The sequence below is a fragment of the Anaerolentibacter hominis genome, assembly GCF_032380675.1.
GTDB lineage: Bacteria > Bacillota > Clostridia > Lachnospirales > Lachnospiraceae > Anaerolentibacter > Anaerolentibacter hominis.
Map to the genome: position 1 here is coordinate 1,672,474 of NZ_JAWDIX010000001.1, position 115,343 is coordinate 1,787,816.

A 115,343-nucleotide genomic window follows, 5' to 3' on the forward strand; every position below is an offset into this window, starting at 1 on the left:
GGCAAACACTAAAATATGCAGCTACAGCACCAGTCTTTCCATCAACGCGGCGATCTCTTCCTTTCTGCATCGGGCAGCCGACAACGGAGTACATCTGAATGTTTCCATCATACCGCCGGAAGGTTTTCCGGTAGATGAACAAGAACTGGCCGTTGTCTTCTCCAACGCGGTGGAAAATGCGGTAAATGCCTGTCTGGCCGTGCCGCCGGACAAGGAGAGAAAGATTATTGTTACCGCCAAACAGGTGGCGGATCAGTACATTATTGAAGTAATGAATACCTACGAGGGTCTGCTTACATTCAGTGAAGAAACGGGTCTGCCCATCTCCAGAAAAAAAGGACATGGCACCGGGACTCGGAGTATTGCAGCTTTTGCCGCAAAATACGGTGCAATCCTGGATTGTTCTGCCCAGGAAGGCTGGTTTGAACTGCGTATCCTGCTTCAAAAGTAAATAATTTCTATACAAAACGGGAGTGCTCCGATGAAGCACTCCCGTTTTTTCAATTCTATTGATTCTATTCTTCTGTTGTATTCAAGCCTGCCAGCTCTGCATTCTTTAAATGCTCTTCATAGGTTACAGCATAATAATATCGGCCATCCGCATCGGTAAGGAAGAACAGATACTCCGTCTCCGCCGGATAAAGCACCGCGTCAATCGCCGATTTCCCCGGATTGCAGATCGGTCCTGCCGGCAGTGCCGGGCATTTATACGTATTATAATAGGAATTATACTGGTCCTTATCTCCGCTGATATATGGCTTCACATATTTCTCCACATAATGGATTGTAGCATCACTCTGCAGCTTCATTCCGGTTTTCAGTCGGTTTAAGAAGACAGAAGCAACCTTTTCTCTTTCTTCTTTCACGCCGCACTCTTTTTCTACTATGGAAGCCAGAGTCAGCACTTCATCCTCCGTCATACCCATCTGAGCCGCCCGGTCTCGCTGTGATGTGGTCAGCTTCTTCTCCGTATTCGACAGCATAGTCTTGAGCACATCGGCCGGCACACTGTTACGGTAGAATTCATAGGTGTCCGGGTACAGATAACCCTCCAGATCAAAGCATCTGTTTTCGTCATCCTCCCTCTGGGCCGTCAGCTCATATGCGGTCAGATCCAGCTTATCCGCCGCTTTATACAAGGCTTTTGAAGACACACAGACGCCGGCATCGGTCAGCTTCTTAAAAATCTGGGCCACCGAATACCCTTCCGGTATCGTTACCTTCACCACATTGGCGGCCAGTTTCCTCGGCGCATAGGTTACTTTGTCGGCTGCCGGAAGGCTGGTTACCTTCTTATATGGGTTATAAACAATAATTCCGGAGAAATCCTTCGCGTCGTAACCGGCGCTGCGGATATCCGCTTTCTTAAAATACTTATAGCCATTGGCATCAGCCATCACCCATTTCAGAGCCGAGATATGGGCAACCGCCGCATTGCTGGCGGAATCGATATACATTTTATAGGTCATGGTCCGTTTTGTCTTCCTGGAAGAATTCTTCGTATAGGAATAGGCAGTTTTGGTGTTCTTGGTCAAAACCAGCTTTCTGCCGTTCTTTTTATTCTTCAACGTAGCTTTATTGGTGGCAAAATCAAAGCTGTAATCAATGTCCGGCATATAGGAAGTGAGCAGCTTTAACGGCACCATGATATTCTTTTTCGGAGACAGCAGTATCCGCTGATCCCCTTTCTCACCGTTCAGGTCATAAAACTTATATTTGCCGTTTTTATCGCCGATCAGCACGCCATATTTGGCAGTCTGTGCCGCCTGAATCTTATCGCCGGGCAAAAATCCCGCCAGCATCATCACAGACAGAGCGATTACCAGCAGCCGTTTCCAACTTATTTTTTGTCTCATTCTAATCTGCTCCTTTTTTACACAATCAGACCGGTGCCGCACAGAAATACTTTCTCTGCTGTACCGGAGTACATATCGTCATCTTTGTTTATTTTACTATTCAAACGCTAAACCGACAAGACCTTTAAGAAAATCTCAAGATGTTTTCTCATTAAAACTTTCTCAGAATGAGTACCCGGTCAAATCCCTCCGCTTTGATATAATCCGCCATATTCTGCTTAAAATACCGCTCGTCCACCATCTGTATCTCTTTGTAGTCCTTGATTAAGAAAGGCACGAAAACGTTGGCGTAGGAGTCTTTTATCACCAGAAGCTTCCCTTCTCCGCCTGTCTTATTCCGAATGGTTGCCAGTCCGTAATTTCCGCCGAAAAATACCGCGTATTTATCCTTTAACTTTAACCGGTCCATGCGCAGGAAACTATCCACTGTCCTTCGCTCCTCCGGGATCTCCACCTCATAGGAAACAGCGGGGTCCTGGAAAACCTCAACCTTGTCTTTGGGTGTTTTATGAACAGGAGCCTTGGAAAACAGGGTTCCGTAAAAATCTTCACTCAGCACGGTACGTTCGAAACGGTCCGGTTCTTTGACACCGCCTCCGGACTGCTCTGCAAATACCTGCCAGGCATACCCGGCCCCCCGCATTGTCCAGTGATGATCTGTGAGAAAATAAATATCTTCATTTTTGTGCCCGTTAAGCGCCGGGACAACGTCCACATAGGCAACTGATTCGTCCAGATTCTCTCGTATCCACGCAAAAACCTTATTCTGATCCTGACATTCATTGCTCTTCGGCAGCTGATCCTGATAGATATTCGAGTTTACCGGCACCGGCAGGAGAAAAAAGGGAACGTCCTCACAGGCCCGTGCCCACTGGCCGTACAGCGCAACAGAAGCTTCTATCTCATCCCAGTCCGCCTTGTAGTTTTCCAGGTAGCGTCCATCCCGATAGTAAACCTCATTTAAAAGCCGCTTGCCGCTTAGCCGGTCCAGTGCGGTCTTTGTATAAATGAGCGCATCCTTTCCGAATAAGCGGTCCGGCACAAAGGCATCCACCTGCGCCGTTACTTTGCCCTTAAAATAATTGCGCACAGAAAAATCCGGCGCACTTTCCAGATACCGGTTCTCCAGCTCCGAGTAGGTCCGTCCGAATCCGGCTATCGTCCCAACGGAGAAAATCCCCAGGATACAGGCAAAACATAGAATATATAACTTATTTTTCATTTCGTCCTCCCTAAAACCGGAAATAAAGAAACGGGTTATAGGAGCCCGCCGCCAGATAGGCAATGGACAGCAGGAGCAGGAATATAGCTCCTCTCCATCTGCGAAATACCGGCGTGCTGGCCAGTGCGCACAATACAAACAGCAAACCGAAGTTCACCAGATAAAATGCTGTCTGTCCGTTCCAGAACGGCAGTCCGCCAAACCCAAACAGTTCCTTGATTCTCTGTAAAAGTTCCCCGATATTTTCAAAGGCAAAGATAACCCAGCCAAATACAATTAAAATCAGTGCATAGACATGCTGAAAAAAGGCTGGTATCTTATTCAGCCATTTCAGCAGAAACGTCTTCTCCAGCAGGAGTATAAGCCCGAAATAGAGTCCCCAGAGGATGAAATTCCAGCTGGCTCCATGCCAGAATCCGGTTAAAAACCAGACAATCAGGATATTCCGAAGCTGTATAGCGAGTCCTCTCCTATTTCCTCCCAGCGGGATATAGACATACTCCCGAAACCACTCTCCCAGCGTCATATGCCATCTGCGCCAGAAATCGGTAATGCTTTTGGCACAGTAGGGATAATTGAAATTTTCCGGAAACCGGAAGCCGAACATAAGTCCCAGTCCGATGGCCATATCCGAATATCCGGAGAAGTCAAAATAAATCTGAAAAGAAAAAGCCAGAATCCCCACCCAGAGAGAAGAAACGCTAAGCATACCTTCCGGCAGTGCGCGCACCGCCTGGAACACCTCTCCCATCTGGTTCGCCAGCAATACCTTCTTGCCCATGCCGATGGAAAATCTGCGGATGCCCTCCGCAAATTTATCCGCCGTCTCTTTTCTGTGATTCAGCTGATCCGCCACTGCCTGATATCGGACAATCGGTCCTGCAATAAGCTGGGGAAACATGGTCACATAGGTTCCAAAATCCAGGATGTTCTTCTGCACTTTGGCATCTCCCCGATAGACATCAATCGTGTAAGACATGGTCTGAAATGTATAAAACGAGATCCCGATCGGAAGCGGTATCTCTTTGAAAACAAAACTTGTCCCCGCCGCCTGATTGATCATGTCCACAAAAAAATTACTATATTTAAAGAATCCAAGCATGCCCAGGTTAAAAATAACAGAAGCCAGGACAGCGCCCCTGGCTTTTTTCAGGTTTCCTTCCTCCCGGTATTTTACCGCAAGCTTTCCAAATACAAAATCCCCGGCTGTGGACAGAAGCATCAGGACCACATAGACCGGCTCTCCCCAGGAATAAAAGAGGAGACTGAACACCAGGAGCACAAAATTGTGGAATCTGCCCGGCAGGCAGTAGTAAACAGCCAGAACCAGCGGCAGGAAAAAGAACAGGAATGTTACACTGCTGAATACCATAATCTACAGTCCCGCTTCCTCAAGTATTTTTTCTGCGCCTTCCCAGTTACCGCATATTACCAGAGCGGCGTACCTTCCATTTATTTTTATCACGGCATGATTGATGGCTTCCATCTGATCCGGCCGGTATGACTCAAAGTTATCCTTCTGATCACTTACTCTTTGTTCCAGCAGCGCCTTAACCTCTTCCATATCGGTTTCCTCCCCGGCTTCCAGCAAAATAACCTCATCGCTGGTTGCCCCGGAACTGGCATAAATGATTTGTTTCGTGAACTTATCCGCTTCCAGTCCATACAGCTGTTCGGCCATGCTTGCATCCAGTTCTATCAGTTCTTCCTGAAAGGTAAGACCGGTAAGCAGAGCATCCGCAAGCTGGGTCAGATCAACGGTTACCGTCTCTTCCTTTTTTCCGCAGCCCACAGCCAGCAGGCAGAGGCATAACATAAGTGCTGTCATTTTCATTTTCATCGTGTTGTCCAAACCTTTCTTCCCATTTCTCTATTTCACTCTTTGGAAATAAAATCGTTATATAAAAACTTAAGCCATTTTTCACTGTATTCCTTATTCAGATGGATACCGTCACTGGCCGCTCCCTCCGGCAGTGCCCCGGAACGGTTCGACACAGATTTTCCCACATTTAAATAAATGCTGTCCGTATTTTCCGCTACCTCTTTTACATATCCATTGAACTTTTTCACATTCTTGTTGTTGTAGGTTTTATCCTCGTCCGATCTGGATTTTGTAACCGGAAGGATAGACTGAATATAAATAGCGGCATCCGGCTGAACCTTCTTGATTTTATTGATCAGCTTTTCATAGCGCTCTTCAAAAATATCCCCGTAAGGCCAGCCCAGCTCGTTGACACCCAGCATAATGTAGATCCGGTCATACTTCGTGCCCTGATCCAGCGCCTTTATGACAGTGCCTTTCTTACCGTTTTTTAGTTTGATAACATCCTTATTTACGGCAGAATCCACATTTAATCCATTTGCCGTAAAAAAATCGGCAGTAGAAAAGCCGGTGTTCACATACAGCGAATTCGTTCTGGAATCCCCCACAAAGGCAACCTTTTCCCTGGAAAATGCCTTCACCATCTCCGATACGGTGGGCGTCTTTTTAGAATCGGAGGCTTTCTTTTTCTTATCGGATTTCTTTTTGTCCTTCGACGCAGATGCGGTTACAACTGCTCTTTCGTCCGTCTCCGGTCTGCCGGCAGATCCGGAGAATGTTGCTTCCAGCTGCCTGATCTTATCCTGCAGCGACAGGGTTTTCATCTCACTCTCAGCCACTTCCCCGGCATGCGCCATTTTCTCAGTACTGCCGCTGTGACCGTTAACCGCAGACAGCACGCCCAGCGCCACAACCAGGCCGAATGTCATACAGCCAAGTGTAACCTTAATCAGTTTTCTTCTTCTGCGTCTTCTTTTGTAACCTCGGATTCTTTTTTCTCTTTCCGCTTCTACGTACATACTATTATCCCCCGTATTTCTATATCCATTACAGAATATCCGGCATGTTATCCTCAAGCCTGTTCTGTCTATCATTTCTTTCTGTATATTAGACTCTTATGATAACAGAAAAGTTTTAAATATAGGTTACAAATCTTGTGCTTTTTCGATAATTTTTTTGTGCATTATGAATTATATCTGTAATAGTAAAAAAGAGGAGAAAACAGCTTCGCCTTTGAAATCCGCTGTTTCTCCCCTGTCTATTTCATCATCTCAGCCTGCAGTTATCACCGCAGTACTGATCTAAAAGGTGATGAAAAATATGAAGATGAACTTCTTCATCTTTTATAATCCGATTTAAATTTTCTACAATATTACTGTCCTTTATTATCTGCGTCTGCCTGCGGTACTTCTCCACCGCCGCCTCTTCCTCCCGAATGGCATAGTAAAGCAGCTCAGGCAGTGTATTCATATATTGTATATATCCCGGCGACCAGTAATAGACTTTCCCTTCTCTGGCAGACCAGAGCCTGGGTTCCTCCCCCAGCTGCTTTGCCAGTGTGCCGAAGATATCCAGATGATGCATCTCCACAACACTGATACTGTAAAATACAGCCGGCATATTGTTCTTAAGCCCCTGCTTGTCATCCGAATAAAAATGATCCCCCGTTTTACTGTAATCTTTTGTAATAAGATGATTGTAAAAGTATAGGCTGACCGCGGACATTTCCGAGTTCCTTCCGCCCATATTATCCAGCATCAGCCTGCCGTACTCTTTGTTTTTCTCTTCGGCCCGGACAGGCGGATATTCGCCTGCCGCCGTAAATATCATTTTGTCATTTCCCATTGCTTCCTCCACGTCGGAGCTGGTTTTCCAATCTTATCCATCCGAAATCCTTATTCAGAAAATTATATGTCCTCTTCTCCCCTATTATTCGGCCCGGCGGATATTGAGTTTCTTTTTAAAGCGCAGGAATAGCAATGTACCGGCCAGCGCAGCGGCTGTCTCCGCCACCGGGAAGGATACCCATACTCCCGTCAGACCGGTAATCTTAACGGCAGCGGCGGAAAGCGGAATAATGATCAGAAGCTGTCTGAGCAGGGAGATTACCAGAGATTCTCCGCCTCTGCCCAATGCTTCAAAGGCTCCGGACAGGACAATGCCCACCGCGGAAACAGGAAATCCCAGCGAGATAATCCGCAGCGCCGGTATTCCGATCGCCCGCATCGACTCACCAGCGTCAAAGAGCCGGAGGATCGGTACGGTCAGGAATAAAAACAGCGCCGTACCGGCAGTCATAATAACCAGAATGGAGAGGAACGCTGCCCGCAGCGTGTGGTAAAGCCGTTTTTCCTCCCCGGCGCCATAGTTGTAGCTCACAATGGGCCTCATTCCCTGTACCACCCCATTGGCCGGCATGTAGACAAAGGTCTGAAGCTTAAAATATACGCCTAATACCGCCACCGCACTCTGAGACACAACCGTAACGATTCCATTGAGCGCGCCGATCAGAATAGACGGCATGGCAGTCATCAGCCCGGAAGGAATCGCTACGGAATAAATACTTTTTACGATCCTCTTTTCAAATCTGAAGCCTTTCAGCTGGATATGAATTCCATGGTTGTGCCGTACAAGCAGCAGGACAGACAGTCCGCAGGCAACCAGCTGACCGATGATAGTTGCTACAGCTGCCCCGGTAACTCCCAGTGCGGGAAATCCAAACAGGCCGAAAATCATAATAGGGTCCAGAATAATATTCACCACAGCGCCCACCGCCTGCAGGATCATGGGGACAACCATATTGCCGACGGCCTGAAATATCTTTTCAATGGTAATATGAAACAGGCTTCCGAAGGATAGACAGATGACAATATAGGAATACCTGCATCCCATTTCAAATATCCCCGCATCCTCCGTAAACATATGAAAGAAGGGACGGATAAAGAGCAGCCCGAACAGAACAAAACCGATGGAATGAATCGCGGTCAGGACCATGCCGTGAGAGGCCGCCCGGTCCACTTCCTTCTGATCCCTTGCCCCCAGATTCCTGGCCATGAGCGCATTTAAGCCCACACCCAGACCTACCGCCACAGAAAGAACCAGATTCTGCAGGGGAAATGCCAGTGAGACCGCGGTCAGGGCGTCCTCCCCAAGCCTTGCCACAAAGATACTGTCCACGATATTATACATCGACTGTATCAGCATGGATACCATGGGCGGTACCGCCATAGACATCAGAAGCGGAAAGACCGGCCTGCTCCTCATTGGATTTTCTGTATTGTTCATTTTAACTCCTCCTTGCCCAATTCAAGTACGCCCCGGCGTACTTGCTGCGTGCCGCACGTCATGCTTTGCATGACATAATACATCTGTGCGGCTCTGCAATCCGCCGGAGGCTTTATCCTGGAAGGAGACTGGGCTCCCACCATGACGAATTTGTTATTTACCCACCACCTATTGAGGTGGGAGTCTTATCTACTTCCATGATAAAAAAAGGCTAAAGACTTATTGTTTTAATCTCAGAAACAATAAAATCTATAGCCTTTCCGGTACTTTTCATACTCGTTCAAAACAGTGTTCAGAATACCATGTTTTCCCGCCGCTGTCAACCTCCCAGTCCGAGAAGCCTGGTAAAGATCAGGTGCAGTCCCATGGAATAGGCGGCAATGGCGAAGGGTTTGCCGAGAAGAATGATCGTCATGAATTTCTTGAATTTCATCGTTGTCACTCCGGCCAGGAAGCAGAGGACATCATCCGGGGCAACCGGCGCAAAGATGGCGATAGCAAACCATTTGTCAAACTTTCCATTGTGCACCCAGCCCATATACTTGCCGATGGCCTTGGAATCTGCGATTCGTTCCACCGCCTTCATGCCAAATCTTCTTGAGATCAGGAAGGCGAACATAGAACCGATACATATTCCTATATAATTATAGATAAAGCCTCCGATGGGCCCAAAGAGCAGGACACCTGCCAGACAGGAAAGCCCTGCCGGTATGATTGGCAGTACAACCTGCACGATCTGTATAATCACAAAAAGCAGCGGCGCCGCCACTCCAAGGGGCATCAGGAAATTTTCCAGCGCCTCCTGGGAGGTAAAGATCTGACGCTGCATACCGTATATCATGAATAATATGCAGCCGGCCAGGCCTGCCAGCGTAAGTACATTCGCAGGATTTATAATCTTCTGCCAAATATTTGGCCGTACAGCCTCTGTTGTCCCTTTATTCCACCTGTTATCCATACTCTTCTCCTTCACCCGGCTTGTTCTTTTCTTTTGTCCTGTTTATCATAGCCGTGAAATGTTAAAAAGAAGCGGGACAAATTCTGAAGGTTTTCTAAATATCAGGGAAATAATTCCGAAAACGGGGAGGGCAGCCTCACGCCATCCTCCCCGTCAGCCAGCCTAATTCTTCTTCACAATCGGAAGCCATACCTCAAACGATGCATTTGCCGGATTTGAGTCCAGATAGACTTCGATATCCGGCGCATCTGCATATTCGTAACCGGAAGCAGGCAGCCACTCGGTCACCGCCCGTTTCTCGATCTCCTGAATCGCTCCCGGCATGGTTCCCGATCCGGGAAATACTGCCCAGGTACAGGCGGGTATGGTATACTCGTCCATCCCCTCCGGAACTTCCCGGTCCGTAGCGGCCGCTATAAAATAATACCACGTCTCCCCATCGAGGCAGGCGGACACGCCTAATACCCCCATGGGTTCCTGATTCATCAGAGAGACTGCTTTTGCCACGGTTCCGTCTGTAGCAGCCTTGCCCCAAAAGGAGGGCGTTGCCCGGAAGCACTCGTCCATATCCTTCGGCAGCTGATATTTTCCTCCTACAATACGAATGCTGTCTTTCTGCACAATACGATATTCCATTTTCTCTTCTCCTTTTACTGATAACTGGAAACGGATGGGGCCGTATGCCTTCAGGGAAATACCTTCCTTATGGGCGGAGGACGGCGGAAAACCGTGAATACTCTGAAATGCCCGGTTAAAGGCGGTGGGCGACTCATATCCATAGCGCAGAGCCACATCCAGCACCCGTTCCCCCCGGCTTAAATCCAGCGCAGCCAGTGTCATCCGCCGCCGGCGGATGTATTCCGACAGAGGAATGCCCGCCAGATAAGGAAACATTCTCTGGAAATGATAGGTAGAACAGCAGGCTATCTTAGCCGCCCTCTCTATCTCTACCTCTCCTGTCAGATTATTTTCAATGTAATCCAGTGCTTCATTCAGCTGACTCAGCCAGTTCATTTTTCCTCCACTCCTCTATCCCAAAATTTATGTTTTCCATGCATCCATCGTTTCTGTTAACAGAATACCGCAGTTCTCTTTTATAATCCTCTCATTTTCTGCCCGAAAAAGCAAGAGGACAAAGAATCCTGCGTGCGGATTCTCTCCCGGCGGCGGGTTGCTCCGGCAACGATTCCTTTTTGCCGCAGTGCGGTCCCCCGGAGTTTTTTTGTTACATAGGAAAGACTGCCGTCAAAAAGCCGCGGCAGTCTCCCTCATTTAGTCAGTCAGTTTTTAATCAACATAAAGATGCAGCGGCCAGTTGATGTATTCCGCATCATCCAGTTTCTCCGAAGTAATATATCCTGCCGGCGCGCGCAGTACGGATGGTATCCGGTTTACAATCGTCGCACAGGTATGCTCCACCGTCGCCGGTTTTTGTACATAGAAGGTGACATCCGGCTCGCCCGTGATCTTCCAGTCACACATGTCTCCGTCGTCCGGTCCATACACTTTACCGATACACTGTGTCTCGATGACAGGACCCTGGTAGGTTTCCGTGGTTACGACCGCACTCATTCCGATGCAGTTGCCCTTTGGTATCACAGCTCCCAGAGTCTCCGAATACAGCTCTTTCTCATAGAAATAAGGCACACATTTCTGGGTCTGGGACTTGATCGTCCATCCCATCCTGTTGCAGAGTGCTTCATTGGAATTCCATACATAGCTGGGTTCCAGCGTCTCCGGATGAGCAATCTTCTCTTCGAATTCCTCGGGTGTCATACCAGCGCCGTGAGCTTGTGCCAGAGCCAGACCGTAATCTTCCACATTATAGCTGACAGCACCTTCTATTTTATCAATCCTCTGCACGCCTCCCGCCACACAGGCAATCATATTGATCCAATAGATATCCTGCATACCGGAACCGGTAATGGTACAGCTGTACTCTTTCGCCAGACGGTCCAGACGGTTGGTCAGTGCCGGTGAGGTCGTCCAGGGATAAATTGCTTCCTCGCAGGTGGTGAGAATATTAATTCCTCTCTTTGCACAGCGTTCCATATGGGGATACATATCATCCATAAAGCTGAACAGAGTCAGAATCGCCACATCGGCGTCACATTCATTTAATACACTGTCCGCGTCACTGCGGATTGTCACCCCAAGTTTTCTTCCCAGTCCGGCGAAATCGCCTACATCCATACCAACCAGATCCGGATTCACATCAATTGCGCCGACAATTTCAGCACCCTTTTCCACCAGATACCGAAGTATATATTTGCTCATTTTGCCGCAGCCGTACTGTACAACACGAATTTTTTCACAGTTCATACATCTGCCTCCTTGTTTTTTTCTTAGGTTTGCCTTTTTTTGACTTTTCATACCCTGTTTTTAAACCAGTCCGAATTTTTTATGTTAAAACCCGGAGATTTGGCAAATGCTATGTGTGAAAGATTGAACATGCAGAGTGAATTCTATTTTCGTAGTCTGACTCTGCAGCCTATAATATGGAGGTAAACTCATGCATTGTACGAGAGAAATCGCACCGTCGGTTCACTGGGTCGGCGCATCCGACCGCAGGCTGGCTTTGTTTGAAAATATGTTTCCCATCCCGGACGGCGTTTCCTATCATTCCTATCTGATTCTGGATGATAAAACGGCTTTGATTGATACCGTGGACTCTTCTGTCACCAGGCAGTTTCTGGAAAATGTGGAATGGGTCCTTGACGGACGTCCCCTGGACTATCTGGTCATAAACCATATGGAGCCGGATCACTGCGCCAACATCGAAGAACTGTGTTTCCGTTATCCTGATATGAAAATTGTGGGCAACACAAAAACCTTTCAGATGATCCGCCAGTTTTATCATTTCGATACCGACAACCGCACATTAGAAGTAAAGGAAAAAGAAGAGCTGATACTTGGCCGTCATCTGCTTCGCTTTTATATGACGCCTATGGTTCACTGGCCGGAAGTCATGATGACCTATGAAATTTCCGAAAAAATCCTGTTTTCTGCAGATGCCTTCGGCTCCTTTAGCGCCTCCCCCAATCTGTTCGCGGACGAGGTGGATTTTGAAACTGACTATCTGAGCGAAGCCAGACGCTACTACACAAATATTGTGGGAAAATACGGAGCTCAGGTTCAGGCTGCGCTGAAAAAGCTCTCCGCTGAAACCATCAGCATGATCTGTCCGCTCCACGGTTTTATCTGGCGGCAAAATCTGGGCTGTATCCTGGAAAAATATCAGCACTGGAGCAACTATGAGCCAGAGGCTCCCGGCGTGGTTCTCGTCTATGCTTCCATGTACGGCAATACGGAAAATGCAGTGAATGTTCTGGCCTCCAGACTGGCCGGGCTTGGAGTGCGCAATCTGAACGTATATGATGTCTCCAAAACCCATCCTTCCTATATCATTGCATCCGCATTCCGTTTCAGCCACCTGGTCTTTGCCTGCCCCACCTACAATAACGGCCTTTATTTTGCCATGGAGTCCTTCTTAACAGAACTGCTCAGCCTCAATCTCCAAAACAGAAAAGTGGCTCTGATCGGCAATGGTTCCTGGGCTCCCACAGCCGGAAAAGTCATGAAGGCTCTTCTGGAGGAGCCCGGACGGTTTGAACTGTTAAATAATGCTTTTGAGATACGCTCTTCTCTGCGTCAGGATCAGCTTGCAGAGCTGGACAGCCTGGCAGATATCATTCATAAGACGATGTAAACAGAAAAAAACAGGCAGAGACCGGATATCAATCCAGAGCACTGCCTGTTTTTGCTTGTGATATAGGAAAGTTTCCTGTATCACAAGAACAGCTTCTTCTGCCCTATGGCGTTACAAGAGAAAACGGAATCACAAACTCAACCGCTCCCATAGAGCCTGGAGCAACCTCATATTTATCAAATGCAATTACAAGATTGCCATCTTTATTGACATAGAAATTCTGGTCTTCCTTGATCCGGGTAAATACATCAGTTGCTTCCTCCTCGCCTTCCAGGAAATAATAAACATCATTATTTTCTGCCATCTGCTTCTTCATCTGTCCTTTAATTTCTTCCGACAAAAGAGTAATATAGTCTTCGCCCTGTTTGAACAGATCTTTCAATTCCACTTTGTTTCCGTTGGATTTATCAATGGTATAGAACCGGTTAAACTGATCGGAACTGCCGGCGCTGAGTTCTGTTTGTACTACCATGGAAAAGAACCGGCTGTTGTCGGTCAGTACCTGATAGTCGGTGTCGACTGCCTGATGAACGGCGCCGTTTTTCTCGAGTTCCGCTTCATACTCCGCTTTGATCTGTTCCGTATAATCGGATATATCCTGGTTGATCTTAGTTTCAGCCTCCGGGCTGCCCGTTCCCGAAATCTGTGGTGTTGCAATATTTGCTTCCGTGTTTTCGTCCTGGAATTTATATTCCCGAAAGGTCACTACCCTGGTGATCGCATTTAAAACCGGCACCTTATCAAAAGCTCTTGCAATCTGTGGGCTGGAATTGGCCAGCACCGTCAACACCAGCAGAAAGGAAGCCGCACAGACTCCGGCTGTCTTAAAACCGGTAAACCATCTCTTTCTTTTCTCCCTGACCATATCTTCCCTGGCCCGGCTGATCGTACTTTTAACCTGATGAAGCAGATCTTCCGGCATAGTAATATTGTTATATTCCTCTTTTGCATCGTCTAATGAATCTTTTTTCATATTTAAACTCCTTCCGCCGCCCTCCGGGGCTGTCCGTGAAAGGCCGGTTACACCGGCTCCTCCAGCTGGATTCTCAGCTTTTTTAAACTCCGGTAAAGTATTGTTTTAACCGAATTTAAATTTTCCTGCATAATCTCCGCTATCTCACTCAGCTTCCTGTCCTCAAAATACCTCAGTATGACTACTGTTTTTTCTTTGGGTTCCAGGGTATCCAGCGCCCGCCTTGTATCAAAATCCATGTAGGCATCTTCCGTTATATTCTGATCATCCTCGATACCTAAATCTTCCTTGTTCTGCTTTCTGAGAAAATCAAAAGCCGTATTAATAACAAGACGCCAAAGCCAGGTTTTAATATAAGCTGGATTCCGTATACTGTCACTGGACCGAATCGCCTTATACACACTCTCCTGCAAAATGTCCATGGCGTCCGGTTCATTTTTTACATAGGAAAAGGCAAGACGGTACAATGCCTGATAGTTTTTCAGTATTTCCTGTTCTACAAGGGCCCTTGTATGACTGATACTCAAACTGCAACCCCCCTTTCTGAAGTAGCTACATTTATTAGACGATACAACAATGAAAAAAGTTTTAATGGCTCCAAAAGAATGAGCTGCTGTAGAAACAGCAGCTCATTCCGACATATCCCTTTTACAGTTCTTTAACCTATCCTATTTCTCATCCCTCACCTGATAGGGTATCTTATTTCTCCTGCAATATTCCTCCGCTTTTGATCCCTTCACCGCCTCCAGCAGGCAATTTTCACAGCGGGTGAAAATAGGCCAGTCCGTGGTATGTTCCTCCCACATAAAGCGGGTGACATTCTTATGAATGACTACTTTTAAGTCTGTACACTCGTAGAAATAACTGAATACGCCTGTCATGGAGTCAGGAAAATATAATGTTTTTAAATTCCTTAAGCGGCTGAACGCATAGGAACCGATATCCGTAATCCCCTCCGGAATCGAATATGCCGCATCTTCTTTCGCGGATGGATAGCTGATCAGTTTATCTCCCATTTTATCGGAACGTTTCTCATACAATACGCCTTCTTTATCATAATAATATTGATTCAGAGCGCTGACAGTAAAGCGCTTCAAACGGTCACAGCCCACAAATGGAGCGATAATCTCGTCATCCCAGTCTTCACTTAAATAATCCACATCTGTCACAGATGACGGGATGTAAATCTCTTCCAAATTTTTGCAGAATGCAAATGCCTGGTAGCCAATTTTCTCCGTTGCCGGCGGTATCGCCGCAGTTTTAAGTCCAGAACCGTTAAACATTCTGGGGGGTATCTCTTTCAGCCCCGCCGGAAGACTTACCTGTTCTACCGATACGGCCTGATAAAATATCCCGTCTCCCAGCTCTCTGATCTGACCGGGAATCGTTATCTGCTTTAAGACACGCTGGGACCCAAACGCATTATCCTCTATAGATACAACAGCAGATGGAATCCAGTAATTTGCTGCCTTTTTTGCCGCGGGATAGCGCACCAATGATTTATAGTCCTTACTGTAAAGGACACCGTCTGCAGATAAATATCTGCTGTTGTCCGGCTTTACCTGAAAGGCGGAAATTTCAGTACAGCCATCAAAGTCAGGTATCGTTTCCAGTGAATTGGGCAAAGTGACTTCCGTAATCCCGCTGCAGCCATTAAAAGCCGTTGCAGCTATCTGTTTCAGTCCTTCGTTTAACCGAAGCTCCTCTATTCCGGCACAGCCGTAAAATGCCCGCCAGGCTATACTCTCCACTCCATATGGCAGGGAAAGAGCCGTTAGAGACGTACAGTTATAAAATGCATCCCCGCCAATCTCAGTCAGCTGTTCCGGCAGTTTGATCTCCTTAAGGGCACTGCAGCTTGCAAACGCCCCGGCCTCTATAAGAGTAACAGCCTCAGGCAGCCCCACCCCTGTAAGAGATGTGCAATTTCCAAACAGACTGTCAGAAATCACCGTAATCCTCTTCGGTATTTGCACTTCTTTCAGGGAAGCACAGTCGTAAAATGCCCGGACTCCCAGGTAGGTTACCCCGGCCGGAAGTTTGATCCCTCCGAGAGACCGGCACCCCGCAAAGGCATAATCTCCGATATACGTTGTTTTTGAGGAAAGCTTTATTTCCTTCAATGCAGCGCAATCATAAAAGACCCCCGGTTCTATTCTGGTAACAGCAGCAGGTATCTTAAAATTTTTCAGCTTTTTACAGCCTGTAAAGGCATAGGGCCCTATCTTCGTCAGCTTCGCCGGCGTATTCACCTGCTGCAATTTCTTACAATTGAAAAATGCGGTATCGCCGATGGTCTTCACCGAATCCGGCAGTGTAACTTTTTCTATGTATGCATTGTCCGCAAAAGCGCCGCTCCCGACAGATGTCACTTGCTTGCCGCCCAGCTTCTTCGGCACGATTACCTTCTTGCTTTTCCCTTTGTATTTGACCACCTTAGCCGTTTTGCCCGAAACCGTATAGGTGAAGCCTCCCTGCTTTTTTGCAGACGCGGCCCGAACCGTCTGTCCCTGTCCCAGCAGGAAACAAAGCATCAGACACACACATCCAATCAAAACCTTCCACCTGTTATTTTTATTCATACTTCCTCCTTGATTGCATCTCTATACCACAGGATAAAGATCTCTTCCTGTAGTCAAGTATAGACCATATCCGTTCAGAAACAAGAAAAAAGCCCAAGATTCATAAAATCTTAAGCTTTTTCAAGAGCGCGAGACGGGATTCGAACCCGCGACCCTCGCCTTGGCAAGGCGATACTCCACCACTGAGCCACTCGCGCATATTCTGTTATCTCTCTCAGACACAAGTATTACTATACAGGATCTCTAACTGTTTGTCAAGGACTTTTTTTAATTTCATGCACAATACACACACTTCTCAATGAAGCAAGTGGATACGCCCAATCAACTGATCCAGATGCGGCGGCCTCCCGCCGCATCTGGCAACTTCTTTAATCCTGTTTTCTGGCTCTCTCCTCGAAAGAGAATCCCGGATTCAAAGTCACGCTCCGTCCTCCGGACACCTCAATTGTCTCCGCCGTCATGTAGGACGCCGCTTCACTGGCCAAAAATACTACGGGTCTTGCAATCTCTTCTGGTCTTGCCACCCGGTTCAGCAGCGTTCCGGACGCATTGCGGGAAAGCTCAGCAGGAGGAATATTCCTGGCCACTGCCTCTGTCATTGTAAAGCCCGGCATAACACAATTCACCCTTACCCCGTACGCCGCATACTCACCGGCAAATGTGATGGTCAGATTCACGATAGCGGCTTTCAGCGGGCCATACAGCGTACTGCGGCCGGCGGTAGGACAACGTGCCGCAAGAGAACTGATGTTAACAATAGCGCCGCCATGTTTCTTCATATAGCGGAATGCAGCCTGACAGCCAAAAACCGCCGACTTAAAGGTAACGCCTGTGATCCGGTCTATATCCGCGCCGGTATATTCTTCCCCGTCTCTGGGAAAAGACGCGCCTACATTGTTTACCCAGCAGTCAATCGTTCCGAAGCGCTCAGCCACATGTGCTGCAAACGCATATACCTGCTCTTCGCTGGACGCATCCACAACCTCTTTGTAAACCTCCCCGTAAGCAGACAGTTGTACGGCTGCCTCATTAAGCTCCGCCTCCCGTCTGGCACAGATCGCCACCTTCGCTCCCTCTAGGAGAAACTCCTTCGCCGCTGCCAGCCCGATCCCTTTGCTTCCTCCGGTTATAACCGCCACCTTGCCTTTTAATCCAAGTTCCATATTTTTACTCCTTTCTACCAGTTCCGTCTGCCCTCAGGCTATAATATAGCATCCCGTCCACGATAATCTGCTTCACAATTGTAAGAGAAGCAAACAAATCTGTATACAATTATTCTAAATAAACACAATAGAAAAGTCAAATCATATTCCGGTCCTGAGCAGCAAAGAATCCCTCTTGCGGGATTCTTTGCCTACGGCGGGCTGCTCTGGCAATACGCTTCCTTTCCGCCGCAGTGCGATCTCCCGGAGGGTTTATTACATAGGAAAGTTTGGAGAACTTTCCTATGTAATAAGAAAACAGGGTATCGAAAATTTCGATACCCTGTTTCTTTCTTCCTTCATTCGGATTAATAATTTTTAGCTACCAGTTCAAAATAGGACTGGGGATGCGCACATACCGGACATACTTCCGGAGCTTTCGGGCCAACATGGATGTGACCGCAGTTACCGCATTTCCAAACCATATCTCCGTCTCTGGAGAAAACGATGCCATCTTCAATGTTAGACAGCAGTTTTAAATATCTCTCTTCGTGCTCTTTCTCGATCTTGCCTACTTCTTCAAATAAATAAGCAATTTGATCAAAGCCTTCTTCTTTTGCAGTCTTAGCAAAACCGGCATACATATCGGTCCACTCATAATTTTCACCGGCAGCCGCATCTTTCAGATTCTCGATCGTTCCCGGAACTGCACCGCCATGTAACAGTTTAAACCAGATCTTTGCATGCTCTTTTTCATTGTTAGCTGTCTCAAGGAACAGATTCGCGATCTGCTCATAGCCGTCTTTTTTCGCTTTGCTTGCGTAATATGTATATTTGTTCCTGGCCTGTGATTCACCTGCAAATGCAGCCATCAGATTCGCTTCTGTCTTGCTTCCCTTTAATTCCATGTTCGTTTCCTCCTTTTATTTTTCCTGTTTAATTTCAGGAATAATTCCTGTTATTAATATACCATCCCTGTCAGATAATGTCAACCGTTTTCGGTAAATTTTATTCCTGTTTTACCACTCGATCTCCGTACTCACATAGACATCCTGCACCGGCATCCTGCTGCTCAGCGCCGCGCGCACAGGAAATGTAGTGCAGTGGCAGGGATAAAGCTGCGGGATAGACTCCCGCTCCAGAAAATCAATCGTCCGCTCCGTCTGTTCGTCCATATCCAGCAGATGAAAACCGCCGATCAGGCCCAGAACAGGCCCTTTGCACAGCTCTCTGGCATACTGTATGATATTGCAGATTCCGCTGTGGGAGCAGGCTGTTATAATGTAGATTCCCCGTGCGTCCTGGTAAACCAGTGCGGTATCATCCATCATATAATCCGGTTCCGGACCAGTTTCCCCAAGCTTTTCATCAAATTGTTTCCGCGTCTCAAAGTCATTTGAGGATGGAATCTCGCCCAGAAAGAGCAGATGCTCTGAAATCTGCTTGGGTTCCCTGGATAAACGCAGGCTCAAACGCCCGTTTTCATATTCCTTCCAGACCGGAGAAATTCTTTTTTCTCCCTGCACCAATTTAACGCCGAACACGTCCGGATGGGCATAAACCGGCAGCCCCCTGGTATAGTCCAGTGCTGTAAATGCGCTAAACCCTCCTGTATGATCGCTGTGGCTGTGGGAGAACGCCGCCGCGTCTATCCTGGAAAGATCAATTCCGAAGGCATTGGCATTTTTCAGAAACAAATCGGAATATCCCATATCCCACAGCATGGAGAAGCCTCCATCCTGAATATAATACGAAAGCCCCGGCTCTCCCTGGTAATACTTTCCCACATATGTGGAATTATCCACTAATACTTTTAACTTCATATCCCACTCTGCCTTTCTCTTAAGCCTGCCCGATAAACTCTTTGATTTCTTCCAGTCTGCGTACCGCTGACTGATAGCCGTGGCCGTAATAACTGGTCAGTTTCTCCGCATTTGTTTCCATTCGTTTTACGGTAGAGCGAAGAGGCTGGATCACCAGAGCCTTTCCCTCTTCCTGGAGTTTCTTCAGCCCTTCCGTCTGTTTTTGATACATCTGCGGACGGTTTCGGATCGTTCGCAGAAGATTGGGATAGTCATGGTATTTCCTGGCAAACAAAAGATCCATTTGATCCGATGACCGCGGAACATAGCCTCTCTTGTGAGTCAGCACAACCACCACCTTATCGCATCCCTGGGAGAAAGCCCGCTCATAGGGAACCGAGTCGGCCAGTCCGCCGTCCAGGTAGGGAATATGGTCAATACAAACCATATTGGTCAGCAAAGGCATGCTGGAAGAAGCCTGTCCCAGCTCCATCAGACGCTTTTCTGAACTTTTTTCCGTATGATACTCGGCCTTTCCGTTCAGACAGTTTGTGACCACAATCTCATTGACAATCTCAGACTTGAAATAGGTCTGGAAATCAAATGGGAACAGCTTATATGGATATTCGCTGAATACCCGTTTCAAATCCAGAAGATGTCCGGTCCGAGCCAGACGCCTCAGTCCGTAGTAGCTGTTCTTTCTATTCTCATGTATCATGCAGTCCCTTGTCCGGCCGATCTGTTCCGACACATAGTCCACCGCGTTACATGCTCCCGCAGATACTCCCACAACATAGGGAAAATAAATATTCTGTTCCATCAGATAGTCCAGCACACCTGCAGTGAACACACCTCTGGTCGCTCCGCCTTCCAAAACAAGTCCGATCTTACTCATTCCGATGCCTCCATCTCCTGAAAATAATCTCTCAATAATATAAGGATACCACAGTTTTTCAATTTATTCCACCGTTTGGCAGGTTTATTGCAGCAAACAGCCGCGGTGCTTTGCCTGCACCGCGGCTGTTTTAAGTATCTTATCACTGTACATCCGCACAGCATTTTTATTTATCTAACGATTTACAATATGACTGCACTCTTTGCCGGTCAGTACTTCAACCAGGTTGTCGATTGCCATATCTGCCATCTTAAAGGTGGCAGCGCCGGTATGGGCGCCTGCATGGGGTGTGGCAATTACATTGTCCAGTTCAAACAGCGGAGAACCGGTCGGGGGCTCCACCTCGTACACATCCAGACCCAGTCCTGCTACCTTGCCGGATACAAGCGCTTCATAGACAGCAGCTTCATCCACAATACCGCCTCTGGCTGTGTTGATGATAATAACACCGTCTCTCATTTTGGAGATAGCCTCTTTATCAATCATATGTCTCGTACTGTCATTCAGGGGAAGGTGCGTACTGATTACATCAGCCTCCCGGATTACTTCATCCAAAGTTTTGACTGCAATCTGATTCTCTTTGCAGTACGCTTCATTCATGTAGGGATCATAGGCAATGACATTCATCCCAAAGCCCTGTGCACACCGGCCGACTACTCTTCCGATCGCACCAAATCCGATGATACCCATCGTCTTTCCATGGAGCTCCATCCCGCTGTGGCGGACCCAGTTTCCGGTTTTTGTCTGTCCGGATAAATATGGAATCGCCCGTGCCAGGGCAATAATCATGCCAAAGGCCAACTCTCCCACTGATTCGGAGTTGACTGCCGGTGTATTGGTAACATCGATTCCCTTTGCTCTTGCCGCCTTGATATCTACCGCATCATAGCCGGCGCCATATCTGGAAATGACTTTTAAGTTCGGGCAGTTCTCCAGTACTTTTTCTGTCACAGGGTCCACTCCGGCGATAAAACCGTCGCAGTCTTTTAAAGCTTCGATCAGTTCTTCTTCTTTCATCGGTCTCCCGAACGGATTAAAGACCAGATCTTCGGTAAAGCGTTTCAGTTTTTCAATAGCCTCCGGATTTTTCTCCGGTGTCATGGAGGTTGGGGTTACTAATACTTTCATCTGTGATTTCCCCCTACTTTACCAGAGCTACAGCTTCTGCGGTCAGACGGGTAATTTCTTCGAAGTTGCCGGAATTAATCAGTGTGTCCTTTACCATCCAGCTGCCGCCGCAGGCTACAATCTTATCCCATGCCAGATATTCGTTAATATTAGCCGCATTTACGCCGCCGGTAGGCATGAATTTCATGGTCGGGAATGCCGCTGCGATTGCTTTCATAGTAGGCAGTCCTCCCATCTGTCCTGCCGGGAAGAACTTCGCTACCGGAAGGCCGTACTCTACCAGCCACATAATCTCTGACGGCGTGCAGACACCCGGGAAATACGGAATATTATTCTTTACTGCATAGTCTGCCACTCCGCGGTGGAAACCTGCGGATACCAGGAACTTCGCTCCTGCCGCAACTGCGGTTTCTGCCTGCTCCACGCTGGTCAGGGAACCTGCTCCTACCAGCATCTCAGGGAAATTAGAAGAAATATCCTTAATAGACTGCTCTGCAGCTGCGGTACGGAAAGTAACTTCTGCTACCGGAAGGCCACCGTCGCAGAGGGCTTTCGCAAGCGGCACTGCGTCCTTTGCGTCGTCAATTTTAATAACAGGTACAATTTTTAATTCGGAAACTTTTGCTAATATATCCATTTTTTTCTCCTCGCTTTTCTTTATTATTTATTTCTCAGGGTCCACGGGATAATCCCTCACGTATAGGACATTCCCTCCCCTGATAATACCACATAATTGCTTTGTAATCATCTGGTTTTTTCATACCAGTACAGATATCTTGCGAATTTTCTATCGTAGCGCTCCCGTTTGGAAGGATCGGGCCGGATCGTTTCCACGGTCTCCACGTCAAAATCCTCCGCCTTCTCTATCACTCCCAGAAGCTCCAGAGCCAGAGCAGCGCCTCCAATCAGGGAACTGTGCTCCATATCCGCGACTTCCATGGGCTCTCCGAAAATGTCCGCACACATCTGGGTCCAGTATTTGGAATGAATAATACCGCCGGACAGCTTGATCCGCCTGGGCGTCCCGTTCAGTCCGGACAGCATCCGGTAGCAGTGATATACATTGTAAAGCGTTCCCTCCAGCACGGCATGATACATATCATTCGCTCTGTGAAAGGGCTTCACATCGAAGAAGGCTCCCTCTCTGTCATCCCGCCATCCGGGACATCTCTCCCCGAACAGAAACGGCAGAAATACAGGCGTCGTCTCCGGATCTCCAAACCCTGCCTCGATCTCGCCGTAGGAGGTTCCTGCCGGAAACAGCTCCTTTTTTACCCAGTCCACACAGTTACAGCAGCCCGAAGTCGCAGCGCCGGACAGCCATGCTTTCGGTGACATATAGCACCATGTACTGGGATTGTCAGGCAGAATCGGTTTTGCGGTCGTCAGCCGGATCGCAGCGCTGGTTCCCACAGAAAAGGTCATAACACCTTCCTTTAACGCTCCTGCGCCGATCTGATTCAGCCCTCCGTCTGATCCTGCCGTAATAACCGGAATACCCGGGCTCAGCCCCAGAAGTCCTGCTCCCTCTTCGTTCAGAGGCCTGGTTTCACGGTATGTCACCAGCTCAGAAAGCTGATCCTTAAGTATTCCAAGCTCCGACAGAAGCTCCGGATCGAACTGTTTTGTGTGGGTGTTGAGAAGACCGCTGCCGGCTGCCATACAGTCCATGACCGTACACGCTCCGGTCAGCCGGTAATTGTTATAGGTCCCCTGGCCCATGATCCGGTATTTACTCAGGTCATAACCCTGCTCCGACAGATATTTCAGCTTAAAAAACGGATAGATTGCATTGACCATACATCCGGTTTTCTGATAATAACGGCTCACATACGACTCATCCTTGCGCAGCGCGGCACAGACACCCGCCGCACCGGTAAAGGACCAGAGATATACCGGACTTGCCGGCTTCATATCCATCCCGCAGAGCATCAAACTGTGCCAGGTACCGGAGAGCGCGATCATATCAATCTCCCGTCCTTCGCACAGATCCCTGCCCAGCGCCGCCGTCTGCTGGAACACCTTCTCGCCGTCGTGGATCGTAATATCCTCATACATAGCCTCAAAGGCTTTTGTCTTCACACTCACCGCACCAGTCAGGGTAGAGTAAAGCATCGCCTTGGCAGAGGTGGTGCTGGATTCCAGTACCAGTATCAGCGCTTCCTTCTGTTTATCCTGTCTTTCCATCCTATCACTCCTTTATTTCTTCCCATACAGTGTGAAAGATGCCTTCCCTGTCAGTTCTCTCATAAGTGTGAGCGCCGAAGCAATCTCTGAGTCCCTGTACCAGATTCAGCGGCATATCGCCCATCCTGCAGGCATCCATATAGGTCATAGATGCGGTAAAGGCCGGCATACAGATTTTCTTTTCCATTGATAACAACGCTATTTTCCTGAGATTCTCCGACTGCTTCCACACCGGTTCCATGGATGGAGCGAACAGCAGATTGTCAAGCTCCGGTTCCGTTTCAAATACTTCCACAATCTCTTTTAACAGCTTTGCCCGGATAATGCAGCCGCCCTTCCAGAGGGAGGCTGAGGCTGCCAGATTAATATCCCATCCGAATTCATCCGAAGCCGCCTTTATCAGATTCAGTCCCTGGGCATAACAGCAGATAATCGAGGTGTAGAGTGCCTCCCGCAGCGCATCAATCACGTCCTGATCTGAAGCTGCAGTTCCCGCAGGCCCGCAGACCCGCTCTGCCTTTACCACACGGTGTTCGGAGAACTGACGCATCGCCACAGCCTGATAGATAGTGGGAATGTAAGCGCCTCTCTCCAGGCTCTCCAGCATGGTCCAGAGACCGGTTCCCTTCTGTCTGGCCACGCCTCTGATCCGTTCCACCAGCGGTGTGCCGTCCTCATCCGGTTTCTCCAGAACAGTAACCGTAATATCAATCAGATAAGAATTCAGCTCCGTATGCTTCCAGGATTTGAATACCCCGGCAATTTTGTCTGTGGAAAGGCCCATGCCTTCTTTCATAAAGTAATAGCTCTCTGCAATCAGCTCCATCACCGCATATTCAATGCCGTTGTGAACCATCTTCACATAGTGGCCGGCACCGTCTCTGCCCACGTAGTTGCAGCAGGATTCTCCGTCTGCAAGGGCCGCGGCGGTTTTCAGCATGCCGCCGCATGCCTTCCATGCCGTCTCATCTCCGCCTACCATCATACTGGGTCCCGTCAAGGCTCCCAGTTCTCCCCCGGAAACCCCCATTCCTACAAAATGCAGGCCCAGGCTCCGGTAATACTCCGTCCTTCTGTTGGTATCCTTATAATAGGAATTTCCCCCGTCAATGACAATGTCGCCGGGCTCCAGATAACCTTTCAGCTGTTCCAGCACCATATCCACCGGCCGGCCGGCTGTGATCATCATAATCACTTTTCTTGGTTTCTCCAGACTGTTCACAAACTCTTCTATATTCTGAAAAACATGATAAGACCCTGTTTCGCACTGAAAGCGGTCCCGCTCCCCCTCATCCTTACTGTAGAGAGCGGCGGCAAATCCTCTGCCAATAAAATTTTTAGCAAGAGAAGTGCCCATAACTCCCAGTCCGAGTACGCCCAATTGGTATGTAGCCATCGTTGTATTTCCTGCCTTTCTTTCTGCAGCAGGACATACCGAAAGTCCGGTTTGTCCGTCATTGTTCAAGTACGCCTCGGCGTACTTGCTGCGAGCCGCACATTCAGCGCACTGCGTGACAACGGGGATGCCTGGGGAATCACTCCCCGCAGCAGCCCCATTTACTCTTCTATCTATTTATCTGCACAGATATCCGCCGTCACAGGGGATCACTGCGCCCTGGAGATAATCGGATGCTGAGGATGCCAGGAAGCATGCAACACCGGATACATCCTGAGGAGTACCCCATCTCTTTGCGGGGATTCTGGCCAGAATCTCCGTATTTCTTGTCTCGTCATTGATCAGGGCCACATTCATCTCAGTCGCCATATATCCCGGAGCAATTGCATTTACATTGATGCCCTTGCTCGCCCACTCATTCGCGAAAGCCTTGGTGATCTGAGCCACCCCGCCTTTACTTGCCGCATAAGCCGGAACCGTAAAGCCGCCGAAGAAGCTTAACATAGAAGCAATATTTATGATCTTGCCGCTGCCCTGGGGAATCATAACTCTGGCTGCCAGCTGATTTAATGCAAATACGGCGGTCAGGTTGATGTTAATCACTGCATCCCAGTCTTCCAGCGGGAACTCTTCGCTTGGATGTCTTCTCTGAATACCAGCAGCGGTTACGAGAATGTCCAGTCCTCCGCCCATCATTTCAACTGCTTTGGCAAATGCATCCTCTCTATCGGCACGGTCACCAAGATCTACTGTTATTCCATGGCACTTAAAGCCTTTGTCTGCATAGCCCTGCGCAATTTCTGCTGTTTTAGGATTGATATCGAATAAAACAACTTCCACGCCCTCATTCATAAGGCCTTCTGCCATACCATTTCCAAGGCCCTGTGCGCCACCTGTGACAATGGCTTTCTTGCCGGAAATATCAAAAATACTACTCATGCGAAACTTCCTCCTTTGATTTCTACATACTCGTTTTGCTTGCTATATGGACTTACAGGTCATACCTGGGCCCTTCAAAGACAAAGCGCGAAGCTTCATCCCTGTTTACTTATTTCTGGTTGTAAGACAAGTCAAACACAGAAAATGTCTCACTCGTCTGTACTTGTCCGGACCTCTGAAACCTCTTCCCGCTTGTCGATATAGTTCTTCAGATTCAGAAGATGATCGGACATATGCTTCGCCGCCGCTTCTCCGTCTCCGGCTTCCAGGGCAGCTAGAATATCACGGTGGTACATGATAGCCTGATCCATCTTGTCCCTGGTATTAAAGAGCTGATGCTGAACCGTCACTTCACGGTTAATTAACTCCATGCTTCTGGCGATCATCCGGTTCCCGGTTGCTCTCAGAATCGCATGGTGAAACTCCATATCCTCATGGATAAATGTTTCCTTATCATGCATGCTGGTCATCATGTTAACCAGGCGGATCTTCAATTCATTCAGGCCTTCCTTGGTTATTCGCCTGGCCGCCAGCCGGCAGCTCTCCACCTCGATCATGACACGGAACTCCAGGAGCTGTTCCATATCCGAATTGACATACATTTTATCAATCTTCGTCAGGATGTCCTCCACCGGAATCGACTTGACAAACGTCCCTTTGCCCTGAAAACTTTCCAGGACTCCCACCGCCACCAGATGCTGAATCGCATAGCGCACACTGGCCCGGCTCACCTGAAGCTCTTCTGTCAGGACATTCTCGGAACTGATCCGTTCTCCCTGCTTCCACATACCGTTAACAATATTCTCTTTTAAATAATCCACAACCTGTTCGGTTATATTTTTATGCGCTGCATTCTCCAACTTGTCTGACAACTCCTTTATTTGCATTGTAGCACAGGGAGCGAATTTGTCAACCTTAATCCTCAAAAAAACAGAACATTTTTTACTTTCCATGCAATATAGTCAGAATTACCGCAAAAGCAGGCTCCCGATTGTGAACTTTCACAGGGAATCCGTATTTTCCAGCTATTGCTATCCATCCGGTGCAGAAAATAAGAGGTATCTTCTGTCCGGACATGGTAAAATAGAGAGTACGAACTTTTCATCATCTGACTGTTATAAGGAACAAACCAGGAAGGGTGGAGGTATCTGAATGAAGAGCGGCTTGTGAAATATCCCTTTGCTCATGCTCCCTGTCCGGAGCTTGAGTGGTACAGTGACGGCAATGCCTACAGCGAAGAGTATTCCAGTCAGATATGGATACCCATACTACTTGAGGAGGAAAGAAAATAAATGGTACATTTAGTTTACTGCGATAATATTGGAAAAAAAGGCGAAAAAGTGCTGGATAAAATTCTGGCAGGTACAAAAACCATGGTCGTACGCGGAGCAGCAGGAAGGAAGATTCCCCACAGCCGTGTATTTGAAGGAGAATCTCTTTATTTTATGGAGAAGGGAACCGGCAAAATCACAGCCGCTGCTGTTGTGAAAGAGGTAAAAAATTATGTAAAGCTGACCGATGAGGAAATAGACAGGATTCTGGATGAAAACCAGCCCTATCTGAATCTGTCGGAAAAGCAGAAGGTTCGCTGGCATAAAAAATGTCTCTGTCTGGTAGAATTTAAAGATGTGCACGAGATCGCCCCGCTGGATTTTGACCATCAGGGAAATATGGACGACTGGCTGATTATTGAAAAGATCGAGGATGTGGTCGTTGGTACGAGTATTCCATATAATTATGAAAAGTCCAAATTTTAAAATACAGGCCGCTGTGTGATTACAGCGGCCTGTACTAATATATTCTATGCTTCCAGCAGGAACCACCGATACCCTTTCTTCGTCTCATAGATATCCGCCTTGCTGGTTACCTCCCAGGGCGCGTGCATGGACAGGACAGCCACACCGCAGTCAATGACTTCCATTCCATAAAGGGCAGCTATGTAAGCTATTGTGCCGCCCCCTCCCACGTCCACCTTGCCCAGCTCCGCGGTCTGAAAGGAAATCTCATGATCATCCAGTATCCTGCGGATTCTGGCAATAAACTCTCCATTCGCATCATTAGAGCCGGATTTGCCCCGGGCTCCCGTATATTTGGAAAATACCATGCCTCTGCCAAAGTATGCGGTATTTTTCTTTTCAAAATAGCTGGAATAAGCCGGATCATAGGCTGCATTCACATCGGAGGACAACATTCTGGAATTGGACAATGCCCTGCGCAGCCTTAATTCCGTGTACACTCCCGCCGCTTCCATAACCTCCGCCGTGGCATTTTCAAAGAATCTGGACTGCATGCCGGTCGCCCCCACGCTCCCGATCTCTTCCTTATCCACCAGGATACAGCAGGCGGTCCTTTTTAGCGTCTCCCCGGACAGCTCTAACAGCGCCGCTAATGAGGTAAAGGCACAGACCCGGTCATCCTGTCCGTAGGCCATAATCATGCTTCGGTCCAGTCCGAACTCCCTGGCTTTTCCTGCAGGAACAGCTTCCAGTTCCGCGGAGAGGAAATCTTCTTCTTCCATACGGTAACGATCCTTCAATATTTTCAGGATACCATCCCTTACGGTGGCCTTTTCTTCCTCCACCTGGACAGGCCGGCTTCCGATTAAGATGTCCAGATCCTCCCCCTCAATCACTTTGGCTCCTTTCTTATCCATCTGGGCTCCCGCCAGGTGAATCAAAAGGTCAGTAATGCCAAAGACCGGATCTTCCGGTGCTTCTCCTATATTAACCTGAATCACTCTTCCGTCCTTCTGGGCTACAATACCATGAATGGCCAGCGGAATCGTCACCCACTGGTATTTCTTCACTCCGCCGTAGTAATGAGTATCCAGGTAAGCCATATCCGAATCCTCATACAGGGGATTTTGCTTTAAATCCAAACGCGGGGAATCAATGTGGGCTCCCAGAATATTCATCCCCTGTTCCATCGGTTCTTCACCGATCTGATACAGGATAATCGCCTTGCCCATGCATACGGCGTATACTTTATCCCCCGCGGCAAGTGTCCTGCCGCTCTCCCGCACCTTTTCAATATCCACATAACCGGCCTGCTCTGCCAGCCGTATCGTTTCCTTCACACATTCCCGTTCCGTCTTTCCCACATCCAGAAAATGACGGTAATCATCACAGAGTCTCTGCATCCGGGTTAAATCTGCGTCATCGTATTTGCTCCAGGCGTTTTTTCGTTCCATATCTGCTGTTCCTCCCTATTTTTACTCTGGTATCTATTCTATAGCTAGTCTCGTTATCTATTCCATAATCCCAGGCCTTACGCACTTTCCTTCCAAGCCATGCAGCCTCTAAATCCTTCGGATTTCTCGGTTTCGGGCTGCGCTTTCGATTAGTATACCATAACTGCAAAACGTTATGGTACCCTTCGGGGGATGTGCACTCCGCGCACTGGAAAAGGCCTACGGCCTTTTGCGCTTCGGCACTGGTATAATGTCTGTCGACATTATACCATAAACATCCCTTTTTCGACAAATCCGGTATAAAATATTGTTTCATAGAAAAGGCTCCGGAGAGCCGCATTCCTGTTCTCCGGAGCCTGTTTCTTCTATATATAAATACTGCTTAAGTTTCTCAGTCAATCTTGGGAAGGGTTGCAAATCCTTTTTCCAGTTCTTCGTCAGTCGGCACATAATCTGTCATTGTATGATTCTGGTATGCCATATAGGCTGACATATCGAAATAACCGGTACCCGTCAGGCCAAACAGAATCTTCTTTTTCTCTCCGGTCTCTTTGCATTTTAAAGCCTCATCCATAGCCGCACGTATAGCATGGGAGGATTCCGGAGCCGGGAGCGTTCCTTCGCATTTTGCGAACGTTGCCGCCGCCTCAAAGACCTTGGTCTGTTCCACGGAACGCGCGGTCATGTAGCCGTCATGATACAGCTTTGACAAAATAGAAGACATTCCATGATATCTCAGGCCGCCCGCGTGGTTCGGAGATGGAATAAAGCCGCTGCCCAGTGTGTACATTTTCATCAGCGGAGTCATTCTGCCGGTATCTCCAAAGTCATAAGCATATTTTCCTCTGGTAAGGGATGGGCAGGAAGCCGGTTCAATGGCAACAAATTCTATGTTGTTCTTACCTTCCAGTCTGTCCGCCATATAGGGAGCAATCAGACCGCCCAGGTTTGAACCGCCGCCGGCGCATCCGATGACAACATCAGGTACAATATCATATTTATCCAGCGCCGCTTTTGCCTCCAGACCGATCACGCTCTGATGAAGCAGTACGTGATTTAAAACACTTCCCAGCACATAACGGCAGTTATCCGTCTTTAACGCTACCTCCATCGCCTCGGAAATCGCGCATCCCAGTGATCCGCCGGTTCCGGGGTTTTCTGCCAGAATCCTGCGTCCCACCTCTGTGGTATCAGACGGGGATGGAATTACTTTTCCTCCATAGGTTTCGATGAGAGCTTTCCGATATGGCTTCTGTTCTGCCGATACCTTAACCATAAATACAGTCAAATCCAAACCAAAGAATGCACAGGCCATCGCCAGAGCAGTTCCCCACTGGCCGGCTCCCGTTTCTGTGGTGACACTGGTCAGCCCCTGTTTCTTCGCATAATAAACCTGAGCAGCGGAAGAATTCAATTTGTGAGAACCGGACGTATTATTTCCCTCAAATTTGTAGTAAATCTCGGCGGGCGTATCCAGCAGTTTTTCCAGATTATATGCCCGCACTAACGGGGAGGGACGATACATCTTATAAAAGTTTCTAATCTCCTCCGGGATCTCAATGTACTTATCCGTAACATTCATTTCCTGCTCCGCCAGATCATCACAGAATACCGGACGCAGTTCATCCACCGTGCAGGGTTTCAGGGTTGCCGGATTCAGGATGGGATCGGGCAGTTCTTTCATAAACGGCCGGATATTTAACCAGCTTTTCGGCATCTCGTGTTCTTCCAGATAAATTTTATAAGGGACTTTGCTCATTTTTCATTCCTCTCTTTCTATATGATTCATGATTTGTTGTTCTTGCTTTTTTCGTCTCAGTGCGCTTCCAGCGGAGCCTTTTCATACCTTTTCTGCCCGCCATACAAGCTCCGCAACCACTTCGCGGTTGCTCGCTTTACGGCTGTCCACGGCTCGTAGCTATAAAATTAGAGTTCGCAAAGCGAACTCTGCGCCTGAGGCTGGCCGCGTCAGCGGCATTTTCCTTTCCGCCTCAGTGCGCTTCCTTGCGGAGCTTTTTCATACCCAAGAAAAGACAAATTTTCTTGGGTATGAAAAAAGAGCCCTCTCCTATCACTAGGACAAAGACTCTGATTAATCGCTCTGCGGTACCACCTAAATTGTCTGAAATACAGACCACTCAAACTCATATACACATTCATTCATATATGCTTCCCGGATAACGGGTGAAGTCCCCGTCGGCCATTACTCGCTCATCGCTTTCCTGCCGCCCTCTTGAGCCCATTTACCATCTCTGCAATACGATGCTTCCACCTCTGCACCGCTCTCTGAAAATGCTTCAAAACAGCTACTCTTCTCAATCAATGGTTTACTGATACGTATGAAGTTACAAATTATGATAATCGAAATCAACCTTCTTGTCAATCAGTTTTTCAGTTCTATTTAAACGCCTTCCAGATTAAACGGAGGAATAAAACTCTCTTTTGCCGTTTCTCCTTCCTGAATAAATCCATTCTCCACCCCAAGTTCTATCGCATAGTCCACCACATCATCGTATTCCAGCTCTGTAAGGGTTCTGTCAAGCTCCGGAAATTGTGTTAAATTTCCGCAGGGGGTAAACTGATTCAGAATACTGATATAGATCTGATCCCGATAAGTTTCATAGAGATAGCGTATGACCTCCCTTGAATCTTCCGTATGACCCGGCAGGACAAGGTGTCTCACGATCACGCCCCTTTTCATCAGCCCGTCAGAGCTAAACTTCGGTTCTCCCGTCTGTCTCACCATTTCTTCCAGAGCCGGTACGGCGGCATCAAAGTAATCCGGAGCAGAAGAATATCTGGCTGCAAGTTCCGGAGCGGCATATTTAAAATCCGGCAGATATATATCAATCAGGCCCTCCAGCTGTTTCAGGGCGGAGACTTTTTCATATCCGCTGCTGTTATAGACAAAGGGCAGGGGAAACCCCTGTCGCTTCGCCGTCCCGATTGCCTCCACGATCTGAGGCAGATAATGAGTCCCGGTAACCAGGTTAATATTATGCGCCCCCTTATCCCGGAGCTCATAAAAGATTTCAACTAATCTGGATAGAGGGATTATCTTCCCGGCGTCTCCCCCAGCGATTTCTCTGTTCTGGCAGAACACACATCCCACACTGCATCCGGCAAAGAAGATTGTTCCGGACCCTCTGCTTCCGGTAATACACGGCTCTTCCCACATATGAAGGGCAGCCCTGGCAACCTTCAGTTCTCCATCCGAACGGCATCGGCCCCGTTCTCCCCGGTTTCGGTTTACTCTGCATTCTCTCGGACAGAGCGTACAGCATTCATATTCCGGGATCATCTTATTTTCCATCCATTTCATAGTCCACACAGGCACGGTTTGTCACCCAGTCTTTTGCCATCTCCTTATGGGCCTGATGAAGAGGATGATCCTGGAATTCCCTCAACTTCTCCATACTCTCATATTCTCCGTAAAACACAAAGTCGTGAGGACCCCCGGCCAGATTTTCACCAATCTCCAGCTTATAAACTCCGGGAATTAACCGGCCCATCCTCTCCGCCGATTCTTTCATAGCCGTCATTGCCGCTTCTCTCTTCTCTCCCCTGGCTTCTTCTGTCAAGGTCCAAAACACCATATGTCTGATCATGCTCTCTCCCGCCTTTGCGAATTTTTTTCTTATATGGTAACACATTCTGTATTCTAATAAAAGACCATCCTGCCGGTTAACTTTTGCCAGCGTTCCCCTCTGCGGTCCGCCTCTGCACTTGTTGACAACCTTTCTTCTTTATGCTTTAATTACAGATGTTAAAATTGGGGTTTGATAGTAGGAGGTACACTATGAAGAAATTAAAACGATTTTCCGCTCTCTTCCTTCTTTTCGCCTTTACCGTTTCTGCTCTGACAGGCTGCGGTAAAAAAGAAGAACAGGAAGTAAAAAAGGTAACCTTTGTCCAGCTGGCCGATAACGGTGCTTTTACCGATATGAAGGACGGCTTTGTAGCAAGAATGGCGGAACTGGGCTATGATGACAGCAATATCCTCTATGATACCAAGAATGCGCAGGGTGATGCCACTACGTTAAATTCTATCTGCCAGGAACTGATGGGTTCCGACGTTGACCTGATTGTTCCCATAGTAACGCCGGCCACACAGGCCGTCGTCAATGCGAATATCGAGTCCGGCGCAGAAAAACCTGTCATCTTCATTTCTGTGACGAATCCGGTGGGGGCCGGTGTCATGACAGAAATGGAAACACCGGATAAAAATGCAACCGGCACTTCTAATGCTGTTCCGGTGGATGAAATTTTTAAATTGGCTGACGAACTGACACCGGATATCAAGACGTATGGAATCGTTTATTGCAGCAGCGAAGTTAACGCGGTTCTAACGGTAGAAAATGCAAAAAAATATCTGGATGGTCAGAATGTAGCATATATTGAGAAAACAGTTGTCAATTCTTCCGATGTAGCACAGGCTGCCCAGGCCCTGGTGGGGGATGTGGATGCCATCTACGTACCCATTGACAGTACCGTGCAGACGGCAATGGATCAGTTGGCTTCTATCGCAAAGGATGCCGGGATACCTGTTTACGGCAGCTCTCCTGTCATGGTTGCTTCCGGCGCCCTGGCAACCGTCAGCGTAAGCGACAAACAGATCGGAGCCATGTCCGCGGATATGGCGGATAAATTCTTTAAGGGAACAGCCCTTAAGGATATCCCCGCTGTCACACTGGATACATTTACAACCGTGGTGAACAAAACTACGGCAGAGGCTGTGGGCGTTGACAGCAGCAAATATTCCGGCGACTCTGTTATCACTCTGGAATAAGGTTTTTCATCATGGAAGTAGATAAGACTCCCACCCCTATAGGTGGTGAGTAAATAACAAATTCGTCTTGGTGGGAGCCCAGTCTCCTTCCAAGATAAAGCCTCCGGCGGCTCGCAGCAAGTACGCCGAGGCGTACTTGAACAAGGTTGCGGCAAATGACAGTTTGCAGCAACCTTTTGTCCTATACATATTACAAGTCAGGGCATGCTGCCTTGCAGCATTGCTTATAGAGAAAGGACCTTGTTATGACTCTGATTATCGGTTCCCTCCAGCTGGGATTTATTTATGCCTGGCTGGCCCTGGGGGTTACAATTACATTCCGGATACTGGATATTCCGGATCTGACGGCAGAGGGAAGCTTCACCTGCGGGGTGGCTATCTCTTCTATTCTGTCGTTCCATGGTCATCCGTTCCTTGGCATTTTACTAGGTATCGCCGGAGGAATGCTTGCCGGCACCGTGACCGGACTGCTTCAGACCAAGGCTGGCATCCACCCTATTCTGGCTGGTATTCTGACCATGAGCGGTCTCTATAGCGTTAATCTGTTTATCTTGGGAGGACAGCCGAATATTTCTCTGCTTGGAAAGACAACCCTGTTCTCCTTTTTTGCCGACAAACTGGCCGGTATCGACCGCAATCTAATCAAACTGCTGATTATTGCTGTTATCTCCATATTGGCCATTGCCCTGCTCGTCTGGTTTTTCCGTACAAACCTGGGGCTCTGCATCCGCGCCACCGGGGATAATGAACATATGGTACGGGCTTCCTCCATTAATGTGGATTCCATGAAGATTATTGCCCTGGCAATCGCCAATGGCTTCATTGCCCTTTCCGGCGCGGTTCTGGCCCAGTATCAGGGCTTCGGCGACATTAATACCGGTGTGGGTATCATCGTTGTGGGGCTGGCATCGGTCATAATCGGCGAGGTATTCTTCGGACGGCGTTCTCTTGCCGTCAGCTTTATCTCCGCTCTTACCGGTTCCATCATTTACCGTTTTATCATTGCTCTGGCTCTTAAGACCGATTTCTTCCCGGCGTATGGTTTTAAACTCCTCTCCGCCGTGATTGTCGCGATCGCACTCTCTATCCCTGCCATTCAGCAGAAATGGGCGGAGCATAAGATTAAAAAGGAGGGAAAAGACCGTGCTTCAAATTAAATATGCAAAAAAGATATTTGACCGTGGAACACCCAATGAACAGATCGCTCTGGATGACTTAAATCTGACTCTGTCCCCCGGTGAATTTGTTACCATTATCGGTTCCAACGGCGCCGGCAAATCTACCCTTTTTAATGCAATCTGCGGAAACTTCTGGCTGGACGCAGGTCATATCATCCTGGACGGCAGGGATATCACTTACGAAAAAGAATACCTCCGGGCATCGGAAATCGGGCGTCTGTTTCAGGACCCCATGCGGGGAAGCGCTCCCCATATGACAATTGAAGAAAATCTGGCTCTGGTATATTCCAAGGCCAACCGCCGCCCCCTCTCTCCTGCCCTCAGGAAAAAAGACCGTGATGTCTTCTGCGAGCTTCTCTCCCGGCTGGACATGGGTCTGGAGGACCGGATGAAAACCCGGATGGGGCTGCTCTCAGGCGGTCAGCGGCAGGCTGTCACCCTGATCATGAGTACCATGATAACGCCGAAGCTGCTGCTGCTGGATGAGCATACCGCCGCGCTGGACCCTATTACAGCAGAAAAAGTATTAGCCATAACCAAAAGCATCATAACAGAAAAAAATCTGACGGCAATGATGATCACTCATAACATAAACTCTGCCCTGGAGCTTGGAACCAGGACGCTCATGCTGGAAGACGGCAGGATCGTTCTGGATCTGACCGGAGAAGAACGCAAGGCCATGACCGTCACCGGACTGATCGAGCTGTATCGTCAGAAATGCAGCAGAGAATTCGATACCGACCGGGTACTGCTGACAAAATAACAAAAGGGAATACTGCAAACGCAATATCCCCTTAAAATCATAATCTCTTTGTCTCTACTGCCCCGCGAGGGCTCTTTCACTTCCGAAGGAATCTTTCACCCGCAGCCCGGGCTGCGGTTTTCACCGGGCCGAAAAGCATACCCGCTTTTCGGCCCGCTATCACTTTTTTCATTCTTCCTTCTTCATTGCCTTTTAAATATATTCTTTCCCCAGCTGATCTGCTGCCAGAATCGCTGCATAGACATCCTCCGGCGTTACGGCAAACGGCATATTATAAATGGACTCACCCTCCGCACAAGTTGCCTTGGCTACTGCCATGATCTCCTCCGCCTTTACTTCCTCAATTCCCAGTTCTTCCAGCGTGACAGGCAGTCCAACCTCAATACTGAAACTGAGCACTTCTTCGATCTCTTCCATCGGAGCATTTTCCAGCACCAACTGAACCAGGGTGCCAAATGCCACCTTCTCTCCATGGTACATGCCATGGCACTGGGGCAGTACGGTAAAGCCGTTGTGGATCGCATGCGCCCCTGCCAGGCCGCCGCTCTCAAATCCAATTCCGCTTAACAGTGTATTGGCCTCAATAATCTTCTCAACCGCCTTCGTGCAGACCTTTTTCTCAACCGCCAGTTTGGCTTTGAATCCTTCGTCCAGCAGTGTCTCATAGCAGAGTCTGGCAAGTGCCTGCGCTGCCATCGTCGTTGTTCCGAATGCACAGGTAGACGCGTTGCTTGCTTCACATGCCCTGGCTTCAAAGTAGGTTGCCAGCGCATCTCCCATACCTGCCACAAGCAGACGGGCAGGAGCCTTGGCAATCACGTCAGTATCCACCAGTACAACATTCGGATTCTGTTTCAGGAACAAATACCGTTCAAACACACCTTCATCTGTATAGATAACAGACAGTCCGCTGCAGGGAGCGTCGGTAGATGCAATCGTAGGAACAATGACAACCGGAATGTCCTGGAAGTATCCCACTGCCTTCGTGGTATCATGAATCTTGCCGCCGCCGATACCAATGACTACCTCAATATTCCTGTCAGAGCAAATTCCCATGATACGGTTAATTTCCGTCATGCAGCACTCTCCGTTAAATAATTCATACTCGACCGTTGCTTCCGATGCGCCGAAGCTGGAATCAACGGTTTCCTTTACTCTCTTTAATCCGCTCTCACTGGCAAGGCACAGTGCCTTTTTGCCAAGGGGAATCACATAGGATGCGATGTTTCCCAATTCCCCTTTTCCCTGTACATACTTTCCAGGAGCGATTAATATATTTGCCATGATATAATCCTCACTTTCCTAATGATTTAACTTCGTTAATATAATAACATACTTGCCGGTAAGCTGCTATATTTTTTTAATGTTCAGGCCATTCCCGGATCACATACCTTTCCTTCTTACTTATAGTTCCTGCTATTCCCTTTTTCCCGGGCCAATGTTAAAATAATATTAGCTTTTTTCTTCAGGAGGGGGAGATTCATCATGAAACTGTTATGGCGGATGGGAAAGGACGCGATCAAATATAAGGGGTTATATCTGATCGCCATACTTTCCACCTTTGCGCTGACTATTGTCAACCTGATTGTACCGTCCCTGCTTTCATCCATGACCGGGCTGCTGGAACAGGGGGCGACAGAAACCATGCTCCGTGAAATCGGGAAAATCACGGTTATTCTGGTCCTGCTCTATTTATCCAGAATCCTGTTCCGCTATCTGAGTAACTATCTGGCCCACAAGGCCGCCTGGAATCTGGTGGAGGATCTGCGTGTCCGGCTCTATGATCACATTCAGAAGTTCTCTATGTCCTATTTTCATGATAAGCAGACCGGTGATCTGATGAGCCGTGTGGTCAATGATACGGCCACTTTTGAGCTGCTCTACGCACATATCATACCGGAGATGGTCACAAACGCGGTAACGGTAATCGGGGTGATGGCCGTGCTTCTGGTGATTAATCCAAAGCTGGCTCTGCTGACCTGTATTCCGATCCCGTTTATCCTTTTTTCCGGATGGATTTTTACTACAAAGGTTCGTCCCAATTTCCGGAAATCCCAGAAAGCGCTTGCCGGCCTCAATGCCAAGCTCCAGGACAATTTCTCCGGTATTCATGAGATACAGGCCTTCGGTCAGGAGGAATATGAGCAGGAACAGATCACCGGTCAGGCAAGGGTCTTTACAAAGGCTATGCTCCATGCCTTAAATGTAAGCGCGGTGTTCCATCCAACTGTCGAATTTCTCTCGTCCATCGGAACCGTCATTGTTGTAGGGGTAGGCGGTGTCCTGGCCTTTCATGGTTCTCTCTCGGTCTCGGATATTGTTGCTTTCCTGCTCTACCTTTCTCTGTTTTATACTCCTATTTCAGGCCTCGGCAAGCTTCTGGAGGATACCCAGCAGGCATATGCCGGCGCCGAGCGGGTGATGGCTGTCCTGGACACGGACCGTGAAATAAAGGATAAGCCGGATGCAGTTGTGCTGGAACAGGTTGCCGGTGAAATTACGTTTGATGAAGTTTCCTTTGCCTATGAGAAAGAATCTCCGGTTCTGCAAAATATCAGCTTTACTTGTAAGCCAGGCCAAATGATCGCTCTCGTCGGTCCCACCGGTGTGGGCAAGACTACCATGACACAGCTGATCTCCCGGTTCTATGACCCGGTTAAAGGCCGGGTGCTCGTTGACGGCACTGATGTCAGGGAGGTAACCCTGGACAGCCTGCGCAAGAACATCGCTCCGGTGCTCCAGGACACCTTTCTCTTTAACGGTACCATTGCTGAAAATATCGGATATGCCCAGCCGGATGCTTCTATGGAGGAAATTATCGAAGCGGCGAAAGCCGCACGGATTCACGACAATATTTTGGATATGCCCGACCAGTACAATACTCATGTGGGCGAACGGGGTATGCGCCTCTCCGGAGGTCAGAAACAGCGTATTGCCATTGCCAGGGCGATTCTCAGAAAGTCCCCCATTATCATTCTGGACGAGGCCACCGCTTCCGTGGACGTGAAGACGGAAAAGGAAATTCAGGAGGCAATCCTGGCTCTGGCCGGTACCCGTACGATTGTGGCCATTGCCCACCGGCTCTCCACAATTCGAAATGCCGATCAGATTCTGGTGCTGGACAAGGGCAGAATCGTTCAGAGGGGTAACCATCAGGAGTTGGTAAACCAGGATGGGCTCTACCGCAGCCTGAATCAGATGAGCCGGGACATCGACTATATGGAATAGATACTTAGAGCCCCCGGCATTTACGCCGAGGGCTCTCTTATTTTTAACTCAGTTACATATTTCCTTATGCCAGTTCCTTTTTCTTATAAATCCGCATGGAAACCAGCATGGAAAGCAGGAATAATACCACCAGGATAACCGGTGACAGCCATACATAATCCATCAGCCAGACCAAATCAGGCAGATTAATATTCATTTTCGAGACAATCATGATAAGAGCAAAGGGAATCAGAAAAATCAGCATCATCGCAATCCTTCCCCGCTCCGCGCCCAGCTTAAAAAGCACAGGAAGCATCAATATGTTGTACACAATGGCAAGCGCTGAGATAAGTAAAATCGCATATAGGTTCTCTTTACTATACATCCCCAGGATGCCCTGCATAATCATGTTCAGGCAAAAACCGACGGCCTGCAAGATAAGGGACAGGATATATTTGCTGACAACGATATCATTTCTGGAAATCGGCATCGTCAGGACGTACTTATCCCAATTTGCTTTTTCATCATAAGCAAGAGTATTAATCGGCAGTATTACCATGAATATCATAACAAATCCTGCGAAAAGGGATATATTTTTATTCATCATACTGATGATGGCATAGACAAAAATTACAATGCCCAGTGTTTTGCCCTGGCTCTTTAATATGTTCAGATCTTTTTTCAGCAAGCCGCCCATTTATCTCTCCTCCTTCACATGATACAGCATAATATCTTCGATATTGGCTCTGTCTACTACGTGACTGCCCCGCAACTCTTTTCTCAGTACCAAAGCTTCCACGCCGAACTGATTCTTTCGCACGCCTTTGATAATAGAAGGGTCAATGGACGCCAGATCCTTCTCCGAGCACTTGAGCACCCCATACTCTTCCAGCAGCTCATCCTTCGGTTTGCAGAAGAGAACTTTGCCCTTATGAATGAAAGTAATATAATCACAGATTTTCTCCAGGTCGCTGAGTATATGGGAAGAAATCAGTATTGTGTGATCTTCTTCCTGGATAAAATCCAGGAAAATATCCAGTATCTCATCTCTGACAACCGGGTCCAGTCCGCTGGTCGCCTCATCCAGGATCAGCAGCTTGGGATTGTGGGCCAGCGCCACGGCGATAGAAAGCTTCGTCTTCATCCCTCTGGAATAATCTTTGATCAGCTTTTTCTCCGGCAGATCGAATTTCCGGATCAGTTCATTGTATTTATTTTGATTCCAGCTGCTGTAGATGGAACGCATAATGGAACCAACCATTTTAACGGAACAGGTGTCGGGCAGACAGCTCTCATCCAACACTACTCCGATCTCTTCTTTTTTCTTCTTGGGAAAGTTCACATTGCTTCTCCCCAACAGGGTAATGCTGCCGCTGTCCCTGTTGATCAAATCCAGAATCAGCTTAATTGTCGTACTTTTACCAGCTCCGTTCTCACCGATAAAACCCATAATACAGCCGCCTGGCAGATCAAAGGAAACATGATCCAGCGTAAAGCCGGAAGGGTACTTCTTGGTTACATTCTGTAAGGACAACGCAAGCTCTGACATTTCTACTCTCTCTCCTTTTTATAGGTCTGATGAATCGTTATAAAACAGTTTAAGTAATTCAATCAGTTCTTCAATCGACAGCCCGCACAGGGCGGAGGCTTTCACAATTTCCTTCATGTGATTCTCTATGCTCCTGAGATGCTCTTCCCGGATAAATTCGGTATTTTTCTCCGCGACAAAGCTGCCTTTACCGGTCAGCGATACGATAAATCCTTCCCGCTCCAGTTCCTCGTAAGCGCGCTTTGTGGTAATCACGCTGATGCGAAGTTCCTTGGCAAGAAGCCGCATAGACGGAAGGGCGTCCCCTTCCTTCAGCTCGCCGGAAAGAATCATTGCCTTGATCTGTGAACTGATCTGTTCATAAATTGGAATCCCATTGGTATTACTGATTACAATATTCACTGAAATAGCCCTTTCTCTATATTGTATATATTCATTATATACAATATTGCTCTTCTGTCAAGATATTTAATGAAAAATGTGAAAGACCACCCCCTCCTGTACCCAGAGGAGATGGTCTCTATTCTATTCCGGTATATACACAGCGGCCCCGCTGACTCCGACGGTAAATGCCCCGCAGCCGTCCACGCCGATCAGCACACGTTCTCCGCCGTTAAATATATTTTTAAACCAAAGTCCGGCAAGCCGTTCCCCCACATACATATTCTTCGTACCGGGTCCTCTGTTGGATACCAGAGCGGCCAGCCCGGAAGCAGCCAGAGTGCTCTCCCCCCCCTGGTCCACCCGATCAGATGGGCGTCATCCAGATAATCGTGCTGCGCGCCATAGGCACAGTCCCGCCTCACGGCAATCAGGCTTGAAAGTCCCTCCACGGGAAGAATGTCATCATGAGGAATTCCGTAGTAATCCCCGTAGAATACACATGGGTAACCCTCCTGTCTGGTCAGAAGCAAGGCATATGCCGCCTGCTTAAACCATGGCTGGACAAATGAAGTCAGCGCCTGGCCCGGCTGGGTATCGTGATTGTCTACGAACGTAACCGCTTTTACCGGATTCTCCTTAACAAGCGTCCCGTCAAGAATCCGCCTCAGGTCATACCCTTCTCCCTGACAGGAGGCCTGAAACAGATTAAAATGAAGAGGTACGTCAAACAGGGACATATCCCCGTTCACAAGTCCCAGGTACCTCTCCAGGACATTCCTGTCCTGATGCCAGTATTCCCCAACCGCGAAGAGCTCTTTTCCGGAATGCCGCCTCATTTCCGGAAGCCAGTCCCGGTAAAAATACGAGGTAATATGCTTGACCGCATCCAGGCGGAATCCGTCAATACCCGTTGTATCCAGATACCACTTGCCCCAGGCGGTCAGCTCCTGCACAACCTCCGGATTGGAGAAATCCACGTCCGCTCCCATAAGATAATCATAATTTCCATGCTCCGTGTCCACGGAATCTTCCCATTTCTTACCGGTGAATCGGTAAATACGGCTTTTCATCGACTCTTGATCCCAGTCCACCCCATCAAAATGCGTCCAGTTCCACCTGAAACCGGAATATTTACCTTCTCTTCCCGGAAAATCAAATTTCGTCCAGGCCTCTATCTCTTCAGACGGGGAAGTGGTCATAAGATGGTTCTGACTGTCCACTTCCTCCGCTTTAATTGTCTCCATTCCGTCCGCACCGATATGGTGATTCAGCACAATATCCGCATACACGTTGATGCCATTCTTCTGAAATGTCTGAATGGCCGCCAGGTATTCGTCCCGGTTTCCATATTTGGTAGGCACCGATCCTTTCTGATCAAATTCCCCCAGATCATAAAGATCATACACCGCATATCCCACGTCCCGTATGCCGCCTGCGCCTTTATAGGCCGGAGGCAGCCATACCGCAGTTATGCCGGTTTCAGCCAGTTCCCCTGCCCTCCCGCCGGCCAGCCTCCAAAAGGAAGCGTCTTCCGGCAGATACCATTCAAAAAACTGCATGATCGTTCCGTTTTTATCCATTCCCCGGTCCTTTCTTGCATTATATAAAGACAAACTGTACCAGCAGCATGTAGATAACCGTTCCGCCTGCAATTGACAGCAGTGTATTCTTCTTCCAGCTGTGGAGCAGCACGATACTCCCGATAGCAATCAATTCCGGAAGCCAGCCTCCCAATGCAGTGAAGGTTATATTTTTCAGGCAGTACACGACCAGCAGGCCGATTACCGCGCAGGGAAGTACCTTGCCCAGATAGGATATGTATCTGGGCGGTGTCTTTCTATCCGGAAATAAAAGGAAGGGCAGAAACCGGGTTAATATGGTTCCCAGTGCAACCGCTCCGATAATCCCCAGCGTTTCAAGAGGTGTCAAAAACATATTCATACTATTTATTCTCACGGCAAACCGCCTGCCCTGGGCCTGCAGTCTGCCTCTCTCCTTCTTTTAACTGTCTATGCACTAAGTTCCGTTTCTTCTGAAACTTCCGCTTTCTCCAGAGGTTTCCTCAACAGGGTTAAACACACCAGGAGCCCGATCATAGCGGGAATAATAAATTGATCCGCTCCAAATAAGATGACACAAAGAGCAGAGATCCCCACCCCGATTGCTGCAGGCAGCCGGTTCTTCCGGTTCTCCCACTGATTTAAAAATATGACGACAAACAGCGCCGTCAGTACGAAGTCCAGCCCCTTTGTATCAAAGCTGACCAGACCGCCCAGCAGCCCTCCTATTACGGAGCCCCCGATCCAGTACAGGTAGTCCAGCAGAGAGATAAAGAAATAAAACGATTTCCGGTCCACTCCCTCCGGCACCTCGGCACTGCATGCAATAGAAAATGTCTCATCACACATCGTGTAAATTAAAAAACCTTTTATTTTACCCAATCCCCTGTACTTTTTCAGCATGGAAATCCCGTAAAACAAGTGCCTAGCGTTCACCATCAGGGACATCAGAAACGCCTGAAGCGGATTAAACGGAATGGTTAAGAGCGTAATCGCCACAAACTGCATACTTCCGCAGAACGCTACCGCACTCATCAGAAAGCTCCACAGCACTCCGTACCCCTTCGTATTCATCAGCACTCCGTAGGCGATACCAAGGAAAGCAAACCCGGTCAGAACCGGTATCGTCTGAGGAAATGCGGCCCGAAAGGCCTTCTTCCACATCTCTTTTTTATCCTTGTCCATACAACATTCACCTCCCATAATACAAAAACCGGCGCGGTCGCGGCCGGGATACCGTAATCAAAACTGTTGTCTATTTTACCACAATACTGCAATGCGCCGCAAGCTCTGTTCGGCTTACATACCCGAACAATGACGCCGATCACAGTAAAAAAATGGTGCTTTTTGACCCAAAAGCACCATTTTTCCTTCATATAATAACAATATTTACTTTTTCGGAATAATCTCAATCCAGTATCCGTCCGGATCACTGATAAAGTAAATTCCCATGCCTTCATTTTCAAAACAGACACAGCCCATTTCTCTGTGTTTTTTCAAGGCTTCCTCAAACTCTTCCACCTCAAAAGCCAGATGAAACTCATTATCCCCCAGATTGTACGGTCTGTCCCAGTCCCTGAGCCATGTCAGTTCCAGCAGATGCTTCGATTCGCCGTCACCCATAAATACAATCTGGAACTCTCCCGATTCCGGCGCAACTCTCCTCTGTTCTTTCAAACCCAGAGCCTTTTCATAAAATTCTATGGAAGTCTCCAGATTTCTTACATTATAGTTATTATGTGCAAATGTAAATTTCAAATCAGTCATCTCCTTTCTATTCTGCCTGTACTCATTTTATCAGAGAAATCATTCCCTGTCATCTGAAAACCCTGTGTCTAATTTCCAGACATAATTTCATTCAAATAACCAGACACTAAAAGTGAAAACCTGAACAACGCAGTAAATGAAAATTTATTATGGAGGCCATGTTCCTTTTGTCCGGTTCTCTTTACTGCCAGGTATTCTTCAATTCCGGACAGGGCCGTGTAAAAACGGCAGCATGGAAATCGTATGGATAAAAAGATCAGTAAAATTAATGAGGATTCTATGTATGATATCGACATCAATGCCTGTTCCGCAACCGACTGCACCGGTGTAGTACCCGCTGCTCCGGCTTCTGAAGCAGAGATGGAATCCTACCTGGAAGTATATGATTTTCTTCCCACCACGGTCCGGAAGAAAAGCAAAGACTCCCAGCCTAAAATCTAACCTGTCCTCCGGACAGGCTCTTCTCCGTCCGGGCGTTTTGCGCCCGGATTTTCCTGTCAGCCCACTCTTATATTATCCGCAGAACCAAAGTTTCATACGCATCATACTATAAAAGAAAAGGCTATTTCTATGGATTATTCTTCTTATCTGCCAATTTATGGCCTGGTACAAAGCATTTCTCCCTATAATGACTGCTGCAGTATACAGGTATTGCTGCAGACCGATAACGGCCCGATTACTATAATCGTATCGCCGGAAACCTATGTGGTTGACAGTGTGAGACTCGTACCCGGGCTTTACATTTTTGCCTTTTTCGATGCCCACATGCCCGTGCCGCTGATCTATCCGCCTCAATATCAGGCAATCATAACCGGCACATTAAATCGCGAAGAACAGGTGATGATCGGCTATTTCGATCAGACCCTTACCGCCTCCGATGCTTCTCTGAAACTTAATCTGCCAAGTTCTGTGGATATCGTAACGACCAACGGACAGAGCTTCGCCTGTGATCCGGGCGACCATGACCTGATTGTTTACTATGGAGCAGCAACAAAGAGTATACCTCCTCAGACGACACCCAGTAAGATTATCGTTCTTTGCTGACTCCTTTTTATCATGGAAGTAGATAAGACTCCCACCTCTATAGGTGGTGAGTAAATAACAAATTCGTCTTGATGGGAGCCCAGTCTCTTTCCAAGATAAAGCCTCCGGCGGCTCGCAGCAAGTACGCCGAGGCGTACTTGAACTCTCATCCGGGCAGCCGAAGTTCAAAAACGGCCGCCCGGATATCTATCATTTTTCAGTCAAGCCCTTCAGCAATAACAGCTCTGCTGTCCACACTTCCAGTTCGTTTTGACATAATTACCTGATACTCCGGTGATGAAAAACAAGCGTCTAACTGCTCTCTGTTATCAAACCGTATCACAATCACCCTCTGGGGATTTCTTTTGCCGCTCAGGCTGCTGATCTTCTCCGTCCTCACAAGGTATTCTCCGCCGTAACGCTCCACAACCGGCTTAACCAACTGAATATAATCATCGTATTCTCCACGTCCTTGCTGCTCGTCGATATAAGTATCCACGATAAAATAACACGACATCGTATCCTCCTTCTCACCTGTACAGGCACATAATATCCGTTCTGAAAACTCGTTTTTTTATTAGTGTAAAATACGGCCGGGGGCTTGTCAATCCGGCCTCATTACGGCAGCACATGTTTCTGATATACTTTGGTCTGGATATGGAACACATTTCCAAAGTACAGCCAAAGCTTTTCTTAAAAATACCTTAATATTGGCCTATTCTTGAAAAAGAGCCCTTTACACCATTGACATTTGTAGGCCTTAAGGTTATATTTGCAATAGCAAATGAGAATAAGGGAGAATTTAATAGAATGAGAGAGTTTGTAATTACGGCGGATTCCAATTCCGATTTACCCGCGTCTTTTATACAAGAGCATAATATGACAATCGTGCCCCAGTACTACGCTTTCGGTGATACGGTCTACGGCGATGAGCTGAATATGACCCCCGACGAATTTTATCAGAAAATGAGGGAAGGCGAGCTTCCCACTTCCATGGCAAATAACCCGGAGGTGATCCGGGCCCGTTTTGAGCCATTGCTGAAAGAAGGTCTGGACATCCTTCATATCGCTTTCTCCTCCGCACTGAGCGGCAGTTACAATAACGTCATGATGGTGGTGAGAGAACTGCTTGAAGAGTACCCGGAAGCGTCCATAACGGTGATTGATTCCCTGAGTGTGTCTCTGGGCGAATCCCTACTGGTGTTCCGTGCTTTTGAATTGAAGGAAGCCGGCAAGTCCAAAGATGAAATCGCCGATATCCTGAATGAAGAAAAACTCTACTATAATATACAGTTTACTGTTGATGATCTTCATCATCTGCAAAGAGGCGGCCGTGTCTCCAAGGCAACGGCTATTATCGGAAGCATGATCAGTGTAAAGCCGCTGCTCTATGTGACGCCGGAGGGTAATTTAGTTCCAGGCGGAACCGTACGCGGCAGGAAAAAGTCATTAAATACATTGCTCCAGAAGATGTCCGAGACAGTGCCGGAGAACGTGGATAAAAACCGTCCGGTGGCTATCGCTCATGCAAATTGTCTCGAGGATGCAAAATATATTGAAAAGGTTCTCAAAGAAAAGATGGGCTATACAAATATCGTAATAAACGATGTCAGCCCCAGCATCGGCGTACATGCAGGTCCTGGTGCGATCGGGCTTCTGTACTTCGGAAATAAGAGAAAATAATAAATTACGCCGGAATGTTTTTCATTCCGGCGTTTTCTCCGTATTGTCTCTCTCACGCTCCCGCAAAAAAGCGGAAGAAAATAAGTACCACGACTCCCAGAGCGATCCGGTACCATCCAAATACTCTGAAATCATGCTTCTTGACATAGTTCATCAGAAAACGGATGATCAGCATGGAAACCACAAAGGCAGTTACCATGCCGGCGGCCAGCACGGCCAGTTCCAGGCCGGTAAAGGAAAAACCGAACCCTGCCAGTTTCAGCACACTGGCGCCCAGCATAACCGGTACTGCCAGATAAAATGTAAATTCTGCCGCCACGCTGCGGGATGTTCCCATTAAAATACCTGCAAATATCGTAGCCCCTGATCTGGACGTCCCTGGTATCACGGCGGCCAGAAGCTGAAACAGTCCAATCACCAGAACCGTCGGTATGGTCAATTCTGCTATGCTGTTAATCACCGGCTGCTTTCCCTTATTCTTCCATTCGATAAGAAGAAACAGCACGCCATAGACGATCAGGGCGTTTGCCACTGTCTGATAATTATAAAATAACTGATTAATCTCATCATCCCATAGGATTCCCGCAATTCCGGCAGGAATACAGGCCAGAATAATCAGCAGCCACATTTTTACCGTGTCTTTATGTATCCTGCATTTCCCGCGTTCTACCGTAAATGGTATCAGCCGTTTCCAGAATATCACCACCACCGCCAGGATCGCTCCCAGCTGGATCACAACAAAAAACATTTCTTTAAAGGCATCTGATAAGCCAAGCTTTAAGAATTCATCCACAAGAATCATATGCCCGGTACTGCTGATCGGAAGCCACTCCGTAATTCCTTCCACGATTCCCAAAATAACTGCCTTGATTATCTCAAACCACTGCATTCACTTCTCCCATCCCCGCACCTGTCCAGCCGGCACAGTCAGGTTCCTTATTCTATTTTATTCATCGTGGTATCCTTCCATGATCCCTCTCAGATAATTCTTATATTCCAGAGCCACCGGCTCCGGTTTTATAATCTTCGCTCCCGTGCCAAGGCCTGTCAGCCAGCCAAAGAACTGATGGCTCACCACAACCTCCACTCTGGCCAGAAAATGTGCCTCATCCGCCTTCCTTATGTTTACCTCTTTGCCAAAACGGTCGATGACAACACCTACAAAGCGGTTCTCAAACTCCAGAGTCAGCATTTCCTCCCGGCCGCCGAACATACCGAATGTTTTTCTGGAATAACGGGCCATATCGAAATTTGTGAACCGCTCTTTTCCCTGACGCATCCGTTTTGTCAGAGCAATATTAAGCATCTTATCCACACGGTAATGCTTGATCATCTCCGCCTGCTCGTCATAGCCGATCATATAGTAATTTTCATCTTCCCAGGTCAGTCCCCAGGGGCTGATCCGGTAACGGTCACCGTTCTTCTTTAGCTTTTCTTCCTTCTCCACCGACCACTCATAGTACTGAAATGTAATCTGGACATTTTCTGATATTGCCGTATGTATCTTATCCACATTATAATAAATGCTTTCATTCATCGTCTTTATCCGGTTTGCCACAAAGACCTGACGCTGCAGTTTACCGGCGTCATAGCGGCTGGCCAGGCTTTCCAGCTTCTTAATCAGCTCTGAGGACTTCTTATAGGTAATAAACTTGGAAGCCTGAACCGCATCCACCAGAAGCTTTAATTCCGGCAGTTCAAACTGTCGGCTGGCAAGATAATAGCCGGCCGGCTTTTCTCTCCGGCTGATAATATCCATACCGAACTGCTGCAGTGCTTCCACGTCGGCATAGATGCTCTTTCGCTCCGCCGTTATACCATTGTTCTCCAGATAGCTGATAATCTCCTTCATGGAAACCGTATGCTCTTCATCGGTCTGTTCTAAGAGAAGCTGCATGAGATATAGTATTTTTAGTTTCTGGCTGACAGCTCTTGGCATATTAAAAGCTCCTTTGTCCATGTATTTTATGCTGCATCCGGAAGTTATCCTGCCGTCTTATAACAGTTATGGCAGCAGGCTCATCTCCTCACGGGCCTCCTGATAATTGTCGCAGTGACATTCTACTCTTCCGTTTCCTCTGTTAATTATAACATAATGATCAAACCGGTATACTATTTCGTATTTTTCGTACATAAATGGACCCTCCTTCTGAAATTTCATATTGATTCGCTATTTGTTATTCAGAAGGATATCACATTCAAAGTCCCATAAACCGGACTCTATTTATCATGGAAGTAGATAAGACTCCCACCTCTATAGGTGGTGAGTAAATAACAAATTCGTCTTGGTGGGAGCCCAGTCTCCTTCCAAGATAAAGCCTCCGGCGGCTCGCAGCACGTACGCCGAGGCATACTTGAATTTTTATTCTCATTCATTTCCCCAGGGCTGCGCTGCAAATCAGTAACTGGGAAGGCAGATAACATACCCAGATCAGATTGCCGGCTGTTGCATGGAATGTCCCGGAAAAGGTACCCGGCAGGAACCTGGGCAGATTATAAATTCCCACAAACAGATCACAGATAAACAGCAGAATCAGCCCCGCCGGCAGATACAATTGTTGTTTCTTTTGCAGTGGAACGGCCTTTATTACAGCAGACACGATATTAAATACTTCGATGCCCGCGTAAAATCCCGCCGCCCCTAAGAGCAGGCTGCCTCCATGCCGGCCTGCACAAGCTGCTGCTGTAACACCGGTGATCAGCCCCGCCGGCAGCATAATCGTGATTCCTCTCTTTCCGCCCAGTTCTGCCTGATAGCAGAATTGAATCAGACAGAATAGAAGGACCCCAGGAAGCGCCGCCTCTGTAAACAGGAGAAACCAGTCGGCAATTGCCGTGAGCAAAAGACCAAGTGCAAGCGGAAAGCTTCTTATGCGGCTATCATTCGATATCAGGAAAAACACACATAACAATATTCCGATATATTTAAACCTTGCAGTTACCCCTGCAGACAGCCAACCGAATACATCTCCGGATACAAACACAAGATACAAACAGGCTTCTGCCAGGATAAAAAGCCGAAATCTCCATTCTGGATGCCTCACCATCTGAAACCGTCCCCCTCCCAAACTATGCGGTATTGTTCCTGTTTTAAAGTATACCGAACATTTCTCTTCTTAACCATCCCCCGCCTATCCGTTTCTTACCCATAAAATGTTGCAGACAGCTTTTTTAAGTATTGATTTTTACACTGTTTTCTTATAAAATAAAGAAGTACGGGGGCGTAGCTCAGTTGGGAGAGCGCTTGCATGGCATGCAAGAGGCCATGGGTTCAAGTCCCACCGTCTCCATGAAAAAACTCACAGGCTTTTATCCTGTGAGTTTTTTCATTCTATCCAAAATACCCGGCATTTCTTTTCTTAAGATAGATAGCGCTCCAACAATTTCTCCAGCTCATAAACATCAATGGGTTTGGCAAAGTGTCCGGTCATTCCCGCAGAAAGAGCGGCACGTACATCTTCATCAAATGCATTGGCGGTCATAGCGATAACTGGAACAGTTCCGGCATCCTGCCGTTTAAGGCTGCGAATCACTTTCGTTGCTTCTAAGCCGTCCATAACCGGCATCTGAATGTCCATCAGGATCAGGTCATAATATCCCTCCGGGGAAGTGCTTACTTTGTCTACCGCTTCTGCCCCATCACAGGCTTCTTCAACCTCAGCCCCCATCTCTTCGATCAAGGTGCGGGCAATCTCGCGATTCAGCAGATTATCTTCAACAAGAAGGACATGCCGCCCTCCAAAACAGGATTTTAAAGCCACCGTCTGTTGCTGTAATGGTGCTGCTCCTTCTCCCAGTTCACTGAGCAGATAACAGATTTTAGTCCGGTAAAAAGGTTTCGATAGAAATGCGGTTACACCTGCATTTCTGGCTTCACTTTCTATTTCTTCCCAGTCATAAGCAGTGAGAATAATGACCGGAACCTCAGTCCCGACTTCTCTGCGGATACGTCTGGTTACTTCTACTCCATCTAAATCAGGCATCTTCCAGTCAATTATAATTAGTTCAAACGGATCTGGAGTGTTCTTCGCCTCTGCTGCCAGACGGACAGCTGCAGCACCTTCCGTTACAAACTCTGCCCGAAGCCCCATATCCCTCAAAAGAGCCGCGGCATTTTCGCAGGTCTGCCTGTCATCGTCCACAATCAGGCTGTGAACTCCGATCCATTTTTCAGGAATTTCTTCCTTCTGACCATCCTGCTGTTTTAACGGCAAAGTTACCGTAAAGGAAGAGCCGAAACCTGGTTCACTTTCCACACGGATATCCCCGCTCATCATATCAACTATATTTTTCGTGATCGCCATGCCAAGCCCCGTCCCAACCGTTCTGCTGTGGGTCGTATCCTGAGCCCGTTCGAACGGTTGAAACAGTTTTTCTAAAAATTCTGCGCTCATCCCGATCCCATTATCGCGGCATTCAAAAACGTAACTGCGGTACTGACCTCTTCCAGTTTTTTTCTGATATACATCGAAGATGATTTTTCCGCCTTCCGGTGTATATTTGACGGCATTACTCAGGATGTTAAGACATATCTGCCGGATTCTTAAGGGATCTCCGATAACCCTTTCATTTCCTAAAAGATTAAGACGAATTTCCAGCTCAAGCTTGCCGGCATTGGCCTGGGGCCGTATCAGGTCACCTACCTCTGCAATCAGCTCCGCCAGATGAAAGGGTTCTTCCCGCAGAGATAACTTTCCGCTCTCAATTTTGGACATATCCAGTATGTCATTGATCAGGCTCAGCAGGTGCTGGCTGGACAGGCCAATCTTCTTCAGGCATTCCCTCACCCGTTCCTGCTCATCCACATGTGCGGACGCAATAGCCGTCATACCTACGATTGCATTCATAGGAGTCCGGATATCATGACTCATATTGGACAGGAACTGGCTTTTTGCCAAACTGGCCGCCTGTGCGCTGTCCAGAGCGCTTTGTAGTACCTGGCGCTGCCGTTCCTCCTCATATCGCTGTTCATCGATATGGCGCGACAAAAGGATGGCAATCTGCTCATTAGAATAAGGATTCTCCACAGCGATAATCTGAATGGAAGTCCAGTGGTACTGTCCGTCCAGGAGCATCTGTTTCGTTTCCAGAAAAACTTCCTGCCTGTCACCATTCAGTGTACGGCTGAGAATCTTAGGCGCAAGGCGCCGCCGGATCTCTTCCCGGAAGTCAGGATGAACGGTTGACAGGATATCCTGATACAGCTTGCTGTATGGTCCACACACATCTAGTTTTACCATTGGGCTGGGTTTCATATATATATTTTTAAACGTATCTGTACTCAGATTTAAGCTGATAATGATCGGAAAAATTCCGGACACTGCACTCACCAGCATCATACGCTCCTGCAGTTTTTCCCGCTCTGCTTCCTCTTCCGCCAGCTTTTCGTCAGTAATATCGTGGAACGTGGCAATCAGAACCGGTGTTCCATTCTCATCCAGTGTCTTCTCTACAATTCCTGACGCCCAGAAAAAGCGCCTATCCTCTTTTATAATACGGCCTTCAAAGGTATGTTTTTGTCCGCTGTCTGACGTATCCTGGAATATCTTTGAGATACTCTCATAATCTTCCGGTATAACTGCATCTAAAAGGTTCTTTCCGACCGGTGCTTCTCCTGATTCTTCTATTGTATATTTTAGTAAGCGCATGCCCTCCTGATTTAACTGAAGAAGTGAATAAGGGCTTTCCACCGTCAGCAGCGCAATCCCTTCCGGCACCGCATTATAAAGATGTTCAATATAGCTTGCCTGACTTAAAAGCCTGCGGTTAATCCGGTTTACATTGCGAAAATACAGAATAACCAGCAGTGCGATTCCCAGCAGAATTCCCGAAATCAGTACAAATGTCTGCAGCAGAATCTGATTGGTCTGGGCATTCACAACACTCTGCGGAATAATGGAGATTAAATACCAGTCTGAAGACAACTGCAGAGGTATATAACAAAATACCGTATTCTCATTCTGGTAGTGTAATACAGCCCACCCCTGTTTGTTGTTCTTCAATCCATCTGCAAACTGTTGCAATACTTCCGCATTATTTTGCTCTGCCGACAGCATATCAAACAGATTTTTTACTGTCTTGTTGCTGTTCGGATGAGGAACCCGGATCAGTACATCCCCATCCGAATCAACGACATAGGAAAACCCCGTATTTTCGTAAAAGGATACACTGAAACTATCTACTATTTCATTTACCTCATATTCTTTGATCAAATAGCCCACAGATCCATCCCGCAGTTCAACCCTTACATAAAGATCAAATACATTTACCCCTGTCACACTGCTGATATGAGGATCAATAAGCCCCTTCTCCTGTCCGGACTTCTTAAGCATCCCCGTGACCGTCTCGTCCATCTGTGCATTAACCGGAAAGCCAGTATCCTCCTCCAGATACAGGGTAAATCCGCTGTCCACAAGTCCATAAGCGTTTACTGCACCTTCCAGCATATCCGTCTGCTCTGAAGAATACTCGGACAGATAACCAGCAAGTGCCTCCAAAGCTCCGTATTCATCCTGAAGCTGTACCTGCAGCGTATTGCAGCCCTGCTGCGTGCTTTCCCGAATTGCTCCAATCGACTGCTGCCATAGCTGAGTACGTACAGCACTTACATAGAGGATAGTAATAATTATTATAATGACACTGACCAGCAGCGCCGTACAAATAAGCTTTTCTTTCGGCTTTACAGCCCCCTGTTTGGTCACTGCATATTCCTTTCTGCCTCAGCCTGCTGATCCATCCATTTCATTAAATCCGATACCGGTTCCCCTTCCAGCAGCCGCTCTGATACTTTAGCGGTCAGAGTCCAGATCGGGAGTCTCAGCAGATCATCGGTTCCGATCACCGTCTGTCCGGATTCATAACAAGATAAAAGCGGCTGAATTTCCTTAACCTCTGAAGGCCTGCCGCCCCTCAGCGGACTGAATGAAGACTGCTGATCCGCAAATCTCTGTATGTTTTCTGCTTCTGTAAAAAACTCCACAAATTTCATAGCAGCATCCAGATACTCACTATCTGCATTCACGCTTAACCGTGTATCCGCATTTATGACCAGCAGACTGCCGTCATCACGCACCGGAAGAGGGTACACTGCAAATTCAAAGTCTGGTTCCATAGCATCTACACGGCCGGCGGCCCAGGCACCTGTCAACATAAAAGGCGACTCTTTGCAGACAAAATCCTGCAGATCATCCGATGTCTTCATTGTATGTAATGCTTTCTCCCTATTGATATAACCGCGGTCTATAAATTCCTCTGCTATCTCAAAGCCCTCTGTCAAATATTCACTCAGCTGAGCTTCTCCATTATTCAGCCGGTCAAACAGCGCCTCCTGTCCATTCTCCTGATAGGCCGGATAAAAGCCCCTGCCAATCGCCAGGGTTTTCAAAGAGATGTCGTTATTTGCAATAACCGGGGTAATCCCCTGACTTACGAAATAATCACAAACAGCCTCCCATTCCGGCAGTGTTTGCGGTACCTTCTGCTTATGCTCTTTTAATAAATCCATATTACAATAAAGGCCGAACACCGATACGGTCGTGGGAACCCATGTAATCTGCTGTCCCGCAAACTGGCTCTGCATCTGATCCGTAAAGTTGGCGAGCGAAGAAAGACCGGATAAATCAGCAACCTTTCCCTGCGCTTCCAGCTCAAGCAGAATATCATGGTTAACCATAAATACATCGTCACCTCTGCCCGAATTGATCCGCTTTTCCAGCGCCTCAAAATAATCGGTCCCTTTCAGGCTTTCATAGGACACTCGAATAAGGGGGTTCTTTTCCATAAATTCCGAAATAATCTGTTCTATGACCGTAACATTTTCCGGCTCATATTTATACCCGAAAAAGGTAATTGTAGTGATTTCCTGATTATCCGGACTTTCTTCATATATTACCTTATTATGTCTGCCGCAGCCTGTGAAAAGATAAAGTGCACAGGCTGTAATGAGCAGCAGCACCAGAATTTTATTTTTCATAGGCCCTTCCCCCAATCGTTTTTAACTCTGTTCACATCCTTAATGATTTTATCATGTACGAGGTAGTTATGCAATCGTTTTTGCCGGATTCACTGCTGTGATTTCAGGAGTCGGCCGCCTGAATAAAAATCTCATATATGAACTGAAATGTAATGGTAGAAAGCGAAGGAAATTCATGGTAGAATGATATGAAATACGCTGAAAAGCAGGCAGGAGGTGACACAATGAAAAATGGCTGTGAGCTCTACAGGCTTGTATATGATTATTATTCCATCCGGATCTTATTCGGCCTGTATTCCTATGGGTCCTCCCTGCCGTCAATTCCGAAGATCAGCGCTCGTTTTCAGTTGGCTGTTCCAACAGTCCGCAGCGCATTAAATCTTCTGGAGCAGGACGGTTATATTAAGGTGGAGGCTTCCCGGCCGGCCAAGGTCATTTACAGGGCAGGCTCAGATAAAATCAAAGAGAGTGTTGCCGGTTATTTTCTGCCGCGTATCGACGGCCTGCGGGACATTGAGGTGGCTGGTCCGCTTCTGTTTGACCCGCTGTGGGCAATAGCTCTCAGACAATGGAAGGAGACAGACGGGGAACGGCTGCGCCAGGCATTGACATCACTCACTCCTGGTGCTTTATTCATGCCTGTTGCGTTTTACAGTATTGTATTTTCTTCCCTGGGCAATAGGCTGCTGCTGAATCTTTATTGGGAAATGGCCCGCTATATATGTTTTCCCTATCTTCCGGAAGAACATAAGCCGCAGAAAGCGCTTCCTGCATTTGCAGTCTGGACAACATCTGAAATTATAGATTATTTGAAGCGGGAGTATACTTCTGAATATACGAATACCACGCAGAATCTGTTCGCTTTTCTGGAGGAAATCTGCCCCAAGTATAGCATGAAACAATGGGACCCGGTTCCTTTTGAGTGGAATATCTGCTGGCCGAGGCCGCAGATGCGCTATTCTCTTGCCGCTGATATTATTCAAAAAGTCATAACCGGTTTCTACCCTTCTGGAAGTTATCTGCCGTCTCTTACCCAAATGTCTCAGCAGTATGGAGTGGCTGTGTCTACCGTACGCCGTACCCTTAATATATTGAGTCATTTAGGTGTAGTAAAGTCTTACCAGGGGAAAGGTACACAGATCTTTATGTCTCCGCATTGCATGGACTTATCACAATCAGATGCACAGGGGGTGCTTACTGCCTGTATGGAAAGCCTGCAGCTGCTGGCCTGGACAGCCCGGACAGTCTCATTATTTACATTCGAATCAGCATCAGAAGAAAAACTGGAAACGCTGGCAACCCAGCTTCGTAAAATCAGACAGGATAAGAAAAGTTATCTTTATATGCAAACTATTCTTTCTTTCATTATAGAAAACTGTCCTTCTGCCATGGTGCGGGAATGTTACCGTGAATTATTTAAATTGCTGATCTGCGGATATCCCCTGATACAGCTCCGGTTAAAAAGCAAAAAACTCAATCAGGACTATTGTCAGGCCCTCTCAGAGACCGAATGTTATTTAAACAATCGGGATTTGAATGGATTTGTCAATGAGTGGAGCAATTTTTTGTCCCGTGAACAACAGCAGACACAGACATTTTTCGTTCGCTTACTTAGAACACCTGAATCTTACTTAGATTTGCTTGATGATATAGAATAAGAAGGTATGAATGGAAATGAATTCCCCATACTGTAATCGAAAGGAGTATATCACATGACACAATGGCTGATCAGAACTTTTATTAAGAATGCAGATGAAACAAAAAATCTGGACGTGCGTACTTCCTACGGCAAACTTTCCAGCTATGTGGGAATTCTGTGCAACGTCTGCCTGTTCCTCGGAAAGTTTATTATAGGTACGCTCTCCGGTTCCGTTTCTATTGCAGCCGATGCAGTGAATAACCTCTCCGACGCATCTTCCAGTATAATCAGCCTTCTGGGTTTTAAAATGTCCGGTAAGCCCGCAGATGAAGAGCACCCTTATGGACATGGGCGGGGAGAATACCTGTCCGGACTAATGGTTGCCGTACTTATTCTGGTAATCGGAATCGAGCTGTTTAAGAGCAGCATCGGAAAAATCCTGCATCCGGCTCCGGTTGAATTCAGCTGGCTCTCTGTCGTGGTTCTGGCCTGTGCTATCCTGGTAAAACTCTGGATGGCCGCCTTCAACCGCCGTATGGGGAGAACGATTCATTCCCAGACCCTGATGGCTACCGCCGCTGACAGCCGCAATGATGTAATTTCCACCGGCGCGGTACTGATTGCCGCACTGATCTCCCACTTTACCAGTCTGGAGCTGGACGGTTTTATGGGCCTGGGGGTAGCCCTGTTTATTCTCTACAGCGGTTTCGGCCTGATCAAGGATACTCTGAGTCCGCTGCTTGGACAGGCTCCTGATCCGGAGCTGGTAGGTTCCATTCAGGAAAAGATATTGAGCTATCCAGGTGTTCTCGGAACCCACGACCTGATGATACATGACTATGGTCCGGGAAGACAGTTTGCCAGCGTCCATGTGGAGATGGCCGCGGAAGACGACGTTATTTCCAGCCACGATGTAATTGACAACATTGAACGTGACTTTCTGAACAATGACGGCCTCCATATGATAGTACATTACGATCCCATCTCCACCTCCGGAAGCCTGACCTGTGAACTGCGGCAATTCATATCCGAGCAGGTGAAGAGTATCCATCCTGATCTCACCATTCATGACCTTCGGATCGTCCCTGGCACAACTCACACCAACGTCATCTTCGACTGTGTCATACCGCATAAACTGGACAAAAAATGTTCTGAGATAAAAGCAGAGATCAGCCATATGGTCGCAGACAAATATCCTAATTTTTACTGTGTGATCACCATCGACGCCAGCTATGCTGCCATGCCGCACTAAAGTTTCACAGACAGCATAACGAATTCTCCCTTATCCGATAAATTTCGCCTATTTTATTGAAAAGGTACAATGTATACTCTATAGTATTTTTAAGGGGTTTCAATAATCTATAGGAGGTATTTTATATGTCGAAGGAGAAGTTGGGGAAAAAGCTGTTCATTTTTGCTATTTTATTTATTTTTGCCACTACTGCTGTCTCTGCCTCTGCACATTCCGGACGGACTGATTCACAAGGCGGGCATAGGGATAATAAAAATGCAAGTGGTCTTGGGTCATATCATTATCACTGCGGCGGACATCCGGCACATCTTCACCCGGACGGTGTCTGTCCCTACAGTTCGTCAAAAACCACAACAACTAAAACAACAAAGAAGAAAAAGGAATCTGTTAAGTTAAATCAAACTAAAAAGACGATTCATACCGGCAAGTCCTATCAGCTCAAACTAAACGGTACTTCTAAATCAGTGAAATGGAAAAGCAGTAATTCTAAAGTTGCAAAGGTATCATCCAAAGGAAAAGTTACCGGTGTTAAATCAGGATCTGCCACGATAACTGCCACGGCGGGAAATAAAAACTATACGTGCAAGGTAACAATTAAAAATCGGCTTTCCGTAACTTCGTCGGATGTACAGTTATCCGGTCTGAAAGTAGTTTCTTGCAGCATACAAAACCTGAAAAAAGGTGAAAAGGTTTCAATCAGTATTTCCTCTGATGTCGTAAAAGCCTCCTGGGATACTTCTTATGATACAGATAACGACGGTATCATCTCTCTGTCGGATGAAATATCAAAAGATGACTTTGCACATATTCCGCTTGTTCTTCGTGCAGTAAGAAAGGGAGAAGCAGTGATAACGATAAAATTAGGAAAAGAAACACTGAAAATAAATGTAACCTGTGAAAAATAATACTGCAAATGAAAAAAGGGTAATGCAGATCCTGCCGTAATCGGCTGTTCTGCAATACCCTTTTTCTAATGTTATACAATTGTGTCGCTAAAATCTACGCACATTATTGCGGATGTTCAAACTTGCGCCGGATAAAATCAAGCCCTTGTCTAAGAGCAACCAGCCTTCCTGTCAAACTGGTATCCCCGATCAGATCTCTCCACATACGCATCGAATAGGTTGCTTCACCCTCACAGGCCACCGCGGCTTCAATGGTAACCGTCCGGTCATAACCGATCTCCCGAAGCGCCCCGCCGATTTCTTCCCAGCATATTCTCTTCGAATGGTGGGGGATCGCCCGGTTTGGCTCCGATACATGAAAGTGACCGATTCTCTTTCCCGCCAGCCGAATTGCCGCGGGAATGTCTTCTTCCTCTATGTTCATATGAAATACATCCAGTAAGAGGCTGCAGTATGGGCTGTCAACATCTTCACAGAATGATATTCCCTCATCAACCGTGTTTATGAGATAATTTTCAAATCGGTTGATCACTTCCAGATTCAGCATTACACCATATTCCTCCGCTGTGCGTGCTGCTTCTCTCACACACTCTACGCTTCGGTTTCTTCTCTCATATTTGATCTCCGGAGTTACCATGTCAAAATCATAACAGGCAGGCCAGCAGGAATAAATTCCGGCGCTCCCAATTTCTCTTCCTCCGGCCTCCGCCACGCAGCGTATCCCCTTTTTCAGGAAATCAACTGCATAGCTTCGGATAAATGGATCAGGGGAACGCATATCCAGGTTGGGCGGAAATCCATAGGTATATAATATTTCCAGTCCTTCTGCCTCCGCCATCTTTGTAATTTCCCGGATTTTATGTTTATTCAGCTTAAGCATTTCTTCCGTCGGCCTGATTTCCACAGTCTCCGCCCCAAGCTCACCCGCCTGGTGAAAAAATGTTTTCAGGTCATTCGGATCAAAATATCTGCCCCAGGTCAATTTATGCACACCATATTTTATCATTCTACTTTATCTCCTCTTCACGGTGACGGATGAAAAGGCTCCTTATTCATTCAGGAAGTTCTTAACAGAATCCACATTATCTTTGTTAACCCATTCTGTAGGAACATAGACAAATTTTTCTACGGAACCGCCCTCTAACAGTGTGTAAGCTGCTTCCACACCCTGACCCGCTACTTTGCCCGGGAACTGAGCGGCAGAGCCCAGCATGGCGCCGCTCCGGATATGAACCTTGCCATCCGTGGAGCCATCTACGCTTACGACCTTGATCTGATCCAGCTTACCCGCACTCTTGATAGCGGAAATACAACCTTCGGCAGCGGTATCACAGTAGCCAAACATACCGACGATATCCGGTGTACTCTGAAGAATATTCTCCATTACAGGAAGTGCTGCATCGGTCTGTCCGGTCACGCCGGTCTGGCTGTTAACGACTTTAACATCCGGATAATCGCTTTCCAGTGTTTCAAAAAATCCTTGGGAACGAAGGGTGGAAGCAAGTGAAGTCGGCACGGTATATGCTCCGATATCCCCCTTGCCGTCCAGTGCTTTTGCAAGATTTTCAGCACAGAGCTGACCTGCCTGATAGTTATCCGATACAACTGTAGCATCCACTAATTTAGCAGATTCATCGTCTACCGGGTTGTCGATATTAATCAAAATAACACCTGCATCGTGCGCTTTTTTAATTGCAGCACCCAGGCCCAGTGAATCATAGGGAACAAAAATAATCGCATCACAGCCCATCTCAATAAGATCTTCAAAATCATTGTTCTGCTTCGCTGCGTCACTGTTTGCATCCAGCATGACAAACTCTGTGGTCTCTGCATCAATAGCCTGCTGCGCCCCCTGAATCAGTTCGCTCTGAAATGGGTTGGAAGCCTGTTTACTGCTGAATCCAATCAGATACTTTTTCTTCGTCTGTGACTGAGAGGAATCTGCATCTTTGCCGGTATCCTCCTGTTTCTCCTGATCCGTATTACCAGATGTTTTTGTCTCATCCGCTTCTTTCTTCCCGCATCCAACAACCGCAGTCAGACAAAGAGCAAATACCAGAAATAATGCAACAAATTGTTTTAAATTCTTCTTACCCATGATTGACCTCCCTCATTTCACTTTCTTGTTTCAGTTCCATTCTTGATGGATTTGTCTTCTGCTTCAAGCTGCCTATGGATGTTCAGCCTCCGCTGCCCATCTATGAGTAATCGTTTACCCTCTAAAATAATAAATATTACACAATATTCCAGTAACTTCTCAGATATTACCCTATATTCTTATCTGATTTTATTTTTCATCATGAGTAAACGTTTACCTTTTCAAAAATTCTAACATCCCCTTCCTTTATTGTCAATATACTTTAATTTCATTTCATACTTTCCGCTTATTTTTGTCATATTGCACAAATTCAGAGACATATTTTCTCCACAGTCCTTTCTATTCTTAAGGAATATAGACAGAGGATGAGGGTTTTCTATCTAGTAACAAACGACGGTACGCTTCGCTAGCCGTCTTATTGTAAAACAACAGGCGCTGCAACAAAAACTCTTACAGCACCTGCTATTTTTTCTATTCTGTTTATACACTAATCTGGAATACCGATCAGGTACTTTTTCGTTTCATCAGCTTCACCGGCATCACATACTCCCTTTTCCTGGGGTATTTTCCATTCATCATATCCACCAGCAGCATGACCGCCAGCTTTCCCATTTTCTGATAGGGCTGGAGAATCGTCGTAACCGGGGGATTTGCCGCTTCCAGAATTGCGCTGGCATCATATCCGATTATCTTGAACTGTTCAGGCACCTTGATCTCCATCTGGTTCATTGCCCGCAGCGTTCCGATCGCAAAGCTGTCATTCATACAGAATATCCCGTCTGCTTTTCGCTCCTTCCAAAAGTCCTGCATTGCCCTGCAGCCTGCTTCAATGCTCACAGTATCTACATGCATAATCAGACTTTCATCCACCGGAATACCGGCCTCATCCAACGCCTGCCTGTAGCCCTCATACCGTTCAAGATGGGTATAATTGCGATCTGACATCATGACGGCTATTTTCCGGCAGCCCTTCCTGATCAGCTCTGATGCGGCCAGATACCCGCCTGCCTCATTATCACTCTCGATAATCACAGACCTGCTGTTGGCTTTCCTCACACTCTGTCCCGGGTCCGTATCCAGATAAATGGTGGGTATATCCAGTGTGTACGGATTCTCAAATGTAGACCGGTAAATATGAACCAGCCCGCTCACCTGCTGGGAACGAAGCATCTCCAGACACTGCTTCTCCATCTTGGCATCCCGGTTTGTATTACATATGATAGTAGAGTAACCGGCTTCAAACATCCCCGTTTGAATTTCCAACGCAATCTTGGAGAAAAAATCACCGGTGATATCCGGTATAATCACTCCAATGGTAGAACCCCGGCTGGTCCGCAGCCCTTTGGCCAGCATATTAGGTACATAGTGATTCTCCTCCATTATCTTTCTGACCCGCTCTTCTGTCTCTCTGGAAAACCTCCCGCTCTGATTTATGATACGGGACACTGTAGCCACAGAAACGTCTGCCAGGTCGGCAATCTGTTTGATTGAGATCTTTTCCTGCTGCATCCGGCCGCTCCTTTCTGCCCTCTTTTGTATCTTCCTGCATAATTACGCATCCATATAATGTAAATCGTTCTTCCGTCCAGGTGCGTAAACGTTTACTTTAGTATAAAAGAATTCCCAGTCTCTGTCAACTTGCTGAATTATTATTTCCGTTCTGCCGGGATACTGATACGGATAATGGTATCCTCCATTCTCGCCACCGCCAGCGGAGGGAGCAGATCCTGCTCACAGACAGGTCCGCAGGGTTTCCAATTATTCTTGTTCAGATATTGAAGCAGAATCCGGTAGGATTCACCGATCGTTCTCCGGCTCCCTCTGTGATCAATCACTCCATAAGTTCCGGCAGGCAGCGTTTTCAGAAGGCTGCATTGCTTTTTCCTCCCGATCCGGCAGAACAGAGATTCCAGACGATCGTACCGCTCCTCCTCAATATCCTCCAGGCGCAGCGTACGTCCGACCGTATACGCCTCCACGATCCCGTGGGCTGAACAATACTGGATCAGCCTGCTGTCTGTCAGTGCCAGATCCCGTTCTTCATAGGATCTTGGCAGTTCTGCTGCAATATGATACTCTTCCGCTCTCTCCTCCGTTCTCGCCTTCCAGACCGTATGCTCCATAGCGTAGCGCGTCGCCTCTATCATGCCTCCCATCATCCGCTCCATGGATTCTATTTCCAGCCTCGCCGCCTTTAACTCTTCCCTGCGCTTTTCGATAATGGAAAGGAACCGGTCCGTGTTTTTTTCTTCCATATAACTTCTGATCTCTTTCAGTGACATTCCTGCCCTTTTCAGCACGCTGATTACCCGGAACACCAGGAATTGTCTGGGAGAATAAAAATGGTAGCCATTCTCTCTGATAATATCCGGTTTTAAAATACCGATCTCATTATAGTAAAACAGTGTATGCTTGGTGACCCCGCATATCGCGGCAAATTCTCCCGTTGTGAAATACTCCTTGTCCGCTCTCTGTTCGGAGCCGCCGGCTCCCTGATTTGTCCGCATACTGCCTAACCTCATTTTCTCGTCGTCTTCAAAATTACGCTTGACCGTCGTGTTACTCTATACTTTATAATATACAAACGTGCGAATTTTTCAAGTGTTTAGGAGGAACTGATATGGAAACTGTCAGAAAAGAAAATAAAATGGGCACTATGCCCGTAAACAAATTGCTGCTTTCAATGTCCATCCCGCTGATGATTTCGATGGTGGTTCAGGCCTTGTATAACGTTGTTGACAGTGTGTTCGTTTCCCGCATCGGAGAAAATGCCCTCACTGCCGTTTCTCTGGCTTTCCCCATGCAGAATCTGATGATTGCTGTCAGCGGCGGGACCGGAGTAGGTATTAATGCTCTGCTTTCCAGGAGTCTGGGAGAGAAAAATTATGATCAGGCTAACCGGGCCGCCAGAAATGGAATTGTGTTTGAAGGCCTGAGCTGTCTGCTGTTTGTAGTGTTTGGCCTGTTCTTTTCCCGTATCTTCTTTACGGTACAGACAAACATTGAAGAAATCATAAATTATGGCCATGAATATCTGCTGATCTGCTGCGGCATATCTGTGGGGCTGTTCGGACAGATGACATTCGAACGCCTCCTTCAGTCTACCGGCAAAACATTTTATACCATGATCACACAGGGAACGGGAGCCATTGTAAATATCATTATGGACCCCATCCTGATTTTCGGATATTTTGGTTTCCCAAAAATGGGTGTTGCCGGTGCTGCTGCCGCCACGGTTCTGGGACAGTGCGTCGCAATGCTGCTGGCCGTCATCTTTAATCTGAAAGTAAACAAAGAGATTTCCCTTTCCTTTAAAAAGTTTCGGATTGACTGGACCGTCGTTCGAAGGATCTATTCGGTCGGGCTTCCCTCCATTATCATGCAGTCGATTTCTTCTGTCATGACCTTTGGGATGAACAAAATTTTAATGGTATTTACTTCTACCGCCACTGCTGTTTTCGGAGTCTATTTTAAATTGCAGAGTTTTATCTTTATGCCGGTTTTTGGACTTAACAACGGTATGGTCCCCATACTTTCCTATAATTACGGAGCGAAGAATAAAAAGAGGATTACGCATACGATCCGGCTGAGCATCCTGTATGCGGTTCTCATTATGCTGGTCGGCCTTGCCGTCTTCCAGCTGCTGCCGGCTCAGCTTTTGAGAATGTTTAATGCTTCCGAGTCCATGCTCTCCATTGGTGTGATTGCTCTGCGTCTGATCAGCCTCAGCTTCCTGTTCGCTGGTTTTTGTATCATCGCAGGTTCTGTATTCCAGGCTCTGGGAAACGGAATGATGAGTTTGATTGTCTCTGTGATCCGTCAGCTTGTGGTTCTTCTTCCAGCTGCTTATCTTCTCTCGAAGACAGGAGTTCTAAACTATGTATGGCTCTCCTTCCCCATTGCGGAGATTGCATCGGTTATTCTAAGCGCTCTGTTTCTGAAAAAAGTATTTGTGAAGGAAATTAATCCGCTGGGTGAAGTAACGGCAGAGAATGATCCTCAGGAACAGCTTGTGCTGGATTTAATGGAAGAGTAGTATCCGACCTGTGTTCCCTACATAAAGCGCCCGCTTTTTACAGCGGGCGCTTTGTCATCCTATAGAAATATTAATCTCCCAGCCGCATCACGGTGAAAGCAGCTTCGTCAAAGGTAAATCCGGCCGCATCCGTTACCACTTCAAGTGTGGTCGGAACCGTTGTCACCTGGAATGGTACGGAGAAGGACATTGTAGCCACTTCATTCGTTGAGGAGAATACATGCCGTGCGGAACCGCCTGCTATAGCGGCCCCATTTGCGTTCAGCTGTGCTGTAATGGAAGATGGAATTGTAGTCCCGGTGTTTGCCGCGATCGTCCCATGGAAGGTAGCCTGATAGATGCCTGGCTGATTAATTATAACATCACTGGAACCGGCGTTATGGGTAATCGAGCTTCCGGAAATCAGCGGTGTTTCATTAAATATCAGAGCTCCGCCGGCTGTTGTAGGCTGAGCTGACGTATCTACAGTGGCAAGTACTTCAGGTGTTCCGCCGCCGCCGTCATTTCCTCTTGGAATGACGAAGTCAAAAACGGCGTTCTCATCGGTTCCGGAATTTGTAACCTGTGCTTCCGTACCCGGATCACCGGTTGTCACCGATCCAATATTGATTGTAGCTGCTGCTCCGGTTGGACCTGTCGGGCCGTCTGCTCCGGTAGGGCCGTCTGCTCCCGTCGGGCCAACTGCTCCCTCTGCACCTGTAGCTCCTGCTGCTCCGACGGCTCCCGTGGCTCCGGTTGGGCCTGTCGGGCCTGTTGCGCCTGTGGGGCCTGTTGGTCCCGTTGGACCGGTTGGGCCTGTGATAGATGCTCCGGTGGCCCCGGTGGCCCCGGTGGCTCCTGTGGCTCCGACAGCTCCCGCAAGGCCGGTCGCTCCTGTCGGACCGGTAGGACCGGTGATAGACGCTCCTGTGGCTCCGGTAGCTCCCACCGGGCCGGTCGCTCCCGCTGCTCCTGCCGGGCCGGTTGCTCCGGTTGGGCCTGTCGGGCCGGTGATAGATGCTCCGGTGGCCCCAGTGGCCCCGGTGGCTCCGACAGCTCCCGCTGCTCCGGTCGGACCTGTGGCTCCTCTTGGAATAATAAAGTCCAGAACATGATCTGGCCCGCCGCTCACATCAATGACTTCAGCCGGGGTTCCCGGTGTAGCGGTCGTGGTATTGCGGACAGTAATAGTTTCTGAAGTACCAGTGGCCCCGGTTGCTCCCGTGGCTCCCGCCGGGCCGGTGGCTCCCGTAGCTCCTGTCGGGCCGGCAGGACCGGTTGCTCCGGTAATGGATGGGCCGGTTGCTCCCGTGGCTCCTGTCGGGCCTGTGGCTCCGGTGGGACCCGTTGGGCCGGTGGCTCCTGTGATGGAGAGTCCGGTGGCTCCGGTGGCTCCTGTAGGCCCTGGGAAACCCTGCGGGCCGACTGCGCCGGTTGCTCCCGTGGCTCCAGCAGTTCCCGTGGCTCCTGTGGCTCCGGCCGGGCCCATCGGCCCCTGAGGCCCAGGGATACCCTGAATACCCGGACAACCTCTTGGTCCCATCGGTCCTTGCGGGCCCTGGGGCCCCTGAGGACCGGTAGGTCCTCTGTTGCAGCAGCAATCACAGCCGCCGCAGGGGCTGCAGCCGTCACATTCCGGATTTACACAGCCACGTTCTTCGAACATAGCACTATCCAGTTCTCCCTGGCCGTTATGATTGCCGCAGTTTGTTCCATTTGAATAATTAAAAAACATAGTAATCGCTCCTTATTGATGATGAAAGACTCCTTCTATGTGAAAAAGCTTTTTACAGCCTTCTATACTATATGATAATCGAACAAGTATGGTGAAAAGGAGTTCCAATCCCAGAACAAAGTTCTCCAATGTAATAAAAAATACGCCGGAGAAAAATTCTCCGGCGTATTCTATCGTTTCATACTATTTTCAAAGTGTAAGGTTCACTGCCTACAGCTGAGGCAATCCCAGGTAGTTTAACAGACCGACATAGATACCATAGGCAAATTGATACTGATCATTCCTTAGTTTTTCTGCATCTCCCACATTCGTCACATATCCCAATTCCACCAGAATCGCCGGCATGTTCGTATTGCGCAGCACATACAGGGACGGGTTGGTACGGACCCCATTATCTTTGGTGCCCACCCGCCGGACAATCTCCGCCAGAACCTGCTCTGCAAGATAGGCAGACTGGGTATATTGCTGGTACACATAGACCTCCGAACCGTTTAATGCAGGATTTACGCTTGCATTCACATGTATACTGATGAAATAGTCTGCCGGCCAGGTATTGGCACCTTCCACCCGCAGGCGGAGGCTGGATGTATTATTATAGCCGAGTACCTGTTCCGGTGAAGTACGGGAGGTACGGACTTCAAAGCGGTAATCAGAAGCTAAAATATCTGCCAGATAAGCTCCTACCATATAGGTTATATCCTGTTCCCTCAGGCCGTTTGCCTCTGCCCCGCCATTGATTCCGCCTGGATTGTGTCCCTGATCTACATAGACTTTAATTGCCATGTTTTCACATCATTCTTCGTTTCTCTTTATTAATTTATTACAATTAATCCGGAGGGTGATAACTTCCGTCTAAATTAGCATTTTTGAAAGCTCCGGGATATCCGCAGCAAATTTTCTGCCTCCGGCCTGTCTCATTTCCTCCCCGGAGCCATATCCATACAAAACGCCGATAAACTCCGTTCCGGAAGCCCCCGCCCCCTCTGCGTCATAGACCGAATCTCCGATCATTACCGCTTCCTCCGGCGACACCCTGCACTCCTTTAGTACCTGCCGGATAATATCCGCTTTTGAAGCATCCTTTTTATGATCCGGATTCATAGCCGCACAGGTCAAATAGCCAGACAGCCCGAAATGCTCAAATACCTTTTCTGCCAGGGGCCTGGATTTGGAAGTTGCTACAGCTATCATTTTGTTGTTCTCCAGCAGCCTGTCCAGCAGATCCGTAACTTCCGGATACAGTTCCGCTTCAAAAACACCGGTCTCCTGATAGTACTCATTAAAATACTCCACAGCCCTAGCCGCCTGCTCTTCATCCATCCCGAACAGCTCCCTGAAGGAACACCCGAGGGGAGGCCCGATAATCCGCCTGCATTCTTCCGGCCCGGGCTCTTTTACTCCCATCTTTCTCAGTGCATAGCGGAGTGAATCACAGATTCCCGTCTCCGACCGGAGCAGGGTGCCGTCCAGATCAAAAATAACTGCTTTATACTGTTTTAACATTCGATTTCTCCCATCCTCTTTTCCCATACCGCGGCTGTCCTTGCCATAAAGACATTATTGTCTCTTATTCTTCACCCCCACTATAACATAAATGGGGGCACACCAAAAGGTGTACCCCTCATATTCTGTATTTTTTACTCTACTGTTTTAACAGTGATATCCGACGAATTATCCCAGTTACCGAACATATAGATGGAATAAGTCCCTCCGGCTTCTACCGTAATGTAGGAGGATACCAGAGGCATCACGTCTCCATACCCGAACAGATAAAAATTGTTCATGATAACCGGCAGATCATCCAGATTATCTGCAGCCGCCTGGGTGGGACTGTAGGAATAAGGCGTCTCTGCCACATAGTAATCATATTCTCCCGGCCGTGCCTGCTTATACGCCGTCACTTCTTTGTATCTTACATCCGAGAAAAGGACTCTCCCGTCATTTAAGATAACATCCAGTGCCGGACTGTTATAAATTAAATTTACCGCGCGGACACAGCCCCGGTTTCTTGGCCGGTTTACACAGGACTGATCGGAAATCCTGATCAGATCAAGGCCTCTCCTGGCGCGGACGATTGCAAAGGTAACCTTCTCTCCTGTATTAAAGGGAACTCTCTTTCTGAAGTATACATTGCCGGTATTGCGGGAACTGGAAATCGTTACGGTATAGAATCCGTCCGCAATACGGCCGTAACCGGTCATCCTGGTATAGGACAGCCTGCTGGTTATGGTCCGGTTACTGATTTGTACGTTCAGCGGTCCGTATCCATCCGCTGCATGTAAGAACCGGATCGTCGCATATCCGCCCGGGCCCGGCGCCGCAGGCTGCTGAACACCTGAATCAGGAGTTCCGACGATCGGCGGAAGCGGTATAACCGGTATATTGTCCGGGTTTGATTCCGGATTGCCCACAATTGGCGGCAGGGGAATCTCCGGTATGCTGTCCGGGTTGGGTTCCGGATTACCTACCACCGGAGGCAGCGGGATTGCCGGCACATCGTCGCCTTCACCCGGAGGCGGCGTAGCAGGTACGTTTCTGGTTTCACTTTCAGAATAAATATATTTCATAATAACTTCCCCAAGTGTTTTCCTAATAGTATATGATCCTGCATCCTGTCCGGATTATAAGTTTTTCATTTCCCTCTGTTCATCAGGCGCCGTTCGCCTTATCCAGCGCGCTTAAGTCGGACCTCTCATAGCGGTTATGCCCCCGCAGCGCTTTTTTCCAGTTCCAGCAGGCAATTGCCTGTTCCAGGGCTTTCCCCGGATTATCTGCAAAAAAGTCCCTGATGTAGGTATTATACTCAAATTGCTTTCCGATCGCGGTTTTCCCCTGCTTCTTCTCCTCTAAAATTCTGCCGTATGCTTCAATTGCCTGTGCATAAGTTTTCCCGGCGTTCTCTTTCAGCCATTTCTGAAAGGCTACGTTGAATGTAAAGCTCTCTCCTATCTGTTCCTTAAAGAACTCTCTGTGTCTTTCTGAACACACAATGTTCTCTTCAATGACCGTCTCTTTTGTTATCATTCCTGCTCTGAATCCCGGCCGGACAGAACGTTTTGGTTCCGTAACCGCTCCCGTCCTCAGATAGGCGGCAATACGATCTGTAATTTCTATTTTTCCTCCGGAAACAGGCAGGCCGTTTTCCCGGCAGAATTGTACCAGTTCCTCTTTTAAATAATAATATTCCCGGAATGTAGTTTCATCCAGCTGCCTGCTGAGTACAGGTCTTCCTTCCATAAATTCCCCCGCAGGACGGGATTCACACGGAAGATGCCGATACCTTACCGTTTGTGCTGTTCCCGTCTTTTGTCTTTTTCTGTTTTTTCTTCCGCTTCATCCATTTTACCGTATCCTGGATTGTTTCATACATATCCCTTGGTCTGTAGTTTAAATCCCTTGTAGCTTTATCATGAGAAAAACGGTCGTTGCTTTTAAGGGTATACAGAGAATATCTGGTATAGAGCGGCCGCTGCTTTCTCCTCTTTGCATACCATTCCAGAAACGGCGTTCCGGCTCTGGCCATCCACATGGGCAGAATCGGTATCCTTCTACCGCCGTTTACTTCTTTGACCATATTTAATACCTCTTTGACATCGTAATGGCGGTTGGAGAGAATATAGCATTCTCCCGGCTTTCCCTTATAGGCTGCCGCCAACGTACCTGCCGCAACGTCTCTTACATCCACGAAGTCATACCCGCCCTTTACACCGGCCGGAAGTTTGCCCTGTATATAATCTGTCACCATCTGCACCAGATGATTCCCGGACTCATCATACGGTCCCAGTATACCGGACGGCTGAACCACCACTGCGTTCAGACCCTCCGCCGCGGCATCCAGAACGATCTGGGTGGCCTGCGCCTTGGTCTTCGCATAACCTCCCGTCACAGTATCCGCAGAAAAACGGTCAATCTCTTTCTGCACCTGCAATTTGTCCTTTTCCGGTATCGCATGTACCGAACTGACATAAACCAGACGGGACACATGATACTTTTTGCACAGATCAACAACATTCTGGGTTCCCTGAACGTTGACCTGGTACAGACGGTCTGAAACCTCGTCGGAGATATCCACAAGCCCGGCTGTATGGATCAGGATAGTGTGGTAGCCCCGGATTCCCCGAAACAGAGGCTCCAGGGATTTTTTGTCCGTCACATCCCCGGTATAGTAGGTGACGCTTCCCCGGTATCTGCCCTTTTCACCAGGCAGAATCAGCCCCCTGATACTTTTCCCCTCACGCTTTAACAATCGTATAATTGTATTGCCCAGATGGCCGTTGGCCCCCGTCACAATATACATCATCGGTTTCATGTGCAACACCTCTCTGCCAATTATGAATGATATCATACAATACTGTTTATTAACTTCTCTATTTGTATTATATTATTCACACCTTGACAACGCAACCAGCAGATTTTCCGGAAATGAAGGTTACTGAACAACTACCGTAAAATCTGTTCAAAAGGTGTCCAAAAATTCACAATTACTTCATGCTGTCAGCCATAATATGCATCCAGTCCCCCAGTTCGATTTTGCCGGTGGATGACGTCTGATAAAATGTAATATGGGCTACTTTGCATCCGTCCCGGATCAGCAGCGCGGGAAAACGATATGGGTCCATGTAGGCAACCGCATACTCCACTCCCAGATCTCCTGTAATCAGCTTCTGACAGTCCTCATATTTGTCTTCCCGGAGTATTTCTCTAGCTATGACGCGGGCGATCCACGGTGCTCTGGTCTCATAATAATGAACCCGCAGCCCCCCGGAAATCATCTGCTCTTCTGAAATCTGAATATCGGCATTCTCTGCCCAACGGATCACCCTGGCGGCGAGCAGGTCCTCCCTCTCCGTCGCTGTATTGGTATAATCCACACCGCTTAGCCGGTAAATTCCCTCCGGGGCAAAATCCGCCATCGTGGCAAATGGCACATCTTTGTCATAGTCCTCAAGAGGTATTTCATCCTTTTTCATAATATCATCACTCAACTGATGGAGAAATACGCCGATCCAGGTAACGATGAACACAATCAGCAGACATTTGCCGGTCCGGTAAAAAGCCGACTTTCGGCGCCATGATTTCTTATGATCCAGGTCCTCCCCGGCCTGGAGCTTCTTTCTCAGACGGTACAGGTGGATAACCCTGGAGATGGTTCCCGCATAACCCCACAAAATCAGAAGCAGGCCAGACAGGAGAAAAGCAGTACCGGTATTGATCATAGTTAATAAAAGATTGCCCCTCAGACAGATAACGGGCCATATAAAGAGGCCGAATAAACTGGCAATTGCCCCGTTCCGCTCTTTCTTCTTCATCTCATTTACAACCAGAGCCTGCACCTGCGGGTCTGTATTCAGCTCACGCGCACCTAGTATGTCAGAACGGTAAATATGAAAGGAACCCCGGGAAGCAACGTATTCCCATCCATACTTTCCACTTATTTCCACCTCGGCCTCATCTGGTTCCCCGCCGTTATCCGACCAAATGCTCCTGCGGTCCGGCGCTGCATCCAGACGGTACTTTACTTCACGGGGCACTCTCTTTTCAAACACGGCTATACCGGCGAAGAAACCGTCCCTGCACAGAAAATATCCCTCCAGAGTCAGATCGGCCAGCCAGCTCTCCATCCCTTCCACATCGTAGGACGGACAAGGGGGCAGGCGGTAACTTTTCTTTCTTTTCTTCTCACTCTGCCCGCACATCTGCTGTTCCTCCCTCCCAGCCTTCTTCCGCATCCGCTACACAAAGGCGGAGCCGTTCCAGTTCTTCTTCATAGGCCTGATTTCCTTTAGCCGTGATGCGGTAGGTACGTTTTCTCCCGTCTACCTCCGTCTCTTGAATGAGCTTTTCTTTTTCATATTTGCCGAGAATCGTATACAGCGTTGCCGGTCCAATCTGTATACGCCCCCGGGTCTTTCTGTCTATATAATCCACAACCTCTATTCCGCACATGGGGCCTCTGCGAAAAGCCATCAGCACATAAAACATGGATTCAGTCAGAATCTCCATCGCCTTTTTCGGCATATTCCTCACTCCCTCAATATCGTTATATGATATCGTTTAATGATATTATAATCCAAAGCTGATAAAAGTCAATATTCCGTGAAACAAATACGGGCACGATTCACAAACCATCTTATTCTAAAAACAAAGAATCCCGCTTGCGGGATTCTTCGCCTGCGGCGGGTTGCTTTGGCAACACAATTCCTTTCCGCCGCAGTGCGATCCCCCGGAGGGTTTTCACTATATAGGAAATCCAAAGGAAGGATTTTCCTATATAGTGAAAAAGGAGATGCCGCTTTTGCAGACATCTCCCAAACGGCCTCTGCCGCGCTCATTCCGATTCCGACATCTGCCGCTCTATTCTTATTTTTATTTCTTCCGCGGCTTCCCTGCCGGACATCTGCCCCACATCAATTTTAACCGTATTCATCCGATCATACCGGCAGAGTCTGGCCAGGCTCCGCTCTATCACATCCGGAGCCCGCAGATTCTCCTTCACATCCCGTTCCAGTCTTTCCTTAAGTTTCTGTTCCGAACATACCAGCGTAAAGCAGCTCAGCCGGTAGTCATCACCGGAAAGACCGGCCAGTACCTCCCGGATTATCCGCGCTTCGTCCATCACCCAGCAGAAAACCACATTCTGGTACACGGAACATTGAAGAAAACGGTTTAACAGAAATTGGATATTTCCAATTACCATCTTCTTCGTCTCTTCATTTACCACGAAGGGATTCATATTCCAGCACCAGTCCCCATCCAGATAGACACAGCCCGGCAGCAGCTTCAAAAGTTCCCGGCCGACCGTACTCTTTCCCACACCCATTGTCCCGTTGATTAAAATCAGATTCTTCATATACTATTTTCCGTCCAGGCTTCTTTTCATCTTGCTCAGCATATCCTCTGTCCTGCCGTTACTGCACGGCGCCATAGGTATTATAATCACTGATTGCCGTATGCAGCATGTATTCCAGATTCTCCACCGGTTTATATTCTCCGGCGGCGGCTGCCCCCGTATCGGTAATTCCAGGAATCTCAATGTCCATGCTGCCTGCCTCCAGCATCATCTGAATATGATCGGCCACCACGCCCACGCCAAATATTTTCTGTTCCATCAGCCGGCGCATCTCCCCGCTGTTTGCCTTCCCTGCCTCCGACTGAAACATGAGAGCATCCTGTACAATCTGATTATACAGGATTTTATATCCATCTTTATTTACAGAAAGAAGGTTATCGTCCGTGATTTCTTTCTCCTCAAAGTAATTCAGAATCGCCTGGCCGTCCAGCAGTGTCTTGGTGGCATAATAGTGGTAATAATCTCCTTTTTTCTGAAAGCTTTCCAGCATATTCTGCATCCGCATCAGATCCTCTTCATCCATCTTATCAGAAAATCGGTCAAATACCTGTTCATACTGCTCACTCAACGCCAGATATCTGGTATGAATATCTCCGGAGCGGGCCATCTGATCATCTTTATACTCACCATTGCCATAATAGGCTGAAACCTCATCTACCAGCTGATACAATTCTTTGCTGCTCTTTGCCAGTTCCGACGCCGCCTCATCCAGCCCTGACATAATTGGCTCAGAGGAAGCCAATTTAATAATATCGTCCAGCTGTTTATATTCCTCATCTGTCATGGCTTGTGTGGCAATCCCGCCAAAATCCTTCGGGATATCCGGTTCCAGCCCTTTCCCAAAACAGTCAAAATACTGGGTGACCTGACGATTTAACACTCCCGCCACGACATTGTTAAACTCGATATACTGGTTAAACTTCTCCTCTGTGCCCTTTTCTTTGGAACAGCCGGTCATGCCGGCCGCGAGAAGACATAATACTGCCGCAAGAAGCATAGCAACTTTTCTTTTCATCATTTCTGTACCTTTCTTTTCCTAATCGTAAATTCAAGTACGCCTCGGCGTACTTGCTGCGAGCCGCACGTCATGCTTTGCATGACATAATACATCTGTGCGGCTCTGCAATCCGCCGGAGGCTTTATCTTGGAAGGAGACTGGGCTCCCACCATGACGAATTTGTTATTTACTCACCACCTATTGAGGGGGGAGTCTTATCTACTTCCACGATAACAAAGGAGATGCCGCAGGAACTCATGCCGCGGCATCTCAAATGTCCGTATTCACTTATACTGCCGATCAATACCCGAATTTGCCTTCCAGAGATTCGTCCTGCTCGATCCAGTCGGATACCTGAATCACCCGGTAATCATTTTTCGTATCACGGATATATACCGTAGCGATCCCGGCATTGATAATCTGCCTTTTACACATAGAACAGCTGCTGGAATTCTTGACATACTCTCCCGTAGAAACTTCCACTCCGGTCAGATAAAGAGAACTTCCCAGCATCTTATCCCTGGACGCACTGATAATCGCATTCGCTTCCGCATGTACACTCCGGCACAGCTCATACCGTTCCCCTCTCGGCACATGCATCTGCTGGCGGATACAGAATCCCAGATCCGTACAATTCTTCCTGCCTCTTGGCGCACCCACATAGCCGGTAGAGATCACCTCATCGTTTTTCACGATCACGGCGCCGTAGCGTTTTCGAAGGCACGTCCCTCTCTGGGACACAACCTCTGCCAGATCCAGATAATAATTGATCTTATCTCGTCTTTCCATAGCATCTGCTCCCCTGTTTTTCATGATATCATCAGTTTAAAGTTTTCCGTCCAGATTGTCAATCATCGCTGCCGAACTGACAGATATTTTAGTATTACTGATCGAATTCCGCCGCCACCCTGGTGAGTGCTTCCACGATGCCGATGTGCTGCGGACAGTGGCCTTCACACTGGCGGCAGGCAATACAGTCAGATGCCTTCCCCTTGTTCTGGGTCAGATTCAGATAATAGCTGTTGTGAGCCGGAAGGTGCCCGAACTGATATTGATTGTTGTACAGGGAGAAAAATTCCGGGATTGGTATCTCTTGCGGACATCCCTCCACACAGTAGCGGCAGGCGGTGCAGGGAACTACAATACTGCCGTTTATAATCTCTACCGCCTGATCTAAAATAGAATTTTCCGCTTCATTAAGCGGCTGAAACTCTTCCATATAACCGACATTATCTTTCAGCTGCTCCAGACTGCTCATACCGCTCAGTACCACGAACACATTGTCCAGAGACGCTGCATAGCGGACCGCCCAGGATGCCGGGCTCATATCCGGATGAGCCGTCCGGAACAGTTTTTCCACCCGCTCCGGAACATTGGCCAGAGAGCCGCCCTTTACCGGTTCCATGACAATGACGGGCTTGCCGAACCGCACTGCCGTCTCATAGCACTTGCGGGATTCAATACTTTCACTCTCCCAGTCAATATAGTTGATCTGAAGCTGTACGTATTCCATCTCCGGATGATCTGTCAGGATCTGTTCCAGAAGCCTGGCATTGTCGTGGTAGGAAAATCCAATATGTTTTACCTTCCCCTCTGCTTTCAATTGCTTCATGAATTCAAAACCGCCGTATTTCAATGTATCCTTATAATTTTTCTCACCCAGGTTATGTAACAGATAATAGTCGAAGTAATCCACGCCGCATCGTTTCAGCTGCTCATCAAAGATTCTCGGATAGTCTTCACTGCTTGTTACACTGAAGGTAGGCATCTTATCCGTGAGCGTATAAGCATCCCTGGGATAGCGCTCCACAATCGCTTTTCTCGCCGCTTCCTCACTGGTTCCCAGGTGATAGGGATAAGCCGTATCAAAGTAGGTAAACCCATGTGCCATATAATAGTCCACCATCTGATTGAACTGTTCCTGATCAATACTTGCTTTGTTATCCGCTTCTTTCAGCGGCAGACGCATCAAACCGAATCCTAATTTTTTCATATTTTCTCCCAGCCTTTCTTATGTGCTTTTGGTTCCTTCTTGTATACCATCCTAAAGTCTACAACTTGAAGTTAACTCGAAGTCAAGCAGAAATTTTATCCTGTCTGAACCGGTTTACGCACTCCTCTTACTGCCCCTGCATAAATTAAACTGAAAACCATCTCCCAGGAGCTAATTTTGCAATATTCCGATATGCCAAACGAACAGGAGGCGGCCGTTTCTTTCAGCCCAGACCATTCCGGCAGTGATTCCCCTTCCTGTACATCCTTTTCTGAAAAAGACCACTCTCTGACCGTGGGGCCAGACGGCCCGGTACTTCTCCAGGATACCATTCTTCATGAGACACTGGAGACCTTTGTAAATGAGAAAATCATCGAACGTGCCGTCCATACCAAAGGGTACGGGGCCTTCGGCTATTTCACGGCCTACCGCTCCATGTCCCAGTTCACAAAAGCATCTTTTCTGCAGGCCCCCGGACAGCAGACCTATACCTTCTCCCGCTTTTCTCTGGCCGTCAGCAACCGGGGGACTCCGGACACCTCCAGAAATGTCCGCGGATTCTCCACCAAATTTTATACCGATGAGGGGAATTTTGATCTTCTGACCAACCATATCCCGGTCTTCCTGGTGCGAGACGCCATGCAGTTCCCTTCTGCCATTAAATCACTCTCCCCCTCACCGCTTAACAATCTCCCCGATCCAGAGGCCTTCTGGAAATTTGCGGCGGCCCACCCGGAGGCAACACACTTTATTACATGGCTGTATTCTGATCTCGGCACGATCGACAGCCTGCGCCATATCCGTACTTATGGTGTCAATACTTACACCTGGGTCAATGAAGCCGGTGAAAAACACTATGTAAAATACCATCTGCTCCCCATGGCGGGGGAACGGAGCATCACCCGCGAAGAGGCAATAAAGCTGGCCGGAGAAAATCCCGACATTGCGGGGGAGGACTTATACCGTACCCTTGCGCAGGGAATTCCGGTGGAATACGAGCTGCATGTCCAGCTGATGGAGCCCTCCGAGGCGGCAGATCTGCCCTTTGACCCGCTGGATGATACGAAGGTCTGGGATGAGGAAGCCTATCCGCTGATCCAGGTCGGCCTTCTCACCCTGGATGCCAATGTGGACGACTACCAGAATCAGGTGGAAAAGGCAGCTTTCTCCCCGGCCAATCTCATTGACGGCATCGAGCTGTCCAATGATAAGATGCTTCAGGGACGTTCCTTCATCTACTGGGACGCCCAGCGCCGTCGAATTGGCCCGGACTTTCGGACAGTGCCGGTCAACTATGAAGAAAACTGGAGCCCGAAGACGGAAATCACCACGGGTTTGGGCGAAAAAGCAGATGGGATCATCCAGCGCTCGGAAATTCCCGACCAGGACAATTTCATCCAGGCAGGTGAACACTATCTTTCACTGGATCAGACGCAGCGGGATCATCTGGCAGAAAATCTGGCCGCGGATCTGTCCCTGGTGACGGACGAACGGATTCTTACCTGTGTCCTCTCCTACCTTTATGCGGCAAATAACGAACTCGGATATTCGGTTGCCCAGAGATTAAACAGGAACCAGGATATCTGAACCTGAAAAATAACCGCACCTGCGGACATGAAAAGTACGGCTGCGAACCATCTTCGCGGCCGTACTTTTTTATTATTATTTCACTTTTATTGAGCAGCAGCAGATAGTCCCGCTTCGCCCGATTATTTATACATAGCTCAAATGAAAATTACATCAGATCAAAAACCGAAATAATCTGGAGATAACGGAAACCACAGCCATCAGCCCTCGCTTTGCCGCCGGTACAGTACAGGGTCTGACCACGGCATCCGGCACATACCTGTTATCCGCTCCCACTTCCAGACATTGCGCGGACAGTGTTTCAAATTCCCGGCTCAATATCTGGTTAAATGCAGGACTGTCCACAACCAGCACCGTCTCTGTATCAATATAAATACTCCGGTCGTCCAGGTTAAAAGAACCAACCACGGAAAACCGCCCGTCCATAAGAAATGATTTGGCATGGATGGACTTCCGGCTCTGCTGATATTCCAGCAGCCGGACGCCGGTCCCGACGAATTTCTTTCTGGTGAAATAATAATCTGAAAAGGCAGGTGGGTTGGGTGTGGATGCCATGGAATTGGTAATCACCCGAAGTGTTCCACCCTCCCGGGTCATTTCCCTGAATGCCTTCAAAATATGGGGATTATCTGAAATATATGGGCTCTGAATCCAGATATCCCGTCCTTCTTTCCCCAGGGCTTCCAGGGTTCTGCCGATCTCCGGAATCTTCTTAAAGGGGGTCAAAGGATTGCTGACCAGATGGATTTTACTGGTTGGGACCATAAGCTCCACGGCCGGTACAGACGGCTTGACATACTCCGGCCAGGAAAGCTCCCACTTCCCGCACAGATTTTTCAGGCGCTTCTGCTCTCTGATCCCCTGTTTCACCTGGCTTTTGTTCAGGACATATCTTCTGGCCGCCCGGCTCTGCCATAATTTTTCCATATAACCGCGCACTTCCCAAACTACACTCTCCCGGCTCTTTTCACTTCCCGCCGCGGTGTTGCACACCATCACATCCCGGTCGTGGGTCAGCGCTCCCGTATACCCGGGCGGGTTAAAATATTCATCCCCCATATTTCTTCCGCCCAGCATAAGGAAACTGTCGTCGGCAATCATAAATTTATCATGAAGCAGCACATTCCACTCCCAGGGCTTCAGAAAACGGACCGGCAGATAAGACCGAAACTCCATGTTCGGGTGGGAATTTAAGGCAAGCGGAAGTCTCCGGTGCTCCCCGTGCATGCCGCCGACTGTGCCATCGAACAGAACCCGCACTTTGACACCCCGGTCCGCGGCTCTCAGAAGTTCCCCAAAGATAAAATCCCCGGACTGCCCAGCCTTCACGCAGTGACAGCTCACATCCAGCGTCTTCTTGGCCTGGCGGATAATCTCCACCCGGCGCTGAAAAGAATCTTCCAGCCCTTCAACCAGCATGATACGGTCCACACCCTCTGATTCCCCATAAAAACGTTCTGTCTTCACCGGTTTCTTACTTTTTCTTGGAACCAGATAGGCAAAAACACCGGCTGTCAGTGCGAATATTCCGTATGTAACCGCCGCACCGCCCGCAATTTTCAACACTCTTCTCATCTTACCGCTCTCCTCCGCTGTAATTTATGATATATTCTACTATCTCCGCCGTATTTTCGCAAATTTATGTATTCTTCATACGAAACCCATGCATTTCGCAAGCTTGCTTGCGAAATTGCTTAAATAGAACGATTGAAAGATCTATCTTTCAATCTAAACCCCATGCATAATAAGAAAAAACAGAGCCCGCGGCCGGTAAGCCGCAGGCTCTCAATTTCATTACAAAAGCTGTATTCCCCGTTCCTTGGCATAGGACCATACGTCATCCGGCCACAAGGAAGCCTGAACTTCACCGATATGGGCCTTTCTCAGGAAGAACATACAGATTCTGGACTGGCCGATACCTCCCCCTATCGTATAGGGAAGCTCATGATTTAACAGCGCTTTCTGGAACGGCAGTTCCGCCCGCTCCGCGCAGCCGGCTGTTTCCAGCTGGCTCATCAGTGTCTCTTCATCCACACGGATACCCATGGAGGACAATTCCAGAGCCATATCCAAAACTGGATAGTACACAATGATATCGCCGTTTAAACCCCAGTCATCATAATCCGGCGCTCTGCCGTCATGTTTCTCCCCGGATTTTAAAACTCCGCCGATCTGCATGATAAAGACGGCTCCTTTTAATTTTGCAATCTTATATTCTCTCTCCTTGGGCGTACAGTCCGGGTATTGGTCCTCCAATTCCTGGGAAGTGATAAAGGTTATCTCCTCCGGCAGGAAACACTCCACATAACTGTAACGGTTGGCAATATATTTTTCAGTAACCCGGAGAGCCTCGTAGACGGCCTTCACCGTCTCCTTTAACGTCTCTTCCGTCCGTTCCTCCCTGGCTATTACTTTTTCCCAGTCCCACTGATCCACAAATATTGAGTGAATATTATCGGTCTCTTCATCCCTGCGGATGGCGTTCATATCGGTATAAAGGCCCTCGCCCCGCTCAAAGCCATAGCGCTTTAACGCCAGCCGTTTCCACTTGGCCAGAGAATGAACGATCTCGGCCTTCGCATCGTTTCTCTCCTTGATGCCGAACTGCACCGGCCGTTCCACTCCATTCAAGTTATCGTTCAAACCGGACTCCGGCATAACAAACAGCGGCGCGGATACCCTGCGCAGATTCAGCTGCGTTGCCAGCTCCCGCTCAAAAAAGTCTTTTACCCTTTTGATAGCCTTCTCCGTAGCTTTAATATCCAAAAGAGAATGATAACCCTCCGGTATCTCTATTTTCCCCATATACTAACCAAACCTTTCTGTACAGACTATAATTCACAATTATTTACCGTTCTCGGGAACGGAATCACATCCCGGATGTTCCCCATACCCGTAATATACATCACACAGCGCTCAAAGCCCAGACCAAAGCCGGCGTGTCTTGCAGAGCCATATTTTCTCAGATCCAGATAAAAATCGTAATCTTCCTGGCGCAGGCCCAGTTCCTCCATACGGCCCACCAGTTTCTCATAATTATCCTCTCTCTGGCTTCCCCCGATAATCTCTCCGATTCCCGGAACCAGGCAGTCCATGGCGGCTACTGTCTTCCCGTCATCATTCAGCTTCATATAGAAAGCCTTGATTTCCTTGGGATAGTCTGTCACAAATACCGGACGGCCAAATTCCTTCTCTGTAAGGAACCTCTCATGCTCTGTCTGGAGGTCACAGCCCCAGGATACTTTATATTCAAATTCATCATTATGGCGCATCAGGATCTCTACCGCCTCGGTATAGGTCACATGGGCAAAATCCGAGTCCGCCACATGATTCAGGCGCTCCAAAAGCCCCTTATCCACAAACTGATTGAAGAAAGCCATCTCTTCCGGCGCGTGTTCCAGCACATACCGGATGACATACTTGAGCATGCTCTCCGCCAGAATCATATCGTCGGTCAGATCCGCAAAAGCCATCTCCGGCTCAATCATCCAGAATTCCGCGGCGTGTCTGGTGGTATTTGAGTTCTCCGCGCGGAAGGTCGGCCCGAAGGTATAAATGTTTTTAAATGCCATCGCGTAGGTTTCCCCATTCAGCTGGCCGCTGACTGTTAAATTCGTCGCTTTGCCGAAGAAATCCCCGCCAAAATCCACACTTCCGTCTTCCTTCTTCGGGACATTGTTCAGATCCAGCGTCGTTACCTGGAACATCTCTCCCGCTCCCTCGCAGTCACTTCCCGTGATCAAGGGAGTATGGACATACACAAAGTCCCTCTCCTGAAAGAACTTATGAATCGCGTAGGCAATCAGGGAACGGACACGGAACACGGCCTGGAAGGTATTCGTTCTGGGCCGCAGATGGGATATCGTTCTCAGGTACTCAAATGAATGGCGTTTCTTCTGAAGCGGATAATCCGGAGCGGAAGTGCCTTCAATCTCAACGGAGGAAGCCTGAATTTCAAAATCCTGCTTTGCGTCCGGCGTTGCGGTTACAATCCCTTTTACGATCAGGGCCGCACCTACATTCAGTTTGGAAATTTCTTCGAAATTCGCCAGGGTATCGGAGTAGACTACCTGCAGCGGTTCAAAGTACGTGCCGTCATTTACTACCAGGAAGCCGAAGGTCTTGGAATCACGCCTGCTGCGGAGCCATCCTCCGATTGTAACTTCCTTTCCAATATATTCTTCTTCCTTCCGGAACAACTCTTTTATATTCACCAGTTCCATATCCTAACTATACTCCTTTGTCCGTTATTTCCAGGGCAGGAGGCTCTCTCCTCCCTGCCATACTCTGCCGAAAGACCGGTAAACTCCGCGCGGTCCATTCGCTCCGCGCCCTTTTATCCATCCGGCAGGACACCATTACAAAAGATTATAACGTAGCCTTCTTAGAAATTCAAGGAGGAATGGGCCTGCTGCGCATTTTCTTCCTTCCGGACCGCAGAGGATGGATTTTGCCGGCACATTTTCTGTCCCGGCGGCATAAAGTAAATTACGCTCCCGGATCTGTGCACCCTGCTCTCATTGTATAGATCTGCCTTATTCCAAATCATTCTCAAAAATCCTGTTTTTTATCCGGCCGGACCGGCCGGTATCAAAGGAGTCGGCATGATTACTCTTAGTTTATGTATGATCGTTAAAAATGAAGAAGATGTCCTGTCCCGCTGTCTCACCTCCGTCAGTGGAATATTTGATGAAATTATTCTCGTGGATACCGGCAGTACGGATCACACAAAAGAAATTGCGTCTGCATTCACCGATCTGGTCTATGACTTTGCCTGGATCGACGACTTTTCAGCGGCGAGAAACTTTGCCTTTTCCAAAGCTTCCATGGACTATGCCATGTGGCTGGACGCAGATGACGTACTGTTAAAAAAAGACAGGACTGAGCTTCTTTCTCTGAAAAGCTCCCTGTCACCCGATGTGGACGTGGTAATGCTCCCCTACCATACGGCTTTTGACGAGAATGGAAATCCAACCTTCTCCTACTATCGTGAGCGCATTATCCGTCTGGCCTCCGGTCTGCGTTTTGCAGGCGCAGTCCATGAGTCCATAGCGCCTTCCGGCACTGTTATCTATGGTAAGGCGGCCGTCACACACCAAAAGCTGCATCCTTCCGATCCGGACCGGAATCTGAAGATTTTTGAAAAGCAGCTGAATGAAGGAGGCCTGGCAGATCCCAGGGAACAATTCTACTATGCCAGAGAATTATACTACCACAAACGCTATGAGGACGCCGTCCGCTGGTTTCAGGTATTTCTGAATGGCGGCCGGGGCTGGGTTGAAAATAATATAGAAGCCTGCCGATTCCTGGCTTACAGTCTTTATGGGCTGGGCAGAGAGGACGAAGCTCTGGAAAGTCTGCTGAACACACTGAAATATGACTGTCCGAGGGCGGAAACCTGCTGTGACCTGGGAAAACATTTTCTGGACCGGAATCTTTATCCCCAGGCGATATTCTGGTATGAACTGGCCCTTTTGCAGAAAAGGGATGATACCTCCGGAGCTTTTGTCATCCCGGACTGCTACGATTTTCTTCCCAATCTGCAGCTGTGTGTATGCTATGACCGGATCGGCGAGCATCAGAAAGCTGCTTCCTATAATGAGAAGGCCGGAGCATTGAAGCCGCAGAACCCGATGTATCTGAAAAACAGACAGTATTTTCAGCACATTCTATAAAGGGAATGATGCGCAGGCAGCATTCCGGAAAAACAAACGGATATCGAAGCCTTCCGGCCGCGATATCCGTTTTTCCCGCCTGGGGGGGGGCGGATTCATCCTTCTCTCAGAATGTTTTTCCTATAAGCTTTCTTTATCTTTTATTACATTTGTTTCTTCCTGTTACAGATCCACTTCTACTCCAGAACGGGCTCCCGACTCAGTATTTCCCTCGAATGTAGCAGTATCATTGAAATTCTTAATATCCTCCTCATCGAGTTCAACTGAGGAACATCCCGCGCTTTCCAGATTTTCCATTTCAGCGTCGGTCAAAGGCTTTGTTTCCTTGCCGTCTCTTCTGGTAATGCTGAATGTAATTCCATCTTTCGTTATCTCTTTCATCTCGCCGTCCAGGTCCAGATCCTGTCCATCAACAGTCAGGCTAAATTTGGTCATTTCGGTCTTAGCGATATCTTTTGCCATTTCCGCCGCATCGGCATTCGAACTTGGAAGGGATACGGTTCCGGCTAATAACAGGGCAAGTGCCCCGCATGCAATTTTACTTTTTAACATCATAACTGTTACCTCCTGTTTATTTTTTATTGTGAACCGGTTCTGCTCTGCAGCGCATCTCCGGTATGTCTGTATTGTAACAGGCCGGATATTAGATAAATGTTAAATCCCGGATCTAATGAAATTTTTTTCTTCTTTTGTCCTGGGCAGTATCACACGGACCAGTGTGCCCTGATTCAGAGAACTTTCCACTTCTATCTCGCCCTCATGCTTATCCACAATTGTTTTCACGATGGACAGGCCCAGTCCTGCACCCGGAATCCGCTGGGACCTGGAGGGGTCCGCCCTGAAGAATGGCTCAAACATATGCTGCCTGTCCTGGTCGTTCATACCGAGACCGGTATCCTGAACCTGAATACATATATTGTTCTCATCTGCGTTTTCTATGGTTACTTTGATTGCCCCTCCTTTTTTACTGTACTTGACGGCGTTATCAACCAGATTGGTAAACATACGGTACAGCAGCGCATAGTTACCGGTAATGCTCTGTTCCGTTCCATACAGTTTCCACTCCAGCTTCTTTGCCTTCATCTGAGCGGCAAAGTCAGCACCCACCCGATTCAGCAGTTTCTGTATATATATCCGTTCCCATCGGATTGACGCCGCTTCCAGAGTAAGGGACGACAGGCTTTCCACCGCTGTTGTCAGCCGGTCGATTCCAGCCTCCATATCTTCTACAAAACTATCATAATCCTCCGCAGAAGGTTTCTCGTCCATTCTCAGCACATCCAGAGAAGTTTTCATAAGAGCCAGAGGTGTTTTCAGTTCGTGCGCCGCATTGGCCGCAAAGCGCTTTTGCATGGAAAATGCTTCCGCAAGCCGGTCCAGCATATCGTTAAAAGATCCGGTCAGCTGCCCCACCTCGTCACCCGTCCCCGGCATGGGCACGCGCCACTGGAGATTATGTTCGTTGATCTGCCCGATGGAATCCTTCAGTGACTTTAACGGCTTTAATGTCCTTCCGGTCATAATATAGGTCAGAAGGATAGAGAGCAGGCAGATAACAGCCATCATCACCCCATTCCAGACCGAAAACTGCCTGTTGCTTTTGGTGATGGTAAGCGTGATAGGGTTGGCATCCATTAAAAAACCTTCTTCCTGCCGGGGAGTAAAGGTAATTTCATTACTCGGCTTCATTTCAGCCTGAATGTTTTCTTCTATACTGAATACCTGTTTCATCTTGGCAGAATAAAGCCTGAGAGCCGAAAGAATCGAACTGGACGTCAGTACCAGACAGGCGCTGACAACAATGACCGCCATGCACAGGGTCATTCTGACCTGCAGGGACCAGCTTTTCTTTTTTCTATTTTTCACAACCATCTTCCTCTTCTCCTTCCGACAGACGATAGCCCTGACCATGTACCGTCAGGATAATATCTTCTCCCAGGACGGCCTTTATCTTTTTTCTCAGGGAGTGAAGCTGGACCCGGAACGCATTGGAAAATAAGTCCGCCTCGCTGTCCCACACATGTTCAATTATTTTTTCCGCGCTGACTGTCTCATTCATATGATAGATAAGATATTCCAGGATACCGTACTCTTTTCTGGTCAGGTTCAGCTGTATTTCTTTGCAGAAGGCTGTCTTCGCCGCTGCATCGAGATACAGGGGGCCGCAGCTGATCTGGGCCGCCTTTTGTTCAAACTTCCGCCCCAGCAGGTTCCGGATTCTGGCGTCCAGCTCGGCAAATTCAAAAGGCTTTGACATATAATCATTGCTGCCCTCGTCAAGTCCCTCTACCTTATCCTCCACGGAACTTCTCGCCGAAAGAATAATTACTTTTAATGCCACGTCTTCTTTTCTGATTGTGCGCAGCACCTCCATCCCGTCCAGACCCGGAAGGTTCAGGTCCAGTATCATCAGATCATATTCATTGATTCCATACAGCTCCAGAGCCTCTTCCCCGTCAAAGGCGCAGTCCACGGCATATCCTTTTTTGCGGAGTCCCCGGGATAACAGCTTATTGATACGAACTTCGTCTTCCACCACAAGTAATTTCAACCTAGTTTCCTCCCATTCCGTTCCATATGTCTTTTACGTAGAAGTCCCGTTTATGATTGTAACACAGGACCTGTTAAATAATTGTTAAATCCATTCTGGTTTATCCTGCCATTGGATTTACAGTTATAATAAAAACAGGTTCACTGGGATCATTTATCTTGTTGAGGGAGAATATGAAAAATAAAAATGAAAGTTCTTGCTTGTGACGCTGCGTCATGAGTTATGATAGGATCTGGAGGTAATTATGGAACAATACAAAGCGATACCGCCGGGATATATGACCGTGGGTGAGCTGGCAAAGAAAATGGGCGTCACGGTGCGTACACTTCAATATTACGATAAGAAGGGCCTGCTTTCCCCCTCGGCAGAAAGCGAGGGAGGACGCAGATTATATACGGACCGGGATCTGATCCGGCTTTATCAGATCGTCTCCTTAAAGCATCTTGGTTTTTCCCTGGAGGATATAAAAAACAAAGTAATATCGCTGGATTCCCCGGAGGATGTGGCCAATGTGCTGTCAGAACAGGCCGCTGATCTCAGGAGAAAAATCCAGAGCCTTACACAGGCGTATGAAGAAATCCTGCTGCTGAGGGAGGAAGTGCTGCAGATTCAGTCGGTGGATTTTAAGAAGTATGCGGATATTATCGTAAATCTCCAAATGAAAAATGAATTTTACTGGCTTGTAAAGCATTTTGATGATCAGACGCTGGACTATCTTCGGGGACGTTTTGACAAAGAAAGCGGTATGGCGTTCATGCGTTCCTTTAAACGCCTGAATGACAGCATTGCAGAGCTTCACAAGCATCATGTGCCGCCTGACAGCGAAGAAGCTCAGGCTCTTGCAAAACTGTTCTGGGATATGATTGTAGAATTCACCGGCGGTGATATGAGCATGCTGCCAAAACTGATGGAAATGGGCAGCATGGAAGATGCTGGAAACGAACTAGCGAAAAAACAGGCCCTCAACCAGGCTTATATGGAGCAGATGCTGGATGTTTATTTTACAAGATTGGGTATGAATCCCTTCACAGGGGATCTGCCGGAATAACCAGGAGGTAACTATGCCGGAGGCTGTAATAACAATCAGCAACCTGACAAAGCAGTATAACGCTGCCCGGGTTAAAGCTGTTGACGGAATTTCCTTTGAAGTAAACCGTGGGGAACTATTTGCTTTTTTAGGTGTGAACGGCGCCGGAAAAAGTACAACAATCAATATCCTCTGTACTTTACTTGGCAAGACCGGAGGTGAAGTATCCGTATGTGGTTTTGATATTGAACGGCAGCCGGATGAGGTGAAAAACAACATTGGCGTTGTCTTTCAAACCGGTGTTTTAGATGATAAGCTGTCGGTTTCCGACAATCTGATGTTCCGGGGAGCCTTGTTTGGGCTGGATAAAAAAACGCTGGCAAAGCGGATCAATAATCTGGCCGTACGCCTGGGAATGACAGAATTCCTGAAACGACCATACGGAAAGCTCTCCGGCGGTCAAAAAAGAAAATGCGATATCGCCAGAGCATTGATCTCAAACCCGAAAATTCTATTTTTAGACGAGCCGACGACCGGGCTTGACCCACAGAGCAGAGTTGATTTGTGGCAGGTCATCCGGGATATCCGGGATGAGTTTCATACAACAATATTTCTTACCACCCACTACATGGAGGAAGTAAACAGCGCGGACAGAATCGCGATTATTGATAAGGGGCGGCTTTTATGCCTGGATACGCCGGAAGGGCTTAAGTCAAACTATTCCTATGATACCGTGAAACTAACCGTTAAAAATAATAATACAGAGAAAATAGAAAATATCCTGAAGGAGCATAAATTAGAGTATCAGTTTTCTGTTGATACCTTTACGCTGAAAGTCAAAAGCGGACTTGAACGGATCGAAATGCTCGCAGGCTTGAAGGCTCTGCTATCCAGTGTTGAGATAATAAAGGGAGATATGGACAGTGTGTTTTTGAATGTGGTAGGCGGGAGGACTGAAAATGGGGAAATTAGCAAATCTGACAAAAAGAAATAGAAAGCTTTATTTTGCAAGCAGATCCAACATCTTTTTTTCCATGCTTGCGCTGATTATATTAATTGGATTACATTTTGTTGTTTTCCGGGGCATGAACGCAGACAGCCTTCTCTCCTCCGGCGTATCCGCCAGTGAAAAATGGGCGCTGTGGTTTTCGGACTGCCTGATGCTCTCCTCCCTTATACCGATTGGGGCAATCACGATTTCTCTTACCTCTCTCGGCCAGATCGTCACCGACAAAGAAAGAAATATCATCCATGATTTTTATGCTGCTCCTGTGAGCAAAACCACACTTTTGCTGAGCTATCTGCTTTCTTCTCTCTCCATCGGAGCAATCATGCTAACCGGATTCATCGTACTTTTTCAAGTATATCTGACCGCCGTTTATGGTATCTCCTTTACCCTTATACAGCTCCTTGCCGTTTTGGGCGTGAGCGCTCTTTCTCTTTTGCTTGGCAACTCTTTTGTACTTCTCATCGTTTCCTTTGTTAAACGGGAGCAGGCGATGGGAGCCATCGGCACAATTTTAGGAACGATGCTGGGCTTTTTGGGCGGCGCATACGTTCCGGTGGGGGTACTGGGCGAAGGCGTGGGAACAGTGTTCACCTGCATGCCTTTTCTGCCGCTTACCACACTCGCAAGGCAGTCGTTTTTTATGAATATATCTTCAACCGGACTGACCGGGGATATTGTCGGCGGCGAGCTGGCCAGGATCTATGGCTATGAACTATTTCTGGCGGGGGAAAAGCTGTCGTATACGGCCCTTTGCCTTATTGCAGCAGTGTACACGGCTTTTTTCGGTGTGCTGCTTTTCCTTCGGTTTAAGCATATGAGGAAAACAGATTAGAGCTATACTCTGTCTCTCATCAGCATTTCCATATCAGGACTGCCGATACAGCAGCCATAATTCCGTAGATTCCCTTATTCCAGTTTAAGACCCGTCTTCCGCCAAAACTTTCAAACGGATAGAACGCCAGAATCCGGTAGATCAAAAAGATACAGCCAAACTGAGTCAGCGCTTCAAAATACGGTCCGTCAAGTCCGGCCAGATAGGGAACCGCTGTCAGAAGCAGAACAGTCAGCCACTCTGCCAAAGCACATAGGCCCATATCCCTGCGGAAGCTTATGGTCTTTTCATAGCGCTTCGGATACCAGTTGCCTATCATTGGAAAGGCTCCCCCACTCATATTCAGGAGAATCGTTAGCAGCATGCCGCCGTTATTCATACGGAATGACCAGCTTCTGGAATGAAATGTAGTTACCAGGAGTCCCGCCAGGGTCCCGGCGCAGAGCAGGGTCAGATACGCCCGGACAGCCGCCAGTTCCTCCTGCACATCTCTCATAAAAAATGCCGGCAAAAAGAGCAGTACATTCAGGAGTATGTAAAGCAGAATCTGCGTAACTCCTCCCTTTTTCTCCGGTATCTTAGCTTCCTTCACCGCCAGATAAAACTCCATACCATCCGCGATAACAAAGGGGGTCAGGAGTAAATTGCGCAGAATACCCAGCGGGCCCAGATACCGGCATGCGGTTATCATATCCACACGCTTTAGCCCATATCTCATAAATAAGCTCCAGGAGCCGATATTGTCATCCTTAACCAGGGCCGTAACCGCCGTACACCCCTGCTGCCACAGAAAATCAATACTCTCCCGGTACAGCACAGCGCCCACGCCCCGGTCGTGGTATTCCCTGTCTACAAATGCCAGGTCCACATAGCCGATTTTGTTCTTTCCCGAACCCAGGAACCGATAGACAATCGCCCCCACAATTTGATTATCGCTGACCGCAACCATCGCCTTCTTCGGCTTGCCTACCATCAGGCTCTCAAGTCCCTGAAAAGCTCTTCTGCCAACCCGTGCCACTTCTGCTTCCTCTCCCGGAAGCATTTCTCTCACCGAAACTTCCACTCTTTCCCCTACCCTTTCTGGTCTTTGACATGAGACATATATCATTTTACCCGGAACCGTTTTGATGCAAACTTAAAAATAAGTACCAAGGCCGTACAGATATAGAGTATCGTACCGCCGAGCACCGCCGCTGTAAACACCGCGCTGCCTGTTTTCACCTGGATACACATAAAACAGATTACATACACCACGGTATTAAAGATATGAAAGAACGGGTTCTTCACATCCAGACCGGCAGTGTAAGGCTGGAATATATAATATAAAAACAAATGATGGACGGTAAAAAATATTGCCAGCGCCAAAATGGACAGACAGAAGAAGAAAAAGTCCCAGCTGAGCAGACCGGTGCCGCAGATCATCAAGAACCCGCCTGCCGTCCCGCAGATGCTTAATGCTATGATCAGGTTATAGGCGCCCAGTTTTTTCAGCCTGATTCGAAAGTTCAGAAGAATCGTCCCCGGATTCCGGTAGAATCCATATCGGAGCAGGCTGATATCACAGTTGTAAAACATCGCCTTGCAGGCCTTCTCCCCTATCGCCATAAAATACATAATAAATACCAGGGACGGGAGAAGTGCAGATATATTTCTGCTCAGGGCCACGGCTGTGTCAGGGCTATAAAAGCGGAAAAATACGCTGGCCGCAAATACGGCTGCCGCAAGCGCCAGACGATAGTAAACCGGCCGCAGAAGCAGCCGTCTGTGCCGGAGGAAAAACAGGGAAGTTAAGTAGGCATATCCCTTTTTATCCTTTATTTCAGCTGAATCTGTAATTTCCGTATTCCGGTCCTTGTCCTTTAACTCAACATCCGCAAAGGCCGCCTGCTTTGACTGCCTGACCGCGTTTGCAAACAGGAAATTCAAATCAATGGACCTGGCAAACCGGGTCTGATAGCCGGTATACCCCCTCCAGATATAGTGCAGCGCTGCAAGGGACAGAATGAAACATATCCCCACAAAAACCGGGTGAAGCACAACAGCCGCCGTATACTGTCCTGCCCCGGCAAACACCAGTCCATAGGCAAGCAGCGGCCCTCCCAGCATAACAGGCCAGGTAAACGCCGGTTTTCTGGAGATTACATAACCTTTTTTGTCATATAGATAGAGCTGCAGTGCTTCCCCCATCATCCGGAAGCTGAAATATAAAATCCAGAGCAAAACGCCTTCATAGACAGGACGTCCAAAGAGCCATGCCGCACCGGACAAAATGGGCAGCCAGTAGAAGAAAAAAGGAACATAGCGCGAAAGAAAAGAGGCTTTCACATAACGTTGTGCAGGCATATTCATGTATTTGATACAGGTTACCATCTCCCTGGTAATTCCGAAGATCCGGCTGTCCAACAGCGGCCCTGTCAAACAGCTTAAGAAAAAAAGGACATGTACAAGGAGCGCCCACTCCTGTCCGGATGCCGCCATCCCCTTCTGAACGGCCATGGAAACCGGCAGGAACAGGGCCAGATAGAGATAGGCAAGCTTCCCTGCTATCTCCCATATCTGCTTTAAGATGACCACCAGAACCGAAAGGACTTTCTTCAGGCCTATATTGCCGTAAACTTCATCCGGCATAATCTTTCCGATCAGCCACAGACGCTTAAAATAGTAGGCAAAGGTATTGGCCCCGTTGGCTGTCTGGATATTCAGAATCAGCTTTAAAGTCTTAAGCATCCCCTTCCTCCTGTTCCTCTTTTAACAGCTCTATAATCTGGTTTTCAAAGTCCTGGCTCTTAAGCATGTCATGATCGATCTGGGAAAGCCGCCCTTCGCTCAGGACAACAATTTCATCGCATAAGTCGGTAGCCAGCTGGAGGATGTGAGTGGAAAACAAAATAATATGGTTCTCCTTCATCTCCTTTAGCAGCTGCTTTATCTCCAGAGCCACTACTACATCAAAAGAGGTCAGAGGCTCATCCAGCAGAATCACAGGCGGTTTGGATATAATAAAGAGCAGCATCTGCATTTTATTCTTCATTCCGTGGGAATAGCCCTTCATCAGGCGGTTTCTGTCCTCCGGCTCGATTTTGACCATGTCAAAATAATCGTCTATCGTTTTATCCGGATCTATCCGTTCCTGGTTTATTTCCATATAAAATTTCAGGAACTCATAGCCGGTCAGAAAATCCGGCAGCAGAGGGGTAGAGAAAACATAGGCAATCCTTTCCGGGTCCAGCAGGACTCTGCTGCCATCCTCCTGTATCAGGTGCGCCGTACCCTGATCAGCCTGTATCTCATCGCTCAGACAGTTAAACAGCGTGGTCTTCCCGGCGCCGTTTCTTCCCAGAAGCCCATATATTTTTCCTTGTTCAAAGGTAAATGAGCAGCCTTTTAGCACCTCTTTTTTGCCAAAGGATTTATGTATATCACTCAGTTCTAATTTCATCCGTCATCCCTTTCCGTACTTTTGATTTGTTAGTAAATATACCATGAAGGTAAAAACCGGCGCCGTTAAATTTCTGTTAAGAAACCCCGTCCGGCTTATCTCAGCTCCACAGAAACCGTACTTTTCAGCTCCTGTGCATTTTCCCGAACCAGCTTTCTCAGCGTGGCAATAAGGATACACAGGGCCGTATTCACCGTTGACTCATAGTCTTCGCGGTAAAACTTTTCAAACTCCTCCTGGGCATCTCTGATATGGAATTTCCCTGGAAAGTTCATCCTCCCATGGACAAAAGCCGATCTGGCGTCATACATCCGCCCGATCCGTTTTTTATATTCCGAAGGCTCCCCAAACAGGGCGCTGGTCTTGGTTCTCAGCTGCTCCTTGATCCCATCCGCCCGTCCCGTATTATAAAGGGCTTCTACGCCCAGAAGGACATAGAACAAATCCTCATAATGATTCGAATTGAAGGTATAGGAAAATGCGTTCAATGCCCGATCGGCCGGGGTGTGGCCCACATTGTCCATGACATGCGTCTTCTCATTCATCCACTCCCAGATTTCCCCCACAGTAACCGGAACAAATTCCGGCCAGTTCTTCTCCCAGGCCTCCTCGTAAGCCATAACCAGGCTGTTATTGATTCCCTCAATAACACCTCTCTCCTGCTCTCCGATCCGGATAAGTCCCGTCCCGATCTGAAACAGCCCCGGACTGGCTAGATTTACGGCAATCACCAAATCCTTAACCCGTTTATCCAGTTCTCTGGCCACATCGATCTCCGTCTCTTCCAGCCAGTCAATACCGTCCAGAAGAGCCCTATCCCCGATCTGCTCCAACAGGGCGGCGGAAAATTCTTCGGAGCGCGCGTTCAGATATTCTGTCATATCCCTGTCGGACGTGATCTGGCAGACCCACTCCGCCGGTGCATAGCCCGGAAAGGTAAACCTGGCATAGGCACGATTTCGAAGAATGGAAATTTTAACCAGAAAACATTCTTCCCCCAGCTTCCAGGTCAGTCCAAGACCATCCAGCTCTTTATACAATAATGTGACCTGAGAACGCAAAAAGGCACCGAATCCTGTCTCCTCCGGATAACCCATCAGAGCGGGAATCAATGCCAATACGATTTCCATGTTCTTCATTCTGTCCGTGTCCTCCCCATCAGCCGTCAAGTCTGTTACCCTATTCTAACAGATAGACACGAGACAGGACAATACCCTATCTAGAACAAAGTGGGCACATGCGAGTGTGCATAGGATGGTTTTTTATTGCATAGGAAAGTCTCAAAACTTTCCTATGCAATAAAAAACCAGGCTAAACCGACGGCGCCCGGCCAATCTTCTCTCCCATCTTTACAACCGTCTCCATGCCCCGGGCCGTGTTCCGGATCAAATCTCCGTCTATTTCTACTCTGCCAGGCTCCAGCAGAAGAATGACGGTAGAACCTCCAAATTCAAAACAGCCCATCTCACTGCCCCGTTTCACCTTTCCTCTTCCGCGGAAGTTGTGAATCTTTCCCACCATCATAGCGCCCACTTCCATGGTCAGGATCAGTCCGAAATTCCGGCTCCTGTTCAGACAGAACGCCCGGCTGTTCTCCTTATAGACCGGCACCTCATCGTTGGCGATGGGGTTTACCGTATGAAGTACGCCCGGAATATGATAATGCTCCGATGCAATTCCGTCATCCACGTAACAATAGTGATGGTAATCATCCACCGTAAGCCGGAATACACAGGCTGTTCCTCCTTCGAACCGCTTTGCCAGCTTCCCGGACCGCAGCAGAGACCGCACCGAATACTCCGTATGCTTGATAGGAAACCTTTGCTTTTTATCTATTGGGTAAACGCTTAACTTCCCGTCGCAGGGGCTGATCAGCACCTTATCCTCTTTGGCGGCAGGTCTGAACTCCTTCTTGATCTGACGGGTAAAAAAATCGTTGTAGGACCGGTAAACCCTGTCCTCGTACTGACTCAGGTCAATCTTATGATTCCGGACAAAACCAGGTATTAACTTACAGGATAACCGGGAATTCAAAAAAGCCCCTCCCAGTCTGGATACCCATGGCTGTATGAGCAGCTTAATCAGGAGGCGTCCCGGCGCATGCGTATAAAGCATCCGCAGGAACCGGTCCTGCGCACAGTCTTCCTCCCAGCATCTGCCCTCTCTGTCTGCATATTTCAACGTTCCTCTCCTATCTGAAATGAAGTCCCAATGTACGCCTGCTCACAAATATAACCACAACCAGAGCGATGGAAACCACACCTACGATCACCGCCAAGGTAGAATTCTTAGGCTTCGGAAATCTAAAATTCAGAACAAATAAAATTCCCACGATCAGCATCAGAAAATAAAGTCCGATGTGATATACCCCGGCCGGCATCAGCATCCGCGCGGCATAAAATAAAGGCAGGATAACGGCAATAGAAGTAATGGGCAGCCCCCGGTAAAATTTGTGCCCGCTCTCGTCCACCAGCTCATTTTTCATTTCCAGCACATTAAAATAGGCCAGACGGATCACCGAAGTAGTACAGTACAAAATAAGGACTGTCATACCGAAGAATCCCCTCACTCCCATCTGATAACACAACAGGGCCGGGAACGCTCCGAAGCAGACCATATCGCACAGAGAATCAATCTGCACCCCAAACGCCTTGGCATCATCCGACCGGTTCTTCATGGCTCTGGCGATCTTGCCGTCAAACATATCACACAGCCCGGATACCGCCAGACAAATCACCGCAAACAAAAACTTTCCCTGCACTGCCTGGGTCATGCCCAGAATGGCAGAAGCCAGGCTGACATACGTCAAAATAACTGAATAATTATAAATACCAACCATAAACAAATCCCTTTTCTCTCATGTATTCGCCGGATACGATGTCCGCTTCTTTTTCATTTCCCCCAGCCTGATCTGGGCCAGCATGGTGACTCCCGCGCTTAAAAGCAGCTGGACATAATAGGCCAGCCCACGGCTTAAAACCATGGCAGGAAGCAAAAATGCCGCTCCGAAAACCGGGGCAAAAATTGAAAGGAACAAATGCTCGCTTATGCCCATCCCCCCGGGCAGAGGCAGCATATCCACCGAAATAGAGATCGCCGCCTGGAGCATGACCACATCATATGAGTTCGTACCCTTTAAGTGAAAGGTCTTATAGACCAAAAAAGTTACAAAAAACAGAGCAAACCGCTGTAAGAATGTAATAATAAGAACCCGGACCATTACACCCCCATGCTGCTTTAAATAAACGGAAGCTGCGTTGTACTGATCCATAGAGGCAGAGAGTCTCTCCCGCCGTTCTTGCTTTTTCTTCAGGATATGCACCTTTTCCAGGAAGCTCAGACACCGAAGCATCATGTTCTTCGCCAGCGCCGGATGAAAAATCAGCAGCAGCAAGATGAGGCAAAAGCCCACATTCAGTCCGATTCCCAGGTAAAAAACCGGGAGAATACCTTCCAGATAGTGGTGGATAAAACCACGCTGGAATACGACCAGAAAAAGCCCGGTCAGGACCAGCACCGATTTATACGCCACCGTTACAATCATCAGAACCAGCGACGAAACCGGTATCGGAATCTCATCCCTGTGCATATAGTAAACCTGCGCCGGCTGTCCTCCGCTCGCCGAAGGAGTAATGCAACTGAAGAAAAATCCGATGCATGAGTACATAAAACAGGTTCTCTTCCTGGTCCGCACTGACAGCGTATCCAATATGTAATGGATAATGATGGATTCTCCCCAGATAAAAAACACCACACAGGCAGCTCCAAGCACCAGATACAGAGGATTGGCCTTTGTCAAAGTGTGAAACAGTTCTTTCAGATCTTCACCTTTAAAAACACTGTATATAGTCAGTCCGAAGACCAGCACAAAAAACAGCGCGTTAACTATCTTCTTTTTATTCGATGCCAAAACTACTTCCTCATTTCATCTGCAGGATCTGCTTTCCGGCTGAAATAACCGGTAATCCTGTCAAAAATTTTTGTAAGGCTCCGGTACCACTCCGTGTGAAATCCAATATAGAAACAAACTTCCGCTATCACCACCCCGCCAATGACGTCTGCAATGTAATGCTGCTTGGTTACCTGCGTTGAAACAAAAACTAAAATAGCCAGAACTAAGGACATTCCCCGATACCACCGGGGCACTTCCTTTCTCCCCCTGAGCCCTATATAACAAAACCAGCTTATCAGACAATGAATCGAAGGAAATAAATTCGACGGTGAGTCGATCTGCCATACCATTCCCAGCATCCCGCTCCAGAAACCGCCGCCCGTCAGGCCGGGCCTTACATTCGTCGTGGGCAGCAGCAGAAAAAACACTGCGCATACCAGCCGGGACATGAGATCTGCCGTCACAAAACGCATGCAGTATTCCTTTCCCACTCTTGCAATCAATATGTAATTCACTGCCCAGAACACATAACAGCCCAGGTAGACAGCAACAAATGCCGGCAATAAAGGCACCATCCGGTCAAAAGCCGTCGTAAAATCAAACTTCCTCCATCCTTCGGTAATCCAGCCTGTGCCAAAATAGATCAGGCAGTTAAAGGCAAGGCAGGAAAACAGAGGAATCACGGCATAAGCCGGGACAAAAGTCTGTAAACGGCCTCTTATTCTCTTGTACATCTTAACCCTATCTCCTTACAGAGCCGACATAAAATGACTCTATGATACATTATAATGAATTTTAGTCCTGTGAAAAACTTAATAAAACTTAAGAATGTGTTAATCCGGCTTAATAAGCGTCAACAAATCATTCATTGCATATACTATCAGGATCTTAACATGGAGGTGTTTATTCTGAATCTCAAGAAATGGCATATCCTCGGCGCCCTGTGCACCATTCTTCTCGGCAGTTTGGTCCATTTTACTTATGCCTGGTCAGGAAAAAATCCGGTGGTCGGCAGTTTAAGCGCTGTCAACGAAAGTACCTGGGAGCATTTAAAGCTTTTATTTACCCCTCTTTTCCTGTTTACGCTGATTGACTATCCGCTGTACGGCAAGGAATTCAAAAACTTCCTGCCGGTAAGATTCCTCTCGATCCTGCTGGGTATGTTCGTAATCGTCGCCGCATTTTATACTTATTCGGGAATTCTCGGCCGAAATTTCCTGGCAGCCGATATCGCAACCTTCATTCTTGGTGTAATTGCTGCCTACTGTTTCAGCTGCCATTTTCTGAAAAGCGGTTCCTTTTCCTCCCCTGAAGCGGCTGCCGCCGGCAAGGCAGGGTTAGTTCTGCTTCTGGTTTTGTTCATACTCTTTACCTTTGTCACACCCCGCATCGGTTTATTCAAAGATCCGGTGACGGGCGGATACGGCATAGAAGCAAATGCCGTGCAGCACACGGCACGGTAGCGCCGAATACGGCTCCATAATGAAAAAGCCAATTGCCGGTGCAATTGACTTTTTCATTATATTCACCCCGCCTGAATCGCAAGGTCGTGTTCCTGTTCTATCTTGTTCTCGAATTCCTCTATGGGCATCGGCCTGTAATAATAGAAACCCTGGATCAGGTCACAGCCCACTTCCTGTAAAAGTTCCACCTGCTCCTTCTTCTCGATCCCTTCTGCCACCATCTGAATGCCAAGCTGCCGCACCATGGAAATGATGCTTCTGATAATAATCTCATTCTTTTTCAGAGATACCTCCTCTCTAAAAAATGCGGCGTCCAGTTTCAGTACATCAATATCCATATCATTTAACATCCCCAGAGAGGAGTAACCCTTTCCAAAATCATCCATGGAGCACAGAAAGCCGTGCCTGTGCAGGGATGAAACAATCTGCTGCATATACTGCACATTTCCAAACGCAACCGATTCGGTAAATTCCAGTTCCAGGCAGCCGTCCGGAATCTGATATTTGTCCTTTATATCGGTGTATATATCTACAAAATCCATATTACAGAACTGTAATTTGGACACATTGACTGAAACCGGCGTAACCGGCTTGCCCGCCTTTAAGCGCCCGGAAATCCACCGACAGACTTCTTCGAAAACATAGCGGTCCAGCTTGCCGATAAAATGAGTATTTTCAAAAATAGGTATAAAAACGCCGGGGAGCAGCATCCCGTCCGGGCTGTTCCAGCGCACCAGCGCCTCCGCACATTCAATTTTCCCTGTTGCCGGGTTAACCTTGGGCTGCATATAAACTACAAATTCCCGGTTAAACAGTGCATCATCCATCCGGTTCCGGATAGCATTTTCGGCAATCATCTTCCTGCGGATACTTTCATCATAGAACGCATAATGCTCGTCCGGCTTATTTTTCACCGTTTTCTGTGCGAAGTTCGCCCGGTCAATCAAAGCCTCCACATCCAGCTTCTCCGGAATATCCTCAATACAGCAGATGCCGCAGGCTATTGTTAAAATATGTCTGTTAGTCACCGCTTTGGACGATTCCAGGAACTCCTGATCCACATGCTTTTGAAGCGACAGAATTTCTTCTTTGCCGCTGTAATGACGCAAAGCTACAAAACGGTCCGCCACATTCCGTCCGATCAGCTCCGCCTCTGTCAGATGCTCTGTCATCAGCTCTACATACTTTTTTAACAGCTGATCGCCTTGCTCATAGCCCAGCACATCGTTCACGTATTTGAAATTCTCAAAATCTATGTAGAGAAATGCAAACTTCTCGTTCGGGTAATCCGCCAGTATACGTGCCGAATCCTCCTTAAATCGCTCCAGATTCAGCGCGCCGGTCAATTCGTCCCGGTTTGTCATGTCTTTCAGCACCCTGTTGGTCCTGGTCAGCGCAAAAAAGCGCTTTACATATATGTATGCAACCAAAATACCGACTACAAGCCACGCAGCAGCCGTAACCAATATAAGCCTGGACAGCCAGCCGATCTGATGATCCGAATATTCCTCGATGGCAAATACCGTATCATTCGCAATGACAAACAGTTCCTCGCTGGCACTAATCAGCGCACTCTCGTCTCCGCCTGCCCGCACCTCTTTTATTTTATCCTGTACAAATTCCCACTGCTTCTCCAGCCGGTCCAGACTGGTATTATACTTTTCGCTGTTGGTTAAAACAAGGCCGTATCGTCCCTTTCCGGTCTGAAGTTCACTTAAAATATTGTCCACATACTCCACCAGGTTCTGACTCGGCATGTGATTGGTCTCCAGTTTAACTACCCGCTGGGATGCGCCCCTTACAATCCCCACATAATTGATCAGCTTGCCATAATTGCTTATCTCAGAAATCAATTTGATCGAGGTTCCGCTGACGAAGAGCAGCAGCAGCACAAATACAGGCAGGAGCCATTTTCCCCTTATTTTCTTGTCCATATTTTTCTCTTTTCCATCTCGATGATCGAACCACCGCACCTTCTTATGATTTTATCATCTCCACAGATAAAATGCAATGATTTGACAGGCTTTACGCACGTTTCGTCCGGTTTATATCAATATTTAAATCCCCGCTTTCGCGCATATATCCCCCAGACAGCACCGATCACAGTGCGGCTTGGTCCTGGCGGTACAAATCTCTCTTCCATGAAATACCAGTCTGTGGCAGAAATCGCTCCCTTCCTCCGGCGGTATCAGCTTCCACAGGGCCATCTCCACCTTCTTCGGTTCCTTGATGCCATCCACCAGGCCCATACGGTTAACCAGACGGATGCAATGGGTATCCGTTACAATTGCAGGCTTTCCAAATACATCCCCCATGATAAGATTCGCGCTCTTTCGTCCCACTCCGGGCAGCTTTAACAGGGCGTCAAAATCATCCGGCACCTTTCCGCCATACTGCTCCTGCAGCTGCTTCATACAGGCGCTGATATCCCGGGCCTTGCTGTGTCCCAGGCCGCAGGGCTTTACGATGCGCTCGATCTCCTCCGGGTCCGCTCCCGCCAGAGCCTCCACATCCGGATATCTGGCATATAAGTCCTGCACAACAACATTTACTCTGGCATCCGTGCACTGGGCGGCCAGCCGGACACTGACCAGCAGCTTCCATGCCTCATCATAGTTCAGGGTACACCCCACATCCGGATATTCTTCTTTCAGGCGCCGGATGATTTCAAGCGCCAGTTTCTCTTTTGTCATGATCATTCTCCATTCTATCTTACTTCCTGTGCAATAAGGCTCTTTGCCCTAAGATTTATAACTTCTCCCAAACGGTATGAATATTCCATTCCAGCAAATTGAATTTACAGCAGATATCCCACAGCAATAAAAAGATAACTAAAAGCCGGTCTTCGCCTCAGTTTTAGGTATATTATACCGCTTAAAACAGAAAAGAGCATGCAGGAAATCCCATTCCACAGCTCTAATCCGACTCCCCTGGATACGAAATGAAATACACCCCAGGTCATGGCCAGCACAAGACCGCCAAATGGTATCCGGCTCTCCCTCTTCAATCTGGTTTCAAATGCCTTTTGTCCATACAGAATAATCAGGAGAACCAGCCCCACCTCAAATACATAATAAAGATACTGTGCACAAAATTGGAACACACTCTTTCCTTCGGCCTCTCCCAGTATCTTAAACGTATTCCAGTCAATAAAGGTCATGATCTTGCAGCCTGCCAGGCATAAAAGCGCAGTGAACCAGTCTCTGCGCGGAACAGAGGGTCTGCCGGTTGCGGCGGGGTAATGGTACCGTTTGCGCGAATAAAACAGGAGACCGCTAATTACGGCCGCCCATAAGAACGCCATAAGAATGCAGTGATTCGCCCGCTGATCCGGCGTATAATTCCATATATCCACCTGAAAGAGCATACCTTCAATCACAAATATGGAGAAATACTCCAGCAGAAACGCTCCGAAAGACAGCAAGCTCAGACGGATAAAAGGAGTCCGCTTTATATCGTTCCTATCAGTCACTTCGCCTTCCCCCCCGCTTCTGCAAACCGCTCTGGTCTTCTAGTGTCAATTCTATCATAACTGTTCCCTTCTGGCTATTTACATTTTACTGCCGGTACTTTGAAAGACAGGAGGGTACAGGCCGACGGCATGATTGTCCAGGAATGTTTCTGACTGGATATAATATATTTAGCTGTAAACAAAGCAGCGCGTAATACAGGAGGACTTTACATGTGTACTGCAATGACAATGCAGTTTTCCCAAGGCAATTATTTTGGCCGGACGATGGACTTTTCCTATCCCCTTGATCCCGAACTTTTCTTTGTTCCTGCCGGTTATCGATGGAACAACCTTCTTCGCACACATAACATTCAGAACCAATACAGTTATATGGGGATCGGGCAGGATATTTCGCCCGTTATTTTTGCGGATGGGGTAAATGAAATGGGATTTGCAGCGGCTGTGCTGTATTTCCCCGGTTATGCACAGTACGATCCTGCGACGGCTCCCAGAACTTCAAAACCGCCTATCGCCGCATTGGAGCTGGTCAACTTTCTGTTAGGCCTGTGCGGCAGTGTGAAACAGGCAGCCGAATTGCTTCCGTCCATACAAATTGTAGGCACAGAAGACCCAATTACCAATTCAACCGCCCCTCTCCATTGGATTTTAGCTGATCAAAGCGGTGCCTGCCTCACTGTGGAGAAAATGGCGGACGGCCTGCATCTATCGGATAATTCAATCGGCGTACTCTCCAACAGTCCGGATTTCTCATGGCATATGACAAACCTGAGAAACTATATGAATGTGACTCCAGAACAGAAGTCCCAGGCGTCATGGGGCATGACTTCGCTCTCCCCCTTTGGCCAGGGAGCAGGCACCACAGGTTTACCGGGAGATTACACGCCTCCGTCCAGATTCGTCCGCACCGCCTACTTAAAAAGTCATATCACACCTCCCGCAGATAAAACAGAAGCTGTCCTGTCCTGTTTTCATGTCATGGAAAATGTCACCATACCAAAAGGAGTTGTCGTCACAGACCGGGGTACTTCGGACTATACTCAATACACGGCATTCGTGGATCTATCCAGGCAGGAATATTACTATAAATCTTACGGCGGGACCTGTATACGGAAGATTGCAATGCCTGAGAGGCAATCCGATCCACTTGCTATTATGTCTCTTGGCAAACTGGCTGGTCCAGCTGTTTTCAGCAGCTAGAATAAGGGAGGACTGTAGAAAGAATCCCGCAAGCGGGATTCTCCGCCTGCGGCGGGTTGCTCTGGCAACACAATTTCTTTCCGCCGCAGTGCGATCCCCCGGAGGGTTTGTTCTTACACAGGAAAGTTTGGAGAACTTTCCTGTGTAAGAACAAAAGCGCCTTTCACAAGGCGCTTTTACTAAGTTTCAAATACAATTAAACAGAACCATTTTTTTGTTTATTCCAGCTCGGCAGAACGGACACCCCGATCCAACGACAGCATAAAACTCTCCATTTCTTCTTCCGGCATGGGCTTAGCATAGTAAAATCCCTGAATCTGGTCTACACCAAATTCTTCCACCAGATCTTTCTGCTCTGCTGTCTCCACACCCTCCGCGATCACATTCATTCCCAGCTCCTTAAACGTATGCGTCAGATTCTTTATAGCCAGGGCAGAACTGCCATTGTCCATAGCCGCCCAGACAAGGCTTTTATCCAGCTTAACCGTACCAAATGGAATATTTATTACGGTTGCAATATTAGAATATCCGGTTCCAAAGTCATCCAGTCCCATCTTAATGCCGTGTTTCTCCATATCCAGCGCAAAGGCCGTCACAATCTGCGGATTCTCGGCAAGTGTACTCTCGGTAAATTCAATTTTTATAATCGGCATAGGTATTTCATTTTTCCTGATGATATGTAATACCCTCTCCTGCAAGTCCGGCTGGGAGAACTGCACTGCCGAAAAATTCACATGCACCGCATCCAGCCTGATTCCCTCTGCGAGCATCTTATGGATAAACTGACACACCTTATCCAGCATAAGATAGGTCAAATCAATAATCAGACCGGTTTCTTCCGCAATCGGAATAAACTCCGAAGGATAGACAGGGCCAATGGGAGACTTAGGAATACGCATCAGAGATTCCGCATATTGAAAACACCTCGTCTTTACACAGTAAATTGGCTGATAATACATCTCAAAGGAAGGCTCTGCTGTCTGATCCTTTAAGATCTGTATAATCTGGCGTCTCCGTCTCATCTTCTGCAGCATCTCCTGATCACAGTAGCAGATCGATCCATACTTTCCGGATTTCGCCTGAAATACTGCATATTCAATCGCGCTGATAATTTCTTCCAGTGTCTGTGCCTCCCCCGAATGGTAGATGGCGCCAATCACAGCCGAAATCGTAAAGCGGTAGTCATCGATCTGCCAGGATTCCGCCATCCTCTGCTGAATTTTATCAATACTCTGTACAATCTCACTGTTCTCGTCATTTGTATATAAAAGAGCAAATTCATCCCCGCTGAAACGATACACATTTCCCGCCGGCCCAATCTGAGACAAAAACTGGCTGATCTCCCTTAAGAATTCATCCCCCTTCTGCTGTCCGCAGGTATTATTAATCTGGCGGAAATCCCGCAGGGATATAACAATCAGGGCAAAAGGCTTTTCCGGTGATTTTTTAATCATCAGTCCCAGCATATTCAGCAGTTCCTGCCGGTTTGGAATATTAGTCAGGTAGTCCAGGGAAATCTGCCGGTTCTGTAAATGCAGATAAATGATCAGCAGAGCACAGGTTGCCGCGGAGCCGGACAAAATAACATCCGGATAGAGCTGCTGCACGATAATAACCAGTACCGCCAGAACCGGAAACGCGGCCAGAATCCTGTATATCTCCCGGTTTAATTTCCTGTAATTTACAACCGTGATCACAATACTCGCCAGGCAGTAGGCATAAAAAATGATATAGGTAACAGAAATCAGTCCGCCTCTTGTATAGCCCTGATCCAGGCTGATGTCGAATATGATTTTACTGAAGGGATTGATCAGAATAAGAATCGCATAGAGAGCCCCCGGAATCATTCCCAACCCTACTACGCTCCTGACTTTCTCACTGTCCGGATAAATCACGGAAACCGCATACAGAAAATAGGCCATGCCCATAAGGGGTGTCAGAACAAAATAGATGGTCGTCACAACCCAGGTCATCCATATGGGAATCAGACGATATTGATAGATCATTACGGTAGATAAAATATTTGTAAAAATGGCGCTGAACGTCACCAGCAGACACCACTGAAATATCTTGTTTTTCAAGGTGGGCAGATGGCTTCCTCTTCTGGCATAGATCCATATGATTCCCAGCATAACTAACGATATGGCCTCAGCCGCAATATTCCACTCCAAATTATTCACCCGCCTGTTCCCTCAATCGTATATCTATCGTAGCACAACGCCGGCGGCTAAACAAGAAAAACTATCCTTTTCGGAGAGCCGGTTAAGGATGTATTTCTGCCTGTTCATCCGCATCATTTCATCCTTCTGCGCAAAGAGGACCCGATTTTGCACAGAAATCAGCCCGGCCTTTAATAATCCTGGGCCGGCCGGCATTTTTCCGCCAATTCCGCTCTTGCATTACAGAAGGATTAGCGTATAATGAGCGCATACGATGTCAGAATTTAAGGAGGAATACAAATGTACGATATCATTATTGTAGGCGCGGGCCCCGCAGGAATCAGTGCGGGTATCTATGCAACAAGCCGCGGACGTAAAACATTAGTATTAGAACAAAAGGAAGTCGGGGGCGTGATTGGAAAAGTATCCACCGTCACCCACTATTCCGGAATTATAGAGCAGGAAACAGGAGCCTCATTTGCAGAGCGTCTGAAAAATCAGGCCCTCTCTTCCGGCGTGGAGCTAAAATTGGAGCAGGTAACCGCTGTCTCCCTGAAAGGTGAGGTCAAGACCATAACGACGAACGCAGGCGTATACGAAGCGCCGAAGGTAATCCTTGCAAATGGAACCACACCCCGTAAACTGGGAATTCCAGGTGAGGCGGAGCTCGCTGGAAAAGGCGTAGGGGCAAATGCAGCAAAGGACGGTGCCTCCTTCCAGGGCAAAAATATCTACGTGGTAGGCGGTGCGGACGGCGCGGTCAAAGAAGCCCTCTATTTATCGAAATTTGCTGCAAAACTCACGATCATCCATTTTGAAGATGCCCTGGGATGCATCGCAGAATTTCAGAAAAAAATAGACGCTGCATCTAATATTGAAGTGCGGACAGCAACCAGGCTTGGCGCCATCTATGGAACCGACCAGATCGAAAAACTGGAGCTTGTCTCAGAAAAAGACGGAACTGTGGAAGCGATTGAAGATCCGGGCTGCGGTATCTTCATCTATGCCGGCGCTACCCCCAACACAGAGCTCTATACAGAACTGACTCTGGAAGACGGCTACATCCCGGTAAACGAGAAAATGGAGACAGCCATTCCCGGCGTTTACGCTGCCGGAGACATCCGTGTGAAACAGGTGCGCCAGGCCGCCACTGCGGTTGCAGACGGAGCGATCGCGGGAATCAATGCCGCTGTGAAATAAGGGCTTTGCGATGATTCCAAAGGTTTGGAATCATGAGTAAGATATAGAATGAAAAAAGCACCTCGTCGGCTGACGGATAAGTCAGTGACGGGGTGCTTGGTGGTTAGAGGGCAGAATACTTCGGAACAATCAAGATGAAATTTTCTTCTTCTCTTCTTCGGATTTTTCTTCTATTAATTCGGCTATGATAGCCATATAGTCTTCGTAGAAGCTATATCTACTCGTGCCGTCTGAAATAAAATCATATATTTGAAAAACAAAGATACATATGGCAAAAGTAAGAAAGGAAATCATTAGGAAAAATAGGATGAAAAATGTTCCTAGTCGAATCATGATTTCTATCCAGTGCATGCCATCGAAATCAGTAATAAACGATTTAAAGTTGTCCACTGGATAATCCATTAGTGCGGGAATTAATATCGCTGACAGCATTGCCACTGAAATAGGGGTAAAAAATGTCTTTAAAATACCCAGATAGGTATTTCCACCTCTCTTTTTATTGTTTAGAAAGCGGTTAAACTCAATTAATTGATCTACTGACAAGGTTTGAAATTTACTCTTTACATAACACTTCCATTCCTTATATCTGGTAAAACGCTTGTCGACAGGAATCTTTTTCCATTGGCGTTTACGCTTTATATCTCCACAAACAAATTTATAAATCTGAAATTGTTCACTATATCGATAGTCCGCTATTTCTTCCCACTGTTTTTCATAGTTATCCTTACGCATATATGCTTCCTCTTTTGCAGGGCCGCCTGAAATAAAGTATGAAAGGTTGATTATTCGCCGTATTGCTCTAATTTTTTTGAATATGCCAGTAGTCGATGGTATTTTTTAAGATTTTGTTCTGCAATCTTCTTTAAAATAAGAGTGTCGTGTTCATCACTCAAAACATGGACCTTCCTGTGACAATTGGGACAAATAGCCACCACATTATCCATCGTATCACTGCCGCCGTCGGCAAGTCGCATCACGTGATGTTCTTCCAGATAAGGCTTTCTTTCCTTATCATAAAAGGGTGCGTCAGCCCCACACATCTGACATTTACCCTCAGCTATCTGTTTTACCATCTCTTTTACATATGGACTCCTATAATATACTATCTCTTCCTTTTTCTGAAACTTTTTTCTTGTACTATTTTTAATTTGAGCCGCTAGCTTTGCTGGGGATAGCTGCCTAGCTTTTGCTTCGTCCAAATCCATCTGGATCTCGATCTCGACTTCAGAAGGATTATACTTTTTCTCTGTATCTAATAATTCCAGTACCCTTTGTCTTTCTTGATCACTTTTCTGTACGCTGGCAGTCTTCCTGATGATAAACTCATACATTGGCCGATTTGCTTCGAACAAATAACCAGTTTTACCTTTGCCAAGCCGGTTGAAAGGCGCATCCGCTAATGGCTGCAATTGGAGTAGTTCTTCTCTATAGTCCGATGTAATAATCGTCTCCGGAAAAGGAATATAGGTAGTGTCTACTCGCCACCCCTCCTGCTGCCATTCTGCTGATAGCTCTTCTGGCCTACTAGCCTCATATACATCTCTTTTGGCGATACTAACCGCCTTAATGTGCTTTTTATAACTATGTATGATGATATCACCGCGTTTTACTGCTTTCATTTTCTCCCAGTGAGAAACTTTTTGTCCAGAGTTGCCACGTTGGGGCGCCCATAAATAGCCGCCACGAAATTCTTCCTCAAAGGTCTTGTTCTGGAATACAAAAAAATAGTTCATATGCTCTCCTATTATTGTCTATAGTTATAAACGTACCGTTTTATATAAGCATACATCATAATTCAATAAATCTGATATTCGAAGATAAAATCCCTATTTCCTTTAATACCCGTATAAAGTACTTTCTTTGATCATTGCCGTCTTCGTCCTTGTGATACGATATAATCCATTTTGCCCTACTAAAATTATTATGCGCTTGCCTAAAGTATGGTATATCTGCTTTACCGAAAGACATCCCTATTACACATATTGTATCTGGATTCAAATTATGGCTATCGTAAAAAATATCGACATCTGATAAAAACTCATTCACATTCTTACGGGTTAGCCTTAAATACTCTTCTGCCCAGTTATAAGCAACCCGTTCATACATATCAGCTGTTTCATTGTATAAATTATTCACTTTTGATATGCAATCATCATTCCCATGCCCAAATTGAGGCTCCAAGCAGTTTTTGCCCACTTCCCCATGAGGTCTAAATACGTACTCCTTATTTATGCCATATACACGTTCTAACGTATGAGTATAATTAAAAACAAGAAAAAAATCTGAACCTTCTTCACCATCCACACACTTTCTGTCATATGAAAAAAAGAGCTTAGATATTTTATATTTCACTTTAATCGTATCCCGATCCTTTTCACCAGCCCATGAAATAAAGGCTTGCTGTAATTCTGAGTACACGTCTAAATTCGAAATCAGTACATCTCTCTTCCATGCAGTATCATACGGTTTCCCGATATTAAAGTCACAATTGTTGCTATTAACCATGTCGAATAAGTAATAATTACTTAAACATGCCAGATTGTTTTCGAAATCTGACCAAAACATATCTGCATCATCTCCGTAGATCTCATACATCTTTATAAATTTAAGATACAGACTGCTATAATTATCTCTTAAATAATGTTTAAAATTTAAGTACGATGTATCTAAATTATGGCTTAAATCAAATCCATTTCCTAGAAAATAGAGTCTCATTTGTATGATTTCTCCCGACGATTAAACTTATAAATATCTATTTCCGTCTTAACCCCACGCATACCTCACAGTGCCCCGTCCACGGGAACATGTCCACCGGCTGTATCTTTTCGGCCTTGTACCCCTGCTTCTGTAAATACTTCAAATCCCTTGCCAGTGTCTCCGGATTGCAGGAAATATAAACAATCTTTTTGGGTCCCAGCTTCACGGCGGATGCCATGAATTTCTCATCACTGCCAGCTCTGGGCGGGTCCATGAAGATCACATCCGCCTTCTGGTTTTCCGCCGCCATTGCCTCCATGAACTCTCCGGCATCCCCCTGGATAAACTCTGCATTTGTGAGCTTGTTCTCCCTGGCATTGATCCTGGCATCCCGTACCGCGTCTCTGTTTAATTCCACGCCAATCACCTTGCCCGCGCGCTTTGCAGCAATCAGGCCAATGGTTCCGATCCCGCAGTATGCGTCGATGACCGTTTCTTTTCCGGTGAGTCCGGCAAATTCTGCCGCGGTATTGTACAGGATCTCGGTCTGCACCGGATTGACCTGGTAAAAAGACTTGGGCGAGATACGGAACGTACAGCCGCAGAGCACATCCTTGATAAAGCCCGGGCCGTAGATGGTTTTCTCCTGCTCTCCGAGGATCATACTGGTTCTTTTATCGTTCACGTTCACTACAACCGTGGTAATCTCCGGATGCTCTTTGCGCAGGGCTTTTACAAAGTTGTTCTTGGAAGGCAGGATGGGTGAGCCAAGCACAAGGACTACCATGATTTCCCCCGTCTGAAAGCCCCTGCGGACCAGAACACGCCGCAGAAGCCCATACCCTGTATCTTCATCGTAAGTCTTGATCTTGAAGGAACGGAGCATCTGGCGGATGGTACGGATGATCTCCTGGCTTTTCTGATCCTCGATCAGACAGTTTTCCACCGGCAGGACCCGATGGGTGTTTGCCTGGTAAGTGCCGGAGATAATATTTCCCCTCCGGTCTCGGTCAAAGGCGGCATGTACCTTATTCCGGTAATAGTAAGGATGCTCCATGCCGATGATCGGGCTTACCTTACAAAAGCTGCCCAGCAGAGCCTCCACCTGTTTTTGTTTATTTTTCAGCTGCTTATCGTAAGTCATGCCCTGAAATGTGCATCCCCCGCATTTCTTAGCGATATCACATGCAATTATTTCTTTTTCCATATGTCAAACCCTTTCCGGATACTCTATTCTGCCCGAACCGCCCATCTCATTTTTGTTGAGCGGGCACGGCTGTTTTTGCTGCATTCTTCTTTGGATGGGCGGATTACTTCATTGGCAATCTCACTGTAAAGTCCTTCTTTCTGGTATTGCTTAAACGATTTTTTCACCAGGCGGTCTTCTCCTGAATGAAAGGTTAAAATAGCCGCTCTTCCACCGGGAGCCAGAACTCCGGGGAGTTTTTCCAGGAAGGAATACAGCGCCTCGAATTCATTATTTACATCAATACGAAGTGCCTGAAAGGTCCTCTGGCTGGATTTCTTTACAGCCTCTTTCCGCTCTCTATCGGGCAAAAATGAGAGCGCCTCTTCGATTACCTGATAGAGATCTGTCGTTGTGACGATTTCTCCGCCCCTTCTGAGCCATGCCGTCACAGCTCCGGCAATTTCCGCCGCATAGGGCTCGTCCGCATTTTCCAACAGCATGCCTTCCAGTTCATCCTGCGCGATCTCCTTTAAACGCTCTGCGGCACTGATCCCCTTCTGCGGATTCATACGCAAATCCAACGGGCCCTCGGTTTTATAGGAAAATCCCCGGTCAGGATTGTCTATCTGCATGGATGAGACACCCAGATCTGCCAGAATGAAGTCAAACTTGCCCACTTCTGCCGATACCTGATCAATCTCAGCAAAGTTCTGCAGCCGCACGGTCAGGATCTCCGGACCATAGCCCAGCCTTTCCAGACGCTCCTTTGTCTTTGCCGACTCGATTGGATCTACATCCAGGGCATACAGATGTCCTTGATTTTCCAGGCATCTCAGCATTTCCTGTGTATGGCCTCCATAGCCAAGGGTGGCATCCAGCCCGGTCTGTCCCGGCTTGATCTGCAGAAAGTCCAGTATCTCTTTTACACAGATCGAAATATGCATGCCCGCAGGGGTGCTTCCTTTTCCGATTACTTTCGTAACCGTATCAGCATATTTATCTGGATTCAGTTCCTTATACTTCTCTTTATAATTTCTGGGATAAGCACCGGAATAGCGGACACGGCGCTTATGAGTATTCTCTTCCATGTTGTTCTCCTTGTTTTGGGTAATATGTCTCTTTCTACAAGTTTATCTCATATATTTTTTATTACGTTCGTTCCTCACTCCATAAAAAGAAGGGGGTCCCTTCTCAAACGCTTCGCTTTTGAGAAGCAGCAAATAGTTTCGCTTTGCTCTATTATTTTTTATTATATCATAAATTTTAAAACTATAGGTTAATCTGTGAAATTATCACGATTGTTCTGATATTATGTCAGAATAAAAAAGGAGCATCCGTCATTTCAGGCTGATGCTCCACAACTCCAATACACATTATGTACTGATTTCTTATGAAAGAATATCTTCTTTCTTCTCCACAATCGCAACCGCCGCCGCACAGGCAGGACAGTCACAATATACTGCTCCTGCTGCCTTGATTTCCCTTGCATGAGCCGCAACTTCTTTCGCTTTGTCCGCTCCAAAGACCTGTGCACCATGCTCTGATTCTGCAAAGCTGATCAGCCCGTCGATGGAGACAATATCCGCTTCCAGCTCTGCCATATATTTTTTCGTTTCCGCTGCCTCATTTTCCGTTCCAACGGCATCCAGCCAGGCCTGTGCCGCCGCCTTCGCCTCAGCGCTGCATGAGAATGCATTCATGAGATCATGGGTCTTTTCCACAACAAAATCTAATACTTCTTTTTTCATAGCTGATATCTCCTTTCAACTGTTTAAACTTTATTATAGTTTACTACGATTTTTACACTATTGCAATTCGGAGCTATTGGATCATTTTCAAAATTATTCAGCTGCCCTTCAGGCTGACAGCCTCTAAACCAGGAATAGTGATATCAAAAATGTACAGACTAAGTGAAAGCAGAAGACTTCCTTCGTCTTGTTATCGGGTAAAGAGAGGATATTATGAGATTTGACGCAGTATACTTTGAGCCGGAAAGCCTTTCCTATGAGCTGGGGAAGCAGTTAAGAGAACAATTTTCAGATTTGCCATGGATCGAGATAGAAAATCACAATGCCATAGAGGAAATGCGAAAAAAGGAAAATTCCGAATTTGCCAGAATGAAGCGTAATTTAATTGTCGGCATCCGTAAAACGCACCGGTATGTGGAAAATCACAAAGTATCGGATTATCTGGTCCCCTATACGTCGTCAGGCTGTACTGCTATGTGCTTGTATTGCTATCTTGTCTGCAATTATAATAAATGTTCGTATTTACGCCTGTTTGTCAACAGGGAGCAGATGCTGGACCGGCTGATTAAGAAGGGGCAAAAGAGTGAGAAGCCTCTCACCTTTGAGATTGGAAGCAACAGTGACCTGGTACTGGAAAATACGATAACAGGCAATCTTCTGTACACGATCAGCCGGTTTGCAGAAGAAGGCAGCGGAAATTTAACCTTTCCCACGAAGTTTCATATGGTGGACAGCCTGCTTGACCTGCCTCACCAGGGTAAGGTCATCTTCCGCATGAGCGTCAATCCCCAGCCGCTGATACGCCGTATCGAACTCGGAACCTCCAGTCTTCAAAAAAGAATGGAGGCCGTCAACCGTATGTGCGAGGCAGGATATCCCTGCGGGCTCCTGATTGCACCGGTTATGCTGGTGGAGGACTGGAAGGCGATGTATACAGAACTTCTGGAGCAGCTCCGTAACGGCCTGACCGAGAAAATGCGAAAGCAAATGTTTCTGGAAATCATTCTGATGACCTATTCCTATGTACACCGGGCTATCAACAGCGAGGCGTTCCCGAAGGCACCAGATTTATATGACAGCCAGCTCATGACAGGACGGGGACGAGGGAGATATTGCTACAGGCCGGAAGTCAGAACAGAGGCAGAGGCATTTTTACGGTCGGAAGTGAAACGGATACTGGGAGATGTAACGATTCTGTATGTTAGCTGACTGTATAATCTAAATATATAACGAAGGAGAATTGAAATGGAAGTTTTCACAGAATATCTGGCACAAATTCGGGATGAGACGCAGCGTACCCGTGTAAAAGAGGTGTTAGACTGGGTCCGGCATGACTTCCCGGAATTACAGCCCAGATATGCCTGGAACCAGCCCATGTTCACGGATCACGGCACCTTTATTATTGGGTTCAGCATTGCAAAACTGCACATGGCTGTTTCTCCGGAGCGGGCAGGGATGGAACATTTTCATGATGATATCTCAGAAGCCGGTTACAGCCAGAGTACCATGCTGTTTCGCATCAAATGGGATGAGCCGGTAAATTATGAACTGTTAGGCCGCATCATTCGCTTTAATCAGACGGACAAAGCCGAGTGCAGGACATTTTGGAGGAAATAATACCCTCCGTTCTCCATAAAGGATAGATTTCACGCATCTGCAAATAATATTTTCAACGACATTAGGAGGTACGATCAGTGAAGGCTATTGTATTTGACGGAGTGCAGAAGGTAGAATGCAGAACGGTGGAAGATCCCAGGATAGAAAAAGAGGATGACATTATTGTAAAAGTGACATCCACGGCTATCTGCGGGTCGGATTTGCATTTAGTACATGGTTTGGTAAAGGGAATGTATGATGGGTATGTATTAGGCCATGAGACAATGGGTATTGTGGAAGAAGCCGGAAAAGAGGTAAAAAATCTCCGGAAAGGCGACCGGGTTGTTATCCCTTTTCCTGTCGCATGCGGACATTGCGAATTCTGTGACAGAGGGGAATTCAGCCAGTGCGATCATTCAAATGACTATGGGGAATCGGGGGGATTGCTCGGCTACAGCAAATATCATGGGAATTACGCCGGAGGACAGGCCGAATACATCAGGGTCCCCTATGCCAATGTAGGCCCCAAAAAAGTGCCGGAGGGGATGACAGATGAACAGGTTTTATTTGTAACAGATGTCCTCCCCACATCCTACTGGGGCACCGAAATTGCGAATGTAAAGGCCGGGGATACCGTGGTTGTATTAGGCTGTGGCCCTATCGGGCTGATGACGATCAAATGGTGTATTCAAAAAGGCGCAGGCAGGATCATCGCGGTCGACCGGGTCGGTTACCGCCTGAAGCATGCAGCCGGCTATGGTGTGGAAACCTTAAACTTTGAAGAATATGAACAGGTAGGGGAATATATAAAAGAAATTACACATGGGGGCGCCCATTGCGTGATCGACTGTGTCGGGCTGGATGGTAAGAGCTCGGTCATGGAAAAAATTGAAACGGCACTCAAATTACAGGGCGGATCAAAATCAGCAATCGAAACGGCTTCCCAATGTATCAGGAAAACAGGCACCGTTGCGTTGATTGGAGTATATGGCAATAAATACAATAATTTTCCTCTCGGTAATTTCTTCTCCAAAAACATTTCATTAAAAATGGGGCAATGCCCTGCTACCGGATATGTCGATCTGATGCTCCAGAAAATACAAAAGGGAGAAATAGACGCGACAGATATTATAACTCATAAGCTCAGCTTGGATGAAGGAAGCCATGCTTACAGCATTTTTGATAAAAAAGAGGATAACTGCATTAAGGTAATTTTAAAACCATAACGTGATTAAAAGGGCAGTGTCCCTCCGATGGACAGGCAGCCGCTCCTGATGACAGAGCGGTGTCTGATCCGTTCCAGACGGCGGCAGTGCCCTTTTAAGCTCTCTTATCCGAACATTGCCAGATTATCTTCGACACTCTCCAGCAGCTCGTCCCATTTATCAATCAAAAGATCATAGTAATCCTCTTTTTTTACAACGCCTGCCAAGTCTTCTTTCGTGAGACATAGGACATAGCTGCCTCTTAATGCCAATAAGCGTCTCTCCGCTTCCGCCTCACTTGTCAATCCCTTCTTACTGAACAGCAGTGTTGTCGTGGTACCCTTCACCTGCATTATCTGCCCGATATTGCGTATAACCTTTATGTCTGCCTTTCTATTCCAGTTTTTGCACTCTGCCAGAATCAGAGCGCCAAGATTCCATAACTTTTTATCTGTCGAAACATTGATGCAGCACAAATCAATCTCCTGCCTGGCGACCCGTACCCGTCTGCCGTTTAGCTTTAAGCCGGGTATTCTTTCAAGCATGTAAGCAGCGGCATTTTCCCAGGCAATTCCTTTTTCATAGGCGGTTCCTTCTTCCGCTTTATCCAGCAAATTCCTAAACTCCGACAGCTCGAACTTCTTCGTTCTGGTGACGCTGCTTACTTCCTCAGGATAATCTCCTTTTAACAAGGTATACATCTTTTCAAAATACACAGCATGGTTCGTGATCGCCTGCAGCCAGTCTTTTGACAGAATCTCTTCCTCTTTACAGCGTAAATATCCCCTCAGTTCTTCAATCCTGCACAGATAGACATCCATAAATTTTTCTTTCGTTATTATCTCAGGCGCATGCATGCAATCACAAATCTGCTCTTCCATAAAATATAAAAATGTCTCGTAAACCGGCTGCAGCTTTTCTCTGGTCCATTCTACATCTGAAACTGCAATGACATACTGAA

General features: G+C 47.6%; 107 protein-coding genes, 2 tRNA genes, 1 pseudogene and 1 other annotated feature (2 of these 111 only partly in view). Of the genes and pseudogenes, 26 read left to right on the forward strand and 84 right to left on the reverse strand.

All coding sequences use genetic code 11. From position 1 onward, the window contains the following. Nucleotides 1–451, forward strand: partial view of a GHKL domain-containing protein gene (locus ABCW47_RS07745; protein WP_343209280.1) — the 3' portion only. It extends 833 nt beyond the left edge of the window; 451 of the gene's 1,284 nt are visible here — the last part of the coding sequence; the start codon falls outside the window, past its left edge; its stop codon occupies nucleotides 449–451. A 64-nt stretch (nucleotides 452–515) separates the two neighbouring features. Here ABCW47_RS07745 and mltG read toward each other — a convergent pair whose 3' ends face one another. The 10 genes from mltG to ABCW47_RS07795 form a co-directional block, all read right to left on the reverse strand. After that, complete coding sequence (gene mltG, locus ABCW47_RS07750; protein ID WP_343209281.1) at nucleotides 516–1,856, reverse strand: endolytic transglycosylase MltG; 1,341 nt, start codon at nucleotides 1,854–1,856, stop codon at nucleotides 516–518. Nucleotides 1,857–2,007: 151 nt separating this feature from the next. Next, nucleotides 2,008–3,078 carry a DHHW family protein gene (locus ABCW47_RS07755; RefSeq protein WP_343209282.1) on the reverse strand — a complete coding sequence of 357 codons (1,071 nt, stop codon included), beginning with the start codon at nucleotides 3,076–3,078 and terminating at the stop codon, nucleotides 2,008–2,010. A gap of 10 nt (nucleotides 3,079–3,088) precedes the next feature. Beyond that, the gene (locus ABCW47_RS07760; RefSeq protein ID WP_343209283.1) at nucleotides 3,089–4,450 is read right to left on the reverse strand and encodes an MBOAT family O-acyltransferase; all 1,362 of its coding nucleotides are present in this window, start codon (nucleotides 4,448–4,450) and stop codon (nucleotides 3,089–3,091) included. 3 nt (nucleotides 4,451–4,453) lie between these two features. Then, the gene (locus ABCW47_RS07765; protein ID WP_343209284.1) at nucleotides 4,454–4,930 is read right to left on the reverse strand and encodes a DUF4358 domain-containing protein; all 477 of its coding nucleotides are present in this window, start codon (nucleotides 4,928–4,930) and stop codon (nucleotides 4,454–4,456) included. A gap of 23 nt (nucleotides 4,931–4,953) precedes the next feature. Beyond that, nucleotides 4,954–5,919, reverse strand: a complete 966-nt coding sequence (locus tag ABCW47_RS07770; protein ID WP_343209285.1) for a GDSL-type esterase/lipase family protein — start codon at nucleotides 5,917–5,919, stop codon at nucleotides 4,954–4,956. 247 nt (nucleotides 5,920–6,166) lie between these two features. Next, nucleotides 6,167–6,745, reverse strand: coding sequence for a ferritin-like domain-containing protein (locus tag ABCW47_RS07775; RefSeq protein WP_343209286.1), 579 nt, complete (start codon nucleotides 6,743–6,745; stop codon nucleotides 6,167–6,169). 84 nt (nucleotides 6,746–6,829) lie between these two features. Continuing rightward, nucleotides 6,830–8,185 (reverse strand): MATE family efflux transporter, encoded by a 1,356-nt coding sequence (locus ABCW47_RS07780; protein ID WP_343209287.1) that lies wholly within the window; start codon nucleotides 8,183–8,185, stop codon nucleotides 6,830–6,832. 319 nt (nucleotides 8,186–8,504) lie between these two features. Further along, a complete protein-coding gene (locus ABCW47_RS07785; protein WP_343209288.1) occupies nucleotides 8,505–9,143 on the reverse strand; it encodes a TVP38/TMEM64 family protein in 639 nt (212 codons plus the stop codon). A gap of 162 nt (nucleotides 9,144–9,305) precedes the next feature. Continuing rightward, entirely contained in the window at nucleotides 9,306–10,157 is an 852-nt protein-coding gene (locus ABCW47_RS07790; RefSeq protein WP_343209289.1) for an AraC family transcriptional regulator, read from the reverse strand. A 273-nt stretch (nucleotides 10,158–10,430) separates the two neighbouring features. Continuing rightward, entirely contained in the window at nucleotides 10,431–11,465 is a 1,035-nt protein-coding gene (locus ABCW47_RS07795; protein ID WP_343209290.1) for an NAD(P)H-dependent amine dehydrogenase family protein, read from the reverse strand. A 190-nt stretch (nucleotides 11,466–11,655) separates the two neighbouring features. Between ABCW47_RS07795 and ABCW47_RS07800 the strand changes: the two genes are divergently transcribed. Further along, complete coding sequence (locus ABCW47_RS07800) at nucleotides 11,656–12,852, forward strand: FprA family A-type flavoprotein (RefSeq protein WP_343209291.1); 1,197 nt, start codon at nucleotides 11,656–11,658, stop codon at nucleotides 12,850–12,852. Nucleotides 12,853–12,955: 103 nt separating this feature from the next. Here ABCW47_RS07800 and rsiV read toward each other — a convergent pair whose 3' ends face one another. The 14 genes from rsiV to ABCW47_RS07870 all read right to left on the reverse strand — a co-directional run bounded on the left by rsiV (nucleotide 12,956) and on the right by ABCW47_RS07870 (nucleotide 26,756). Next, the gene (rsiV, locus tag ABCW47_RS07805; protein WP_343209292.1) at nucleotides 12,956–13,825 is read right to left on the reverse strand and encodes an anti-sigma-V factor RsiV; all 870 of its coding nucleotides are present in this window, start codon (nucleotides 13,823–13,825) and stop codon (nucleotides 12,956–12,958) included. Nucleotides 13,826–13,872: 47 nt separating this feature from the next. Then, a complete protein-coding gene (locus ABCW47_RS07810; RefSeq protein WP_343209293.1) occupies nucleotides 13,873–14,352 on the reverse strand; it encodes a sigma-70 family RNA polymerase sigma factor in 480 nt (159 codons plus the stop codon). Nucleotides 14,353–14,493: 141 nt separating this feature from the next. Beyond that, on the reverse strand, nucleotides 14,494–16,407 hold the full coding sequence (locus ABCW47_RS07815; protein WP_343209294.1) for a leucine-rich repeat domain-containing protein: 1,914 nt from the start codon (nucleotides 16,405–16,407) through the stop codon (nucleotides 14,494–14,496). A gap of 125 nt (nucleotides 16,408–16,532) precedes the next feature. Continuing rightward, nucleotides 16,533–16,604: transfer RNA gene (locus ABCW47_RS07820), tRNA-Gly, on the reverse strand. 171 nt (nucleotides 16,605–16,775) lie between these two features. Beyond that, nucleotides 16,776–17,570: an SDR family NAD(P)-dependent oxidoreductase gene (locus ABCW47_RS07825; protein ID WP_343209295.1), complete on the reverse strand. Its 795-nt coding sequence runs from the start codon at nucleotides 17,568–17,570 to the stop codon at nucleotides 16,776–16,778. Nucleotides 17,571–17,917: 347 nt separating this feature from the next. Beyond that, nucleotides 17,918–18,457, reverse strand: a complete 540-nt coding sequence (gene rbr / locus ABCW47_RS07830) for a rubrerythrin (RefSeq protein WP_343209296.1) — start codon at nucleotides 18,455–18,457, stop codon at nucleotides 17,918–17,920. A gap of 111 nt (nucleotides 18,458–18,568) precedes the next feature. Beyond that, nucleotides 18,569–19,372 (reverse strand): MBL fold metallo-hydrolase, encoded by an 804-nt coding sequence (locus ABCW47_RS07835; protein WP_343209297.1) that lies wholly within the window; start codon nucleotides 19,370–19,372, stop codon nucleotides 18,569–18,571. A gap of 19 nt (nucleotides 19,373–19,391) precedes the next feature. Further along, the gene (locus ABCW47_RS07840) at nucleotides 19,392–20,246 is read right to left on the reverse strand and encodes a patatin-like phospholipase family protein (RefSeq protein ID WP_343209298.1); all 855 of its coding nucleotides are present in this window, start codon (nucleotides 20,244–20,246) and stop codon (nucleotides 19,392–19,394) included. Nucleotides 20,247–20,420: 174 nt separating this feature from the next. Further along, on the reverse strand, nucleotides 20,421–21,374 hold the full coding sequence (locus ABCW47_RS07845) for a phosphoglycerate dehydrogenase (RefSeq protein WP_343209299.1): 954 nt from the start codon (nucleotides 21,372–21,374) through the stop codon (nucleotides 20,421–20,423). A gap of 13 nt (nucleotides 21,375–21,387) precedes the next feature. Further along, entirely contained in the window at nucleotides 21,388–22,011 is a 624-nt protein-coding gene (gene eda, locus ABCW47_RS07850) for a bifunctional 4-hydroxy-2-oxoglutarate aldolase/2-dehydro-3-deoxy-phosphogluconate aldolase (RefSeq protein WP_343209300.1), read from the reverse strand. A gap of 107 nt (nucleotides 22,012–22,118) precedes the next feature. Continuing rightward, nucleotides 22,119–23,561 carry a gluconokinase gene (locus ABCW47_RS07855; RefSeq protein WP_343209301.1) on the reverse strand — a complete coding sequence of 481 codons (1,443 nt, stop codon included), beginning with the start codon at nucleotides 23,559–23,561 and terminating at the stop codon, nucleotides 22,119–22,121. A gap of 4 nt (nucleotides 23,562–23,565) precedes the next feature. Then, on the reverse strand, nucleotides 23,566–24,957 hold the full coding sequence (gene gndA, locus ABCW47_RS07860; protein WP_343209302.1) for an NADP-dependent phosphogluconate dehydrogenase: 1,392 nt from the start codon (nucleotides 24,955–24,957) through the stop codon (nucleotides 23,566–23,568). A 177-nt stretch (nucleotides 24,958–25,134) separates the two neighbouring features. Continuing rightward, a complete protein-coding gene (locus tag ABCW47_RS07865; RefSeq protein ID WP_343209303.1) occupies nucleotides 25,135–25,896 on the reverse strand; it encodes an SDR family NAD(P)-dependent oxidoreductase in 762 nt (253 codons plus the stop codon). Between the two features lie 149 nt (nucleotides 25,897–26,045). Beyond that, nucleotides 26,046–26,756, reverse strand: coding sequence for a FadR/GntR family transcriptional regulator (locus ABCW47_RS07870; protein WP_343209304.1), 711 nt, complete (start codon nucleotides 26,754–26,756; stop codon nucleotides 26,046–26,048). A gap of 432 nt (nucleotides 26,757–27,188) precedes the next feature. On the opposite strand from ABCW47_RS07870, the gene ABCW47_RS07875 reads away from it, so the two are divergent. Next, on the forward strand, nucleotides 27,189–27,653 hold the full coding sequence (locus tag ABCW47_RS07875; protein ID WP_343209305.1) for a hypothetical protein: 465 nt from the start codon (nucleotides 27,189–27,191) through the stop codon (nucleotides 27,651–27,653). A gap of 44 nt (nucleotides 27,654–27,697) precedes the next feature. On the opposite strand, the gene ABCW47_RS07880 is transcribed toward ABCW47_RS07875, so the two are convergent. From ABCW47_RS07880 to ABCW47_RS07895, 4 genes are all read right to left on the reverse strand, one after another. Further along, nucleotides 27,698–29,086, reverse strand: coding sequence for an aminopeptidase (locus tag ABCW47_RS07880; protein WP_343209306.1), 1,389 nt, complete (start codon nucleotides 29,084–29,086; stop codon nucleotides 27,698–27,700). Nucleotides 29,087–29,477: 391 nt separating this feature from the next. Then, on the reverse strand, nucleotides 29,478–30,845 hold the full coding sequence (locus ABCW47_RS07885; RefSeq protein ID WP_343209307.1) for a TrpB-like pyridoxal phosphate-dependent enzyme: 1,368 nt from the start codon (nucleotides 30,843–30,845) through the stop codon (nucleotides 29,478–29,480). Nucleotides 30,846–31,158: 313 nt separating this feature from the next. Then, nucleotides 31,159–31,418: a binding site (T-box leader), on the reverse strand. A gap of 69 nt (nucleotides 31,419–31,487) precedes the next feature. Next, entirely contained in the window at nucleotides 31,488–32,399 is a 912-nt protein-coding gene (locus tag ABCW47_RS07890; protein WP_343209308.1) for a radical SAM protein, read from the reverse strand. Continuing rightward, on the reverse strand, nucleotides 32,389–32,694 hold the full coding sequence (locus tag ABCW47_RS07895; RefSeq protein WP_343209309.1) for a Dabb family protein: 306 nt from the start codon (nucleotides 32,692–32,694) through the stop codon (nucleotides 32,389–32,391). The genes ABCW47_RS07890 and ABCW47_RS07895 overlap by 11 nt, the downstream gene beginning before the upstream one ends. A 191-nt stretch (nucleotides 32,695–32,885) precedes the next feature. On the opposite strand from ABCW47_RS07895, the gene ABCW47_RS07900 reads away from it, so the two are divergent. From ABCW47_RS07900 to ABCW47_RS07910, 3 genes are all read left to right on the forward strand, one after another. After that, entirely contained in the window at nucleotides 32,886–33,875 is a 990-nt protein-coding gene (locus ABCW47_RS07900) for an ABC transporter substrate-binding protein (RefSeq protein ID WP_343209310.1), read from the forward strand. 245 nt (nucleotides 33,876–34,120) lie between these two features. Then, entirely contained in the window at nucleotides 34,121–35,032 is a 912-nt protein-coding gene (locus ABCW47_RS07905) for an ABC transporter permease (RefSeq protein ID WP_343209311.1), read from the forward strand. After that, the gene (locus ABCW47_RS07910) at nucleotides 35,019–35,816 is read left to right on the forward strand and encodes an ABC transporter ATP-binding protein (protein WP_343209312.1); all 798 of its coding nucleotides are present in this window, start codon (nucleotides 35,019–35,021) and stop codon (nucleotides 35,814–35,816) included. Before ABCW47_RS07905 ends, ABCW47_RS07910 begins: the two co-directional genes overlap by 14 nt. A 192-nt stretch (nucleotides 35,817–36,008) precedes the next feature. Here the strand turns inward: ABCW47_RS07910 and ABCW47_RS07915 are convergent, their stop codons facing one another. Continuing rightward, the gene (locus ABCW47_RS07915; RefSeq protein WP_343209313.1) at nucleotides 36,009–37,100 is read right to left on the reverse strand and encodes a glycerol dehydrogenase; all 1,092 of its coding nucleotides are present in this window, start codon (nucleotides 37,098–37,100) and stop codon (nucleotides 36,009–36,011) included. Between the two features lie 201 nt (nucleotides 37,101–37,301). Between ABCW47_RS07915 and ABCW47_RS07920 the strand changes: the two genes are divergently transcribed. Then, nucleotides 37,302–39,044 carry an ABC transporter ATP-binding protein gene (locus tag ABCW47_RS07920; RefSeq protein WP_343209314.1) on the forward strand — a complete coding sequence of 581 codons (1,743 nt, stop codon included), beginning with the start codon at nucleotides 37,302–37,304 and terminating at the stop codon, nucleotides 39,042–39,044. 64 nt (nucleotides 39,045–39,108) lie between these two features. Here ABCW47_RS07920 and ABCW47_RS07925 read toward each other — a convergent pair whose 3' ends face one another. The 7 genes from ABCW47_RS07925 to ABCW47_RS07955 form a co-directional block, all read right to left on the reverse strand. After that, nucleotides 39,109–39,720 carry an ABC-2 transporter permease gene (locus ABCW47_RS07925; protein WP_343209315.1) on the reverse strand — a complete coding sequence of 204 codons (612 nt, stop codon included), beginning with the start codon at nucleotides 39,718–39,720 and terminating at the stop codon, nucleotides 39,109–39,111. Next, on the reverse strand, nucleotides 39,721–40,572 hold the full coding sequence (locus tag ABCW47_RS07930) for an ABC transporter ATP-binding protein (RefSeq protein ID WP_343209316.1): 852 nt from the start codon (nucleotides 40,570–40,572) through the stop codon (nucleotides 39,721–39,723). It abuts the gene before it with no gap. A gap of 18 nt (nucleotides 40,573–40,590) precedes the next feature. Next, on the reverse strand, nucleotides 40,591–40,974 hold the full coding sequence (locus ABCW47_RS07935) for a GntR family transcriptional regulator (protein WP_343209317.1): 384 nt from the start codon (nucleotides 40,972–40,974) through the stop codon (nucleotides 40,591–40,593). A gap of 191 nt (nucleotides 40,975–41,165) precedes the next feature. Beyond that, nucleotides 41,166–42,536 (reverse strand): alpha-amylase, encoded by a 1,371-nt coding sequence (locus ABCW47_RS07940; protein ID WP_343209318.1) that lies wholly within the window; start codon nucleotides 42,534–42,536, stop codon nucleotides 41,166–41,168. A gap of 19 nt (nucleotides 42,537–42,555) precedes the next feature. Further along, nucleotides 42,556–42,891 carry a branched-chain amino acid transporter permease gene (locus tag ABCW47_RS07945; protein ID WP_343209617.1) on the reverse strand — a complete coding sequence of 112 codons (336 nt, stop codon included), beginning with the start codon at nucleotides 42,889–42,891 and terminating at the stop codon, nucleotides 42,556–42,558. 74 nt (nucleotides 42,892–42,965) lie between these two features. Beyond that, nucleotides 42,966–43,700 (reverse strand): AzlC family ABC transporter permease, encoded by a 735-nt coding sequence (locus ABCW47_RS07950; protein WP_343209319.1) that lies wholly within the window; start codon nucleotides 43,698–43,700, stop codon nucleotides 42,966–42,968. Between the two features lie 204 nt (nucleotides 43,701–43,904). Further along, on the reverse strand, nucleotides 43,905–44,273 hold the full coding sequence (locus ABCW47_RS07955; RefSeq protein WP_343209320.1) for a VOC family protein: 369 nt from the start codon (nucleotides 44,271–44,273) through the stop codon (nucleotides 43,905–43,907). Between the two features lie 252 nt (nucleotides 44,274–44,525). Here ABCW47_RS07955 and ABCW47_RS07960 point away from each other — a divergent pair, with 252 nt between their 5' ends. Beyond that, entirely contained in the window at nucleotides 44,526–44,723 is a 198-nt protein-coding gene (locus ABCW47_RS07960; RefSeq protein WP_343209321.1) for a hypothetical protein, read from the forward strand. Nucleotides 44,724–44,852: 129 nt separating this feature from the next. Next, the gene (locus tag ABCW47_RS07965) at nucleotides 44,853–45,326 is read left to right on the forward strand and encodes a hypothetical protein (protein ID WP_343209322.1); all 474 of its coding nucleotides are present in this window, start codon (nucleotides 44,853–44,855) and stop codon (nucleotides 45,324–45,326) included. Nucleotides 45,327–45,522: 196 nt separating this feature from the next. On the opposite strand, the gene ABCW47_RS07970 is transcribed toward ABCW47_RS07965, so the two are convergent. Next, nucleotides 45,523–45,822 carry a DUF1330 domain-containing protein gene (locus ABCW47_RS07970; protein ID WP_343209323.1) on the reverse strand — a complete coding sequence of 100 codons (300 nt, stop codon included), beginning with the start codon at nucleotides 45,820–45,822 and terminating at the stop codon, nucleotides 45,523–45,525. A gap of 293 nt (nucleotides 45,823–46,115) precedes the next feature. Here ABCW47_RS07970 and ABCW47_RS07975 point away from each other — a divergent pair, with 293 nt between their 5' ends. Beyond that, entirely contained in the window at nucleotides 46,116–46,988 is an 873-nt protein-coding gene (locus ABCW47_RS07975; RefSeq protein ID WP_343209324.1) for a DegV family protein, read from the forward strand. A gap of 52 nt (nucleotides 46,989–47,040) precedes the next feature. Here the strand turns inward: ABCW47_RS07975 and ABCW47_RS07980 are convergent, their stop codons facing one another. From ABCW47_RS07980 to ABCW47_RS07995, 4 genes are all read right to left on the reverse strand, one after another. Further along, complete coding sequence (locus tag ABCW47_RS07980; RefSeq protein WP_343209326.1) at nucleotides 47,041–47,877, reverse strand: undecaprenyl-diphosphate phosphatase; 837 nt, start codon at nucleotides 47,875–47,877, stop codon at nucleotides 47,041–47,043. 57 nt (nucleotides 47,878–47,934) lie between these two features. Then, nucleotides 47,935–48,927, reverse strand: a complete 993-nt coding sequence (locus ABCW47_RS07985; protein WP_343209327.1) for a helix-turn-helix transcriptional regulator — start codon at nucleotides 48,925–48,927, stop codon at nucleotides 47,935–47,937. A gap of 66 nt (nucleotides 48,928–48,993) precedes the next feature. Continuing rightward, nucleotides 48,994–49,122 carry a hypothetical protein gene (locus ABCW47_RS07990; protein WP_343209328.1) on the reverse strand — a complete coding sequence of 43 codons (129 nt, stop codon included), beginning with the start codon at nucleotides 49,120–49,122 and terminating at the stop codon, nucleotides 48,994–48,996. A gap of 238 nt (nucleotides 49,123–49,360) precedes the next feature. After that, a complete protein-coding gene (locus ABCW47_RS07995) occupies nucleotides 49,361–50,035 on the reverse strand; it encodes a lysoplasmalogenase family protein (protein ID WP_343209329.1) in 675 nt (224 codons plus the stop codon). 170 nt (nucleotides 50,036–50,205) lie between these two features. Here ABCW47_RS07995 and ABCW47_RS08000 point away from each other — a divergent pair. Next, nucleotides 50,206–50,278 (forward strand) — tRNA-Ala (locus tag ABCW47_RS08000). Between the two features lie 69 nt (nucleotides 50,279–50,347). On the opposite strand, the gene ABCW47_RS08005 is transcribed toward ABCW47_RS08000, so the two are convergent. Further along, nucleotides 50,348–53,689: a response regulator gene (locus ABCW47_RS08005; RefSeq protein ID WP_343209330.1), complete on the reverse strand. Its 3,342-nt coding sequence runs from the start codon at nucleotides 53,687–53,689 to the stop codon at nucleotides 50,348–50,350. Further along, entirely contained in the window at nucleotides 53,686–54,960 is a 1,275-nt protein-coding gene (locus ABCW47_RS08010; RefSeq protein ID WP_343209331.1) for an ABC transporter substrate-binding protein, read from the reverse strand. The genes ABCW47_RS08005 and ABCW47_RS08010 overlap by 4 nt, the downstream gene beginning before the upstream one ends. Before the next feature lie 224 nt (nucleotides 54,961–55,184). Here ABCW47_RS08010 and ABCW47_RS08015 point away from each other — a divergent pair, with 224 nt between their 5' ends. The 3 genes and pseudogenes from ABCW47_RS08015 to ABCW47_RS08030 all read left to right on the forward strand — a co-directional run. Beyond that, nucleotides 55,185–56,618: a GntR family transcriptional regulator gene (locus ABCW47_RS08015; RefSeq protein WP_343209332.1), complete on the forward strand. Its 1,434-nt coding sequence runs from the start codon at nucleotides 55,185–55,187 to the stop codon at nucleotides 56,616–56,618. A 54-nt stretch (nucleotides 56,619–56,672) separates the two neighbouring features. Continuing rightward, nucleotides 56,673–57,851 carry a cation diffusion facilitator family transporter gene (locus ABCW47_RS08020; protein ID WP_343209333.1) on the forward strand — a complete coding sequence of 393 codons (1,179 nt, stop codon included), beginning with the start codon at nucleotides 56,673–56,675 and terminating at the stop codon, nucleotides 57,849–57,851. Between the two features lie 200 nt (nucleotides 57,852–58,051). Further along, nucleotides 58,052–58,756: pseudogene (locus tag ABCW47_RS08030) on the forward strand (Ig-like domain-containing protein); the annotation flags it as partial. Between the two features lie 103 nt (nucleotides 58,757–58,859). Here ABCW47_RS08030 and ABCW47_RS08035 read toward each other — a convergent pair. From ABCW47_RS08035 to ABCW47_RS08050, 4 genes are all read right to left on the reverse strand, one after another. After that, nucleotides 58,860–59,762 carry a sugar phosphate isomerase/epimerase family protein gene (locus tag ABCW47_RS08035; protein ID WP_343209334.1) on the reverse strand — a complete coding sequence of 301 codons (903 nt, stop codon included), beginning with the start codon at nucleotides 59,760–59,762 and terminating at the stop codon, nucleotides 58,860–58,862. 42 nt (nucleotides 59,763–59,804) lie between these two features. Then, nucleotides 59,805–60,854 carry a substrate-binding domain-containing protein gene (locus ABCW47_RS08040; RefSeq protein ID WP_343209335.1) on the reverse strand — a complete coding sequence of 350 codons (1,050 nt, stop codon included), beginning with the start codon at nucleotides 60,852–60,854 and terminating at the stop codon, nucleotides 59,805–59,807. 504 nt (nucleotides 60,855–61,358) lie between these two features. Next, a complete protein-coding gene (locus ABCW47_RS08045) occupies nucleotides 61,359–62,363 on the reverse strand; it encodes a LacI family DNA-binding transcriptional regulator (RefSeq protein WP_343209336.1) in 1,005 nt (334 codons plus the stop codon). A 140-nt stretch (nucleotides 62,364–62,503) separates the two neighbouring features. Then, the gene (locus tag ABCW47_RS08050) at nucleotides 62,504–63,361 is read right to left on the reverse strand and encodes a MerR family transcriptional regulator (protein WP_343209337.1); all 858 of its coding nucleotides are present in this window, start codon (nucleotides 63,359–63,361) and stop codon (nucleotides 62,504–62,506) included. Nucleotides 63,362–63,474: 113 nt separating this feature from the next. On the opposite strand from ABCW47_RS08050, the gene ABCW47_RS08055 reads away from it, so the two are divergent. Then, on the forward strand, nucleotides 63,475–64,890 hold the full coding sequence (locus ABCW47_RS08055; RefSeq protein ID WP_343209338.1) for an MATE family efflux transporter: 1,416 nt from the start codon (nucleotides 63,475–63,477) through the stop codon (nucleotides 64,888–64,890). A 70-nt stretch (nucleotides 64,891–64,960) separates the two neighbouring features. On the opposite strand, the gene ABCW47_RS08060 is transcribed toward ABCW47_RS08055, so the two are convergent. The 12 genes from ABCW47_RS08060 to ABCW47_RS08115 all read right to left on the reverse strand — a co-directional run bounded on the left by ABCW47_RS08060 (nucleotide 64,961) and on the right by ABCW47_RS08115 (nucleotide 76,444). Next, complete coding sequence (locus tag ABCW47_RS08060; RefSeq protein WP_343209339.1) at nucleotides 64,961–66,604, reverse strand: collagen-like protein; 1,644 nt, start codon at nucleotides 66,602–66,604, stop codon at nucleotides 64,961–64,963. 210 nt (nucleotides 66,605–66,814) lie between these two features. After that, nucleotides 66,815–67,387: an N-acetylmuramoyl-L-alanine amidase family protein gene (locus ABCW47_RS08065; protein WP_343209340.1), complete on the reverse strand. Its 573-nt coding sequence runs from the start codon at nucleotides 67,385–67,387 to the stop codon at nucleotides 66,815–66,817. 69 nt (nucleotides 67,388–67,456) lie between these two features. Further along, nucleotides 67,457–68,107: an HAD hydrolase-like protein gene (locus tag ABCW47_RS08070; RefSeq protein WP_343209341.1), complete on the reverse strand. Its 651-nt coding sequence runs from the start codon at nucleotides 68,105–68,107 to the stop codon at nucleotides 67,457–67,459. A 134-nt stretch (nucleotides 68,108–68,241) separates the two neighbouring features. Further along, nucleotides 68,242–69,171 (reverse strand): DUF4397 domain-containing protein, encoded by a 930-nt coding sequence (locus ABCW47_RS08075; protein WP_343209342.1) that lies wholly within the window; start codon nucleotides 69,169–69,171, stop codon nucleotides 68,242–68,244. A gap of 82 nt (nucleotides 69,172–69,253) precedes the next feature. Continuing rightward, the gene (locus ABCW47_RS08080; protein WP_343209343.1) at nucleotides 69,254–69,841 is read right to left on the reverse strand and encodes a DUF6434 domain-containing protein; all 588 of its coding nucleotides are present in this window, start codon (nucleotides 69,839–69,841) and stop codon (nucleotides 69,254–69,256) included. 22 nt (nucleotides 69,842–69,863) lie between these two features. Continuing rightward, entirely contained in the window at nucleotides 69,864–70,913 is a 1,050-nt protein-coding gene (locus ABCW47_RS08085; protein ID WP_343209344.1) for an NAD-dependent epimerase/dehydratase family protein, read from the reverse strand. A gap of 172 nt (nucleotides 70,914–71,085) precedes the next feature. Then, entirely contained in the window at nucleotides 71,086–72,300 is a 1,215-nt protein-coding gene (locus ABCW47_RS08090; protein ID WP_343209345.1) for a DUF2812 domain-containing protein, read from the reverse strand. Further along, nucleotides 72,284–72,622, reverse strand: coding sequence for a PadR family transcriptional regulator (locus tag ABCW47_RS08095; protein WP_343209346.1), 339 nt, complete (start codon nucleotides 72,620–72,622; stop codon nucleotides 72,284–72,286). The genes ABCW47_RS08090 and ABCW47_RS08095 overlap by 17 nt, the downstream gene beginning before the upstream one ends. Before the next feature lie 310 nt (nucleotides 72,623–72,932). Continuing rightward, the gene (locus ABCW47_RS08100) at nucleotides 72,933–73,454 is read right to left on the reverse strand and encodes an AAA family ATPase (protein ID WP_343209347.1); all 522 of its coding nucleotides are present in this window, start codon (nucleotides 73,452–73,454) and stop codon (nucleotides 72,933–72,935) included. Between the two features lie 58 nt (nucleotides 73,455–73,512). Further along, complete coding sequence (locus ABCW47_RS08105) at nucleotides 73,513–74,472, reverse strand: DUF3829 domain-containing protein (RefSeq protein WP_343209348.1); 960 nt, start codon at nucleotides 74,470–74,472, stop codon at nucleotides 73,513–73,515. A 279-nt stretch (nucleotides 74,473–74,751) separates the two neighbouring features. Further along, the gene (locus tag ABCW47_RS08110; protein WP_343209349.1) at nucleotides 74,752–75,240 is read right to left on the reverse strand and encodes a deoxycytidylate deaminase; all 489 of its coding nucleotides are present in this window, start codon (nucleotides 75,238–75,240) and stop codon (nucleotides 74,752–74,754) included. Nucleotides 75,241–75,334: 94 nt separating this feature from the next. Beyond that, on the reverse strand, nucleotides 75,335–76,444 hold the full coding sequence (locus ABCW47_RS08115) for an aldo/keto reductase (protein ID WP_343209350.1): 1,110 nt from the start codon (nucleotides 76,442–76,444) through the stop codon (nucleotides 75,335–75,337). A gap of 177 nt (nucleotides 76,445–76,621) precedes the next feature. On the opposite strand from ABCW47_RS08115, the gene ABCW47_RS08120 reads away from it, so the two are divergent. Continuing rightward, complete coding sequence (locus ABCW47_RS08120; protein ID WP_343209351.1) at nucleotides 76,622–78,031, forward strand: catalase; 1,410 nt, start codon at nucleotides 76,622–76,624, stop codon at nucleotides 78,029–78,031. A 153-nt stretch (nucleotides 78,032–78,184) separates the two neighbouring features. On the opposite strand, the gene ABCW47_RS08125 is transcribed toward ABCW47_RS08120, so the two are convergent. The 3 genes from ABCW47_RS08125 to asnS all read right to left on the reverse strand — a co-directional run bounded on the left by ABCW47_RS08125 (nucleotide 78,185) and on the right by asnS (nucleotide 82,254). Continuing rightward, complete coding sequence (locus ABCW47_RS08125) at nucleotides 78,185–79,606, reverse strand: phospholipase D-like domain-containing protein (protein WP_343209352.1); 1,422 nt, start codon at nucleotides 79,604–79,606, stop codon at nucleotides 78,185–78,187. A 219-nt stretch (nucleotides 79,607–79,825) separates the two neighbouring features. Next, nucleotides 79,826–80,836 carry an aspartate--ammonia ligase gene (asnA, locus tag ABCW47_RS08130; RefSeq protein ID WP_343209353.1) on the reverse strand — a complete coding sequence of 337 codons (1,011 nt, stop codon included), beginning with the start codon at nucleotides 80,834–80,836 and terminating at the stop codon, nucleotides 79,826–79,828. A 26-nt stretch (nucleotides 80,837–80,862) separates the two neighbouring features. Further along, nucleotides 80,863–82,254 (reverse strand): asparagine--tRNA ligase, encoded by a 1,392-nt coding sequence (gene asnS, locus ABCW47_RS08135; protein ID WP_343209354.1) that lies wholly within the window; start codon nucleotides 82,252–82,254, stop codon nucleotides 80,863–80,865. A gap of 381 nt (nucleotides 82,255–82,635) precedes the next feature. Between asnS and ABCW47_RS08140 the strand changes: the two genes are divergently transcribed. Next, nucleotides 82,636–83,706 carry a glycosyltransferase gene (locus ABCW47_RS08140; protein ID WP_343209356.1) on the forward strand — a complete coding sequence of 357 codons (1,071 nt, stop codon included), beginning with the start codon at nucleotides 82,636–82,638 and terminating at the stop codon, nucleotides 83,704–83,706. A gap of 162 nt (nucleotides 83,707–83,868) precedes the next feature. Here the strand turns inward: ABCW47_RS08140 and ABCW47_RS08145 are convergent, their stop codons facing one another. The 3 genes from ABCW47_RS08145 to ABCW47_RS08155 form a co-directional block, all read right to left on the reverse strand. Beyond that, nucleotides 83,869–84,261: a hypothetical protein gene (locus ABCW47_RS08145; protein WP_343209357.1), complete on the reverse strand. Its 393-nt coding sequence runs from the start codon at nucleotides 84,259–84,261 to the stop codon at nucleotides 83,869–83,871. Between the two features lie 99 nt (nucleotides 84,262–84,360). Beyond that, the gene (locus ABCW47_RS08150; protein ID WP_343209358.1) at nucleotides 84,361–85,578 is read right to left on the reverse strand and encodes a sensor histidine kinase; all 1,218 of its coding nucleotides are present in this window, start codon (nucleotides 85,576–85,578) and stop codon (nucleotides 84,361–84,363) included. Beyond that, a complete protein-coding gene (locus tag ABCW47_RS08155) occupies nucleotides 85,562–86,257 on the reverse strand; it encodes a response regulator transcription factor (protein WP_343209359.1) in 696 nt (231 codons plus the stop codon). Before ABCW47_RS08155 ends, ABCW47_RS08150 begins: the two co-directional genes overlap by 17 nt. 244 nt (nucleotides 86,258–86,501) lie before the next feature. On the opposite strand from ABCW47_RS08155, the gene ABCW47_RS08160 reads away from it, so the two are divergent. From ABCW47_RS08160 to ABCW47_RS08170, 3 genes are read left to right on the forward strand one after another with little or no spacing between them, the layout of a single operon-like run. Further along, the gene (locus tag ABCW47_RS08160) at nucleotides 86,502–87,305 is read left to right on the forward strand and encodes a MerR family transcriptional regulator (protein WP_343209360.1); all 804 of its coding nucleotides are present in this window, start codon (nucleotides 86,502–86,504) and stop codon (nucleotides 87,303–87,305) included. A gap of 13 nt (nucleotides 87,306–87,318) precedes the next feature. Next, the gene (locus ABCW47_RS08165) at nucleotides 87,319–88,278 is read left to right on the forward strand and encodes an ABC transporter ATP-binding protein (protein WP_343209361.1); all 960 of its coding nucleotides are present in this window, start codon (nucleotides 87,319–87,321) and stop codon (nucleotides 88,276–88,278) included. Then, a complete protein-coding gene (locus tag ABCW47_RS08170) occupies nucleotides 88,244–89,125 on the forward strand; it encodes an ABC transporter permease (RefSeq protein WP_343209362.1) in 882 nt (293 codons plus the stop codon). Before ABCW47_RS08165 ends, ABCW47_RS08170 begins: the two co-directional genes overlap by 35 nt. 19 nt (nucleotides 89,126–89,144) lie before the next feature. Here the strand turns inward: ABCW47_RS08170 and ABCW47_RS08175 are convergent, their stop codons facing one another. From ABCW47_RS08175 to ABCW47_RS08210, 8 genes are all read right to left on the reverse strand, one after another. Then, nucleotides 89,145–90,167, reverse strand: a complete 1,023-nt coding sequence (locus ABCW47_RS08175) for a GNAT family N-acetyltransferase (protein WP_343209618.1) — start codon at nucleotides 90,165–90,167, stop codon at nucleotides 89,145–89,147. A gap of 62 nt (nucleotides 90,168–90,229) precedes the next feature. Next, nucleotides 90,230–91,852, reverse strand: a complete 1,623-nt coding sequence (locus ABCW47_RS08180) for a hypothetical protein (protein ID WP_343209363.1) — start codon at nucleotides 91,850–91,852, stop codon at nucleotides 90,230–90,232. Beyond that, nucleotides 91,845–92,564, reverse strand: coding sequence for an ABC transporter ATP-binding protein (locus tag ABCW47_RS08185; RefSeq protein WP_343209364.1), 720 nt, complete (start codon nucleotides 92,562–92,564; stop codon nucleotides 91,845–91,847). The genes ABCW47_RS08180 and ABCW47_RS08185 overlap by 8 nt, the downstream gene beginning before the upstream one ends. Nucleotides 92,565–92,659: 95 nt before the next feature. After that, complete coding sequence (locus tag ABCW47_RS08190; protein WP_343209365.1) at nucleotides 92,660–93,703, reverse strand: hypothetical protein; 1,044 nt, start codon at nucleotides 93,701–93,703, stop codon at nucleotides 92,660–92,662. 172 nt (nucleotides 93,704–93,875) lie between these two features. Next, nucleotides 93,876–94,745: a phosphatidylserine decarboxylase gene (locus ABCW47_RS08195; protein ID WP_343209366.1), complete on the reverse strand. Its 870-nt coding sequence runs from the start codon at nucleotides 94,743–94,745 to the stop codon at nucleotides 93,876–93,878. A 10-nt stretch (nucleotides 94,746–94,755) separates the two neighbouring features. Then, nucleotides 94,756–95,403: a CDP-alcohol phosphatidyltransferase family protein gene (locus tag ABCW47_RS08200; RefSeq protein WP_343209367.1), complete on the reverse strand. Its 648-nt coding sequence runs from the start codon at nucleotides 95,401–95,403 to the stop codon at nucleotides 94,756–94,758. Between the two features lie 18 nt (nucleotides 95,404–95,421). After that, nucleotides 95,422–96,474 (reverse strand): lysylphosphatidylglycerol synthase transmembrane domain-containing protein, encoded by a 1,053-nt coding sequence (locus ABCW47_RS08205; RefSeq protein ID WP_343209368.1) that lies wholly within the window; start codon nucleotides 96,472–96,474, stop codon nucleotides 95,422–95,424. A gap of 2 nt (nucleotides 96,475–96,476) precedes the next feature. Further along, entirely contained in the window at nucleotides 96,477–97,190 is a 714-nt protein-coding gene (locus ABCW47_RS08210) for a phosphatase PAP2 family protein (RefSeq protein ID WP_343209369.1), read from the reverse strand. Nucleotides 97,191–97,349: 159 nt separating this feature from the next. Between ABCW47_RS08210 and ABCW47_RS08215 the strand changes: the two genes are divergently transcribed. Then, on the forward strand, nucleotides 97,350–97,919 hold the full coding sequence (locus ABCW47_RS08215; RefSeq protein WP_343209370.1) for a DUF6512 family protein: 570 nt from the start codon (nucleotides 97,350–97,352) through the stop codon (nucleotides 97,917–97,919). 62 nt (nucleotides 97,920–97,981) lie between these two features. On the opposite strand, the gene ABCW47_RS08220 is transcribed toward ABCW47_RS08215, so the two are convergent. From ABCW47_RS08220 to ABCW47_RS08230, 3 genes are all read right to left on the reverse strand, one after another. Then, nucleotides 97,982–99,853 (reverse strand): putative bifunctional diguanylate cyclase/phosphodiesterase, encoded by a 1,872-nt coding sequence (locus ABCW47_RS08220; RefSeq protein ID WP_343209371.1) that lies wholly within the window; start codon nucleotides 99,851–99,853, stop codon nucleotides 97,982–97,984. 123 nt (nucleotides 99,854–99,976) lie between these two features. After that, entirely contained in the window at nucleotides 99,977–100,612 is a 636-nt protein-coding gene (locus tag ABCW47_RS08225; RefSeq protein WP_343209372.1) for an endonuclease III domain-containing protein, read from the reverse strand. Between the two features lie 104 nt (nucleotides 100,613–100,716). Continuing rightward, nucleotides 100,717–101,391, reverse strand: a complete 675-nt coding sequence (locus ABCW47_RS08230; RefSeq protein WP_343209373.1) for a hypothetical protein — start codon at nucleotides 101,389–101,391, stop codon at nucleotides 100,717–100,719. A 210-nt stretch (nucleotides 101,392–101,601) separates the two neighbouring features. Between ABCW47_RS08230 and ABCW47_RS08235 the strand changes: the two genes are divergently transcribed. Beyond that, nucleotides 101,602–102,588: a linear amide C-N hydrolase gene (locus ABCW47_RS08235; protein WP_343209374.1), complete on the forward strand. Its 987-nt coding sequence runs from the start codon at nucleotides 101,602–101,604 to the stop codon at nucleotides 102,586–102,588. A gap of 218 nt (nucleotides 102,589–102,806) precedes the next feature. Here the strand turns inward: ABCW47_RS08235 and ABCW47_RS08240 are convergent, their stop codons facing one another. After that, nucleotides 102,807–104,720, reverse strand: a complete 1,914-nt coding sequence (locus tag ABCW47_RS08240; RefSeq protein ID WP_425516068.1) for an EAL domain-containing protein — start codon at nucleotides 104,718–104,720, stop codon at nucleotides 102,807–102,809. A gap of 327 nt (nucleotides 104,721–105,047) precedes the next feature. Here ABCW47_RS08240 and ABCW47_RS08245 point away from each other — a divergent pair, with 327 nt between their 5' ends. After that, on the forward strand, nucleotides 105,048–105,947 hold the full coding sequence (locus tag ABCW47_RS08245; RefSeq protein WP_343209376.1) for an NAD(P)/FAD-dependent oxidoreductase: 900 nt from the start codon (nucleotides 105,048–105,050) through the stop codon (nucleotides 105,945–105,947). A gap of 129 nt (nucleotides 105,948–106,076) precedes the next feature. Here the strand turns inward: ABCW47_RS08245 and ABCW47_RS08250 are convergent, their stop codons facing one another. The 6 genes from ABCW47_RS08250 to ABCW47_RS08275 form a co-directional block, all read right to left on the reverse strand. After that, the gene (locus tag ABCW47_RS08250) at nucleotides 106,077–106,679 is read right to left on the reverse strand and encodes a hypothetical protein (RefSeq protein ID WP_343209377.1); all 603 of its coding nucleotides are present in this window, start codon (nucleotides 106,677–106,679) and stop codon (nucleotides 106,077–106,079) included. A 50-nt stretch (nucleotides 106,680–106,729) separates the two neighbouring features. After that, on the reverse strand, nucleotides 106,730–107,680 hold the full coding sequence (locus ABCW47_RS08255) for an HNH endonuclease (RefSeq protein WP_343209378.1): 951 nt from the start codon (nucleotides 107,678–107,680) through the stop codon (nucleotides 106,730–106,732). A gap of 55 nt (nucleotides 107,681–107,735) precedes the next feature. Then, complete coding sequence (locus ABCW47_RS08260; protein WP_343209379.1) at nucleotides 107,736–108,662, reverse strand: AbiH family protein; 927 nt, start codon at nucleotides 108,660–108,662, stop codon at nucleotides 107,736–107,738. Between the two features lie 37 nt (nucleotides 108,663–108,699). Further along, complete coding sequence (gene rlmD / locus ABCW47_RS08265; protein ID WP_343209380.1) at nucleotides 108,700–109,851, reverse strand: 23S rRNA (uracil(1939)-C(5))-methyltransferase RlmD; 1,152 nt, start codon at nucleotides 109,849–109,851, stop codon at nucleotides 108,700–108,702. Between the two features lie 23 nt (nucleotides 109,852–109,874). Then, entirely contained in the window at nucleotides 109,875–110,921 is a 1,047-nt protein-coding gene (gene rsmH, locus ABCW47_RS08270) for a 16S rRNA (cytosine(1402)-N(4))-methyltransferase RsmH (RefSeq protein ID WP_343209381.1), read from the reverse strand. 300 nt (nucleotides 110,922–111,221) lie between these two features. Next, nucleotides 111,222–111,581: a molecular chaperone Hsp90 gene (locus tag ABCW47_RS08275; protein WP_343209382.1), complete on the reverse strand. Its 360-nt coding sequence runs from the start codon at nucleotides 111,579–111,581 to the stop codon at nucleotides 111,222–111,224. 213 nt (nucleotides 111,582–111,794) lie between these two features. On the opposite strand from ABCW47_RS08275, the gene ABCW47_RS08280 reads away from it, so the two are divergent. The 3 genes from ABCW47_RS08280 to ABCW47_RS08290 all read left to right on the forward strand — a co-directional run bounded on the left by ABCW47_RS08280 (nucleotide 111,795) and on the right by ABCW47_RS08290 (nucleotide 114,403). Then, a complete protein-coding gene (locus ABCW47_RS08280) occupies nucleotides 111,795–112,790 on the forward strand; it encodes an SPL family radical SAM protein (RefSeq protein ID WP_343209383.1) in 996 nt (331 codons plus the stop codon). A gap of 36 nt (nucleotides 112,791–112,826) precedes the next feature. Further along, a complete protein-coding gene (locus tag ABCW47_RS08285) occupies nucleotides 112,827–113,198 on the forward strand; it encodes an iron chaperone (protein ID WP_343209384.1) in 372 nt (123 codons plus the stop codon). A gap of 77 nt (nucleotides 113,199–113,275) precedes the next feature. Continuing rightward, on the forward strand, nucleotides 113,276–114,403 hold the full coding sequence (locus tag ABCW47_RS08290; protein ID WP_343209385.1) for a zinc-dependent alcohol dehydrogenase: 1,128 nt from the start codon (nucleotides 113,276–113,278) through the stop codon (nucleotides 114,401–114,403). A 104-nt stretch (nucleotides 114,404–114,507) separates the two neighbouring features. Here ABCW47_RS08290 and ABCW47_RS08295 read toward each other — a convergent pair whose 3' ends face one another. Then, nucleotides 114,508–115,343, reverse strand: the 3' portion of a protein-coding gene (locus ABCW47_RS08295) for a hypothetical protein (protein ID WP_343209386.1). 829 nt of this gene lie beyond the right edge of the window; 836 of the gene's 1,665 nt are visible here — the last part of the coding sequence; its start codon lies beyond the right edge, outside the window — the gene reads right to left on this strand; it ends in the stop codon at nucleotides 114,508–114,510.

Excerpts from the sequence above, each read along its gene's own strand:
- ABCW47_RS07790 (WP_343209289.1), bottom strand. The coding sequence starts at position 10,157 with ATGAACTGGCTGAGTCAGCTGAATGAAGCACTGGATTACATTGAAAAT.
- ABCW47_RS07780 (WP_343209287.1), bottom strand. The coding sequence starts at position 8,185 with ATGAACAATACAGAAAATCCAATGAGGAGCAGGCCGGTCTTTCCGCTT.
- ABCW47_RS08095 (WP_343209346.1), bottom strand. The coding sequence starts at position 72,622 with ATGCCGAAAAAGGCGATGGAGATTCTGACTGAATCCATGTTTTATGTG.
- ABCW47_RS08260 (WP_343209379.1), bottom strand. The coding sequence starts at position 108,662 with ATGAGACTCTATTTTCTAGGAAATGGATTTGATTTAAGCCATAATTTA.
- ABCW47_RS08050 (WP_343209337.1), bottom strand. The coding sequence starts at position 63,361 with ATGCGGACAAATCAGGGAGCCGGCGGCTCCGAACAGAGAGCGGACAAG.
- ABCW47_RS08175 (WP_343209618.1), bottom strand. The coding sequence starts at position 90,167 with ATGCTTCCGGGAGAGGAAGCAGAAGTGGCACGGGTTGGCAGAAGAGCT.
- rsiV (WP_343209292.1), bottom strand. The coding sequence starts at position 13,825 with ATGAAAAAAGATTCATTAGACGATGCAAAAGAGGAATATAACAATATT.
- ABCW47_RS08100 (WP_343209347.1), bottom strand. The coding sequence starts at position 73,454 with ATGAAGAATCTGATTTTAATCAACGGGACAATGGGTGTGGGAAAGAGT.
- ABCW47_RS08090 (WP_343209345.1), bottom strand. The coding sequence starts at position 72,300 with ATGTGCGGGCAGAGTGAGAAGAAAAGAAAGAAAAGTTACCGCCTGCCC.
- mltG (WP_343209281.1), bottom strand. The coding sequence starts at position 1,856 with ATGAGACAAAAAATAAGTTGGAAACGGCTGCTGGTAATCGCTCTGTCT.
- ABCW47_RS08145 (WP_343209357.1), bottom strand. The coding sequence starts at position 84,261 with ATGATGTTAAAAAGTAAAATTGCATGCGGGGCACTTGCCCTGTTATTA.
- ABCW47_RS08075 (WP_343209342.1), bottom strand. The coding sequence starts at position 69,171 with ATGAAATATATTTATTCTGAAAGTGAAACCAGAAACGTACCTGCTACG.
- gndA (WP_343209302.1), bottom strand. The coding sequence starts at position 24,957 with ATGGCTACATACCAATTGGGCGTACTCGGACTGGGAGTTATGGGCACT.
- ABCW47_RS07785 (WP_343209288.1), bottom strand. The coding sequence starts at position 9,143 with ATGGATAACAGGTGGAATAAAGGGACAACAGAGGCTGTACGGCCAAAT.
- ABCW47_RS07815 (WP_343209294.1), bottom strand. The coding sequence starts at position 16,407 with ATGAATAAAAATAACAGGTGGAAGGTTTTGATTGGATGTGTGTGTCTG.
- ABCW47_RS08225 (WP_343209372.1), bottom strand. The coding sequence starts at position 100,612 with ATGACAAAAGAGAAACTGGCGCTTGAAATCATCCGGCGCCTGAAAGAA.
- ABCW47_RS07975 (WP_343209324.1), top strand. The coding sequence starts at position 46,116 with ATGAGAGAGTTTGTAATTACGGCGGATTCCAATTCCGATTTACCCGCG.
- ABCW47_RS08180 (WP_343209363.1), bottom strand. The coding sequence starts at position 91,852 with ATGCTTAAGACTTTAAAGCTGATTCTGAATATCCAGACAGCCAACGGG.
- ABCW47_RS08060 (WP_343209339.1), bottom strand. The coding sequence starts at position 66,604 with ATGTTTTTTAATTATTCAAATGGAACAAACTGCGGCAATCATAACGGC.
- ABCW47_RS07965 (WP_343209322.1), top strand. The coding sequence starts at position 44,853 with ATGGATTATTCTTCTTATCTGCCAATTTATGGCCTGGTACAAAGCATT.
- ABCW47_RS07995 (WP_343209329.1), bottom strand. The coding sequence starts at position 50,035 with ATGGTGAGGCATCCAGAATGGAGATTTCGGCTTTTTATCCTGGCAGAA.
- ABCW47_RS08280 (WP_343209383.1), top strand. The coding sequence starts at position 111,795 with ATGAGATTTGACGCAGTATACTTTGAGCCGGAAAGCCTTTCCTATGAG.
- ABCW47_RS08170 (WP_343209362.1), top strand. The coding sequence starts at position 88,244 with ATGGGGAAATTAGCAAATCTGACAAAAAGAAATAGAAAGCTTTATTTT.
- ABCW47_RS08285 (WP_343209384.1), top strand. The coding sequence starts at position 112,827 with ATGGAAGTTTTCACAGAATATCTGGCACAAATTCGGGATGAGACGCAG.
- ABCW47_RS07985 (WP_343209327.1), bottom strand. The coding sequence starts at position 48,927 with ATGCCAAGAGCTGTCAGCCAGAAACTAAAAATACTATATCTCATGCAG.
- ABCW47_RS08035 (WP_343209334.1), bottom strand. The coding sequence starts at position 59,762 with ATGATAAAATATGGTGTGCATAAATTGACCTGGGGCAGATATTTTGAT.
- ABCW47_RS08105 (WP_343209348.1), bottom strand. The coding sequence starts at position 74,472 with ATGATGAAAAGAAAAGTTGCTATGCTTCTTGCGGCAGTATTATGTCTT.
- ABCW47_RS08210 (WP_343209369.1), bottom strand. The coding sequence starts at position 97,190 with ATGTACAAGAGAATAAGAGGCCGTTTACAGACTTTTGTCCCGGCTTAT.
- ABCW47_RS07990 (WP_343209328.1), bottom strand. The coding sequence starts at position 49,122 with ATGTACGAAAAATACGAAATAGTATACCGGTTTGATCATTATGTTATA.
- ABCW47_RS08200 (WP_343209367.1), bottom strand. The coding sequence starts at position 95,403 with ATGGTTGGTATTTATAATTATTCAGTTATTTTGACGTATGTCAGCCTG.
- ABCW47_RS07895 (WP_343209309.1), bottom strand. The coding sequence starts at position 32,694 with ATGATCAGACATATGGTGTTTTGGACCTTGACAGAAGAAGCCAGGGGA.
- ABCW47_RS07885 (WP_343209307.1), bottom strand. The coding sequence starts at position 30,845 with ATGAGCAAAGTCCCTTATAAAATTTATCTGGAAGAACACGAGATGCCG.
- ABCW47_RS08255 (WP_343209378.1), bottom strand. The coding sequence starts at position 107,680 with ATGAACTATTTTTTTGTATTCCAGAACAAGACCTTTGAGGAAGAATTT.
- ABCW47_RS08150 (WP_343209358.1), bottom strand. The coding sequence starts at position 85,578 with ATGGTTGTGAAAAATAGAAAAAAGAAAAGCTGGTCCCTGCAGGTCAGA.
- ABCW47_RS08015 (WP_343209332.1), top strand. The coding sequence starts at position 55,185 with ATGAAAAATGGCTGTGAGCTCTACAGGCTTGTATATGATTATTATTCC.
- ABCW47_RS07930 (WP_343209316.1), bottom strand. The coding sequence starts at position 40,572 with ATGTCAGAGCTTGCGTTGTCCTTACAGAATGTAACCAAGAAGTACCCT.
- ABCW47_RS07835 (WP_343209297.1), bottom strand. The coding sequence starts at position 19,372 with ATGAAGTTAAAAGTATTAGTGGATAATTCCACATATGTGGGAAAGTAT.
- ABCW47_RS08160 (WP_343209360.1), top strand. The coding sequence starts at position 86,502 with ATGGAACAATACAAAGCGATACCGCCGGGATATATGACCGTGGGTGAG.
- ABCW47_RS07855 (WP_343209301.1), bottom strand. The coding sequence starts at position 23,561 with ATGGAAAGACAGGATAAACAGAAGGAAGCGCTGATACTGGTACTGGAA.
- ABCW47_RS07890 (WP_343209308.1), bottom strand. The coding sequence starts at position 32,399 with ATGGAAAATAAGATGATCCCGGAATATGAATGCTGTACGCTCTGTCCG.
- ABCW47_RS08140 (WP_343209356.1), top strand. The coding sequence starts at position 82,636 with ATGATTACTCTTAGTTTATGTATGATCGTTAAAAATGAAGAAGATGTC.
- ABCW47_RS07845 (WP_343209299.1), bottom strand. The coding sequence starts at position 21,374 with ATGAAAGTATTAGTAACCCCAACCTCCATGACACCGGAGAAAAATCCG.
- ABCW47_RS08045 (WP_343209336.1), bottom strand. The coding sequence starts at position 62,363 with ATGCAGCAGGAAAAGATCTCAATCAAACAGATTGCCGACCTGGCAGAC.
- ABCW47_RS08040 (WP_343209335.1), bottom strand. The coding sequence starts at position 60,854 with ATGGGTAAGAAGAATTTAAAACAATTTGTTGCATTATTTCTGGTATTT.
- ABCW47_RS08245 (WP_343209376.1), top strand. The coding sequence starts at position 105,048 with ATGTACGATATCATTATTGTAGGCGCGGGCCCCGCAGGAATCAGTGCG.
- ABCW47_RS07795 (WP_343209290.1), bottom strand. The coding sequence starts at position 11,465 with ATGAACTGTGAAAAAATTCGTGTTGTACAGTACGGCTGCGGCAAAATG.
- ABCW47_RS08185 (WP_343209364.1), bottom strand. The coding sequence starts at position 92,564 with ATGAAATTAGAACTGAGTGATATACATAAATCCTTTGGCAAAAAAGAG.
- ABCW47_RS07905 (WP_343209311.1), top strand. The coding sequence starts at position 34,121 with ATGACTCTGATTATCGGTTCCCTCCAGCTGGGATTTATTTATGCCTGG.
- ABCW47_RS08220 (WP_343209371.1), bottom strand. The coding sequence starts at position 99,853 with ATGGACAAGAAAATAAGGGGAAAATGGCTCCTGCCTGTATTTGTGCTG.
- ABCW47_RS08190 (WP_343209365.1), bottom strand. The coding sequence starts at position 93,703 with ATGAAGAACATGGAAATCGTATTGGCATTGATTCCCGCTCTGATGGGT.
- ABCW47_RS08125 (WP_343209352.1), bottom strand. The coding sequence starts at position 79,606 with ATGAGAAGAGTGTTGAAAATTGCGGGCGGTGCGGCGGTTACATACGGA.
- ABCW47_RS08215 (WP_343209370.1), top strand. The coding sequence starts at position 97,350 with ATGGAGGTGTTTATTCTGAATCTCAAGAAATGGCATATCCTCGGCGCC.
- ABCW47_RS08020 (WP_343209333.1), top strand. The coding sequence starts at position 56,673 with ATGACACAATGGCTGATCAGAACTTTTATTAAGAATGCAGATGAAACA.
- ABCW47_RS07940 (WP_343209318.1), bottom strand. The coding sequence starts at position 42,536 with ATGGATAAAAACGGAACGATCATGCAGTTTTTTGAATGGTATCTGCCG.
- ABCW47_RS07865 (WP_343209303.1), bottom strand. The coding sequence starts at position 25,896 with ATGAGTAGTATTTTTGATATTTCCGGCAAGAAAGCCATTGTCACAGGT.
- ABCW47_RS08110 (WP_343209349.1), bottom strand. The coding sequence starts at position 75,240 with ATGGAAAGACGAGATAAGATCAATTATTATCTGGATCTGGCAGAGGTT.
- asnA (WP_343209353.1), bottom strand. The coding sequence starts at position 80,836 with ATGGGGAAAATAGAGATACCGGAGGGTTATCATTCTCTTTTGGATATT.
- ABCW47_RS07875 (WP_343209305.1), top strand. The coding sequence starts at position 27,189 with ATGGTACATTTAGTTTACTGCGATAATATTGGAAAAAAAGGCGAAAAA.
- ABCW47_RS07775 (WP_343209286.1), bottom strand. The coding sequence starts at position 6,745 with ATGGGAAATGACAAAATGATATTTACGGCGGCAGGCGAATATCCGCCT.
- ABCW47_RS07800 (WP_343209291.1), top strand. The coding sequence starts at position 11,656 with ATGCATTGTACGAGAGAAATCGCACCGTCGGTTCACTGGGTCGGCGCA.
- ABCW47_RS08055 (WP_343209338.1), top strand. The coding sequence starts at position 63,475 with ATGGAAACTGTCAGAAAAGAAAATAAAATGGGCACTATGCCCGTAAAC.
- ABCW47_RS08070 (WP_343209341.1), bottom strand. The coding sequence starts at position 68,107 with ATGTTAAAACAGTATAAAGCAGTTATTTTTGATCTGGACGGCACCCTG.
- ABCW47_RS07880 (WP_343209306.1), bottom strand. The coding sequence starts at position 29,086 with ATGGAACGAAAAAACGCCTGGAGCAAATACGATGACGCAGATTTAACC.
- ABCW47_RS08010 (WP_343209331.1), bottom strand. The coding sequence starts at position 54,960 with ATGAAAAATAAAATTCTGGTGCTGCTGCTCATTACAGCCTGTGCACTT.
- ABCW47_RS08235 (WP_343209374.1), top strand. The coding sequence starts at position 101,602 with ATGTGTACTGCAATGACAATGCAGTTTTCCCAAGGCAATTATTTTGGC.
- ABCW47_RS07960 (WP_343209321.1), top strand. The coding sequence starts at position 44,526 with ATGGATAAAAAGATCAGTAAAATTAATGAGGATTCTATGTATGATATC.
- rlmD (WP_343209380.1), bottom strand. The coding sequence starts at position 109,851 with ATGGAAAAAGAAATAATTGCATGTGATATCGCTAAGAAATGCGGGGGA.
- rbr (WP_343209296.1), bottom strand. The coding sequence starts at position 18,457 with ATGGAATTAAAGGGAAGCAAGACAGAAGCGAATCTGATGGCTGCATTT.
- ABCW47_RS08080 (WP_343209343.1), bottom strand. The coding sequence starts at position 69,841 with ATGGAAGGAAGACCTGTACTCAGCAGGCAGCTGGATGAAACTACATTC.
- ABCW47_RS07950 (WP_343209319.1), bottom strand. The coding sequence starts at position 43,700 with ATGGACAAGGATAAAAAAGAGATGTGGAAGAAGGCCTTTCGGGCCGCA.
- ABCW47_RS07760 (WP_343209283.1), bottom strand. The coding sequence starts at position 4,450 with ATGGTATTCAGCAGTGTAACATTCCTGTTCTTTTTCCTGCCGCTGGTT.
- rsmH (WP_343209381.1), bottom strand. The coding sequence starts at position 110,921 with ATGGAAGAGAATACTCATAAGCGCCGTGTCCGCTATTCCGGTGCTTAT.
- ABCW47_RS08165 (WP_343209361.1), top strand. The coding sequence starts at position 87,319 with ATGCCGGAGGCTGTAATAACAATCAGCAACCTGACAAAGCAGTATAAC.
- ABCW47_RS08275 (WP_343209382.1), bottom strand. The coding sequence starts at position 111,581 with ATGAAAAAAGAAGTATTAGATTTTGTTGTGGAAAAGACCCATGATCTC.
- ABCW47_RS07945 (WP_343209617.1), bottom strand. The coding sequence starts at position 42,891 with ATGTTTTTGACACCTCTTGAAACGCTGGGGATTATCGGAGCGGTTGCA.
- ABCW47_RS08250 (WP_343209377.1), bottom strand. The coding sequence starts at position 106,679 with ATGCGTAAGGATAACTATGAAAAACAGTGGGAAGAAATAGCGGACTAT.
- ABCW47_RS08085 (WP_343209344.1), bottom strand. The coding sequence starts at position 70,913 with ATGAAACCGATGATGTATATTGTGACGGGGGCCAACGGCCATCTGGGC.
- ABCW47_RS07925 (WP_343209315.1), bottom strand. The coding sequence starts at position 39,720 with ATGGGCGGCTTGCTGAAAAAAGATCTGAACATATTAAAGAGCCAGGGC.
- ABCW47_RS08240 (WP_425516068.1), bottom strand. The coding sequence starts at position 104,720 with ATGCTGGGAATCATATGGATCTATGCCAGAAGAGGAAGCCATCTGCCC.
- ABCW47_RS07980 (WP_343209326.1), bottom strand. The coding sequence starts at position 47,877 with ATGCAGTGGTTTGAGATAATCAAGGCAGTTATTTTGGGAATCGTGGAA.
- ABCW47_RS07770 (WP_343209285.1), bottom strand. The coding sequence starts at position 5,919 with ATGTACGTAGAAGCGGAAAGAGAAAAAAGAATCCGAGGTTACAAAAGA.
- ABCW47_RS07900 (WP_343209310.1), top strand. The coding sequence starts at position 32,886 with ATGAAGAAATTAAAACGATTTTCCGCTCTCTTCCTTCTTTTCGCCTTT.
- ABCW47_RS08065 (WP_343209340.1), bottom strand. The coding sequence starts at position 67,387 with ATGGCAATTAAAGTCTATGTAGATCAGGGACACAATCCAGGCGGAATC.
- ABCW47_RS07825 (WP_343209295.1), bottom strand. The coding sequence starts at position 17,570 with ATGGAACTTGGATTAAAAGGCAAGGTGGCGGTTATAACCGGAGGAAGC.
- ABCW47_RS07755 (WP_343209282.1), bottom strand. The coding sequence starts at position 3,078 with ATGAAAAATAAGTTATATATTCTATGTTTTGCCTGTATCCTGGGGATT.
- ABCW47_RS07915 (WP_343209313.1), bottom strand. The coding sequence starts at position 37,100 with ATGGCAAATATATTAATCGCTCCTGGAAAGTATGTACAGGGAAAAGGG.
- asnS (WP_343209354.1), bottom strand. The coding sequence starts at position 82,254 with ATGGAACTGGTGAATATAAAAGAGTTGTTCCGGAAGGAAGAAGAATAT.
- ABCW47_RS07840 (WP_343209298.1), bottom strand. The coding sequence starts at position 20,246 with ATGAGTAAGATCGGACTTGTTTTGGAAGGCGGAGCGACCAGAGGTGTG.
- ABCW47_RS08115 (WP_343209350.1), bottom strand. The coding sequence starts at position 76,444 with ATGAAAAAATTAGGATTCGGTTTGATGCGTCTGCCGCTGAAAGAAGCG.
- ABCW47_RS07920 (WP_343209314.1), top strand. The coding sequence starts at position 37,302 with ATGAAACTGTTATGGCGGATGGGAAAGGACGCGATCAAATATAAGGGG.
- ABCW47_RS07970 (WP_343209323.1), bottom strand. The coding sequence starts at position 45,822 with ATGTCGTGTTATTTTATCGTGGATACTTATATCGACGAGCAGCAAGGA.
- eda (WP_343209300.1), bottom strand. The coding sequence starts at position 22,011 with ATGGATATATTAGCAAAAGTTTCCGAATTAAAAATTGTACCTGTTATT.